General features: G+C 39.5%; 125 protein-coding genes and 1 tRNA gene (2 of these 126 cut by a window edge). 71 read left to right on the forward strand and 55 right to left on the reverse strand.

The window, feature by feature from the left end:
* From porM to WAO84_RS06915, 4 genes are all read left to right on the forward strand, one after another.
* A protein-coding gene (porM, locus tag WAO84_RS06900; RefSeq protein WP_340064681.1) for a type IX secretion system motor protein PorM/GldM crosses the window boundary here: on the forward strand, positions 1–530 show its 3' portion. Its footprint begins 1036 nt before the window's first position; only the last 530 of its 1566 coding nucleotides appear in the window; the start codon falls outside the window, past its left edge; its stop codon occupies positions 528–530.
* An 11-nt stretch (positions 531–541) separates the two neighbouring features.
* The gene (gene porN, locus WAO84_RS06905) at positions 542–1435 is read left to right on the forward strand and encodes a type IX secretion system ring subunit PorN/GldN (protein WP_340064683.1); all 894 of its coding nucleotides are present in this window, start codon (positions 542–544) and stop codon (positions 1433–1435) included.
* Between the two features lie 94 nt (positions 1436–1529).
* Positions 1530–2585: an NAD(P)/FAD-dependent oxidoreductase gene (locus tag WAO84_RS06910; protein ID WP_340064685.1), complete on the forward strand. Its 1056-nt coding sequence runs from the start codon at positions 1530–1532 to the stop codon at positions 2583–2585.
* Positions 2586–2654: 69 nt separating this feature from the next.
* Positions 2655–3215, forward strand: coding sequence for a pentapeptide repeat-containing protein (locus tag WAO84_RS06915; RefSeq protein ID WP_340064687.1), 561 nt, complete (start codon positions 2655–2657; stop codon positions 3213–3215).
* Positions 3216–3234: 19 nt separating this feature from the next.
* Here WAO84_RS06915 and WAO84_RS06920 read toward each other — a convergent pair whose 3' ends face one another.
* The gene (locus tag WAO84_RS06920) at positions 3235–3639 is read right to left on the reverse strand and encodes a DUF983 domain-containing protein (RefSeq protein WP_340064690.1); all 405 of its coding nucleotides are present in this window, start codon (positions 3637–3639) and stop codon (positions 3235–3237) included.
* Between the two features lie 67 nt (positions 3640–3706).
* On the opposite strand from WAO84_RS06920, the gene WAO84_RS06925 reads away from it, so the two are divergent.
* Complete coding sequence (locus tag WAO84_RS06925; protein ID WP_340064692.1) at positions 3707–5623, forward strand: ABC transporter ATP-binding protein; 1917 nt, start codon at positions 3707–3709, stop codon at positions 5621–5623.
* A gap of 69 nt (positions 5624–5692) precedes the next feature.
* On the opposite strand, the gene WAO84_RS06930 is transcribed toward WAO84_RS06925, so the two are convergent.
* Complete coding sequence (locus tag WAO84_RS06930) at positions 5693–5914, reverse strand: hypothetical protein (RefSeq protein WP_340064693.1); 222 nt, start codon at positions 5912–5914, stop codon at positions 5693–5695.
* 181 nt (positions 5915–6095) lie between these two features.
* On the opposite strand from WAO84_RS06930, the gene WAO84_RS06935 reads away from it, so the two are divergent.
* From WAO84_RS06935 to WAO84_RS06985, 11 genes are all read left to right on the forward strand, one after another.
* Positions 6096–6335 (forward strand): hypothetical protein, encoded by a 240-nt coding sequence (locus tag WAO84_RS06935; RefSeq protein ID WP_340064694.1) that lies wholly within the window; start codon positions 6096–6098, stop codon positions 6333–6335.
* 110 nt (positions 6336–6445) lie between these two features.
* Positions 6446–6661, forward strand: a complete 216-nt coding sequence (locus WAO84_RS06940) for a hypothetical protein (RefSeq protein WP_340064695.1) — start codon at positions 6446–6448, stop codon at positions 6659–6661.
* Between the two features lie 124 nt (positions 6662–6785).
* Entirely contained in the window at positions 6786–6971 is a 186-nt protein-coding gene (locus WAO84_RS06945; RefSeq protein ID WP_340064696.1) for a hypothetical protein, read from the forward strand.
* A gap of 58 nt (positions 6972–7029) precedes the next feature.
* Positions 7030–7185: a hypothetical protein gene (locus WAO84_RS06950; RefSeq protein ID WP_340064698.1), complete on the forward strand. Its 156-nt coding sequence runs from the start codon at positions 7030–7032 to the stop codon at positions 7183–7185.
* Positions 7186–7336: 151 nt separating this feature from the next.
* Positions 7337–7513, forward strand: coding sequence for a hypothetical protein (locus tag WAO84_RS06955; RefSeq protein WP_340064699.1), 177 nt, complete (start codon positions 7337–7339; stop codon positions 7511–7513).
* Between the two features lie 136 nt (positions 7514–7649).
* Entirely contained in the window at positions 7650–7844 is a 195-nt protein-coding gene (locus WAO84_RS06960) for a hypothetical protein (RefSeq protein WP_340064700.1), read from the forward strand.
* Positions 7845–7989: 145 nt separating this feature from the next.
* Entirely contained in the window at positions 7990–8208 is a 219-nt protein-coding gene (locus tag WAO84_RS06965) for a hypothetical protein (protein WP_340064701.1), read from the forward strand.
* Between the two features lie 167 nt (positions 8209–8375).
* Positions 8376–8576, forward strand: a complete 201-nt coding sequence (locus WAO84_RS06970; protein ID WP_340064702.1) for a hypothetical protein — start codon at positions 8376–8378, stop codon at positions 8574–8576.
* 149 nt (positions 8577–8725) lie between these two features.
* Entirely contained in the window at positions 8726–8920 is a 195-nt protein-coding gene (locus tag WAO84_RS06975) for a hypothetical protein (RefSeq protein WP_340064703.1), read from the forward strand.
* 174 nt (positions 8921–9094) lie between these two features.
* Positions 9095–9304, forward strand: a complete 210-nt coding sequence (locus WAO84_RS06980; RefSeq protein ID WP_340064704.1) for a hypothetical protein — start codon at positions 9095–9097, stop codon at positions 9302–9304.
* Between the two features lie 118 nt (positions 9305–9422).
* Positions 9423–9626, forward strand: coding sequence for a hypothetical protein (locus WAO84_RS06985; RefSeq protein WP_340064705.1), 204 nt, complete (start codon positions 9423–9425; stop codon positions 9624–9626).
* 210 nt (positions 9627–9836) lie between these two features.
* Here the strand turns inward: WAO84_RS06985 and WAO84_RS06990 are convergent, their stop codons facing one another.
* Positions 9837–10355 carry an RDD family protein gene (locus WAO84_RS06990; RefSeq protein ID WP_340064706.1) on the reverse strand — a complete coding sequence of 173 codons (519 nt, stop codon included), beginning with the start codon at positions 10353–10355 and terminating at the stop codon, positions 9837–9839.
* A gap of 24 nt (positions 10356–10379) precedes the next feature.
* Entirely contained in the window at positions 10380–10835 is a 456-nt protein-coding gene (locus tag WAO84_RS06995; protein WP_340064708.1) for a RidA family protein, read from the reverse strand.
* A 257-nt stretch (positions 10836–11092) separates the two neighbouring features.
* Between WAO84_RS06995 and WAO84_RS07000 the strand changes: the two genes are divergently transcribed.
* A complete protein-coding gene (locus WAO84_RS07000; protein ID WP_340064710.1) occupies positions 11093–11326 on the forward strand; it encodes a hypothetical protein in 234 nt (77 codons plus the stop codon).
* 7 nt (positions 11327–11333) lie between these two features.
* On the forward strand, positions 11334–12401 hold the full coding sequence (locus tag WAO84_RS07005; protein WP_340064711.1) for a SagB family peptide dehydrogenase: 1068 nt from the start codon (positions 11334–11336) through the stop codon (positions 12399–12401).
* Positions 12402–12492: 91 nt separating this feature from the next.
* On the opposite strand, the gene WAO84_RS07010 is transcribed toward WAO84_RS07005, so the two are convergent.
* The gene (locus WAO84_RS07010; RefSeq protein WP_340064712.1) at positions 12493–13926 is read right to left on the reverse strand and encodes a leucine-rich repeat domain-containing protein; all 1434 of its coding nucleotides are present in this window, start codon (positions 13924–13926) and stop codon (positions 12493–12495) included.
* A gap of 271 nt (positions 13927–14197) precedes the next feature.
* Between WAO84_RS07010 and WAO84_RS07015 the strand changes: the two genes are divergently transcribed.
* From WAO84_RS07015 to gwsS (WAO84_RS07050), 8 genes are all read left to right on the forward strand, one after another.
* Positions 14198–14671: a hypothetical protein gene (locus WAO84_RS07015; protein WP_340064714.1), complete on the forward strand. Its 474-nt coding sequence runs from the start codon at positions 14198–14200 to the stop codon at positions 14669–14671.
* A 31-nt stretch (positions 14672–14702) separates the two neighbouring features.
* On the forward strand, positions 14703–15764 hold the full coding sequence (rsgA, locus tag WAO84_RS07020) for a ribosome small subunit-dependent GTPase A (protein WP_340064715.1): 1062 nt from the start codon (positions 14703–14705) through the stop codon (positions 15762–15764).
* Positions 15765–15839: 75 nt separating this feature from the next.
* Positions 15840–16601, forward strand: coding sequence for a DUF6090 family protein (locus WAO84_RS07025; protein ID WP_340064716.1), 762 nt, complete (start codon positions 15840–15842; stop codon positions 16599–16601).
* A 650-nt stretch (positions 16602–17251) separates the two neighbouring features.
* A complete protein-coding gene (locus WAO84_RS07030) occupies positions 17252–18151 on the forward strand; it encodes a hypothetical protein (RefSeq protein ID WP_340064717.1) in 900 nt (299 codons plus the stop codon).
* A 31-nt stretch (positions 18152–18182) separates the two neighbouring features.
* On the forward strand, positions 18183–18392 hold the full coding sequence (locus WAO84_RS07035) for a hypothetical protein (RefSeq protein WP_340064718.1): 210 nt from the start codon (positions 18183–18185) through the stop codon (positions 18390–18392).
* Between the two features lie 6 nt (positions 18393–18398).
* Positions 18399–18605: a hypothetical protein gene (locus tag WAO84_RS07040; RefSeq protein WP_340064719.1), complete on the forward strand. Its 207-nt coding sequence runs from the start codon at positions 18399–18401 to the stop codon at positions 18603–18605.
* Positions 18606–18674: 69 nt separating this feature from the next.
* Complete coding sequence (gene gwsG / locus WAO84_RS07045) at positions 18675–19604, forward strand: grasp-with-spasm system ATP-grasp peptide maturase (protein WP_340064720.1); 930 nt, start codon at positions 18675–18677, stop codon at positions 19602–19604.
* Between the two features lie 190 nt (positions 19605–19794).
* The gene (gene gwsS, locus WAO84_RS07050) at positions 19795–20880 is read left to right on the forward strand and encodes a grasp-with-spasm system SPASM domain peptide maturase (RefSeq protein ID WP_340064721.1); all 1086 of its coding nucleotides are present in this window, start codon (positions 19795–19797) and stop codon (positions 20878–20880) included.
* Positions 20881–20973: 93 nt separating this feature from the next.
* Here gwsS (WAO84_RS07050) and WAO84_RS07055 read toward each other — a convergent pair whose 3' ends face one another.
* From WAO84_RS07055 to WAO84_RS07065, 3 genes are all read right to left on the reverse strand, one after another.
* Positions 20974–22044: an alkaline phosphatase family protein gene (locus WAO84_RS07055; RefSeq protein ID WP_340064722.1), complete on the reverse strand. Its 1071-nt coding sequence runs from the start codon at positions 22042–22044 to the stop codon at positions 20974–20976.
* 162 nt (positions 22045–22206) lie between these two features.
* Positions 22207–23643 carry a SusD/RagB family nutrient-binding outer membrane lipoprotein gene (locus tag WAO84_RS07060; protein WP_340064723.1) on the reverse strand — a complete coding sequence of 479 codons (1437 nt, stop codon included), beginning with the start codon at positions 23641–23643 and terminating at the stop codon, positions 22207–22209.
* 16 nt (positions 23644–23659) lie between these two features.
* The gene (locus WAO84_RS07065; RefSeq protein WP_340064725.1) at positions 23660–26848 is read right to left on the reverse strand and encodes a SusC/RagA family TonB-linked outer membrane protein; all 3189 of its coding nucleotides are present in this window, start codon (positions 26846–26848) and stop codon (positions 23660–23662) included.
* A 282-nt stretch (positions 26849–27130) separates the two neighbouring features.
* Here WAO84_RS07065 and WAO84_RS07070 point away from each other — a divergent pair, with 282 nt between their 5' ends.
* Positions 27131–27697 (forward strand): helix-turn-helix domain-containing protein, encoded by a 567-nt coding sequence (locus tag WAO84_RS07070; RefSeq protein ID WP_340064727.1) that lies wholly within the window; start codon positions 27131–27133, stop codon positions 27695–27697.
* Positions 27698–27707: 10 nt separating this feature from the next.
* On the opposite strand, the gene WAO84_RS07075 is transcribed toward WAO84_RS07070, so the two are convergent.
* From WAO84_RS07075 to WAO84_RS07085, 3 genes are read right to left on the reverse strand one after another with little or no spacing between them, the layout of a single operon-like run.
* Positions 27708–28388, reverse strand: coding sequence for a phosphonatase-like hydrolase (locus tag WAO84_RS07075; protein WP_340064728.1), 681 nt, complete (start codon positions 28386–28388; stop codon positions 27708–27710).
* A 6-nt stretch (positions 28389–28394) separates the two neighbouring features.
* Complete coding sequence (locus tag WAO84_RS07080; RefSeq protein WP_340064730.1) at positions 28395–29555, reverse strand: TIGR03364 family FAD-dependent oxidoreductase; 1161 nt, start codon at positions 29553–29555, stop codon at positions 28395–28397.
* Positions 29539–30831, reverse strand: a complete 1293-nt coding sequence (locus WAO84_RS07085; RefSeq protein ID WP_340064731.1) for a DUF5690 family protein — start codon at positions 30829–30831, stop codon at positions 29539–29541. Before WAO84_RS07085 ends, WAO84_RS07080 begins: the two co-directional genes overlap by 17 nt.
* 718 nt (positions 30832–31549) lie before the next feature.
* Here WAO84_RS07085 and WAO84_RS07090 point away from each other — a divergent pair.
* From WAO84_RS07090 to WAO84_RS07140, 11 genes are all read left to right on the forward strand, one after another.
* On the forward strand, positions 31550–31789 hold the full coding sequence (locus tag WAO84_RS07090; protein WP_340064732.1) for a hypothetical protein: 240 nt from the start codon (positions 31550–31552) through the stop codon (positions 31787–31789).
* A 122-nt stretch (positions 31790–31911) separates the two neighbouring features.
* Positions 31912–32145 (forward strand): hypothetical protein, encoded by a 234-nt coding sequence (locus WAO84_RS07095; protein WP_340064733.1) that lies wholly within the window; start codon positions 31912–31914, stop codon positions 32143–32145.
* A 203-nt stretch (positions 32146–32348) separates the two neighbouring features.
* Positions 32349–32564: a hypothetical protein gene (locus WAO84_RS07100; RefSeq protein ID WP_340064734.1), complete on the forward strand. Its 216-nt coding sequence runs from the start codon at positions 32349–32351 to the stop codon at positions 32562–32564.
* Positions 32565–32687: 123 nt separating this feature from the next.
* Positions 32688–32954, forward strand: coding sequence for a hypothetical protein (locus WAO84_RS07105; protein ID WP_340064736.1), 267 nt, complete (start codon positions 32688–32690; stop codon positions 32952–32954).
* A 104-nt stretch (positions 32955–33058) separates the two neighbouring features.
* The gene (locus WAO84_RS07110; protein WP_340064737.1) at positions 33059–33319 is read left to right on the forward strand and encodes a hypothetical protein; all 261 of its coding nucleotides are present in this window, start codon (positions 33059–33061) and stop codon (positions 33317–33319) included.
* Positions 33320–34236: 917 nt separating this feature from the next.
* On the forward strand, positions 34237–35409 hold the full coding sequence (locus tag WAO84_RS07115; RefSeq protein WP_340064739.1) for a tetratricopeptide repeat protein: 1173 nt from the start codon (positions 34237–34239) through the stop codon (positions 35407–35409).
* 162 nt (positions 35410–35571) lie between these two features.
* Positions 35572–36015 carry a MarR family winged helix-turn-helix transcriptional regulator gene (locus WAO84_RS07120; RefSeq protein WP_340064740.1) on the forward strand — a complete coding sequence of 148 codons (444 nt, stop codon included), beginning with the start codon at positions 35572–35574 and terminating at the stop codon, positions 36013–36015.
* An 11-nt stretch (positions 36016–36026) separates the two neighbouring features.
* Positions 36027–37154, forward strand: a complete 1128-nt coding sequence (locus WAO84_RS07125; protein WP_340064742.1) for an efflux RND transporter periplasmic adaptor subunit — start codon at positions 36027–36029, stop codon at positions 37152–37154.
* Between the two features lie 5 nt (positions 37155–37159).
* Positions 37160–40366, forward strand: a complete 3207-nt coding sequence (locus WAO84_RS07130) for an efflux RND transporter permease subunit (RefSeq protein WP_340064743.1) — start codon at positions 37160–37162, stop codon at positions 40364–40366.
* Positions 40350–41675, forward strand: a complete 1326-nt coding sequence (locus tag WAO84_RS07135; protein ID WP_340064745.1) for a TolC family protein — start codon at positions 40350–40352, stop codon at positions 41673–41675. Before WAO84_RS07130 ends, WAO84_RS07135 begins: the two co-directional genes overlap by 17 nt.
* Before the next feature lie 17 nt (positions 41676–41692).
* Positions 41693–41875: a CPXCG motif-containing cysteine-rich protein gene (locus tag WAO84_RS07140; RefSeq protein WP_340064746.1), complete on the forward strand. Its 183-nt coding sequence runs from the start codon at positions 41693–41695 to the stop codon at positions 41873–41875.
* 75 nt (positions 41876–41950) lie between these two features.
* Here WAO84_RS07140 and WAO84_RS07145 read toward each other — a convergent pair whose 3' ends face one another.
* Positions 41951–42076 carry a hypothetical protein gene (locus tag WAO84_RS07145; RefSeq protein WP_340064748.1) on the reverse strand — a complete coding sequence of 42 codons (126 nt, stop codon included), beginning with the start codon at positions 42074–42076 and terminating at the stop codon, positions 41951–41953.
* 99 nt (positions 42077–42175) lie between these two features.
* Between WAO84_RS07145 and WAO84_RS07150 the strand changes: the two genes are divergently transcribed.
* On the forward strand, positions 42176–42697 hold the full coding sequence (locus WAO84_RS07150; protein WP_340064750.1) for a hypothetical protein: 522 nt from the start codon (positions 42176–42178) through the stop codon (positions 42695–42697).
* 702 nt (positions 42698–43399) lie between these two features.
* Entirely contained in the window at positions 43400–44110 is a 711-nt protein-coding gene (locus WAO84_RS07155) for a hypothetical protein (protein ID WP_340064752.1), read from the forward strand.
* A gap of 597 nt (positions 44111–44707) precedes the next feature.
* Here WAO84_RS07155 and WAO84_RS07160 read toward each other — a convergent pair.
* Both WAO84_RS07160 and WAO84_RS07165 read right to left on the reverse strand, forming a co-directional pair.
* Positions 44708–44899: a hypothetical protein gene (locus tag WAO84_RS07160; RefSeq protein ID WP_340064753.1), complete on the reverse strand. Its 192-nt coding sequence runs from the start codon at positions 44897–44899 to the stop codon at positions 44708–44710.
* A 180-nt stretch (positions 44900–45079) separates the two neighbouring features.
* Positions 45080–45313, reverse strand: a complete 234-nt coding sequence (locus tag WAO84_RS07165; RefSeq protein ID WP_340064754.1) for a hypothetical protein — start codon at positions 45311–45313, stop codon at positions 45080–45082.
* A 153-nt stretch (positions 45314–45466) separates the two neighbouring features.
* On the opposite strand from WAO84_RS07165, the gene WAO84_RS07170 reads away from it, so the two are divergent.
* Both WAO84_RS07170 and WAO84_RS07175 read left to right on the forward strand, forming a co-directional pair.
* Entirely contained in the window at positions 45467–45799 is a 333-nt protein-coding gene (locus WAO84_RS07170; protein ID WP_340064755.1) for a helix-turn-helix transcriptional regulator, read from the forward strand.
* On the forward strand, positions 45793–47079 hold the full coding sequence (locus tag WAO84_RS07175) for a type II toxin-antitoxin system HipA family toxin (RefSeq protein WP_340064756.1): 1287 nt from the start codon (positions 45793–45795) through the stop codon (positions 47077–47079). Before WAO84_RS07170 ends, WAO84_RS07175 begins: the two co-directional genes overlap by 7 nt.
* A gap of 15 nt (positions 47080–47094) precedes the next feature.
* Here WAO84_RS07175 and WAO84_RS07180 read toward each other — a convergent pair whose 3' ends face one another.
* Together WAO84_RS07180 and WAO84_RS07185 are read right to left on the reverse strand one after the other, a co-directional pair.
* A complete protein-coding gene (locus tag WAO84_RS07180) occupies positions 47095–47646 on the reverse strand; it encodes an inorganic diphosphatase (protein WP_340064757.1) in 552 nt (183 codons plus the stop codon).
* 286 nt (positions 47647–47932) lie between these two features.
* The gene (locus WAO84_RS07185; RefSeq protein ID WP_340064758.1) at positions 47933–48406 is read right to left on the reverse strand and encodes an SgcJ/EcaC family oxidoreductase; all 474 of its coding nucleotides are present in this window, start codon (positions 48404–48406) and stop codon (positions 47933–47935) included.
* Between the two features lie 109 nt (positions 48407–48515).
* Here WAO84_RS07185 and WAO84_RS07190 point away from each other — a divergent pair, with 109 nt between their 5' ends.
* On the forward strand, positions 48516–49241 hold the full coding sequence (locus WAO84_RS07190) for a lysoplasmalogenase (RefSeq protein WP_340064759.1): 726 nt from the start codon (positions 48516–48518) through the stop codon (positions 49239–49241).
* On the opposite strand, the gene WAO84_RS07195 is transcribed toward WAO84_RS07190, so the two are convergent.
* Together WAO84_RS07195 and WAO84_RS07200 are read right to left on the reverse strand one after the other, a co-directional pair.
* A complete protein-coding gene (locus tag WAO84_RS07195) occupies positions 49238–51298 on the reverse strand; it encodes a penicillin acylase family protein (RefSeq protein ID WP_340064760.1) in 2061 nt (686 codons plus the stop codon). The genes WAO84_RS07190 and WAO84_RS07195 overlap by 4 nt on opposite strands.
* Positions 51299–51436: 138 nt before the next feature.
* Positions 51437–52594 carry an alpha/beta hydrolase-fold protein gene (locus tag WAO84_RS07200; protein WP_340064761.1) on the reverse strand — a complete coding sequence of 386 codons (1158 nt, stop codon included), beginning with the start codon at positions 52592–52594 and terminating at the stop codon, positions 51437–51439.
* A 194-nt stretch (positions 52595–52788) separates the two neighbouring features.
* Between WAO84_RS07200 and WAO84_RS07205 the strand changes: the two genes are divergently transcribed.
* Entirely contained in the window at positions 52789–53007 is a 219-nt protein-coding gene (locus tag WAO84_RS07205) for a hypothetical protein (protein WP_340064762.1), read from the forward strand.
* Between the two features lie 79 nt (positions 53008–53086).
* Here the strand turns inward: WAO84_RS07205 and WAO84_RS07210 are convergent, their stop codons facing one another.
* The gene (locus WAO84_RS07210) at positions 53087–53851 is read right to left on the reverse strand and encodes a hypothetical protein (RefSeq protein WP_340064763.1); all 765 of its coding nucleotides are present in this window, start codon (positions 53849–53851) and stop codon (positions 53087–53089) included.
* Positions 53852–54134: 283 nt separating this feature from the next.
* Complete coding sequence (locus WAO84_RS07215) at positions 54135–54920, reverse strand: CPBP family intramembrane glutamic endopeptidase (protein WP_340064764.1); 786 nt, start codon at positions 54918–54920, stop codon at positions 54135–54137.
* A 280-nt stretch (positions 54921–55200) separates the two neighbouring features.
* Here WAO84_RS07215 and WAO84_RS07220 point away from each other — a divergent pair, with 280 nt between their 5' ends.
* On the forward strand, positions 55201–55956 hold the full coding sequence (locus WAO84_RS07220) for an SDR family NAD(P)-dependent oxidoreductase (protein WP_340064765.1): 756 nt from the start codon (positions 55201–55203) through the stop codon (positions 55954–55956).
* Between the two features lie 80 nt (positions 55957–56036).
* Entirely contained in the window at positions 56037–56609 is a 573-nt protein-coding gene (locus WAO84_RS07225; RefSeq protein WP_340064766.1) for a TetR/AcrR family transcriptional regulator, read from the forward strand.
* Positions 56610–56720: 111 nt separating this feature from the next.
* Here WAO84_RS07225 and WAO84_RS07230 read toward each other — a convergent pair whose 3' ends face one another.
* From WAO84_RS07230 to WAO84_RS07305, 16 genes are all read right to left on the reverse strand, one after another.
* Positions 56721–57098: a VOC family protein gene (locus WAO84_RS07230; protein ID WP_340064768.1), complete on the reverse strand. Its 378-nt coding sequence runs from the start codon at positions 57096–57098 to the stop codon at positions 56721–56723.
* 28 nt (positions 57099–57126) lie between these two features.
* Positions 57127–57678 (reverse strand): GNAT family N-acetyltransferase, encoded by a 552-nt coding sequence (locus WAO84_RS07235; protein ID WP_340064770.1) that lies wholly within the window; start codon positions 57676–57678, stop codon positions 57127–57129.
* Between the two features lie 340 nt (positions 57679–58018).
* The gene (locus WAO84_RS07240; RefSeq protein WP_340064772.1) at positions 58019–58414 is read right to left on the reverse strand and encodes a VOC family protein; all 396 of its coding nucleotides are present in this window, start codon (positions 58412–58414) and stop codon (positions 58019–58021) included.
* Between the two features lie 30 nt (positions 58415–58444).
* Positions 58445–59218, reverse strand: coding sequence for an N-acetyltransferase (locus tag WAO84_RS07245; RefSeq protein WP_340064774.1), 774 nt, complete (start codon positions 59216–59218; stop codon positions 58445–58447).
* 340 nt (positions 59219–59558) lie between these two features.
* Positions 59559–61064, reverse strand: coding sequence for an aminotransferase class V-fold PLP-dependent enzyme (locus tag WAO84_RS07250; RefSeq protein ID WP_340064775.1), 1506 nt, complete (start codon positions 61062–61064; stop codon positions 59559–59561).
* A 255-nt stretch (positions 61065–61319) separates the two neighbouring features.
* Complete coding sequence (locus tag WAO84_RS07255; RefSeq protein WP_340064776.1) at positions 61320–62351, reverse strand: ATP-grasp domain-containing protein; 1032 nt, start codon at positions 62349–62351, stop codon at positions 61320–61322.
* A 12-nt stretch (positions 62352–62363) separates the two neighbouring features.
* Positions 62364–63479, reverse strand: coding sequence for a pyridoxal phosphate-dependent aminotransferase (locus tag WAO84_RS07260; RefSeq protein WP_340064778.1), 1116 nt, complete (start codon positions 63477–63479; stop codon positions 62364–62366).
* Entirely contained in the window at positions 63476–64591 is a 1116-nt protein-coding gene (locus WAO84_RS07265) for an iron-containing redox enzyme family protein (RefSeq protein ID WP_340064780.1), read from the reverse strand. Before WAO84_RS07265 ends, WAO84_RS07260 begins: the two co-directional genes overlap by 4 nt.
* 2 nt (positions 64592–64593) lie before the next feature.
* Positions 64594–65760: an alanine racemase gene (gene alr / locus WAO84_RS07270; protein ID WP_340064782.1), complete on the reverse strand. Its 1167-nt coding sequence runs from the start codon at positions 65758–65760 to the stop codon at positions 64594–64596.
* A 5-nt stretch (positions 65761–65765) separates the two neighbouring features.
* Positions 65766–66935, reverse strand: a complete 1170-nt coding sequence (locus WAO84_RS07275) for a KamA family radical SAM protein (protein ID WP_340064784.1) — start codon at positions 66933–66935, stop codon at positions 65766–65768.
* Between the two features lie 10 nt (positions 66936–66945).
* Positions 66946–67920 (reverse strand): C-terminal binding protein, encoded by a 975-nt coding sequence (locus WAO84_RS07280; RefSeq protein WP_340064786.1) that lies wholly within the window; start codon positions 67918–67920, stop codon positions 66946–66948.
* Positions 67917–69206: a methionine adenosyltransferase gene (metK, locus tag WAO84_RS07285; protein ID WP_340064787.1), complete on the reverse strand. Its 1290-nt coding sequence runs from the start codon at positions 69204–69206 to the stop codon at positions 67917–67919. The genes WAO84_RS07280 and metK overlap by 4 nt, the downstream gene beginning before the upstream one ends.
* 879 nt (positions 69207–70085) lie before the next feature.
* Positions 70086–70751, reverse strand: a complete 666-nt coding sequence (locus tag WAO84_RS07290) for a hypothetical protein (RefSeq protein WP_340064789.1) — start codon at positions 70749–70751, stop codon at positions 70086–70088.
* Positions 70752–70817: 66 nt separating this feature from the next.
* Positions 70818–72404, reverse strand: coding sequence for a hypothetical protein (locus tag WAO84_RS07295; RefSeq protein WP_340064790.1), 1587 nt, complete (start codon positions 72402–72404; stop codon positions 70818–70820).
* Positions 72405–72613: 209 nt separating this feature from the next.
* The gene (locus tag WAO84_RS07300) at positions 72614–73645 is read right to left on the reverse strand and encodes an alpha/beta hydrolase (protein WP_340064791.1); all 1032 of its coding nucleotides are present in this window, start codon (positions 73643–73645) and stop codon (positions 72614–72616) included.
* Positions 73646–73738: 93 nt separating this feature from the next.
* On the reverse strand, positions 73739–74545 hold the full coding sequence (locus WAO84_RS07305; protein ID WP_340064792.1) for a LytTR family transcriptional regulator DNA-binding domain-containing protein: 807 nt from the start codon (positions 74543–74545) through the stop codon (positions 73739–73741).
* 439 nt (positions 74546–74984) lie between these two features.
* Here WAO84_RS07305 and WAO84_RS07310 point away from each other — a divergent pair, with 439 nt between their 5' ends.
* The gene (locus tag WAO84_RS07310; RefSeq protein ID WP_340064793.1) at positions 74985–75218 is read left to right on the forward strand and encodes a hypothetical protein; all 234 of its coding nucleotides are present in this window, start codon (positions 74985–74987) and stop codon (positions 75216–75218) included.
* 175 nt (positions 75219–75393) lie between these two features.
* Here WAO84_RS07310 and WAO84_RS07315 read toward each other — a convergent pair whose 3' ends face one another.
* Positions 75394–75867 carry a DinB family protein gene (locus tag WAO84_RS07315; RefSeq protein WP_340064795.1) on the reverse strand — a complete coding sequence of 158 codons (474 nt, stop codon included), beginning with the start codon at positions 75865–75867 and terminating at the stop codon, positions 75394–75396.
* Between the two features lie 219 nt (positions 75868–76086).
* Between WAO84_RS07315 and WAO84_RS07320 the strand changes: the two genes are divergently transcribed.
* A complete protein-coding gene (locus WAO84_RS07320) occupies positions 76087–76692 on the forward strand; it encodes an MCP four helix bundle domain-containing protein (RefSeq protein WP_340064797.1) in 606 nt (201 codons plus the stop codon).
* 352 nt (positions 76693–77044) lie between these two features.
* A complete protein-coding gene (locus tag WAO84_RS07325) occupies positions 77045–77617 on the forward strand; it encodes a dihydrodipicolinate synthase family protein (RefSeq protein ID WP_340064798.1) in 573 nt (190 codons plus the stop codon).
* 158 nt (positions 77618–77775) lie between these two features.
* On the opposite strand, the gene thiD is transcribed toward WAO84_RS07325, so the two are convergent.
* The 4 genes from thiD to thiM are packed head-to-tail and all read right to left on the reverse strand — an operon-like array spanning position 77776 to position 80633.
* Positions 77776–78588 carry a bifunctional hydroxymethylpyrimidine kinase/phosphomethylpyrimidine kinase gene (gene thiD, locus WAO84_RS07330; RefSeq protein ID WP_340064800.1) on the reverse strand — a complete coding sequence of 271 codons (813 nt, stop codon included), beginning with the start codon at positions 78586–78588 and terminating at the stop codon, positions 77776–77778.
* A complete protein-coding gene (gene tenA, locus WAO84_RS07335; RefSeq protein WP_340064801.1) occupies positions 78576–79229 on the reverse strand; it encodes a thiaminase II in 654 nt (217 codons plus the stop codon). The genes thiD and tenA overlap by 13 nt, the downstream gene beginning before the upstream one ends.
* On the reverse strand, positions 79205–79849 hold the full coding sequence (gene thiE / locus WAO84_RS07340; RefSeq protein ID WP_340064802.1) for a thiamine phosphate synthase: 645 nt from the start codon (positions 79847–79849) through the stop codon (positions 79205–79207). Before thiE ends, tenA begins: the two co-directional genes overlap by 25 nt.
* Entirely contained in the window at positions 79842–80633 is a 792-nt protein-coding gene (thiM, locus tag WAO84_RS07345) for a hydroxyethylthiazole kinase (RefSeq protein ID WP_340064803.1), read from the reverse strand. Before thiM ends, thiE begins: the two co-directional genes overlap by 8 nt.
* A gap of 769 nt (positions 80634–81402) precedes the next feature.
* Here thiM and WAO84_RS07350 point away from each other — a divergent pair.
* Together WAO84_RS07350 and WAO84_RS07355 are read left to right on the forward strand one after the other, a co-directional pair.
* Positions 81403–81966: a hypothetical protein gene (locus tag WAO84_RS07350; protein WP_340064804.1), complete on the forward strand. Its 564-nt coding sequence runs from the start codon at positions 81403–81405 to the stop codon at positions 81964–81966.
* Positions 81967–81975: 9 nt separating this feature from the next.
* Positions 81976–82386, forward strand: coding sequence for a hypothetical protein (locus WAO84_RS07355; protein ID WP_340064805.1), 411 nt, complete (start codon positions 81976–81978; stop codon positions 82384–82386).
* Between the two features lie 260 nt (positions 82387–82646).
* Here the strand turns inward: WAO84_RS07355 and WAO84_RS07360 are convergent.
* Positions 82647–82719 (reverse strand) — tRNA-Met (locus tag WAO84_RS07360).
* Between the two features lie 176 nt (positions 82720–82895).
* Here WAO84_RS07360 and WAO84_RS07365 point away from each other — a divergent pair.
* Together WAO84_RS07365 and era are read left to right on the forward strand one after the other, a co-directional pair.
* Complete coding sequence (locus WAO84_RS07365) at positions 82896–84263, forward strand: alanine/glycine:cation symporter family protein (protein WP_340064807.1); 1368 nt, start codon at positions 82896–82898, stop codon at positions 84261–84263.
* Positions 84250–85134, forward strand: a complete 885-nt coding sequence (era, locus tag WAO84_RS07370; protein ID WP_340064808.1) for a GTPase Era — start codon at positions 84250–84252, stop codon at positions 85132–85134. The genes WAO84_RS07365 and era overlap by 14 nt, the downstream gene beginning before the upstream one ends.
* A gap of 4 nt (positions 85135–85138) precedes the next feature.
* Here the strand turns inward: era and WAO84_RS07375 are convergent, their stop codons facing one another.
* Positions 85139–85651 (reverse strand): GTP-binding protein, encoded by a 513-nt coding sequence (locus tag WAO84_RS07375; RefSeq protein ID WP_340064809.1) that lies wholly within the window; start codon positions 85649–85651, stop codon positions 85139–85141.
* 211 nt (positions 85652–85862) lie between these two features.
* Between WAO84_RS07375 and WAO84_RS07380 the strand changes: the two genes are divergently transcribed.
* The 10 genes from WAO84_RS07380 (at position 85863) to WAO84_RS07425 (ending at position 93354) form a co-directional block, all read left to right on the forward strand.
* The gene (locus WAO84_RS07380) at positions 85863–87395 is read left to right on the forward strand and encodes a choice-of-anchor I family protein (protein WP_340064811.1); all 1533 of its coding nucleotides are present in this window, start codon (positions 85863–85865) and stop codon (positions 87393–87395) included.
* Positions 87396–87547: 152 nt separating this feature from the next.
* Positions 87548–88852 carry a ribosome biogenesis GTPase Der gene (gene der / locus WAO84_RS07385; RefSeq protein ID WP_340064813.1) on the forward strand — a complete coding sequence of 435 codons (1305 nt, stop codon included), beginning with the start codon at positions 87548–87550 and terminating at the stop codon, positions 88850–88852.
* 398 nt (positions 88853–89250) lie between these two features.
* Complete coding sequence (locus tag WAO84_RS07390) at positions 89251–89445, forward strand: hypothetical protein (RefSeq protein WP_340064814.1); 195 nt, start codon at positions 89251–89253, stop codon at positions 89443–89445.
* A gap of 20 nt (positions 89446–89465) precedes the next feature.
* Positions 89466–89678, forward strand: a complete 213-nt coding sequence (locus tag WAO84_RS07395) for a hypothetical protein (RefSeq protein WP_340064815.1) — start codon at positions 89466–89468, stop codon at positions 89676–89678.
* 40 nt (positions 89679–89718) lie between these two features.
* Complete coding sequence (locus tag WAO84_RS07400; RefSeq protein ID WP_340064816.1) at positions 89719–90195, forward strand: hypothetical protein; 477 nt, start codon at positions 89719–89721, stop codon at positions 90193–90195.
* A complete protein-coding gene (locus tag WAO84_RS07405; protein ID WP_340064817.1) occupies positions 90192–91154 on the forward strand; it encodes an ATP-grasp domain-containing protein in 963 nt (320 codons plus the stop codon). The genes WAO84_RS07400 and WAO84_RS07405 overlap by 4 nt, the downstream gene beginning before the upstream one ends.
* Position 91155: 1 nt before the next feature.
* Positions 91156–91335: a hypothetical protein gene (locus WAO84_RS07410; RefSeq protein ID WP_340064818.1), complete on the forward strand. Its 180-nt coding sequence runs from the start codon at positions 91156–91158 to the stop codon at positions 91333–91335.
* A complete protein-coding gene (gene gwsS, locus WAO84_RS07415; protein ID WP_340064819.1) occupies positions 91322–92407 on the forward strand; it encodes a grasp-with-spasm system SPASM domain peptide maturase in 1086 nt (361 codons plus the stop codon). The genes WAO84_RS07410 and gwsS (WAO84_RS07415) overlap by 14 nt, the downstream gene beginning before the upstream one ends.
* Positions 92408–92460: 53 nt before the next feature.
* Positions 92461–92661, forward strand: coding sequence for a hypothetical protein (locus tag WAO84_RS07420; protein WP_340064820.1), 201 nt, complete (start codon positions 92461–92463; stop codon positions 92659–92661).
* Between the two features lie 69 nt (positions 92662–92730).
* On the forward strand, positions 92731–93354 hold the full coding sequence (locus tag WAO84_RS07425; RefSeq protein ID WP_340064821.1) for a hypothetical protein: 624 nt from the start codon (positions 92731–92733) through the stop codon (positions 93352–93354).
* A 17-nt stretch (positions 93355–93371) separates the two neighbouring features.
* Here WAO84_RS07425 and WAO84_RS07430 read toward each other — a convergent pair whose 3' ends face one another.
* From WAO84_RS07430 to WAO84_RS07460, 7 genes are all read right to left on the reverse strand, one after another.
* The gene (locus WAO84_RS07430) at positions 93372–94466 is read right to left on the reverse strand and encodes a 3-keto-alpha-glucoside-1,2-lyase-like domain-containing protein (RefSeq protein ID WP_340064822.1); all 1095 of its coding nucleotides are present in this window, start codon (positions 94464–94466) and stop codon (positions 93372–93374) included.
* A 56-nt stretch (positions 94467–94522) separates the two neighbouring features.
* A complete protein-coding gene (locus WAO84_RS07435; RefSeq protein WP_340064823.1) occupies positions 94523–95350 on the reverse strand; it encodes a helix-turn-helix domain-containing protein in 828 nt (275 codons plus the stop codon).
* A gap of 121 nt (positions 95351–95471) precedes the next feature.
* The gene (locus WAO84_RS07440) at positions 95472–96248 is read right to left on the reverse strand and encodes a TPM domain-containing protein (protein WP_340064825.1); all 777 of its coding nucleotides are present in this window, start codon (positions 96246–96248) and stop codon (positions 95472–95474) included.
* Complete coding sequence (locus WAO84_RS07445) at positions 96245–96688, reverse strand: TPM domain-containing protein (RefSeq protein WP_340064875.1); 444 nt, start codon at positions 96686–96688, stop codon at positions 96245–96247. Before WAO84_RS07445 ends, WAO84_RS07440 begins: the two co-directional genes overlap by 4 nt.
* 6 nt (positions 96689–96694) lie before the next feature.
* Positions 96695–97315: a LemA family protein gene (locus WAO84_RS07450; protein ID WP_340064826.1), complete on the reverse strand. Its 621-nt coding sequence runs from the start codon at positions 97313–97315 to the stop codon at positions 96695–96697.
* Between the two features lie 19 nt (positions 97316–97334).
* Complete coding sequence (locus tag WAO84_RS07455; protein WP_340064827.1) at positions 97335–97664, reverse strand: MerR family transcriptional regulator; 330 nt, start codon at positions 97662–97664, stop codon at positions 97335–97337.
* Entirely contained in the window at positions 97664–98641 is a 978-nt protein-coding gene (locus WAO84_RS07460) for a M23 family metallopeptidase (RefSeq protein WP_340064828.1), read from the reverse strand. The genes WAO84_RS07455 and WAO84_RS07460 overlap by 1 nt, the downstream gene beginning before the upstream one ends.
* A 213-nt stretch (positions 98642–98854) precedes the next feature.
* On the opposite strand from WAO84_RS07460, the gene alaS reads away from it, so the two are divergent.
* From alaS to WAO84_RS07475, 3 genes are all read left to right on the forward strand, one after another.
* Positions 98855–101470 carry an alanine--tRNA ligase gene (gene alaS, locus WAO84_RS07465; RefSeq protein ID WP_340064830.1) on the forward strand — a complete coding sequence of 872 codons (2616 nt, stop codon included), beginning with the start codon at positions 98855–98857 and terminating at the stop codon, positions 101468–101470.
* Between the two features lie 121 nt (positions 101471–101591).
* Positions 101592–102542: a GSCFA domain-containing protein gene (locus tag WAO84_RS07470; protein ID WP_340064832.1), complete on the forward strand. Its 951-nt coding sequence runs from the start codon at positions 101592–101594 to the stop codon at positions 102540–102542.
* Positions 102543–102651: 109 nt separating this feature from the next.
* Entirely contained in the window at positions 102652–103851 is a 1200-nt protein-coding gene (locus tag WAO84_RS07475; RefSeq protein ID WP_340064834.1) for a hypothetical protein, read from the forward strand.
* Between the two features lie 120 nt (positions 103852–103971).
* Here WAO84_RS07475 and WAO84_RS07480 read toward each other — a convergent pair whose 3' ends face one another.
* Complete coding sequence (locus WAO84_RS07480) at positions 103972–105732, reverse strand: aromatic amino acid hydroxylase (RefSeq protein ID WP_340064876.1); 1761 nt, start codon at positions 105730–105732, stop codon at positions 103972–103974.
* 188 nt (positions 105733–105920) lie between these two features.
* Between WAO84_RS07480 and WAO84_RS07485 the strand changes: the two genes are divergently transcribed.
* Positions 105921–106499, forward strand: coding sequence for a DUF1572 family protein (locus WAO84_RS07485; protein ID WP_340064836.1), 579 nt, complete (start codon positions 105921–105923; stop codon positions 106497–106499).
* A gap of 41 nt (positions 106500–106540) precedes the next feature.
* Here the strand turns inward: WAO84_RS07485 and WAO84_RS07490 are convergent, their stop codons facing one another.
* From WAO84_RS07490 to WAO84_RS07500, 3 genes are all read right to left on the reverse strand, one after another.
* Positions 106541–107101 carry a DUF4136 domain-containing protein gene (locus tag WAO84_RS07490; RefSeq protein WP_340064838.1) on the reverse strand — a complete coding sequence of 187 codons (561 nt, stop codon included), beginning with the start codon at positions 107099–107101 and terminating at the stop codon, positions 106541–106543.
* A 212-nt stretch (positions 107102–107313) separates the two neighbouring features.
* Positions 107314–109311: a urocanate hydratase gene (locus WAO84_RS07495; RefSeq protein ID WP_340064839.1), complete on the reverse strand. Its 1998-nt coding sequence runs from the start codon at positions 109309–109311 to the stop codon at positions 107314–107316.
* Between the two features lie 149 nt (positions 109312–109460).
* On the reverse strand, positions 109461–109622 hold the full coding sequence (locus tag WAO84_RS07500; protein WP_340064840.1) for a C1orf53 family protein: 162 nt from the start codon (positions 109620–109622) through the stop codon (positions 109461–109463).
* Positions 109623–109679: 57 nt separating this feature from the next.
* Here WAO84_RS07500 and WAO84_RS07505 point away from each other — a divergent pair, with 57 nt between their 5' ends.
* Genes WAO84_RS07505 through hemL form a run of 4 tightly spaced genes read left to right on the forward strand, consistent with a single transcriptional unit; the run spans position 109680 to position 113035 of the window.
* Positions 109680–110012, forward strand: coding sequence for a hypothetical protein (locus WAO84_RS07505; protein WP_340064841.1), 333 nt, complete (start codon positions 109680–109682; stop codon positions 110010–110012).
* Positions 110013–110014: 2 nt separating this feature from the next.
* Positions 110015–110929, forward strand: coding sequence for a 1-aminocyclopropane-1-carboxylate deaminase/D-cysteine desulfhydrase (locus WAO84_RS07510; protein WP_340064877.1), 915 nt, complete (start codon positions 110015–110017; stop codon positions 110927–110929).
* A complete protein-coding gene (locus tag WAO84_RS07515; protein ID WP_340064842.1) occupies positions 110926–111747 on the forward strand; it encodes a glucosaminidase domain-containing protein in 822 nt (273 codons plus the stop codon). Before WAO84_RS07510 ends, WAO84_RS07515 begins: the two co-directional genes overlap by 4 nt.
* A 1-nt stretch (position 111748) precedes the next feature.
* Entirely contained in the window at positions 111749–113035 is a 1287-nt protein-coding gene (hemL, locus tag WAO84_RS07520; protein ID WP_340064843.1) for a glutamate-1-semialdehyde 2,1-aminomutase, read from the forward strand.
* A 61-nt stretch (positions 113036–113096) separates the two neighbouring features.
* Here the strand turns inward: hemL and WAO84_RS07525 are convergent, their stop codons facing one another.
* Positions 113097–113547, reverse strand: the 3' portion of a protein-coding gene (locus WAO84_RS07525) for a hypothetical protein (RefSeq protein ID WP_340064844.1). The gene runs 5 nt beyond the window's last position; the window shows 451 of its 456 coding nt (coding positions 6–456); the start codon falls outside the window, past its right edge; the stop codon is at positions 113097–113099.

Consider the following 113547-nt stretch of genomic DNA (forward strand, 5'->3'; position numbering starts at 1 on the left):
GCGGAGTAGCAAACCCTATTACCATCTCAATTCCCGGAATACCCGACAACAAAGTGAGTGCCAATGCTCCAGGTCTTTCCAGAGTTTCCGGAAGCAAGTATATAATGAACCCTGGGAAAGGAAGAAGCGTAACCATTACCGCATCAGGGACTCTGCCGGACGGACAGAGTGTTAAAACACCGCAGGAATTTCGTATTAAAGATATTCCGCGTCCTTCAGGTACCGTTCGAGGTGAAGCGAACAGCGCTAAAATGACAAAGAATAACCTGGAGATCTCCACCATAGGTGCCATTCTGGAAGATTTTGACTTTGACCTGAACCTCGCCATTAGCGGTTTCAAGTTTAAAGTACCCGGCCAGCCTACCGTAGAAGTGCGGGGCAACAAAATGGACTCCCGTGCCAAAAGTGCTCTTAAAAGAGCCAAAAGAGGCGATGCCGTTCAAATTTTTGACATAGAAGCATATATTACCAACAACAGGACCTATAAACTGAAAAAAGTATCGCCTGTAGTAATTGAGCTTACCAACTAATACATAGAATCATGAATTGGAAGAATGTAGTATTAATAGCAACTGCCACCTTACTAACTTCTACCGGCGTGTATGCACAGGCCAACCTGTTAAATGCCAAAAAGCCGGAAGAAATAGGTGTACGTACCGAAGCGCAGAAAGAAGCAGATAACGATGCCCCCCTGCCTTACGGGTATGTAGATGACCGTGATATACTCTGGTCAAAAACCGTATGGGAAATTATTGATCTGGACGAAAGGATTAATTTTCCTTTCTATTACCCTATAGATACCGTAGATATAGGGCCTAACAGGAGGTCGCTTTACGATGTGCTTATGAAAAGTATTCGTAGCGGGGAGCTAGAAGATATTTACGTAGATTCGTATTTTACCGAAAAGCGTAAACTGGAAGATCTGGAAGCTACCCTCACCAAAATTGATACTACCGATCTGGGTTATGAGCAGTTTAATGCCGGAGAGCCCATTTCTCCCGAGTATATTAACCGAAGAGACCTTACTGCTGCCGATATCGAAGAGTGGCGCATAAAAGGGCTCTGGTACTTTGACAAGCGCCAGGGAGAGCTTAAATACAGGCTTCTTGGGATTGCTCCCGTAGCTCCCGATGTAAACTTTATAGATAGCGATCAACCAGATAAGGTAGAGCTGTTTTGGGTATGGTACCCCAGTGTACGACAGATTTTGCACCAGGCAAAAGTGTTTAACGGTCGTAACAGTGCCCGGCCCATTTCGTTTGACCACCTGCTGAACTCCAGACGCTTTAACGCCTCTATTTATAAAGAAGATAACGTTTACGGAGACCGTTCCATTGCAGATTATCTTAAAGAAAATGCGCTATTTCAACTGTTGGAATCGCAAAAGATCAAAGAACAGATTCGCGATTTCGAGCAGGATATGTGGAGCTACTAAGCAAAACACCCATTCCAATTCACCATATCAAAAGGCCGCCCACATCAGTGGGCGGCCTTTTATTTCTGATGTTTTTTTCTTGTAAATTTGCAGTATGACCGATTATATTGTAGTAGGCTCAGGACTGGCGGGGATTGCCTTTTGCGAGACCCTTCAGCAAGAAGGAAAATCCTTTATCGTTTATGAGGACAGTTCTCAACATTCCTCTACCGTAGCAGGAGGGCTGTACAATCCCATTATACTAAAACGTTTTACCAAAGTATGGAAAGCCAGAGAACAACTGGATGTGGCCCTTCCATTTTACAGGCAACTGGAAGAAAAGCTGGAAGCGTCTTTTGATTACAAAGTGCCTGTGCGAAGGCGCTTTGTTTCCGTACAAGAGCAGAATAAATGGTTTGAAGCGGCAGACAAACCCGGTCAGGGAGAGTTTATGTCGCTAACCGTAGTAAAGAACCAAAACCCTTGTATTGACGCTCCCTATGGCTTTGGAGAAGTATTGCAAACCGGAAGAGTAGCGTCAGGGAAATTACAGGCAGCCTATAGAGAGCATTTGCGTGAGCAGGGTCTTTTACGGGAAGAAACCTTTCAGATAGACCATATGGAAACCGGTGCAAATGAAATACAGTACAAAGATATTCGTGCCCGGTATATTGTTTTCGCAGACGGTTTTGGTATGACAAGCAATCCCTGGTTTCTGTATTTACCTTTAAACGGTACCAAGGGTCAATTACTTACTATTAAAGCACCTACCCTACAATTGGATTTTGTTCTTAAATCGGCTGTTTTTTTAATACCTCTTGGCCACGATTTCTATAAAGTAGGGGCTACTTATGAGTGGCACGATAAAACCAATACCATTACTTCACAGGCCCGTAATGAGTTATTGGCCAAAATGGAAACTTTTATTACCTGCCCCTATGAAGTAACTGCCCAGGAAGCCGGTATTCGCCCTACGGTGACCGACAGGCGGCCCCTGGTGGGGCGCCATCCGCAGCAAACCCGTATTCTTCTTCTAAACGGTATGGGGTCCCGCGGGGTCATGGTAGCTCCGTATATTGCCCGGCAACTATATGATTACATTGAAAAAGGAAAGGCACTCTGTACAGAGATCAATATAAAGCGGTTTGAAAAAAAACACTTTAAAGTTTGAGGTATAGGGCTTTAGATGTTTGCTAAAACATTTAAATTGTTAATTTTACCCTCAAACCAAAACAAACCAATGAGTGCAAACGTAATTTATGACAAAAAATTTACGTCAATACATCTGTTACCCAAGGGAGATTACGAGAACTGTTTATTTACACGGTGTAAAATGGGAGGTACCGATTTGTCTGGCATCAGTTTTACAGAGTGTACATTTGTGGAAACCGACCTGAGTGCCACCCGGCTTATGGGTACAGCGCTTCGTGGTGTACATTTTGAAGATTGTAAAATGATGGGGTTAAAGTTCAACCACTGCGATCCTTTTTTATTTTCAATAAAGTGTTCCCGTTGTACTCTTAATTTTGCTTCTTTCTTTCAGTGTGATCTTACCAGGAGCCATTTTAAAGGTTGCCGGCTCATTGATGTTGATTTTGCTGAGGCAAATCTGACCGAAGTATGCCTGGATCAATGTGATTTACAAGGCGCACAATTTGAGAACACCCTATTGAGGAAATGCGATTTCCGAACCGCATACAATGTATCCTTAAGTCTTGAGATGAACGATCTGAAAGGTGCCCGGTTTACACTGGAAGGGTTACCGGGATTACTGGCTCCTTATGGCATTGAAATAGAGTAATAAAACGTTTTCCAAAGGCTTATGCCTGGGTAGCCGGCTTTGGGTCTTTTACAGCCTGAGGATCGTATTTGATAAAAAAGTTGATCCATATATTTCGTGCCAGCCGCATAATTACCGGCATAAACACAATAAGGGTAGCTACAATGGCTGCAAAAGCTATTTTAAGGCCTGTACCTATAAAAAGATAAGTTATTACAAAAGCAGCTACGGCAAAAGCAACCCCTACGCCATAACTAACATACATGGCGCCGTAAAAGAATGAAGGCTCAATTTTATACCGCAGGCCACAGTGTGAGCACTGCTCATTCATTTTAAGAGTCCTGGCAGGATGGTAGGCATTTTTTGATACATACATGCTCTCCATATGGCATCGGGGGCAACTTCCTGTTAAAATGCTGTAGAGTTTCGTTCCTTTTTTTAACATTTGCAAAAGTTTTATACAAAAATAATCATTATCACAGGAATTTTGGGTAACAATAGTCACATATCGTATGCTTAGCATTCATAACATATCAGTATCATTTGGAGGAGAATTTCTTTTTGAAGAAGTAGCTTTTCGCTTAAATGCCGGAGATCGCATAGGATTAGTAGGGAAAAACGGTGCCGGTAAAAGTACCATGTTACGTTTGCTGTCGCGCGAAATGCAACCAGACTCGGGAACCATAGCTACCGATAAAGAAGTAAAGATCGGTTTCCTGAAACAGGATATCGATTTTGAAAAAGGGCGTACGGTTTTAGAAGAAGCCTATCAGGCCTTTTATGAGATCAAAACCCTGGAGGCCCGTCTGGAAGATATAAACAACGAACTGGCCACCCGAACCGATTATGAAAGTGAAGGGTATAATGAGCTTATGGTGGCACTGAGTGATATAACCCACAGGTACGAGATCGTAGGTGGCTACAACTACCAGGGCGATACCGAAAAAGTTTTAATGGGGCTGGGTTTTAAAAGAGACGATTTCCATAAACTTACCGATACGTTTTCCGGCGGATGGCGCATGCGTATAGAACTCGCCAAACTGTTGCTGCAGCAAAACGATGTGTTATTGCTGGATGAGCCCACCAACCACCTCGATATAGAAAGTATATTATGGCTCGAGCAGTTCCTCAGGAACTACAGCGGGGTAGTAGTGATCGTATCGCACGATAAAATGTTTCTTGACAACGTGACCAATCGCACCATTGAGATATCACTGGGGCGCATTTATGATTATAATAAGCCCTATTCACAATATCTGATATTGCGTGAAGAAATGCGTACGCAACAGTTAAGTGCCCAAAAAAACCAGGAAAAACAGATCCAGCAAACCGAAAGGCTCATTGAAAAATTCAGGGCCAAGGCTTCCAAAGCATCCATGGCACAGTCACTTATTAAAAAACTGGACCGTATAGATCGTATAGAAGTAGATGAAGATGACAACAGTGTAATGGCTATTCGCTTTCCGGTATCTGTCACTCCCGGGAAAGTAGTAGTAGAGGCAGAAGGGGTTTCCAAAAGTTACGGTGATAAAACCGTGTTGCACAAGGTAGATCTGCTCATTGAAAGAGGCAGTAAAACTGCTTTTGTAGGGCAGAACGGACAGGGGAAAACCACACTGACCAGGATCATTGTGGGAGAACTCGATCATAAAGGAGTGCTAAAACTGGGCCACAATGTGCAGTTGGGATATTTTGCCCAGAACCAGGCAGAATATTTGAATGGTGAAAAAACCGTTTTGCAGACTATGGAAGATGCAGCAAACGATACCAACCGTCCGCGGGTACGTGACATGCTTGGTGCATTCCTCTTTAGGGGCGATGAGGTTGAGAAAAAAGTAAAAGTCCTTTCCGGGGGTGAGCGTAACCGACTGGCCCTTTGTAAAATGTTGTTACAGCCTTTTAATGTACTGGTAATGGATGAGCCCACCAACCACCTGGATATAAAATCAAAAAACGTACTTAAAGAGGCCCTGCAACAGTTTGAAGGCACACTCATACTGGTATCGCATGATCGTGATTTTCTCCAGGGGCTTACCAATAAAGTATATGAGTTTAGAGATCATAAGATCAAAGAATATCTGGGTGATATTGATTTTTTCCTGGAGCAGCGGCAACTGGCTACGTTACGGGAGGCAGAACTAAAAGAGAAAGAGGCGGCTTCTGTAAAAGATAAAAGCAATGCGCTTAGCTATGAGGCCCAGAAAAAAGTAAAATCGCTTAAGAATAAGCTCAGTAAAGTAGAATCCCGTATTCGGCAACTTGAAAAGGAACTGGCGGCTATAGATGTAGAGATGGCCATTGACTACGACAAGGTTATTGCACAGAAGGGTTTTTTTGATGCCTATGAGACCAAAAAAGCAGAACTGGAAACTTTAATGACCCAATGGGAAACGGTTTCCGAGGAACTGGAAACACTGGAAACCCATTAGCCCGGGTTACACTTCTTCAGTAGTATTGTATCACCATATACATACGGCAGCCTCTTGGCAGACTGCCTATTATAATTGTTCACAAACAATGTAGGCCGAAGGTCCGCACGAATCCGGCTGGCAGGTATTACCAAAGTCAGTAGGGCAATCGCGTGTATCATTACAGAGTCCGTCGCACGACTGTAGCCACAAAGTATTGGTATAAGTATCACTTTGTCCGCCAGTGGCATAAAGCAATGTGGAGACTTTTACTTTTTGGAAGCTCAGGATTTTTAGCTGTTTTTTTCTCATTAGTTTATATAACGATTGGTGTGCTGATATCTTTTCAGAAGATTTTTTAGTATTATAAAAGTAAGAAAAAAGTGTTTTTTAAAAGTGTTAATTCTGTTAAATATTTATAAAAAAAATCTGTATTTCTTTTGATTTTTAATAAATTTAGCGTATTGCTATTGAAAACTTTAAATTATTGATTATGAAAAAGAAATCCTTACAACAACTGGCCCTTAAAAAGAGAACCATTTCAAGCTTTAGTAATTCGGTAAAAGGCGGAGAAGTGGCATCCAGTTATCCTACTACAAGGCCCACGCCTACGATAACGGAACCGCTACCTACGGTAACCAGACCTACAATAACCGTCTTACCTATAACAACAACTGTTACGTCACCTGTTACCATTCCCATAACAGTTACGCGGGAAGAACAGATGCGATAATTGAAAGTTGCCGAAAATCATATAAAAGAATACAGGCTACACTCCTGCGTAGTGTAGGGGTGTAGTAGGTATTCATTAGAAATTGGTGGGAAATCAAATAAAGCTTAAACATGAAAAAGAAATCTTTAGAACAACTCGCATTAAAAAAGAGAACGATCTCAAACTTTAGTGACTCCATACATGGGGGACAGACAGCATCCAGTTATCCTACCATTATACCTACATCCAGTTCCAGACCTATGGTAGCAAATACCGCACCTCTAATAACAGTTGCTTCACCTGTATTACCGGTTACCACGCCGGAATTTGAACAGAAAGTAAATTGATAGAGGTAATTACATACGGTTACCATATAAAATTAGTGTGAGCTACGTCCTGATCGCTATACAAGTATAATTTCATACTAACGTGATATACAATTAAATATAAATAAAAACAAAAACTAAAAACATGAAAAAGAAATCCTTACATCAACTGTCACTTAACAAAAAGAAGATCTCTAATCTGGATAGCCATTCCGTAAACGGAGGAATCATCTGGAAACTTACCTTTACCATAGTTACTCGAACCATTCCAGGTAATATTACCAATGAAACTACGTCTTCTTCTCCTTCCGAAGCGCAAAATCAAAATTAATGGGCATAGATGGTAAACATCGGTGCTTTGAAGTAAAAATAACTTTAAAAACAAAAACATGAAAAAGAAATCCTTACACCAACTGTCACTTAACAAAAAGAAAATCTCTAATCTGGATAGTCATTCCGTAAACGGGGGGATTACCTGGACCGTTACGATCAGAGTTTCTATCAGATTTTGTACTACAGTACTCCCGGAAAATGATCAACAATAAAGGCTACCATTTGTGGTCAGTAATTGTTATTACACGAGATACCGTGTAAGAAGCTATATACACTTTTCGGTATAGCGTAAAATCAAAATACAAGGGCACAGGTGGTAAACAACTGTGCCTTTATATTAAAAACAATTTTAAAAACAAAAACATGAAAAAGAAGTCCTTACACCAACTGTCACTTAACAAAAAGAAAATCTCTAATCTGGATAGTCATTCCGTAAACGGAGGGCTGGTAGCATCCAGTGGACCAACAATCACTGTTACAACCACTACGATTAGAGTTTCTATCAGAGTATGTACTACAATATTCCCGGAGCAACTATAGTGACGGCAATTGCTTCTATACGAGATACCTTTTAGAAGCATATGCTCTTTTGTATAATGTGTAAAATCAAAATAAATGGGTACGGTAAGTAAAACACCTGTGCCCTTATATTAAAATAACTTTAAAAACTAAAAAAATGAAAAAGAAATCCTTACAACAACTGGGACTTAAAAAAAGAACGATCTCAAATCTGGATAGTCATTCCGTAAACGGGGGCCAGCAGGCTTCCAGTGGAACTACTACAACATCGACCACCACGGTTACTATTTCTATTGTTGCATGCACTACTAATACCACTATTACACTCCCGGATGACCAACAACAAAGATAACGCTGCCGGAAATATCATAAAACAAGTAGTTATATCTCATGAATTATATTTTACTACAAAACCTTTAAAATTTAAGAGGTTTATACTTTTATAAAGTAATTTTATTCCTAAAAATTGTAAGAAAAATAATATAAAAAATTATATCATGAAAAAAAGCAATTTTTTAACCGGCAGTCTAAAACCTATTTCACGTAATGAGCTAAGAAAAATAGCGGGTGGCTCTGGTCCATGTACAAGTTGTTCTTTGGTGTTTACAGACCCGGGAACAGGATTTTGTAGTTTTATGGATCAGGGAGAACTCTGTCTGGGGCGTCTTTTATTTGTAGCTCCCGGCTCTAATGAAAAGATTTGTTGTCCGCTTTAAAACTAAAAAAATTACTGTGAGATAAGCTGTTTCTGTATGGAACAGCTTTTTTGTTGTGTTTGTTTTATATTTTACTACAAAACCTTTAAAACTTAACGGCTTTACACTTTTGTAAAGTAAGTTTATTTTTATAAATTGTAGGAAAAATAACATAAAAAATAAATATCATGAAAAAAAGCAATTTTTTAACCGGCAGTCTAAAACCTATTTCACGTAATGAGCTAAGAAAAATAGCTGGTGGTACCGGTAGAGGGTGCCCCCCGTGTGGTTCCCCGTTTCTAAGCAGTGGAACCGGCCGCTGCGCTTTTGTGGGGCCCAATGGGCAGATCTGTAGAGGTACTGTTATTCAGGGACAATGCTGTATATAAAACAATGTTAGAGAAACTACTGGTAAAAAAACACCCTATTTCCTGTAGCGCATTTGGAAACCCCAACAAAGACGAAGGATTTTGTACTACAGGCACTGGATTTATCTGTTATAAATAATACAAAGATTTTATAAATTAAATTTTTACCCATGAAAAAAAGAAATCTTTTATCAGGGAATGTAAAGCGCATTTCCCGCAGTGAATTACGAAAAATAGCCGGGGGTAACAGTGGCTGTTCTGGCTGTGGTTCTCCATTTCTGGATAGCGGAACCGGACAATGTGCCTTTAGATCCGGAGGACAGATCTGTTTCGGAACAGTACAGGGTAGCCGATGCTGTGTGTAACCCGGATGATTGCCATTTTATAACTCCAGGAAAGCTGTTTCCGCAGGAAGCAGCTTTTTTCTTTGACCGCATTTTCAGAGGTAACCAAAAAACCTTTAAAGATCAATGGTTTTACACTATCATAAACTCATCATATTTATATAATTCGTAAGAAAATAATTAAAAACATATATCATGAAAAAAAGCATTTTTTTATTAAACGATCTACTGCGCATATCGCGTGGTGAATTACGTAAAATAGCAGGCGGTAGTACCAGAGAGTGTTTTGGATGTGTTTCCGAATATCTAATAGGTGCTTTTGGACAGCGATGTGGTTTTCTAGCGCCTTCAGGAGAGATCTGCAGGGGCACTGTTCGCGATGGGCAGTGTTGTGTGTCCCACTAATATCTTGTTTTAAATTTTCTTATGCTATGACTGGAAACCGCAAAAAATAGGTGGTTTTCTATTACCGGGAATTACGTACAATTTCATAAATTGTAAGAAAATAATATAGCCTCAAATAATGAAAAAACTAAGAACCGATCTATTATACGGACTGTCTCGCAATTTTCTCAGGAGAATAGCGGGAGGTACTAAAGTAATCTGTATATCCGGATGTTATACGCCTTATCTTGGAGGCCGGGAAGAAGGAAGCCCCTGTGCATTTGCAGGTGCCTCGGGAGGCATTTGTTACGGTACAGTTACTAATGGTAAGTGCTGTACCTGAACAGGTTTTCCATATATCAACCGGTGGCTAAATACAGATATTTATCCGGAAGACCCTGTGAAATACGATATATTTAAACAGTTTTATACATATAAAACGTAAATAAAGAACCTCTTTAATTTTATTTGATTACTTATTTTCCATAAAAATCGCTTCTCATCGCCAGAGAAGCGATTTTTTTAAGTATCCCTATGTTGTAACAGAAGCCGTTCAGGACTCATTTACTTGTGTTTTTAGGAGCCGGTCGTATAATGATCTCCTTTTTGGATCTGCCAGAATACTTATCATATAACTTACAAAAAGTACCATACCGGCTAAGGTAAGTATGCGCAGACCGGGTTCATCTTCAAAATACAAAGGTGTTGGAAAAATAACCCCCAGGTGCGCTATTTCCCAGGGTAATAGTTTTAAAAAAGTTCTTAGAAAAGATTTTCCGGGTGATATTCTTTGGTTTTCCGGGTTTTGAACAGAGAGCCTAAAAAGCCGTTTACCAAGTGTGCCTTTAGCCCGGTTACTGTCAAAATAGGTAAAATAAAACCATACCGGAAGCGAAATAGTACTCAGTACATATAGTTCCATATTCAGGCTGTTCTCGAACCAGGTATCAGCAAGTCCCAGTCTGGTTCTAAGAGTGCCCAAAATGGCCCATTGCAGTACAAGTATTAGAATGGTATAACACAAAGTAACGTCAATGAAATAAGCCAGGGTTCTTTTTAAAAAATATCGCATAACCAAATTAGAATACACAGGCACTTACTCCTGCACTACCGCTACTGCTTCAATCTCAATTTTCCAGCTCTCTTTTCCCAGAGCCGCTACCCCTACCAGAGTACTGGCCGGCATATCTGTATCACCCAGTATTTCCTTTCGTACTTTGCGAAATGCGGGTAGTAACTCAGGAGAGTAGTCCACAATATAGGTATTCATTTTTACCACATCTTTAAAGGTGGCACCTGATGCCTGTAAGGTAGTTTTCATATTAGTAAGTACTTCCCGCATTTGTGCCTCAAAAGTATCGGCTTCGCTTATCTGTCCCGATACATAAATAGTTTTCAGGTTTCCGGTTTGTACCACCACCGCTTCAGAATACCCGTTATGGGTGTTTATAAAGGTTTTGGTAAGAGAAGGTATTTCAAAGTCAGGAGCAGCAGGAGGTTGTTGACAGGCTGTAATGGCAACTACCAGTAGTAATAAAATAGAAGTTTTCATTAAAATCTTTTGAAGGGAAAGATAAAAAATACAGATCATATAGCACATGCATTTTAGTTAAAAGGTATAAAGACATACTTGTGTTATAAGTATGTGAAAAATATGATAAGTAGGAAAATTATTTGTATATTAATAGTGATAATCTTAGTTATAAAAACCTGATAAACATAGTAAAAGGAAAAGCAAATAACTGTTTTGCAGTTATTAAAGGGAAGCCGAAAACTTTACAGAGTAGGCATATATTCAAAAAGATCAAAATGGAAGAAAGACAGCGATTAATTGACGAGTCGGCAAGAATGATCAAAGAACTGGCAGCAGACCAGAAAATTCAAATTCAGCTTACCCCGGAGCAGTATGCGGCCCTTGAGGAGGGCTGGAACGCATATGACCATTCACAACCTGCACAAATTACTTTTGTAGTTAACGGAAAAAATGAGGCAGAGCTTAAAGTAGCAGCCTATACGTATCGACGTACTACTTGTTGCGCATAAGTAAGTTATGTACAGTGTAAGCAAACATCTTTTGTTTTATTTTAAGAACGGTCAGTTTACCGGTGAGAACTATCTCACCGGTAAACTGACCGTGTTGAGTACAAATGTTTTGCAAATTGTAAGGTATGTGAGCGATGTTTACCGATCTATGGAGGAGATTAAGGAAAAATTCAAAGGGGTACCGGACATTGAAAAGCTAATAACCGATTTAACGGAAGCGGGAATACTGACTGAGAAAACTTCGGAAAGAGCGAAGCAGGAAAAAGTACTCGAAGAGTGGGAGTGGGATCTGCCTGCACGGTATTATCACGCCAGAACCCATTATGTAAACTTTGAGGCGAATAATGAAAAAGTATGGGCCGAGCTAGATCAAAAAGCGGGCAGTGAGCCTCCTCCCGAACCGTATATAACGTTGCCTGATGTAACATACCGGCCTTTGCCACCTCCATCTGGCAACCTCAATTACAATATATTCAGGAGTTTACTGGAAAGGCGCACCTGCCGTGCGTTTCTGGCAGTACCAATAACTGAGCAGGAGCTTTCAGACTGTATGTATTACAGCTTTGGAAAGACTGGAGAATACAAAGGCGGGAGTCTGGGCGATGTGATCTTTAAGACCTCTCCTTCCGGTGGTTCGCGTCACCATCCCGAAGTATATGCAGTAATTAACAGAGTGCAAAATTTGGAATCGGGTATTTATCATTATCACCTGCATACCCATAGTTTGGGCATGTTGCACAAAGGGGATTTTTCACAGTGGGCCACTCGTGCCTGTTCCGAACAGAAATGGGTTACCAACTGTTCGGCAGTTTTTATAATTACCTCATTACTTAAAAGGAATATGTGGAAGTATCGTCATGCCCATGCCTACAGAGTTATACAACTGGATATAGGGCACCTGGCACAAACCTTTAACTTAACCTGTACTGCTATGAGACTGGCTTCCTTTGGCACTGCTGCCCTAAACAATACTCTTATTGAAGAAAAACTCAAAATACATCCCTACCGGCAGCCGGCCATGTACGTCACGGCAGTCGGCCACCCCGATAAAAATGATCCCGCGTACGCAAGATAATATGGGGTCATACTACAGTTAACAAAGCGATTTGTTTTTGCAGTTTTCTTTGTTTCCGGGAAATGAATTCACTATAATCCTTAAAGGATCACTACTCACACACGGCGGTTTCGTCTTTCTGAAAAACATCAATATCCATATCACATATAGCCTGGGGGATGCTTGTTAACTGATTGTTGTCCTGTAACCACAACCGGAAAAGGGCAGTTAATTGTGCGATCTCTACGGGCACCGAAGTTAGGTTATTGCCATTAAGATGTAGTGTTGATAATAAAGAAAGGTTTCCTATTTCTACCGGTACATTGTTGATCTGATTATTGTCTAGCCTAAGTTGTCGGAGTTGTGTTAAATTTCTAATTCCCGCAGGAACTTCTGTAATTTGATTATTTGCCATAAACAGTTCTTCAAGATTGGTAAGCTCAAAGATCTCCTCAGGGATGGCAGATAAGTTATTGTTAGTCAAATAGAAGTTTTCAAGGTTGGTAAGGTTTTCTATTTCCTGAGGAAGTGCCTGTAGCCCATTTCTTTCTAAACTAAAATATTCAAGCTGGTTAAGTTGTCCTATAGTTGTGGGTATTTCAGAGATCTGATTATTACCCAAAACCAATCTTCTGAGATTAGTAAGGTTTCCTATTTCGTCAGGAACCTCGGTTATTAGATTAACAAAAAAATTAAGTTGGGTAAGGTCTGTAAGATATTTAATAGACTCAGGGATCACTACTATGTTTTTATTGTTTAATACCAGCTCTGTTACTTTACCGTCGATAACAGTTACTCCATCCCATTGAGATATGTCTTCTTCTGTAAGATCCCATCGTAGTAAACTGTTGGGATTGGCATTGTAAAGCGCGATAAGAACCTCACGTTCCGAAAGCTTTCGGGTAATGGTTACTACATACTCAGCGGTACTTTCATCTTCTGCTGTCACGGTATAGGTAACCGGGTTGGTAAAATCGGTTATGGCCGCCTCCGGGCTAATGGTGGCTCTTTCAGACACTTCAATAGCGGGCTGTAAAGCGGTAAGATCGGCCGTCATGGGAAGCTCTGCAGTTATGGTTCTGTTTTCTTCATCAATTACCGCAGTAAAATCTTCTGCAAGGCTATCATTATCAACATCCAGAAAGGCAAAAGAGCGTATTTGTTTTGTATCAAACTTTTGTATGGTTAGGGTTACGGTATATTTTTGGGTAGTCCCGTCTTCAGCTGTAACGGTATATTCTACCATATCGCTAAAGTCGGCTGCCGTTTTGCTTTCAGGATCAACAATAGCTTTTTCAGAGAGCGTAATTGAAGGGGTCAGCGCCGTAACATTGGTGCCAAAGGGAACCTGAGTGGTTATGGTGTTTTCCTCCTGGTCTATGGTAGCCGTTACATTTTCAGATAAGGCTTCATTGTCACCGGCCAAAAAAGTAAAGGCGGTGATTGCTTTTTCACTGCTTTTTATCACTTCATCATCGTCATTACTACAGGAAACGATGGTAAGAAATAAAAAAAATACTGCAGTAAGCAGGTTTGTTTTTTTCATGATCTATATTATTTCGTATTAAGGTTATTATAAAAATTGCAACAAAAGTAGTCTTCACTGCTTTCAGGTGCTTGTCAAAAAATCAAGATTTTGGTAGTGCCAACCGGGAGTTGTATACTTTTTTAAATGTATTTTATGACACGATTCCAGTTTAAAAACCCAATAATTCACAGGTATTTAGTAATTTCGACGGCCGGATCATTTCGCTCAAAACAGATATGACATGCGGTAACGATCCCTGTCTTTACTAAAAACAAACCACCATCTGCCAATGCATACACAAAAGAACATAGGGCGTTTTTGGCTATATGGCCTGTATATGGCAGTGGCCCTGATCATGCTGGTTGACTTTGTATTGCCGGGAAAAGTATATGTCAGTGAGGTGACCAATGTTACGAAAACGCGCCAGCAATATTATAATGCGGCGGGAAACTATCATTATTCGTACCGGGTGTTTACCAAAGCACATAGCTTTCCCGTATCAGCGGAATTCGCCGAAACCCTTAAAGAACCATCGCAAATAACCTATACCGTATCGATACTGTTTAAAGAAATAAACCGTTATGGTTCACCCGGTGTAAAGCCAGGGAACATGTATTCACTCAGATTGTTTTCCGGCATGGTGCTTCCCATAGTGGCGATAGCGGTAATGGGAATGGCCCGTACCCGAAGAAAAAGGATAGGTACCCTGATTTTTATTATTCAGGTGTTCCTTATTGCGAATACCATTTTCTTAGTATATTAAAAACAACCCTACAACCTAATAAATACACATCATGACCTTAAAAGATCTGGGATATACAGACGAACTGGAAAGCTACCGGAAGACAGAGGGCCTGGAGGGCCTGAGTGTAGGCAGAGTAGTTTTAGAGCACAAAGAGAGGTATGTGGTAAGAACCCACGAACACGAATACGATGCCGAGGTACTGGGCAATCTCAGGTTTTCGGCACAAAGCAGGGCCGATTTTCCTGCGGTGGGCGACTGGGTGGCCATTTCCGAATACGATGATAATAAGGCACTTATACATAAAGTTTTTCCCAGAAAAACCGTGATCGAAAGACAGGCTGTGGGGAAGCGTGGTGAAAAACAAGTTATTGCGGCTAATATAGATACTGCTTTTATTGTACAGGCGGTAGACCGGGATTTTGCCATTAACCGGATAGAGCGCTATATTACCATTTGTCATACTTCCGGCGTCGCTCCTGTAGTACTTGTTACAAAAACCGATCTGGTAACTCCTGCGGAAAAGCAGGAAATGATCAGCGCTATTACTGAACGGGTACAGGAAGTACCGGTACTGGCTATAAGCAATACGACCGGTGAGGGGCTCGAAGCACTTAGAAAGCAAATAGTACCCGGCCAAACCTATGGTTTACTGGGCTCATCGGGCGTAGGAAAATCAACTCTGGTCAACAGCCTGTCCGGCAGGGAAATGATGAAAACCCAAACCATTAGCCAGAGTACCGGCAGAGGCCGCCACAGTACTACTCACAGAGAACTACACGTTCTGGAAAACGGCGGGATCCTGATTGATAATCCCGGAATGCGCGAGGTTGGGATCACTGATTCGGCCGAAGGACTGGAAACTACCTTTAGTATTATTAGTGAATATGCTGTGTATTGTAAGTTTAAGGACTGTACCCATACCACCGAAACCGGGTGTGCTGTGTTGGCTGCGGTGGAGGAGGGAACGATTGACCGGGGTGCGTACGAGAACTATTTAAAAATGGAGCGGGAAAAAGCGTTTTTTGAATCTACCATTGCCGAAAGGCGTAAAAAGGATAAAGATTTTGGTAAAATGATCAAAGAGGTAAAGGCGAGAAAGCCTTATAAATAATTGGGCCCTGCCAGAGCTATAGCGGTGTTTTAGTGTTTTTATATTTTTTCCATACCTTGTTACAAAAGAAAACAGATGCTAAAGTTCTTTAAAGAGATCCGTCGAAAATTGCTTTTGGAAAAACGGTTCTCCAAATATCTGGTCTATGCCCTGGGTGAGATTACACTTGTAGTTATCGGGATCTTACTGGCCCTTCAATTTAATAACCTGAACGAACAAAGCAAAATTAATAAAGATCAAACAGGCTACCTGCGATTGCTGCGTCATGAAATGGCGAATAACCTTACAGCATTGCAAATAGAAAGGGAAGATCTGGGAACTGTAGTGCATAAGCTGCGAAGTTTTATAATGCTAATGGACCGTTCTAAGGAAGAAGTGAGTGAAAAGGAACTTGCAGTGGCGCTAAGCGATATTTTTAATAAAAACTTTCAGTTTAAATATGAAAATGGTGCTCTTACCGAACTTATTGCCACCGGAGGATTAAAGAATATTGCAAACGATCGTATTCGCAATTTACTGGCTTCCTGGGAAAGCAGGGTTCAGAAGGTTATTAATCAGGAACAGGTAGTAAATCGGTACATACAAAAAGGTAATGAGGTACTGGAAAAGAAGGGAAGCTTCCGGAGTATCATAGACCATACCAATGAAAATGAACAGTGGCAGATAGCTAAACTGCCGGAGCCCGTGAGTAATCTGTTTATTCTGGAATCTCAGGAGTTTGAAAATATCCTCATCATTGCAATAGGTACAGGGGAGCATCTGTATAAAACGGTATATCCCGGCCTGGAGAAGGACCTGGAACTGCTAATTGATTTGATAGATAACGAGTTACCGTAGTGGGTATAACCCCTATATAAAACCCCCGGGAGTTTTAAAACCTGGACAGCTTTCGGAATGTAGATACCCCAAAAAATGGAACTATATATAGTCAATGTTTTAAAAGACCGTACATTCTCAAAAATACGGACAGTAATCACTCTTTTCTAAAAACTCAAATAATTATATAATTTTTATAGAAGCTATTGAAATAGAAACCAATACACAGAAAAAGGAATTCGGGATCTGATATCTATCTGCTTTTGGAAAAAGCTGTTTATCTGGTAATAATCTAGTAAATTTTTGAATTTCAGATTTTTACTAGATAATGCAAAAGGAATATCAATACTTATACTACGGTAAAAAAACACTTTTCAATGTCTATTTTGGATATACGCCCTGGATTTTTTTAGTTAAGCAGAAATATTTTCAGGAAAGCGAGAAAAAAAATGTATCAAAATGGCATGCTAAACTGCTTGTTTTGTGTGAGTTCGAGTTATTTGCTCACTAATAATAGTAAGAAAATCTAACAATTTAGAACAGAAATTATTTTGGCGGTATCATTCTTATTTTTCAATTTTGGAAAGAAATAAAATTATAGAATTATCATTCATTTTAAAACATAAATGTGTGTTAATAGTTCAGTTGTCAGATACTTAATGGAAGTTGTCATGAAAAAATTATTTATAATGTTAAAATTTAATCTAATTATACTGTTTTTTACATTTCAGTTAAACGCACAAAAAACGGGATGTAATTATATAATAGATTATTATCCAATTGTTTATGAAGGGCAAATCGAGTATCTGAAAGGTGATTTTGACAAGGCATACGATTTTTTTGATAAAGCAAGGTATAAGTGTGAGTTATTGAACAATCAAGATATTTTAGAAAGTGTCATTTTTGCTGAACTTAGTGCGAAAAGAGGACTTTTTGAGCAGGCTTTTGACTACTTACGAAATGCCGTTAAAGATGGGTTTTATTTTGGGTATTTAGAAGGCAATGACAATCTAAACCTTCTTAAATCTCGTTTAGAATGGAATCTTTTAAAAAATGAAGCTGACTCTCTTGCAATTCTATTTAAGAAGACAGATAGAAATAATCTTAGAAGCGAAATTATTTCTATGATAAACGAAGATCAAAAAGTTAGAATAGATAAGGTGCCATCGGAGATGCAGAAAATCGATGGTAAACATGAAATGAGGATAAAGGAAATTTTCAATTCATATGGTTACCCTAATAGCAAGTTAATAGGCGGGTCAACCCCTTCGCAAAATGTAGATATATCTACAATGCTGATGCATTTTAGTGATGTTGAATATTTTGAACCAATATTATTAGAATTTATTAGAAATGGAGAATGTTCTCCTTCTGTGCTAGCCAATATGGTAGATAGTAACGATAGAAAAAGAAACCTATTTACTTATGGAATCTATGATAATTTAGATAGTACTTTAATTAAAGACTTTAAAAATTTGAATGCAAGACGTACTGCTATTGGTCTTAGAACCTTAGAGCAGCATAAAGAAACTAGGAACTTAATTATTCAGAAGTATAGATCAAAAAATTAGATTTATTATTAACTTTTTAAACATTTTCTATATGAAAAAATTAAAATCATTAACAGATTTTCAAAAGAAATCTACAAATCACTTACTTAAGAAATCTGAAACCAGATGTATTAAAGGAGGTAGTACTACTTCAACAATAGAATCAGTTTCCACAGATCAAGGAGCAGATAATGATACCGATTGCGGTGAAAGAGAGACGTTTGATAGCGGATTAGTAATTACTTGGATAGCAAAAAATTAAACCATTATGATATCAATAAAACAATTTAAAGAGATAAACGAAAAGAAAGTTTTAAAAAATGATTTTTTCAAGAGGATAGTTGGAAGTTCCACAGGAGAGACTGGCGTGACCATAACTGAATCTAGTACAGATTTAGGACCACATACAGATACAGATTGTAGATCAGACTGGGAATTTGACAGTGGAAATGTATGGTCTTTTATTAGTTATTAACGCTAGCACTTACCTAATTAATGAAAAAAGAGGAAAGGTTATATTCCTCTTTTTGATTTTTATTTTTTTATGATTTTAGTACTTTCGGAAAATAAGGACAAGTCAACTACTGTAGTATTAAGTTGGTTGAGGTATTTGAATAAACAATATATTAGAGTTAATAAAGAAGATATATTGAAAATTAAATGCTTTGCTGACGGTATATATATCAATCTTAATGAAGAAAAAGAAATCAATATTACTAAAATTACATCTTTTTGGTATAGGAGAGGATTTCTTAATTTAAAAAATGAACTAAAAAACGATTGGGTTTCTCTGAGTAATTTTTTGAATGAAGAATCATATCATCTAAAAAACTATATCCATTACCTGCTTAAAGAAAAGAATAGTCTAGGTTCTATAAGTTCTTCGATTGCAAATAAATTAATTGTTAACGAATTAGCGGTAAAATCTAATCTGAGAATCCCAAAATCTTATTTATTTACTGAGAAAAAAGAACTTCTTAAAGTATTCAAGAAAAACAAATTAATAACCAAAGTAATAGCAGGCAATGGATTTGTGAATTTAGACGATAATCAATATGGCGTATTTTACACTACTTTATTAGAAGATATAAATGATTTTCCAGAAAACTTCGCACCCTCTTATTTCCAGGAGTATATTAATAAGAGATATGAACTTAGGATTTTTTTCTTAAAAGGAAAGTTTTATTCGATGGCTATATTTTCTCAAAACGATGAGCAAACTAAAGTAGATTTCAGAAAATACAATTTTAAAAAGCCTAATAGAAATGTTGCATTTAAACTTCCTGTATCAATTGAAAAAAGGTTATTAAAACTAATGGATTTAATGAATCTTAAATGCGCATCAATTGATATGCTTGTTGATAATAATCTACAATATTATTTTCTAGAAGTAAATCCCATTGGACAATTCGGTATGGTTTCTTACCCATGTAACTATGGCATTGAAAAGTTGATTGCAAAAAACTTGTTATAAAAATGAAGAAAATGTTAGAGTTTATTAAGGATAATGAAAAATCATTACCTGCCATTTTTAATAGAATGGAAATTAAGGAAAACAAAAAAGTTAATAATAAAAAAAATATGGTTAAGACTGTTAAGAATAGTATATACAATACTAATCACTATCAAATTAAACCCTTTTTTAAGGATATCATACGTTATTTATGAATACGGATTTTATACTTTTTTCAAATTGCATTTTAGTAAAAGGAGCTAAACGTTCATTAATTTGTGATTTACAAAGAGAAGAAGCTGAGCTTATTCCAAACGATTTGGTAGATATAATTTCAGCACTAAAAACAAAGAGCATTAAGGAAGTAGTTAGTGAATTTGGAATAGAAAATAAGAATATTATTATTGAGTATCTCGATTACCTGGAAAGTAAGGAATATGGATTTTATTGCTATCATCAAGAAAAGGCACTCTTTCCAACAATGAATATAAAATTTGAAACTCCAAATGAGATTACAAATGCTATTATTGAAATTGATAAATTGAATTATAGTGTTATTGAATCTCTATTTAAGCAATTGGATGACTTGCTTTGTGATTCAATACACTTTTTTTTCTATAATAAAATATCTCTGGATGACTTATTATTTATTTCTAAGTTGAGTAGAGACAATTCATTAAGATCAATAGAGATTACTACTCCTTTCAACAATGATAATTTGAATCAAAAAAAATTATCGGAATTAGATAAAAAACCCAACAAAATTGTTCAAATAGTCTTCTATTCTTCACCCAAAGAAGAAGTATTAACCTACGGAGAACCATTTCTATTTAAAGTAATATACACAAAAAAGGTAAACTTGTCAAGCAAATCTTGTGGAGTAGTGTCATCTGATTATTTTTATGTTAATCAAAAGAAAGTGCTAGAATCACTTAATTGTAATTCTTGCCTACATAAAAAAGTTGCAGTAGATGTGAAGGGTGCGATCAAAAATTGTCCTTCGATGTCAAAAAGCTTTGGAAACATTAAAAATACATCACTACAAAAAGCAATCAAAAAAAAAGATTTTAAAAAATATTGGAATATCAACAAAGATCAAATCCATGTCTGCAAAGATTGCGAATTCAGGCATATATGTACCGATTGCAGAGCCTATCTGGAAGACCCTGTTGATATGTATTCAAAACCCTTAAAATGCGGGTACAACCCTTATACTACGAAATGGGAAGAATGGAGTACCCACCCTCTAAAGCAGAAGGGCATAAAGTATTATAAATTTAGCTGGGTGCCCGGGTAGTAGCGTATAAAACCCCCGGGAGTTTTAAAAACCTAAAAGGCAACTCCCGGGGTGACAAACCCCTTGTATGGCTTATGATAGAAGGATAGTATATTAATCCAGTTGTATCGGGGTTCCGGGCCACTCCAGTTGCAACAGTTTTGCCACCGTTGGGGCGATCTGGCTGGTATATAGTTGTTTTTTAGCAGTTACCTCGCCCCGTGCCTTTACGTTTTTACCAAAAGCAATGAGCCATACCTGGCCGGCTCCTTTTATGCTGGCCCCATGGCTTTTCCAGGTTTCCAGAGGTTGGGTACCCCGGCCGTGATCTGTCGTTATCAAAAACACCGTTTGATCTTTGTAAAAAGCATCCTGCTGGGTAAAGTTCCACAGTTGTTTGATAAAGGCATCTGTGTTGCGGGCCGATCTTAAATAGGCCTGATAGTCGCCGTCATGCGCAAAATCATCGGTTTCACCATAGGCAATGTAGAGAAATCGGGGGTGTTTTTTTTTCAGATGCTCTAAGGCATAATGATGAGTAAATGCATCGAGTCGCACACTGCCCCACGGACTGGGTATTTGCTCCTGTAATTCATTTAAAAAGATCTCTTTTTTACTCAGGTCTTTGGTAGCGGCTTCAAAACCGGCATTTACCGGTATCCCGGATCGTTCTTCATTTATTATAAAGGGAAAAACATCCCAACTACCAAAAGCGGCCACCTTTCCGTTACCTTCCCGGGTTTGATGGTACTTTTCCAGCAGGGTTATGTTAGGGTTCGGGATCTTGTTGTTACTGTTAATACGTGTGTCATCCGCTTTCCCGGTTAAAATTTCATTATAGCCCGGATACGAGAACCACATGGTATTGGTAAGGTCCATTTGGTTACCCAGTTCACGATTACCATGTATTTGCCCCATTTGGGCCACCTGTCCCCAAATAAAAGGAAGCAGGGCTTTTCTTCTTTCCTCCGGGGTGTCTCGCCAAAAAGCCTCTGTAAGCCAAGCGGGGTTATGAACGTAGTCTTTATTATTTATTAAAAGTGTATCGGCACCGGTAAAAAGCTCCTGCCAGCGCAGGCCGTCCAGTGTGATAAGAACTACTTTTGGAGGCTCATCGGTCTGTGACCATGAGCTGTTTAGGGTCCCTAAGACCAATAATACTATACATGATATGGATATTTTCATTGTAAAATACGTTTTTTATGAATGTTGTTTTTTTATAGTTTTTAGAAAACAGATGAGGAGCTACAAGGGAATAACGGAGCCAAAATAAAAATTCTTTTGACCCCGCTATAAAACAATAATTACTAATCCTGAACAATCCTTTTCTTTTGTGTCTTTTATATTTTATTGCTCCCACCAACCTTTGGTGTTAAGATCATCTGGGCCAAAACGTGCTACAGCGGCAGCATAGTTATCGGCATTTAGGGTCTGTTCAGATTCGGGATAGAAAAACCGTACAGGCACCTGGTTACTGTTGGTATTGTTAGGGCCGGGTACGATCACAGAAGGAAAACCGGTTCTTCTGAAGTCGTACCATGCCTCCAGGCCTACCAGAAAAGAGGCCAGCCACTTTTGGGTGAGTATGGTTTCCAGTTCTCCGTCATACGCTACTCCGGTTTGGGTGAGATAGGCAGGTATGTCCTGATTTACGTTCCAGTATTCAAATGAAAGGCGTATGCCTTCGTTGTAAAGGGTTTCAGCATCAGCAGAGATAAGACCTCTTTGAGCGGCTTCTGCCAGAATAAAATGCACTTCTGCAGTTTGCATAATGGCGGCTTTTACCGAGTTGGTAGAATCGAAGAAGAAAGCCTGATTTAAACGGGATACATTACTGGCTCCGCCGTTAAAGTTAGAGGCATTGTCTTCACTGAGCCCGTTGGGCAGCCCTACAAACAGACCGGGATCATCTTCGGGATTATCGGTAGGCTGATACCAGGCCTGCAGGCGGCCGTCATTAAATTGTTTTAGTATTGATTCGCTGGTTTGACTCATTCGGTGCTCGTCAAAACTACCAATACGCCCCACGCTTAGATGCCAGGAATCGATACGGGTGGTTCCGGGATATGCCATGGCGGCATTGTCGGCATTGGTAGCTATAAATACACCAGAATTTACGATATCCTGCATTTCGCCGGAAACGTCGGTTTTACCGGAAATGCGAAGCAGATAGCGCAGCCGTAAAGAGTTGGCTAGTTTTCTCCATTTTTCCAGATCGCCTTCAAAAAGAATGTCCCCGCCTAAAATGGGTTGCCCGAGTGCCAGTTGTTCTTCAGCGGTTCGCAGATCGGCCAGAATACCATTATAAATACTTTCCTGAGTATCGTAGGCAGGTGTAAAAATACCTTCGGTACCGGCAATGGCTTCTGAAAATGGGACATCGCCCCAGTTGTCTGTTAAATTGGCAAATACATAGGCTCTCATGATTAAAGCAATCCCTTCGTAACTGGTGTTCCTGCTATCTTCTGCAAGGGCATTTTCCAGTATAATGTCAATTTCGGGAAGAATGCCGTAATAGGTGTTCCAGATACTGCTTTCTGACCCCCAGCTATAACGATCAAATTCGGTAAAGTTGATCTTGGCGGTTAATTGTGCCACGAGGTTGCCGTTTGACCATCCTGTTCGGGCAGTTCTGTCTGCTATGGTTGATATCACGGTAGATAGCAAGAGGTCTGAAGTAACCTCTTCAGGTTCGTTAGGGTTGGTATTGATCTCTTCAAAGTTTTCGGTACAACTTAGTGTACTCAGAAAAACAAGAAGGGATACGATTATACTTTTTTTCATCTTAGTGTACATTAGTTTAAAAGGTTATGTTTATATTAAGTCCCATGCTTCTGGTGCTGGGAAGGGCCATGTCTTCTACACCGGGTACGAGGGTACCTCCGTTAAATGAAATGGTTTCGGGATCAAAATGGGGATTCTCCGTCCAAAGAGCCAGATTCCTGCCTACTATGGATATGCTCATGGTGTTTATAAAGGTGTTTTTTAGCACATTTGAAGGGAGGTTATAACCAAACCGGACCTCCCGGAGCTTAAGGAAAGAGGCATCAAACATCCCGATCTCTTCATTGCCGCGATTATAGCGCCACCAGTAATAATCTCTTCCACTCAATCGCACATCGTTGGGGCGGTAGCTGCCATCTGCATTTTGAATAACGCCTTCGGAGATGATACCGGTTTCACGACCCACGGCGGTAAAGTCCATAAGGCCGGAAGTACCTCCTATAAGTACGGTTCTTGACATGATCTCTCCACCGTGTCTCCAGTCAAATAGGAACCCGAGATTAAAATTTTTATAGGTAAAGGTATTTTGCCAGCCCAGAGTAAAATCAGGATTGTAGTTCCCCAGCTTTTTTAGATTGGGATCCCGAATGGAAAACCCTTCTTCGTTATGCACTACCTGACCAAAAAACGGGCTACCGGGATCATTTACGGTTACAAAACCGGTACCATATACATCTCCCATTCTGCCGCCTACACGTGCCTGTACACTGAGGTAATTGTTCGCAATTTCATAGGTGTTGAGGTCGTCTATCAACTCTTTAACTTCTCCCCGGGCACTCGTAAAGTTAAAGGTGCTTTCCCATTTAAAATTATCGGTTTGTAGCGGGGTTGTGTTTAACACAATTTCCACTCCACGGTTTTGGATCTCTCCGGCATTGATAATACGGGAGCTAAATCCGGAAGTATTGGCTACGGGTAGAGTTAATATCTGGTTTCTGGTGATAGAGTTGTAATAGGTAACGTCTATACCAAGACGGTTATTAAAAAAGCGAATGTCGGCTCCTATTTCATAGGAGTCGGCCTCTTCGGGTTTTAGGTTTTCATTTCTTAAAATATTGGAGGCGCTTACTCTTTGAAAACTCCCGAAAGGCTCATTAAATTCGAATGTATTTCTCAGGGCATAGGGGTCGGTATCGTTACCCACACGTGCCCAACCGGCTCTTAACTTGGCGAAAGTAAAGGCTTCGGGTAATTTAAACATATCGGAAACGATCATACTCAGCCCGACAGACGGGTAGAAAAAGGAATTGTTGTTGGCCGGTAGGGTACTGGACCAGTCATTTCTACCGGTAACGTCTAAGAATATCATGTTTTTATAGGAGAGATTGGCAAACATATACAGGGAGTTTACCTGCCTTTCATCAATAAACTGGGTTTTTGCCAGTGGTTCTGCGGCATTTTGAAAATTATAGATACCGGGTACAGATAGTGAATTGGCGCTTATACGCTTGTATCGGTTTTCTTCTTCTCTTATGTTTCCTCCAAAAGAGGCCCCTATGGTAAAATCTTCGTCAATATTTTTGTTATAGGTTAGGAGAAAGTCGGTATTTTGTTCTCTAAAAAAGATATCATCTTCCCGGTACTGCCCCTGGGCGAACCGCTGCGAACTAAAGGCGCGTTGTCCCGTTCGGAGTTCACTAAAATAGTCGATCCCGGTTCTTACCATTAAGTTAAGATCTTCAGTGATCCTGATATCTGCCCGGGCACTACCAAAGATCCGGTTTTTATTAAACCCGTTGGTGTTCTCATACATTGTAAAGAAGGGGTTATCATGCCAGTTATAGTTATAGTTAAACTGTTGCCTTTCTTCCAGGCCGGGCTGCCAGTAATCCCGAAGAGAGTTCATGTCGATCTGCCTCCCAAACCATACCCAGAGATACATTATGTTTTCAGTGCCATAGGAGTTATTGGGGCGGTTGTTACTGCTACTGTTCACATAGTTAACAGATGAGCTTACCTTTAACCAGTCTGCGAGGTTGTATGACCCGCTAAGGGCATAGGTTTCTCTGTTAAAATCGGTATTTGGAAGGATCCCTTCGTTATCAAGATTGGTAAGCGATACGCGGAAGTTCCCTTTTTCATTACCTCCGGTTACAGATAGGTTGGTAGTAATGGTCCTGCCGGTCCTGAAAAAGTCGTCTTCTATATTACCGGGGCTGGCTGTCCAGGGGGTGGCAATGATCTCATCGGCAAAGGTACCATCGGGATTGCGGGGTCGCACGGCAAAGTCTCCTGCACGTAACCCGCTGGTGGTAGGGCTGTCGTGTTGGGGTATGAGTTGCCCGTTAAAGCGGGGCCCCCAGCTCTCGTCAATATTGTCATTAAGACCTCCCCCAAATCCGTCACCAAATGCAAATTCACCACCGGCTCCCTGGCCATACTGGTTTTGGTATTGGGGTATTCTAAGGGCACTTTCAAAGGTTACGTTTTGAGTAAAACTCACCCCGAGCCCTCGGGTGGCTTTACCTGATTTGGTAGTTACAAGTACTACTCCGTTTAATCCTCTTGAACCGTAAAGTGCAGTCGCATTGGGGCCTTTAAGTATGGAAATGGTCTCAATATCATCGGGATTGAGGTCCTGTGCACCGTTACCAAAGTCGGTTTCCAGATTGCCCTCGGCACGGTTGCTTATTGTTCGGTTAGAGATTGGGATACCATCTACTACAAACAATGGCGAGTTATTACCGGGAATTAAGGAACCTTCACCCCTTATTACGATTCGTGAAGTGGATCCTACTCCTGAACTTCCCTGAGTAATCTGAACACCGGCTACCCGTCCTGCCAGAGAGTTGGTAACATTGGTTTCTCTTGCGGTTACGAGGTTCTCGTTCTGTACTTCCTGAACGGAATATCCCAATCGCTTTTTCTCTCTTTTAATACCGAGGGCGGTGACTACTACTTCATCCAGTTGCTGCGAGTCAGGCAGTAACTGAATGGTAATGCTCGATTTTCCGCTAACATCTATCTCCTGACTTATGTATCCTAAATAGGAAAATAACAGAATTTCTGATCCTTCGGAGAGCCTGATCTCGAAATTACCGTCAAAATCAGTCGCTGTGCCTGTTGCACTGCCCTTTACAAGTACCGATGCTCCGGCTAGAGGTATGTTGTTCTCATCTACAACGGTTCCTGTAAATGTTTTTTGCGATACCCCGACAAAACTAACCATACAGGCAAGAAATGTGAGTAGTAAAGATTTTTTCATTTTTGAGTATTTGTAAAATTGATTTAATTATTTATCAACAAATATCATCTATGAAATTGAAAACCTGCTTAGTTAGAGATTAAGAAAAAGATAGTTTAAGGTTAAACAGATATTCCTAAAGTTATGTTAATATTATTTACAAATATTCACATTTTAAAGTATTTTGGCAGTTGTAGGATAAATAATTAATATATTGCTTGTCAGGGTATTAATGTATTTCATCTTCTTTATTAGGATTTTTCTCAGTATTATAAATATTATAAATTTAAGAACGCAGTTATAATGGAAGATTATCTCGTAGGAATAGGTAAAAGGATCAAGGAATTACGAAAAAACAAACAAAAAACAATAAGTGATATAGCATTAAGGGCAGGTGTTACGGCAGGGTTAATTTCTAAGATCGAAAATGGGAGAACGATTCCCTCGCTTCCGGTGTTTTTAAAAATAGTGGATGCTCTGGGGGTGGAGTTAAGAGATTTTTTTGACGGGATACTGAAAGGGAACAAGGCTAATTTTCTGGTGATGAGAAAAGATGAAAGTCAGATTATTGAGAAGGAAGATGAGGCGGTAGGCTTCACCTACAATTATCTTTTTAGTAAATCGTTAAACTCTATTGGTTTTCAAAGTGTTTTGCTGGAGGTAGAGCCTAATTCAAAACGCGGGAAGGTTACTACCGATGCTTTTGAATTCAAATACGTACTGAAGGGCGAATGCCATTATATAATTGGAGACCATGAGGTACTACTTCATGAAGGGGATTCTATTTTTTTTGACGGCCGCATCCCTCATGTTCCGGTGAACAGAGGGGATAATACTTCAAAAATGCTTGTGATCTATTTTTTTCTTTAGGGAGTTACTACTATAAGATATTTTTAAGTTCTGCAAGGTTTTCAAGGATAAGTGTGGGTTGGGCGGTTTGCAGTTGTTTTCGGGTTTGTGCCCCGGTAAGTACGCCTATGGTGATACCGCAGCAGGCATTTTTTCCTTCTTCAATATCAACTATAGAGTCTCCTGCTTTCAGTACTTTTGATGGATCGTCTATGGAAAATCTTTTCATGGCCAGGTGTATCATTTCTGCAGAAGGTCTTCCAGTAGCTACATCATCTGCTGTAATAAGATCATCTATGTTTTTTCCTATTTCCCATCCTAATTTTTTAATAAGTTTCCGGGCTGTACTTTCATCATATCCCGTATTTAAAACTACTTTAATACCTCTGGATCGTAAATATTCAAAAAGATCTTCAACCCCATTATAACTGGTTATCTCAAGCGCATTGTAAGCCTGTTTTAGCTCTTTTTTAAAGGTGTTAAACAGATAATCTATTTCCAGGGAGCTGGTTGTTTTATCATGAATTATCTGTAAAATATCGTGTATAGCGTTTCGCTTCTCTTTACCGGCACCCAGTTCCAGGACAATTTCAAGAGGTACATGGTATCCTGCCTCTGTTAATACTTTTTGAACGGTTTTGTAAACTACGTTATTTTCATTTACGGTGGTTCCGGCCATATCAAAAATGGCCAGTTCAATACTATTTTTCATGTACTTCTAGTTCAGGTTTAATAAGTTCCCGATATGGTGCCTGGCAAACCCTGCGCTACCGGTCATGCCTTTGCCCCCTATACCTGTTACAATATGTATATGGTTGTCAATGGTTTTTTGGAATATATCATGATTTTTACACTGAGCGTATGTGCCGTACCATTTTCTCTGGATGTCAAATGTAGGGAACTCAAATATTTTCTTGGTTTCTTTCATAATAAAACGATCAATATCTAGATTGAGATCATACCCCAGTTCATCTGCTTTGGCAGCATTGGCATATTGGTGTGAATCACCTATAATGATGGATCCGTCTGCAGCCTGTTTGAAGAGAATATGTACTCCCCATTTTTTTTGTAATGAATCATTACTTTCGTTAGCTTTTATACCTGGGTATGAAGGGCACTCACTAAACGACTCATATCTTCGGATGCTCCAACCGGTTAAAACAGAACCTTTTAATTCATAGTTTTTCTGAGGTACTGTTTGCATCATTTGGAGTTTTGATACCTGTAGGTCACTTTCCCAGAAGAGGTTGGGATACAAATATTTAAAGTCGGCTCCGCTGCAAATAATTACTTTTTCGGCAATGATATTTTCGTTGTGGGCTCCGGTAACTTCAACTCCGTTATTGGTTTTTTCACAGCGAACCGCCAGAAAATTGGTTTTCATAACCAGTTGCAGTGTTTCCTGCATGTATTTTTGTAATCGGTGTATCATCGTACGGGGTTCTACGGTAACCTCCTGGGGGTACAACAGTCCGGCAACTACATAGTTTTTAGACAAACCGGGATACCTGTCCAGACATTCTTTTTTGGTAAGCATTACAGAATGATAATCATTTGTTTTGTTTATATTTTTTAACTCCCTAAGCAATTGTTCTTCTTCTTGGTCGGAGGCTAGGTAAACGGTTCCGTTCTGGCGTACCGAAATATCAAACGAAGACTGTATGTCTTTATAGATATCGAGGCTCTCTCTTCCCCATTTTTGCCATTTTGTGTTCATGCCAGAGGGAACTACCTGCCCAAAATTTTGTGTAGTGGCTCCACGGGGGCTGTTGTCTTTTTCAACCAGGCAAACCCGTAACCCATTTTTAAGAGCATGCCATGCATGGAACGTACCCAAAATACCTCCGCCTATTATTATTATATCAAACTTTTGTGCCATAGTGTAAGTTTTTACTAAACGTAGTTTTTATATATTTTTTTCTTAGGTGCAACATAGAAATCAGAGAGATAAGTATCCCTACAATTGCCATAACATAGGATCCGTATATAAAAAAATTAAGCCACGACAGAGCGGGTTGGGCAAAATTTTTATAAAGTAAAACAAGAATACTGCCCAGATATCCGAAAGAATCAGCTATGTAAATCAAAAAACCGGAGTTTCCTTTTATTCTAAAAGCTGCAATAAACCTGTCAAAAAAAAGACAGTTAAAAGGTACGTAACAAATATACAGGCCAAAGCCGGTGCATACCATCCAGAGAAAAGGATTTAGCACCTGTATCTGAAAGAGAAAAGTAGATACACCGGTTAAAAATGTTCCTATAATAAGAAGTATGTGATATGTGAACAGGGCTTTAAGGTTATTTTTTATATAGAATAAAGACCCTAAAATAAAGAGTACCACAATGGCTACCATAATCTCTGAAAAAGAAAATACGGAAATATCGCCTTTATACCCGATACTGTCCCAGAGCTCGCGTGCAAAATTGTCGCGAAAATCTCTAAAAGCTGTAAGCAGGGTATAGAAAAAAACGAGTATAATAAGAGCAAATAAATAGTTCCTGACAAGAGTTTTTCTATCGTTTCGGGTCATGGGTACTCTTTCTACACGCAGTTTTTTATCTTCAGCAGTAGGTGGAGGAATCTTTCCAAGGAACCATGCAAAAACAAAAAAAGGTACTAAAAAAAGCGCCCCGGTAACAGCCGGCATTAAAAACTCATTAACACCCCAGTTGTTCATGACAAACAAACCTGCAGATTTAACGACACCGCTTGAAACGATAAAGCTGGAAGAAAGTACTACCCCAAGAATATCTGTAACTTTCCTTCCCTCTAAAAAGGAAAATACGATACCCCATATCATACCCAGAGGTAAGCCATTCAGGAATAGAAAAATAATATTGTAAGGCTGTGGTACATAAGCAAACAGAAGTAGCGCCACTTCTGCGATCAAAATAAAAACAAAAAGATAAGGCAACCGTTCTGCAGACTTTAACTCTGAAATAAACCGAATACCCAGTATTTTGGAAAGTGCATACCCTAATACCTGAGAAATGATGAGTAAAATTTTATAATCAATGCCTAAAAATGAAAAGGATTCAAAAGTACCTGCCGTAAAGGGCTTTCTAAATGCATACATGCAAAAATACGTGCCAAATGCCGCTAAAGAAGCATGAATGGTAAAGCGTATTTCTTTACGTATTTTACAGGTAGTCATGCATTGAAAATGTTACTAATATTAAATTTTAGGCTAAAATATTTAATTTTTTTGAATATAAATAAACTTTTAAGCTTAAATCATTGTTAGGAAATGATTGATTAATTTAAAACATATAGTTTAGCGGTCACTACTAAAATCTCGAGGTACGAATACAAAACACAAAACTCCCGAGGCTTTCTTACCTACTTATAAACCTTAAACTTGTGTTAGAAAAAGCTTTTGGTAAAAAGCATACTCGATGTTTTTTATAGATGGAATTTGCGGAGGCATATTATAAAAAGCATATAGAGTTTATTTTTTTGGTTTGCAAATTTTGTATAGGCCTCGTGTAAAGATTTTAACTGCTAATATGTTAAATATTTTCTTACTTAAAATATTATTTATAAATTTAAGAAAAGGATTACAATTAAATTAACAGCCAAATACTTTGGGTTGTTTCTGTTTTTTACTAACATTTAAAATCATATCATGAAAAAAAAGAAGTTAAAGCATTTACAGTTTAAAAAAATGACCATTTCCCATGCCGGCGGGAAACTTATCGGAGGAGAGGGAGTTCCCACTGCACTGAATGCCCAAAACCGTCCAAGCGCATTACAGTGTACGATATTGTGTGATACCCGAGACCTGGTGTGTCAAACACTGATTTGTGACACGAGAAACGGTTGTGTGCCTTTTACAAGAGCTTGTTAAGAAATTTGATTTTAAAACCAGTTTTATGAAAAAAAAGAAACTACATTCCCTTCATTTTAAAAAAGTAACTATTTCTCATGCAAAAGGACATCTCCTGGGAGGCGGATTTAATATAACCGAAGGGTGTTATCCTCCCAATACATTCTATTGTGAAAGTATTTTGATATGCCCACATACAAATTTATGTCCCAATACGGATACGTGTGTCAGTTTTTTTGAGGTATGCGATACCAATGTGCCAAATGAATGTTTTATAATAGAATAGTTTTTACCAATTTAATGGGAGATGGCGCTTGACAAAAAAGCACTTTTTGTTTTGGCTATGTTGGTATAGTGCCTGTGTTTTACGAAAAAATTGAATGAGTCTTACTCTAACCTGTGATATTTATGAAAAAGAAGAGTTTAAACCGGTTGCATTTTAAAAAAACGATCATTTCTCATGCTACCGGAAGGTTTACAGGGGGGCTTGAGGTGGGGCCTTCAGGCCCTACGGTACTTGCTACGGCCAATTGCCCCAGCAGGCTTGGATGTACTTTTACCTGTAGCGTTCAGGTTGCATGTCCTTCACTGGCCTGTGACCAGACATTGCAGGGGTGTGCCCCTCTCAGTAATATATGCTAACTAACCAGCATAGAGCAAACCAAATAATGGTGCATGGTGCCTTTGAACAGGTGTCTGGTACGCTTTTAAAGGATAATTATAAACGTTTTATTTTCTTACTAAAAAATATTTAATTATCTTTATATCATAAAGATATATTCTTAATAACGCTTGCCTTTGGTTTCCCCGACCGCTTCTTTTAGAAACTACAAAAACTACATATTATGAAAAAAAAGAAGCTGAATCAGTTACACCTGAAAAAAACAATTATCTCCCGTTTTACAGAGGGGGTTAAAGGAGGGCAGCCATTGGGCGATCAACAACTCATAGTCACGCTGCAGTGTACTATTTACTGCTCTATAAACTGCCCTACGCTGTTTAATTGTCCAACACTTGATCGTATTAACTGCCCCGATTCCATACGGATCTGTGTGGCGTAAAACACCCATTGGAAAGTTGTGTTTTTAACAAATTTCCAAACAGCTTTTTTTGAAGGAAAAAGCCATTTTTAATACTTAATTAAACAATACTATACTATCAGTAAACCAGTAAAACTAAATATCATGAAAAAAAAGAAGTTAAACCAATTGCAACTTAAAAAGACAACGATCTCTAAGTTTTCTAAGCATCCCGTGGGAGGGCAACTCATTGGAGACAATGACATTATAGTCCCTATTACCTTTAACAATTGTACGTTAAACTGTCCAAGCCTTATTAATTGTCCTACTCTGTTTAATTGTCCTACTCTGGATATTCGTTGTGATACCCTGCGATGTCCTACATTTGATCCCGTTGGCTGCGGCCCGACTAATACATGGGTGTGTCCGTAAGCACTAAATGATCTTAGAAACCTCAAAACCACATCCATTCGATGTGGTTTTGTCTGCTCTACTCAACATAGAAAGAAGATACTTATTTATTAAAATAAAACGTCATGAAAAAAAAGAAGCTAAATCAGTTACATCTTAAGAAAAGAACTATTTCAAATTTTTCCAGGTATCTTACGGGAGGACAACTTTTGGATAATGATGATAATACCACCCATACTTCTATTGTTTGTACATGGGACTGTCCAAGCCAGGTACAATGTCCTACTCTGTACAATTGCCCTACCGTTGGTGTTGGATGCGAAACAGTACAATGCCCTACCAGGGCTCTTGATGAGTGCTATTCTACTTTTGCATGGATCTGTTAGTGATGAAGTAACTATATATACATACAAACTCTAAATTAATTGACGGGGAGTTTTTGATATACATACTAAAAGTAATCATTATATTACTGTTAAATAATATTTTATTCACATTAAAAAAGCAGTTTTTTACTATATAAAAAATGTAAAAAAATTTATTAATTAATTAGAAATGTCATAAAAAAAAGAAGTTAAACCAATTACAGCTTAAGAAGTCGACAATTTCTCATTTGTCAAAAGATGCGGTTGGAGGGCAGATCCCAACACAAAATCAGGAGTTTTTTCCTACAGTGGTTATTCAATGTTCATTTGAATGCCATACTCAGTTACAATGCCCTTCTGTTTTTATTTGCCCTCCTACAGAAGGTTGTCCGTTCCCCACAGATGCTTGTAGCCTGGGGTGTCCTCCCCCTACGACTTTACCTTTCTAAGGCTCAAACTTCCAAACGCTATTCTTTAGTGAAATAGTATCCTTTTTTACTAATCTCGGCAAGGCTGGCCTTGCTGAGATTTTCTTATATTTTTTGTGCAAAAAAGATAGTTTTATAAGAATTTTCAAATATTTAGTATCATAGAAGTATAATCTAAATATTTGAAACCTTATGAAAAAGAAGAGCTTACAAAACTTATCTTTAAAAAAAAGAGACTATTGCCAATATCTAATTTCTTAAGGGGGGTTGGACCATGATATCACTATAGGAGGTTTTACCTGCGGAACCATTTGTGATACCACGAATTGGTTTAACTGCAGAACGGATAATTGTAACTAAGTATGGATATATACCCCCTATTTTTTTAATCCAGATAACAAAACTGCCTGTTTAGGGGGCAGTTTTTGTTTGAGAATTTACAGACAATTATGGTTCAAAAACACAGGGTTTAACATTCTCTTACATTTCTGTGCGCTATCTTCGTAGAAAATGAAAAAGATGGTTATGCTGCTGGCAAGATATGCTTTGGTTTTATTTTTTGGAATATGTACCGTGTTTTCGCTATATGCACAGACCCCTCATGAAGCGCAAATACAGGCAGATAGTTTATTAAGGGCCGGAAACTATTCTCAGGCTATTACCTATTACAAAAAAGCACCGGTTACCGCGAAAACAGTCGTATCGCTGGCCAGAGCCTTACAAGTGAATGGTAATGTAAAAGCGGCTGTTAAGGCCTACGAAAAAGCGCTGGCAATGGACAGTTTGCCGATACCCTCCCGTCATGAACTCGCTAAATTATATACCCAAACCTTTCAAATAGAAAAAGCCCGGGAGCATTTAAAAGAGCTTACACAATTGGACCCTCTTAATCCGGTATATACCTATCGACTGGGCCTGCTCGCACAAAAACAAAAAGACAGTAGGTATCCTGATTATTTTAAAAAAGCATTTGCTATAGACCCAGCACACGTACCCTCTATTAAACAACTGGCAAAATACTATTTACTCAATAAACCCAGAGACTCTGCCCGGTATTTCATCAATCTGGGACTCACTTTTAATGAAGCCGATATGCTACTGCTCAATCTGAAGGCTCAATATTATTATTATGAAGAAAACTATGAGATGGCAGTGAAAGCGTTCTCAAAACTTCGGGATTACGGTGAAGATGAGGCCTATGTGTATGAAAAACTGGCGTATTCGTATTGGAACATGAACAAACCGGAGAAGGCCCTGGAGAATTTCAGGGTACTGATAGCACGAAATAATAAACCTGCGTGGCACTATGAAATGGCAGAGATATTTGAGGAACTTGAGCAGAGAGACAGTGCTATTGCCCGGGCAAAAACGGCGCTAAAGCTTAAAAAAGTATCTAATATTAATGAATACCTCTTACTGGCAAGGCTGTATCAGTATAAAAGGGATTATAAGAATGCTATAAAATATTACCAGTATGCAGTGACCGAAAATCCGGAGTATTATTTTGGATACTATCAAATCGCATTTCTCGCAGATCAGTATTATGCCGATGCCACTTCCAAACTATACCACTACCAGAATTTTCAAAAAAAAGTGCCGGCAGATATGGGGATGTACTCTGAGTTTGTTGAGAAAAGAATAAGTGAACTTAAGGCAGAGATCCATATGCAGGTAGAAGAATAAAGCTGTTTTCCCCTTATTTTTTGCTCTAAAAAAGCTGCGGTAAACCATGATAAGCATTTTATAAACAGTTTCTTAAAATTTTAGCAAATCTTTAACCCTGGTTGCAGCTACAACTACTTTCAGTATTTCTAATTTTACAGGCTTAAAAGAAACAAGGGCCTAATGCAATTTAATTTTGATGTCACCCTGTTACCCTGGATTGGTAAGATTAATAAAGATTTTACCTTTTTAGTAACACAGCGGCTTGAACAAAAAAAACTGGACCTTACGGCTCACCAGTGGTTACTTCTTAAAAAACTGAATGACCTTGATGGCCAGCCTCAATACAATCTGGCCTTTATTACGCATCGTGACAAAACCTCACTTACCAGGCTGGTGCATATTGTAGAGAGAAAAGGCTACGTACGAAGAGTACCCTGTACTCACGATAGAAGGGTGAATAAAGTATATCTTACGGCTTTGGGACGTGATATATTGCAAAAAGCGCTTCCTGTCATAACAACACTGGTTACTCAAATGGAAAACGGTGTAAGTAAAGAGGAGATCTTTACGGCCATAGAAATACTTAAAAAAGTAAGATGTAATCTGGAAAAAATAGCTAACTAAACCACCAACACATGCGAAAGATCATTTTATCCGTTTTAGGGATATTACTTATAGTAGGGGCCTATTTTGCCGCAAATGCCCTTATTGAAAACAAGAAAAAACCCCGCTCCCGTATTAACAGAATAACCAAAACCGTTTTTGTGGATACTGTGGTCAACGGGAGAATACCCATTATCGTAAAAGCCAATGGAAATCTTACCGCTCGAAACCGTATAGAACTGTTCTCCGAGGTACAGGGTATTTTTGAAGGGGGAGCCAAACCTTTTCTCCAGGCGCAGCGCTACCGAAGAGGGGAAACATTGATACGAATAGATGCTGCTGAGTTTTATGCCGGGGTACAATCGCAAAAAAGTAATTTGTATAACCTCATAGCAGCCGCTATGCCTGATATACGTCTGGATTATCCCGAAGTTTTTGAGAAATGGCAAGCTTACCTGGACCGTTTTGATATGAAGAAAAGTACTCCCGTACTTCCAGAGATCGTTTCAGACCGGGAGCGGTATTTCATTAATGGCCGCGGTATTGTACAGGCGTATTATGATGTAAAGAATTCAGAACAACGCCTGGTGAAGTATGTAATTACGGCTCCGTTTGATGGAGTGCTTGTTGAAGCTCTCGTAAACGAGGGGACACTGGTGCGAAATGGGCAGAAGCTCGGAGAATTCATAGACCCATCTGTTTATGAAATGCCAGTTTCAGTAAATCGTTCGTTTGCCCATTTGCTTAAAACAGGTAAAGAAGTACTGCTTACTGACCTTGAAGGCGCTGCTCAATGGAAAGGGAAAGTGGTACGTGTAAATCAAAGTGTTGATCAACAAACTCAAACCGTTACTGCTTTTGTAGAGGTGAGAGGAGAGAATTTGCGCGAGGGGATGTATCTGGAAGCGGCCCTGCAGGCAAGGGAGGAAGAAAAGGCTATAGAAATTGACCGTAACCTGCTTACTGAAGCCAAACAGGTGTTTATTGTAAAAGACAGTATCCTTGATGTAATAGATGTAAACCCTGTGTTTTTTTCAGACAGAACAGTAGTTATTACCAATGCACCTGATGGGACCGTATTACTGGCCAGGCCGGTACCGGGTGCTTATCCCGGAATGCTGGTAAAAGTTTACAGGGAAGAAGAAACCGTTAAACCCTAGCTGCCATGAGAAAAATACTCAGTTACTTTATCAAGTATCACGTAGCCGTTAATGTCGTTATACTCGCTTTTGCTATTTTCGGTGTCGTAGGAATGCTGTCCCTTAAGTCGTCCTTCTTTCCACTTGTAGAGTCGCGTATCATCAATATTAATATTACCTACCCCGGAGCTTCTCCTATGGAAATTGAAGAGGGGGTGGTGCTAAAGATAGAAGAAAACCTTAAAGGACTGGAGGGCATTGAACGGGTAACTTCCACTGCTTCCGAAAACAGTGGTATTGTTACTGTGGAAATAGAAAAAGGCCGTAACATTGATCTTATGCTACTGGAAGTAAAAAATGCAGTAGATCGTGTACCTTCTTTTCCGGTAGATATGGAACCGCTTATTGTTGCCAAACGTGAAGAAGTACGTCCTACTATTTCTTTTGCAGTAAGTGGTAAAGATATTCCTTTATCTACCCTTAAACAAATAGGGCAGCAAATAGAAAATGATCTTCGCGCCATGGATGGGGTCTCCCAGATAGAAGTATCAGGATATCCCGATGAAGAGATAGAGATCGCCGTAAACGAAAACCAGTTACTCGCCTATCAGCTTACCTTTAGTGATGTAGCGACCGCAGTGGGTAATGCCAATATACTGGTTACGGGAGGCAATATTAAAACGACTGATGAGGAATACCTTATTCGCGCCAATGCCCGGAACTATTATGCCAATGAGCTTGCTAATCTTATTATTAAGGCAGATCCTTCCGGGGCTTCCGTACGCCTTAAAGATGTGGCCATATTACGTGATCGGTTTTCAGAAACCCCAAATGCAACCTATTTTAACGGAGAGCTTTCTGTAAATGTGACCGTAGTAAGTACCAATACAGAAGACCTGATCTCTTCGGCAGATAAAGTAAAACTCTATATAGAAGAATTTAATAAAAAATATAATAATGTGCGTCTGGATGTGGTAAGCGACCGTTCTATTACGCTTAACCAGCGTACCGCTCTGCTAACAGAAAATGCTGTTATTGGTATATTACTGGTGCTTTCATTCCTTTCTATTTTTCTCAATACCCGTCTTGCGTTCTGGGTGGCTTTTGGGCTGCCTATTTCCTTTTTGGGGATGTTTGTGTTTGCAGGCCAGTTTGATGTAACTATTAATGTACTATCGCTTTTCGGGATGATCATTGTGATCGGGATACTGGTAGATGATGGTATTGTAATCGCTGAAAACATATATCAGCATTATGAACAGGGTAAAAATCCCGTTCAGGCAGCTATAGATGGTACTATGGAAGTAATCCCTCCCGTAGTTTCCGCCATTATAACCACCTTGCTGGCGTTTTCTACCTTTTTGTTTCTGGACAGCCGTATAGGTGAATTTTTCAGTGAAGTATCCGTAATAGTGATTCTTACCCTTACAGTCTCATTGGTAGAGGCTCTTATCATATTGCCGGCACACCTTGCACATTCCAAAGCTTTACGACCCAAGAACAATGAACCTAAAAAAGGACTGGCCCGGTTTTTTGCAGGGATGCGTTATATTAACATTTATGGCGATCGTATCATGAGCTGGATGCGTGAGCGTTTGTATGGCCCGGTATTGAAGTTCAGCCTGCAGAATAAATTACTGGTATTTGGCATTTTTACAGCCGCTTTTATTCTCACAATTGGCTCTATAGGAGGCGGGATCATAGGAGTTACACTTTTCCCCAGAATTGCCAGTGATCAGGTAAACATAGAACTGGCCATGCCACGGGGTACCAATGAACGTATTACCGATTCTATTATTACTGTTATTGAAGAAAATGCATGGGAGCTTAATAAGGAAATGTCTCAGGAATTTATGCCGGGATCAGATAAACTGCTTTTTCGCAATACTATACGTACCATAAGCAGTTCTTCAACGGCCACGCTTAGTATTAATCTGTTGCCCGGAGAAGAACGGCCCGATGCTGTGAGTTCAGGTTTGGTAGCCAACCGCCTCAGTGATAAAGTGGGGCCTGTATTTGGTACCGAAAAACTGGTATTTGGTTCAGGAGGTAACTTTGGCGGAAGTCCGGTATCAGTTTCCTTATTGGGGAACAATATTGCTGAACTTAAAGCTGCCAAACAGGAACTTAAAGACATACTTAATTCCAATCCCGTATTGCGGGATGTTACAGATAATGATCCTGCGGGGATCAAAGAAATACGGCTTACCTTAAAAGAGAGTGCCTACCTTCTGGGGCTCAATACGCGTTTGGTAATGGATCAGGTACGTGCCGGTTTCTTTGGGGTGCAGGCACAGCGTTTTCAACGCGGGCAGGATGAAATACGCGTATGGGTACGTTATGACCGTCAAAACCGTGCCTCAATCAACGATCTGGATGGTATGCGCATTGTTACCCCTTCCGGAGACCGCATACCACTAAGGGAAATTGCCACATACACTATAGAACGGGGCGATGTGTCTATTAACCGACTGGATGGTAAACGCGAAATACAGGTATCGGCAGACCTTAAGGACCCCAGTGCGAGTGCTACAGACATTCTGGATAATATACAGGCTGAGGTAATGCCCGGTATTCAATCGCGATACCCTACCGTAAGTGCTTCTTACGAAGGACAAAACCGGGAAGCGGGTAAACTAAACCGCTCATTAAAAAGTGCAGGAAGTGTGATACTGATACTTATTTATTTTACTATTGCTTTTACCTTTAGAAGTATGAGTCAGCCTATACTCTTGCTGTTACTTATTCCGTTTAGTTTAACTGCTGTAGGTTGGGGGCACTGGATACATAATTTTCCGCTTAATGCCCTTTCCCTTTTAGGGATCATAGCCCTTATTGGGATCATGGTAAATGACGGTTTGGTGCTTATAGGGAAGTTTAACAGCCTGCTGCGAAAAGGACTCACATTTGATGAAGCACTATATGAGGCCGGGAAATCACGTTTTCGGGCTATTTTCCTTACCTCACTTACGACCATAGCCGGTCTGGCCCCTTTAATTTTTGAAAAAAGTCGCCAGGCTCAATTTTTAAAACCTATGGCGATCTCCATAGCGTATGGAATTGGTTTTGCCACATTCCTTACCCTTATCATGCTGCCGTTGTTCCTGTCCTTTAGTAATAAGATCAAGGTAAAATCGAAGTGGCTGGCCACTGGAAAAAATATATCAAAAGAAGAGGTAGAACGTGCCATTAAAGAACAAAAAGAAGAAGAAGCGCATGCAGAGACGTATTAGAGCCTGTATTTTTGGGATGGTTTGTCTGTTACCGGCATTTCTGACGGCTCAGGAAATGTTAACCCGTCAAACCGCTATTAATGAAGTGCTTGAGAGTAATCTTGGGATCAAAATAGCCAGGAACAATGTCGCTATTGCCGAAAATAATGCAGGCATTCTCAATTCTGGATATCTGCCTTCCGTTTCAGGAAATGCAGGAGGTAGTATAGACCGGCAGAATACTGAAGGGGTACTGGCCAACGGAGATTCACGGGCAGCAGAAGGTGTGGAAACCCGCCGTTACAATGCTTCGGTAGATGTGCAATACACGCTTTTTGACGGTTTAGGACGTTTGTATGACTATCGTGCTCTGAAAGAGCAGGAAGACCTTTCGGAACTGGAAGCCCGGGAAACCATAGAAACAACCGTTTTACAATTATTTACTGTGTATTATGAGGTCGCGAGGCTGGAAGAGAACGCAACCAATCTCAAACAAACACTGGCAATCTCTAAAGACCGCTATCTGAGGGCCCAATACCAGGCAGAATACGGCCAAAATACAGGTCTTGATCTGCTAAACGCACAGGTAGATGTAAATACAGATAGTATTAACCTGCTTAATACTACCCAACAACTCAACAATACCAAGCGGGACCTTAACCTGATACTCAACAAGAACCTCGATCGTAGTTTTGTGGTAGATACTACAGTGCAGTTTGTTCCCAATCTTCTAATGGAAGACCTGTATGCTACGGCTAAAGAAAACAATGTAAACATGCAGCAACTGGAGAAAAATCTGGAGATCAATATGCTGGCGGTACGATCGGGTTACAGTAATTTTCTGCCTACCGTAGGTCTTACCGGTTCGTATGGATGGAATGAGGTTAATAACAACAACCCCCTTGCCTTTGTTATTCAGAATACTGTGAGTGGCCTTTCGGGTGGGATCAATCTTACCTGGAACCTTTTTGACGGGGGAAGCTCGATAACCAATGTAAAAAATGCGCGTATTGCTTATGAGAACATGGAACTGCAAAAAAAGCAAACGGAAATGGAAGTGGAGCGCGACATTAAGAATGCCTGGGAAACCTACAGAAATGCTCTTTTTGTGTACAGGGCCCAAAGAGAAAACGTAGCCGTGAATCGCGATAATTTTAATCGTACCGAAGAGCGCTATAAAATTGGACAGGCCAATTCTCTGGAGTTCCGTCAGGCACAGCTAAACCTCCTTAATGCCATTATTGCCAAGAATCAGGCAAAATATACAGCGAAAGTGGCAGAGTTACAGATGCTGCAGGTGAGCGGACAATTGTTAAATGTAGATTTTTAAAATTGGTTGCAGGGCGTATGGAAGAACATTTTTTTCAGTGTCCGTATTGTTGGGAAGAGATATCCGTTTTACTGGACAGTTCAGTAACTACACAGATATATGTAGAAGACTGTGAGGTATGCTGCAACCCTATGGAAATAAGTATATCTTATAAAAACCGGGAGCTTACGGCATTTACCGCAATACCCCTGGGGCAGTAACCTACACCCCTAATGATGGCCGTTAACATAAAAAGCCACAGGATGACATATCCTGTGGCAGTGTCATGAATTTTTTTACGAACTAATATACTGAGTTATAGCATTCATAGCTTTATCAGCCATTTTGGCTTTTCCACCACACACCTTTTTAACAGTTTCTTTTGGGATGGCTCTTTTCGTAAATTTTTTGATAGTTTTCATAAGGCATACCTGTTTTTAGCAATTACTTCTTAAATTTAACCATAAATACTTTTGTAGCCAAAATAACACGAAAACACCAATATTATAGTATTGCTTATTATGAAAACTATATCACATTTCTTTTTGTTACTTATTTTTTTGGGAACGTTCCTTTCCGTTCGCGGTCAGGAAGACAAAACTCCTGCTTTTACAGAGATTGACGAAGTGATCACTACTTTATACAACGTAATATCCGGACCTCCGGGAGAACGTGACTGGGCGCTTTTTCGTTCGCTGTTTCATGAGCACGGGACCATGGGAGCCGTACATGTTTCCAAAGAAGGTGAAAGAGACTTCAGGTACTTTACCACACAAACGTATATTGACCGTAATGGCCCTTTTTTTACCAAGAACGGTTTCTTTGAAGAAGAATTGGGGCGTGAAATAAGGCATTATGGCGGTGTGGCACAGGTGTTTACGGCATATCAGTTCCGGCTTCGGGAAGACGGTGAAGTGGCGCAAAAGGGTATTAACTGTATTCAACTGGTTTATGATGCCAACCGGTGGTTTATTACCAACATAGTATGGGAAGCCGAAAGTCCTGAAAATCCGATCCCTGCCAGAATGCTCAGTAAAAATTAGTATATGGTCAAAAGAGATGTCCACCGTTTACTAAAAGGGTAACTCCATTACCGGCAAAAATATAAACACCAGTAGGTAAAACAAAAAGAAGGTAGTAAGTTCCCACAGGCTTAGAGATTGCCTCAACCCAAGTGTGATAAGAATTACCGTAAACCCATAAAGTGACTTCCTATCGAAGAATTTGGCCTAGACTTGATGGGACTACGATATTGTAAACGTTGTTCAAAAATTAGACATAAGCGCATCGGGTAATAATCTGTCAATTTCAGCAAGTATCAACGTTTTTCCCTTCTGCCTCTCTTTGTTAATGGAAATCAGCTTTTCAGGTATGATCACCATCTTTTAAAGCAACTCACGGTAGGAATACGAGTTTTGGTGGTGACAATGGAAGTAGCGGTGTCGATGTAATAACCACACCAAGAAGACCAAAACCATCATTCCATTTAAGATATAAAAATTAATTATGTTGAAAATATCTGTACTAAATATGATTTTGTTTTGGTTTGTAAAGTATATTATATTCTACTTACTACAAATGTTTAAAAGTGGTAACTACGCTTTAATAGAATTTGGTAAACTAAAGACAAATGAGGATTGGTTTTACTATCTATGGATATTTTTTTTATGCCTATAATATGCATATTTATCTTTACAGCACCAATGTTCTTTTCATTTAGAATGAAAAACTCGCTTTACTTTTACTTGACAATATTAGCTATTGTTTTGGCAGAATATGCACTTTATACTTGGTTAGCTTCTCAAGCTGACTTTACCAATGGTATGTATAATGGGGCTTTGACCATATTACTTTTCATGTTATTCTTTTTTAAGCGTGTCAAAGCAATTATTAATAAGTATGAAAACAACATTTTGATTGCTTTGTTTGTAATCGCTTTTACATCGTGTAAATCACAGCAACATGAATATTTACAAAGATTGAACAATTGTATTCACAAGGAAGTAAATCTTAAAATAAAAAAGCTGTACGGAATAGATTCTTTTGAGTATTATAAATTAATGGAGAAAGTAGAAAATGAAATTTTTAAAAAACCAAACAAGAGAAACTATCTAAAACTTATTCAGGAGATTCAATCTGGGAATTTTACAAAAAACTTGCTAGTAGAAAGGGGTTTAGATCAAATGGATAAAGAAGGCTTTTTTGTAAGCAGTCATATTGTCGATATATTAAATAATTGCCCATATAAAGCATTTGATAGAGATAGGTTTAGAGGTGTAGCTTTACAAAAAAGACAAAGAATGATGGAGCAATACTATGCAAATCCAAATGAGGAAAATAATATTTTGTTGAATTATTTTGATTTAACCTCTACTGAAGAATTTAAAGAAATAGAATTTCGATCTCCTATATTAATAATGATATTAGCCAATTATCTGGAAGAATATCCACGTTAGGAAGTGTTTCAATTAAGTCATGGAAAAATATAGCTACAGAAATGTATTATTGTTGTAGGGTTGTGTCTCAAACGGGTGCTTTAAAGAAAAGTCTGAGTTTTTAATTTGATTATCAGGCATTTATGTTTACGATAGGCTCTCCAATGAGGCTTATGATGTTTTTGAAATAGTGAAAGTTTGTTAGAGCGCATAAAACAGAGGTTTCAGTTTGCTTTGTGGGTTAAATGGGTACTTGTTATACATAGTGCAGTAAAAAAAGACCATAGAGCAAAATATGATTTTAAATATCTGAAAACCAATAGTTAGTATATCAATTAGTTATTGGTTTTTATTTACCTGAAATTTCAAATACACCCCTGCCCGGGCATTAGATCACATTCTACCCATATACCATTTTCACATTTATAAGGAACCAGGAAAAAGCAGCCTGCGTTCTGGCTACAGGATGACCCAATAAAGTTTGGCGGACATAAAGCTGAGCCTGCAAGAATGCTTCGCAACTGCTGTCTGCCAAGTCTTTTTGTATTTAGTGTTTTTATAGTTTTTGTTTTATATAAGCGCATTATTAAATGGTTGTGTTAATTAGCATAACTACTATCAAAAACACTCATCGTTTCCATAACTGCATTGTGTCCAGACACCGTTAATACAAAAGAAAGCTTCTGCAGGAATACAATTAAAAGGTTCGCCCGGTGTACAGGCTTGCCCCTCGTAAGGGCATACGCCTAACCCCGCCATAATACTTCGTAATTGTTGTCGATTTAGTTTTTTTGTATGTAAGCTTTTCATGATAATATTATTTTCTTTCTTTAAAAGTAAGAAAATAATAATGATTCATTGATTTTTTTAACTTTATTTTGTAGAGGTTTAACAGTGGTAGCAACTAAAAAAGCCCCCGTAAGGGGGGCAAAAGCGTCTGTTAGACAAGGATGAAAAAGTGGTTTTGAGAAAGTAATACTGTGTGGTAAATTAACCCAGTTCCCAGGGATAGAACCAACCGCCTCCGCTTCCGGGAGTGGTGCCTTGAGGTGCCTGCCATTGCCCGTCAATACATTCTAAGGGAACGGAAAGGATACAGGAAACCGGTTCTGAAGAGTTACAGGAGTCGCCTTCCTGCGGGCAAACACCGCTTCCTCCTGCCACAATACTTTTTAAATGTGCTCTGTCCAGTTTTTTAAAAGCTGATAATGTTTGTAGTTTCATAAGAAAATATTTTAAGTTTCTTTACAAACCTAACCGGAATACTTACATTTTTGTTGTAACATATTGCTATATTAAAATTTTATATAAAATATACTTTTTTATACTTTATTATGTATATTTGAATATAAAGTATATTTTTTAATACCTTGTTGTATGACTTCTTTTAGTAAATTAACCGATCAACACATTTTAGAAGAGCTTTCCCGAAGGGTACGGCAACGCAGGCTCAATTTGAATATTACCCAGAAACAACTGGCAAAATCAGCAGGGGTGCATTTACAAACTATTAAAAAGTTTGAAGCAGGAAATAATATTCAATTGTTAACTCTCATACAGGTACTCCGGGTATTAGGTGATCTGGATACTTTAAACCTGTTTTTGCCCGATCCGGGTATTAGTCCCGTGCAACTGGTAAAATTAAAAGGAAAGTCACGAGAACGTGCCTCCGGTGAAAGTAGTATAGATAAACCCAATTCATCATGGTAAGTCCGGTAAGTATTACTTTGTGGGGCACAGAACTGGGCGCATTAAGTTGGGATGAAGAGCGCCATTTTGCCTCTTTTGAATTTTTTACTGATTTTTTGAAAACACCCTGGGATGTATCGCCTATACATATGCCGCTAGCCAGGTCCCGGGGAAGGATCTATAGCTTTCCTTTGTTAAATGAAGAAACCTACAGAGGTCTTCCCGGAATGTTGTCTGATGTGTTGCCCGATGATTTTGGGAATCGCCTTATCGATCAATGGTTATATCTCAATAATATTGACAAAGCCAATTTTTCACCTTTAGACAGGCTTTGCTATATAGGGAAAAGAGGTATGGGAGCCCTGGAATTTAAACCTTCCAAAGGGCCGGTTACCGATACAATGACCCCTCTGGAAATTGATAAACTGGTGACGTTGTCCCAAAAAATACTTTCAGAGAGGGAAAATCTGCGGCTCAACATGAAAGAAGCTGAGCAGCTTAATGAGTTAATAAAAGTAGGTACCTCTGCGGGTGGGCAGAGAGCCAAAGCTATTATTGCCTTTCACCCGGAAACCGGAGAAGTACGTTCAGGGCAGGCAGAAGTACCTGAGGGCTTTGAGCATTACCTCTTTAAGTTTGACAGTGTTACGAACAATGAACTGGGAGATCCGGCAGGTTACGGGCGTATTGAGTACGCATATTACTTAATGGCACTGGATTGTGGTATCGAGATGATGCCTTCCCGTCTTTTTGAAGAAAATGACCGGGCCCATTTTATGACCAAACGCTTTGACCGGATAGGAAGCAATGAAAAATTGCATATGCAAACTCTTTGCTCTCTGGCACATTTTGATTACAAACGCCCCGGGGCTTATGGGTATGAAGATGCATTTTCGGTTATGCGGCAATTGTTATTGCCCCATGATCAGGCAGTTGAACTCTTCAGACGTATGGTTTTTAATGTGATCGCCCGCAATCAGGATGACCATACCAAGAATATTTCTTTTTTAATGGGAAAAGACGGCCGTTGGCGCCTGTCGCCGGCATATGATATGACCTATGCCTACAATCCGCAGGGTATTTGGACCAGTCAGCATCAAATGTTAATTAACGGAAAAAGAAGCAGGATCACTATGGCAGACCTGACGGCGGTTGCTGAAAAAATAAGTTACAAAAAAGGCAAAGAACTTATTGCCCATGTGAAAGAAGTGATCTCACAATGGGAAGGGTATGCAGATAAAGCAGGTATTCCTAAAAAGCAGGCCAGTCGGCTTAAAGCAGCTTTTCGGTTACAGTTATAACAGCGGTTTTTACGATCAGTGTGTCTTAGCTTTCTGCGGGAAGGTGGCCTTGTAATCACGTATGCTTTGCAACACTACTTCCCGGGCAATATCTTTCCCCTGAAAATCTTCTACAATTACAGCCTTGTTTTCCAGTTTTTTGTAGTCTTCAAAAAAGCTTCTGAGTTCTAATATAGAATGTGGCGGTAGTTCTGAAATATCATTTATATGGTTTACACTCATATCGTTGGCTGCGACTGCAATGATCTTATCGTCCATTTCGCCTCCATCCAGCATGCGCATGACACCAATCACTTTTGAAGTGACCAGGCACATAGGAACGATCTCTATTTGTGAAAGCACCAGAATATCCAACGGATCACCATCATCACAATACGTTTGTGGAATAAACCCGTAATTTGCAGGATAATTAATAGATGAATACAACACTCTGTCCAGAATTAGCATTCCGGACTCTTTGTCCATTTCGTATTTTGCCCTACAGTTTTTAGGGATCTCAATAATACCGGTTACCAGCCCGGGAGCCTGTGTGCCTATGCTTACATCGTGCCAGGGATGTATTTTCATACGTCTTATGCTTTACAAGGTTAATGAGGTGTTTTCTCTTTGCTTTTTTCTCTAAGAAAAGCAATTTTCAAAGGTACTACAACTTTTATTAGGGTACTCAAATTTTTAAAACTTCTAATAAAAGTTTATCACATACATACCGGTAAGGTATTTGATAAAAATGTGCTGCGGAAGAGAACAGTTTACTATTTTAGGTATATTTAATTATACATAAAATAAATAAATAAGTATTAAAGTATATTTTAATATATTTTGTGAAATATCTTGAAAATTGTGATATTGCTTTTTACTGCCTGTAATCTGCCGGTTGTATTCCGTTTTCAGGATCAATGAGATTGGTTTCTTTACCGGGTACAACATCGGTATTATGGGCGGCTGCACACAACCAGGCATTTCCTGTACGGCAAATAACGAATGTAAAAATAGTAAAACGGGGTGCACCCTGAGCAACGATTCCCAGTCCGGTTTGCCCGGAGAGTTTCATACGGGCGTGAATCAAAACAACATCTTCAGTGAGATGGCGAACCTTTTTTTGGCGCAGTTCGAGATGTGAACGGTTAAAGATCACCCGTAAACCGTATTCATGTGCTTTATAAATAGCTTGCCGGTTATGCCACCACAAGCCTACTACATTTACAAACCCGGCATCTTTGGCAAACAGGCTGGCAATACCCCTGGCATCTCTTTTGTTCCAGTAATCGATAAAAAGATCCGGTAGGTTTTCCGGAGCGTTAACTTCAGGATACACAGGGTTATTCATTTTTTTGATTTTTGAGATCAGGTTTGACAATTTAACCAACCTTTTCGTGTCAATTTACGAAACTATGTTACAGGCCTACATTTTTTTTACTTATATAAAATGTAGTATATTGAAAAATGAACTTATGTTACAAAACATGCCACAACGAAGTAATACCGGCGGGACTAATATACTTGCTATTCTTATAGGTATAAGTGCCGGTCTTGCCATCTGGTTTGACTGGACCGGTCAATGGGCTCTTTACTGCCTTTTTAAACCGTTAACTACCTGTTTGGTCATAACGGTACCTCTGGTATATGGGAAAAAAAGCATACCTCGTTATCGCAACCTGATCACGCTGGCATTAATATTTTGTCTGGCTGGCGACATATTCTTGTTGTTTGACACCTATTTTGTCGCCGGGCTCGTGGCATTTTTGCTTGCGCATATTCTTTTTACGGTAGCGTTTATCTCCTTTCAGGGCATGCACTTTTTTTACAAACCTCTGGCAGGGCTGCTCGTTTTTGGTATTTCGTTTTATGCCTTTTTATGGCCGCATTTGGGAGATCTTTTACTACCGGTGGCGGTTTATGTAGGAGTACTTCTTTTTATGTGCTGGCAGGGTATAGGCTGGTACCTGGCCCAAAGAAGCCGGGCGTCGGTATATGTGGCAACTGCGGTGGTGCTTTTCGTGCTGTCTGACGCCCTGTTGGCAGTAAACAAATTTGTGTACGCCTTTAAAGCTTCCGGGATCTTTGTATTAACCACGTATTGGGTTTCAGTTGCTTTGATAGCTTACTCTGTTGTTTTAATTCGCAATGCGGGTGATAAAACGTTCAATACATACCAAAGTTAATTTGCCGGGATTATTTTTTCCGCTCTTTCCAGGTTTTCTTCATGTTCTGCTCGGGTTAACCACACTTGTCTGAGTTTTTTTTCGGAATACAGCTTAAGCTGGTCCCCTACGTGTGGGTTCCCGGGTTGTGTAGCATTGCCATAAGCCAGAAGGGCTCTGGCAGTTATGTTTTCACCAAATTCGGTAGCACAGACATATCCGTCGCCGTGATAGGTGTAAAATTTACCATCATCTGCACGAGTATAGTTCATGGTCCTGAAAATACCGAGATGTCCGAAACCACCGTTACCAGGATATTCTTTTTCTCCTATTTTGGCACGAAACAGGTTTCCATAAGGCACTTCAAGGCTCCCTATGGAAGCTAGTTGTGCTTCTGCTGCTTTTTTTACGGCACTCAGTACTTTTTCCGGATCCTGAAAACCATCCGGGGTACTTAAGGGCTTTTCAAATGACCATTTTTGGGCGTATAATTCTTGTGTATTTAAATACGACTGAAGGTTTACAAACAACACTGCTCCTGTACTTTCGTTATCGAAGGAACCGTCCCATTCTGAAAGGACTTTTAAGGCTTTTCGGGTAGTACTGTCTTCTGCAATGTTTAAAAGAGCCAGGAAATCATCCTGAAGTCTCAGGGCCATTTGAGAGCGGGTATCGTGTTTTAGAGAAATAAATGCCTCCAGGGTTAGATCTTTGGCATCTTTTATAAGGGTAGCCGAACGTTGCGGGCGAAATCCCATGCTGTTGGGAGCTATATGAGACGGGAATTTTTCAGGATCAAGTACGGGTGGGATAGTACTGGTAAACGGAGGGTCATTGGCATTTTGTATCCACCCGTTCTCCGGATTGGTATAGGAAGGGAGCTCTGCACTGCTATAGTAGCCTTTCCATATATCGCTCCTGGAACTGGTAGCTACAATGCCCTGCCATTTGCTCCAGTCCCCTTCTTTTTTAGGGACCTTTCCGCTAAAATGGTATAAAATATTACCTTCTTTATCTGCATATACTACATTGAAGAGTGGAAGCGCATTTTGGTTAAGTGCTTCCTGGAACTCACTTAAAGAGCGGGCTTTCCCCATGGCTTTCCATTGCGTAAGAAAATCGGCATTTTCTGTTTCATAGGGCCATTTTACTGATAAAGCTTTGTTTTCGTTCTCCTTAATCACAAAACCAAAAGGAGAGCGTTTTTGCACTACATTTACAGGCATGAGAGAGTCTCCCGTTCTTTTAAAGAGCTGAATGGTGTCAACTTCAAACCTTTTTTGTTCGCCGTCCAGTGCATAGTGATCGTTTTCGGTTTGCAACTCGTACAGATCTACATTATCCAGTGTATTTACCGTATGTGTCCACCCCAAAAATTCATTAAAGCCAATACCAATGGTGGGGAACCCTACGAGGGTAGTGCCGTAGAGGTTGTTGGTATCGGTTATTAGTTGTGCCTCAAAAAACAGCCAGAAATCACCCCAGGGAAGATGCGGGTTGGCCAGGAGCATACTACTATTGTTAGCCGTTCTGGAAGGCGCTACGGCCCAGGCGTTTGAACCTGGCGACCAGTGTTGTCCCGCTCTGAGGTTCCTGTTAATAAGAAATTCGAAATAGCAAACTCTATAGGCATGTTTCATAACGTCTTCCGGTTGTAAAGGCAGCACGGGTTTAAACTTTGAGTTTAATTTTTCAGGATGCTGAGATGCGTAGGCATTGAGCCCCTTCACAAAAGCGTTTATAACCTCTTTGCTTTCTGCAGATAGGTTGGTATATGCTTTGACACCTGTTTCGGGAACTCCAATTTGATGTAAGAGGTAATCTTTTTCAAAATTACCTTCCCAGTATTCACTTGCTTTTCCACGAGATTCACCATAGAGCCTTAAAATAAGGTCGCCGTGATTCTGCATTTGCACCCATCCCATCATTTCATAGAGTGCCGCATCATTGGTTGCATAGATGTGAGGTACTCCCCAGGTGTCCCAAAGGATCTCATTTTCGGTAATACCTTCTTCGGGCTTTTGGGTACAGGAAGTTACAAGTACAAACAGTAACAGCAGATACGATACGATTTTCATTTTTTGAATAGTTTGGTGGTGTATACTTTTATTTTTTTATGAGACTTCATAAAGTATGAAAAATACATAATTGCTATGGAATTTCCCAATATGAAGGTGTTTGAATACATGTATTTTTTATCGGGACAACCCAATGGCTCATCTTTTTTCTATTATCTTTTGGGGATGTGGGTACTCCGGGTTTAGTTTTGCTATTTTCTCATAACAGCGTTGTGCTTCGGGCAGGTTCCCTTTCAAAGTATAGGCTTCGGCAAGACTGTCCCAGGCATTTGGTGACATGGGATAGTTTTTAACGTTTATTTCAAAAATAGTGATAGCCGCTTCTGTTAATTTGTGATCGTAGAGAGCCAGATACCCCAAAGCATTTACATAGAGTTCTGCAGGAACAAATTTTGTACCCAGGTGTTCGGAGGCTTTTTTATAATGGGAGGTAAGCATAGAAGGTTCTTTCAAAATATTGCGAAAGTCACCAATATCATATCCGTCAAATAAAAAGCGAAGCCCGTAATACAATGCTGGAATGGGTAGGGTAAGGTGCTTTTCTTCTTCAAAATACCGGGTCTTAACGGTAACCGCGTCAGCGGTGTATTGTTGTATAAGGTTAGAAAACTGTTCTGCTGCTTGTTGGTTAAACCGGTTTTCTTCCAATGTATTTGCCAGTGCAATATACATACGGCTTTGTGGGTATCGGTTTTTAGGAAGTACTGTAACGGCTCTTTCCAGGATGTATGAATGGCCCCATGACCAGGAGGGGTCTATAACTATATATTGCGCAAATAATGAGGGGCGATCCAAAAAGCAATGCAGGGCAAACAATCCTCCTAACGAATGTCCTACCAGTATATTTTCGCCGGTGGTTCTAAAGCTGTGATCTATTTGAGAAATGAGTTCTTCTTCCAGAAATGCCACAAAACGATTGGCTCCTCCACTGGAACTAAAGGCTCTTTGGTTTTCATGTCCTTTATAGGAAATGGAATGTGTGGGGGTAAAGTCCTTTATACGATCTATGTTTTCAATGGCTACAATAATAAGTTCCGGGATCTGCATTTTAAGGTTGGCAACCGAATTCATTGACTGTATAATGCCTGTGGATTCATGAAATTTACTTTGGTCACCATCTAAAAGATAGAGAACCCGGTACTGCATATTCTTTGAAAGTTCATAAGAAGGAGGGGTGTAGATGCGATATGTCCTGGATTCATTTAGATGTTCGGAAACGATAGTATGCTTTTCTCCTATAATTACCGGAGTATGGTAAGAGCGTTGCGGAGCTGTTATGGAAACAAGGGCTGCCATAGATGCGTAAGTTCAGTTTTTAAAAGAAGTTGTTTTTTTATTGATAGGTGCTTGGCGTGCGTAAACTACAATTAGTTGTAGCAGTAAAATAAAGAAAAAAGCTTCATAAAAAAGGCTATATTTTAAAAAATAAGTAGCTTTATTCTTTAATAAAATGTTAATTTTAGTATTATTAACCGTTTAAATCAAATAGTATGTTAAAAAAACTAAGAAATCTCAACGGAGTAAGAGAATTATCAAAAGCAGAGCAAAAGAACATACGCGGAGGTACATGTGATACGGTGCGTGATTTTGAGATTGCTTTTGACGGCTGTTATCATGACCTGGGTATAAAAGATGATGACGCCGCCTTAACTAACTGTATTAATTTTGCCTGTGATATTCTCAGTGAGGACGACATACGGCCAAGATAGGAAAAGTTAAAGGCAGCGTTACATATATCCGCTGCCTTTTTTAAAGTCCTGATTTTTGAGGTATGCTCCTTTTTTGTAATTACTCATACACTACATAGTTTACTTTATCCACGCCTGTATTCCCTGTTCGCAGATCATACGCATATACCATAACTTCATACCTTCCCTGTTCTGTAATGATAAGCTCACCCTTAAACAAATTGGTATCGGCAAATTTCATGGTAACTTCTTTATAAGGGGTCTCATTTCTTTTGATCAATGCTTTTACTTCTATTTTTTGGGCATCCCAAATGCCACCCTCGCTTATAGTACATCCGCACATCATCACTATATTGGCGGCAATCTCAAAAGGAGTATTCATAACAGATTTCAGTGCTATGTATTGATGCGTACGTGGTTTCAAAACATCGATAACAAAGCCGGGTACTTCAAGTATAATACCGTCTCCCAGCAGGTGTTTACCGGGAATGAGCCAGAGCGAAGTACTCACTTTTGCCTGTGCCTGTTTATTATTTGCAGGAGCCAGTACTTCGATATTTACATAAACAGGCTCGTCAATATCAAGAACTGCCAGAAATTTGGCGGTCTGCTCGTCTGTAACCGACTGATAGCGCTCTTTGGCAGTTTTCATAATAAGATCGGTATTACCGGTGCTTCCGGATGTCTTTCCTTCTGCCAAGAGTTGCCCGTTTAAAACATTCCTTATCAGTACATGGGCACCACCTATAGAGCTGCCTATAAATTTAGCGTCTTTGGCTTTAGCACGTACGATTATACGGGTCTCTACGGCAAACAGTTGTATATGGATAAAGAGTGCCAATAAGCCTATGATTGTTTTTTTCATGGTAATTTTTTTAGTTTTTAAAAATACATATTTCCCAAATAGCTTTTACCGTATTTATAAAATCAGTTACTATCTTCACAAGGCGAACGTTCCCGGGTTTTGAGCTTTGCAGTTCTGTACAGCCTCCCGGGAGCTAAACCAAGCTTCCGGTTGCAGTAAGGCTCTATAAAACAAAGTATCCCGAACAAAAACTACTGAAACTACACCAATAAGGAGATGTGGCATTATATAATTGGGGTCTGTACTTGTATATTGTCTATTGTATATGACAGGATCTTGATTTTTATTCTTTTCGCATCCATAGAGTTTTGCGGGTTACTTCCGGCTTTATTTTTTTTCTCTTTTTATACATAATGGTAAGTATAATGATCAAAGCAATAGTGAGTACCCGGAATATATTGGCATAGGTACCTCCAAAGGCATTATCTCCCGCAGAGAACAGCATCCAGAACAAATTCATGAATAAGTGCAGAAATACAGGAACCCATAGGTTGTACTGCCACTCTACATATACCCAGGCAAATAGAATGGCCCCGAGAAAGGTGGTAAGGAAAATACCAATGAGCGTTTGGGGGTCCTGACTCTGATAAAGGTGTCCGAAGGCAAACAAAAGGGCCCCAAAAATAATAGAAGGAATAAAGCCTATTTTAGTAAAGCGATAGATCTGCCCGAAAAGGATACCCCTAAAATAAAGCTCTTCAAAGAAGGCCGCCGCCACTGCGCCGGTAATTATCTTATTTAGAGTGACCTGATCATTAAATGTAAATACGGTTGCATACCCAATGAGCATGGGAGCTGTACATAACAGCGAAAACAACAGGGCCCTAATAAAAGGGCCGTCCAGGCCCATTGGGACCATAAACTGCCTGAAGTTGTGTATCCATGCTACACCAAAAAATAGAGGCAGCCCTACCAGTATATAGGTAATACAATAACTAATACCTTTTTGATTAATAACTCCGTCAAGACTGTTCAATATCTCAACAAAATAGAGTTCCTGAAGAGCATAGTAAACACCAAAACAGAGAATGATAATGAGAATAATTTGAAGAGTTCTGTTAGTTTTCATGATCAAAAAATAGTAAGACAGCAGTAAGAAATACTCTTTTTTAAATGATTTTATGGTTAAATATAAGGCTAAATCTTTTGCAACCACAGCCTTGTACGTATAAAAAGCTTTGTAAAGAACAGGTGTGTATAAAGGCTTCTTGCTTGAGGGGGCAGCATATTGCTTCGAATAGATAAAGTTGATGTATATATCAGTTGATTTTATTTGGAATGAACGTTCTTTTATTTGTATATTTGTTTCAGAACAAACGTTCCAAATAAAATTATTTAATCACGATACAATGAAAAACTTAAACGAAAAAGTTGCCGTAGTCACCGGAGGCAACAGTGGTATAGGGTATGCCACAGCAGAAAAGCTTAAAGCAGAAGGTGCCAACGTAATTATTACAGGAAGATCTCCGGAACGGGTACAGAAAGCCGCTAGCGAGCTTGGAGTTACAGGTATAGTGGCTGATGTGAGTTCACTTTCGGCTCTTGACGATCTGGTGGCACAGGTAAAAGATACCTTTAGCGGGGTAGATATTCTTTTCGTAAATGCAGGGATCTTTGAACCGGCTCCCGTTGGAGGTATTACAGAAGATCTGTTTGATCGTATTATGGACATCAATTTTAAAGGTGCTGTTTTTACTACACAGAAGTTCTTACCTATTCTTAATGCTGGTGCATCTGTTATTAATTTATCATCAGTAAACGCATATACAGGCATGCCAAATACCGCAATATACGGAGCCTCTAAGGCGGCTTTGAATTCTTTCACCCGAACGGCTGCCACTGAACTAGCCCCGAGAAAGATCAGGATCAACTCTGTTAATCCCGGCCCGGTACAAACTCCTATTTTTGGTAAGACCGGTATGGAAGAAGAACAACTTAACGGATTTGCCGAAGCTATGAAAAAGCGCATACCCCTTAAAAGGTTTGGAAAACCTCAGGAAATTGCCAGTTTGGTTGCTTTTCTGGCTTCGGATGATGCATCCTTTATTACAGGCAGTGAATACAATGTGGACGGGGGTGTAAATGTAAACCCGCTTTTGGTTTAAAATTTAGGAGGGAGCTCCCATTAGTAACTTCAATTCTTGTAATTTTGTGGGGATAGACCAGTTTTATCCCCACTTTTATTATGCCCAGAGTAAAACTTTTTAATGAAGAAACAGTACTGGTAAAGGCAATGGAACTTTTCTGGAAGAAAGGGTACCACGCTACCTCCATACAGGACCTGGTAGATCATTTGCAGATAAACCGGGCAAGCCTGTACGATACGTATGGGGGGAAAAAAGAACTTTTTGATAAAGCTTTCGCTCACTACCGTACTACTAATTCGGAATATCTCAAGACTTTTCTGGACACCCAGCCAAATGTAAAACAAGGGCTTTTAGCACTGTTTGAAACGGCTATTGAAGCATCGGTTAGCGACGTAGAATGTAAGGGCTGTTTTGTTATTAATACAGCTATGGAAATGATACCCGAAGATGCTTTATTACACCAGGCTGTCAAAGATAACCAGGCAGCATTTAAGGATTTATGGTACAATTTTTTGAAACAGCGAAACTACTCTAAAACTGATAAAGAATTAAAAACAATGGCCGGACTTATTTTTACTTTTTACAATGGTATTAAAGTAGTTGCCAAAATGCATGCTGATAAGGAGAGCCTTATGGCTTCTGTCCAAAAATTTCTAACGTTGTTTGACTAGTTCTTTATTCCTGCTGATCCCCCCTGGATCTATTGTCCTTGTATTTTCAAAGACTGGAGCACCCTGTCCTTTGAATAAAAATCGGGATACGTACCTTTTTCAGTTAACTCCTTATTCTGTTTTCATGAATAGGCCTATTCTATTTCCTTCGGTATCTTCAAACTCGGCGACATAGCCGTATTCATTAGCTGTTTTGGGGTACAATACGGCCCCTCCGTTTTGTTGTGCCTTCACGAGTACATCATCTATTTGGTCTGTACCAAAATAGACAAGTGTTCCCTCCCTGCCAGGCCGGTAGCTGTCTCCTTTGGCTAAAGCCCCGGTAATTCCGGTTTGGTTTTCTGAAAAGGGGAAGAGAGCCATATCATTTCCGTCAATGACCTCTTTTTCAAAAGCTACATCGAAAACGGTCTCGTAAAAACGTTGTGCTCGTTCCATATTGGTTACAGGTATTTCAAAATATACGACCGGGTTGGGTGAAATATTCATACTGGCTGGTTCTTAAAGTGTGTAAGGGTTATTTTTTCTGTTCATATTCATTTTTTGTAAGGCCATATACCAATAAGGTGTGATATACCTCTTTTTTACAAACGTGTTCTTTTAAAGTGCCTTCGTATGTAAGTCCCCCATTTTGCATTACTCTGCCCGAAGCGGGGTTTGTACTTAAATGAGAAGAAGTAATTTTATTAACATCCATTTCTTCAAAACCAAATCTTACCACAGCTTTGGCAGCTTCGCTCATATAGCCTTTATTCCAATTAGGTTCAGACATCCAGTATCCCATTTCGGCACGATTAAATGCCCTCGTGAGGGTAAGACCTATACCACCTATGAAACGACTGGTTTTTTTAAGCCTTATTGCAAAAATCATCTGTGTTTTATTACGAAAACCCTGGTAGGCCATATTTAACCAGAATACAGCATCTTTCTCTTCATAAGGATGCGGAATATTAAGGGTGAAATCTGCAATTTTTTTGTTGGATGCATAAGTTACAATATCAGGTATGTCTGTAAATTGCAACTCATTTAAAAGAAGCCTTTGTGTCTCTATTTCAGGGAATTTTTCCATAATTCCGAAAGCTTTTTAGTATTTGGAAATCACTGATTAAATATACAGACTAAAATAAGAAAGGCAAAGGTTTTTAACTATGGAAAACCGGTTTATTTAAAAGATATACATACGGTTTTTATAACACGTAATTGTATATTCCCTAAATGATTCTTATATGTTTCGGTTATTTACTAATCTCTTTCATTTATTTAACTATCAGGTACGCCATGTATCTGGTCTAAAATTATGGTTTTTGGGTCTGGTTTCTGCTCTTTACTGGGAATACGGATTTTAAAAAAGTATGCTAACAGTTGCTGCAAACGGTACTTTCGTTTTTTTACGGGTAATGATTATGCATCTATCCTATCTGAATATACCCTTTCGGCTCAAAAGCAGGATTGTAAATGAGTCCTATGTAATTTCCCCAGGGGTCTTTTACCGTGGCGACCATGAGTTCTCCGCCTACATTAAAAGGCTTTTCATTTGCAGTAGCACCAAGAGAAATAAGCGTATTAAATACCTGTTCTATGTTCTCAACACCCCAATAGGAAACTACACTATCTGTTTTGTGTTCAGGGGCATTTTCTTCGGGCTGGAGCCCCAACTCATAACCGCCTATATTAAATCCTACATAAAAGGGTTCGTCAAAATAGGGAGCGGTACCAAAAGCTTCCGTGTACCATTTTTTGGCTTCTTCGAGATCGGCTACTTTGTAGATAGTGGTTCGTAAACCTAGCATGACATTTTTATTCATAATTAAGGGTTGTATTAGTTATACGCATTTCTATTTAAGTGCTTTTTCTACTACTTTATCAAAACGGCTGTCCATACAAACACTCAGGTCGGTAGTGATAAATTTACCATCCAGGAAAAGGCTGAATATGGTGGCAGGGCTGGGAGCATTCTGTGCCTGTGCCATTGTTTCAAGTTTAATGATCTTTAAAGGGAGCTTTCTTTTTTCTGCGGCTTCTGTAAGTGAGTTCTTTGCATGAAATTCTGCAAAGGGACAGCGATTGGAATAATACACCACAATGCCTTCACTATCGGGGAGTGTTCCATTTAAAACGGAGGAATTAAATACCGGATCTTCTGCCTGAGTATCTAACTTTTTTACCAGGAGGCTAAAACCTGAGTGAATGCGCTGGCATTCTTCAAATCCCTGTTTTAACAACCATTTGGTATCACTCATGAAGTGAAACTTTTTTGTACCCACTACGGTTACAAGCCCGCTTTTGTTTTGCGATTTTGCGTCATCCCATGCAAATTGTAACAGTTTTTTTCCATGTCCCTGTTTTTTATATTTCCCGGATACCCAGAAACAATTTATATTTAAATAATTGGGAGCGGTTATGGGTACCCAGGCATTTTCTGCAGGCCCGTATTCTATAAATACTTTGGCACGCGCATCAAGCCGCCTGAAAACATAACCATTACTAAACTCTCTGGTGAGCCAGTCTTTTTTTGCCTGATAACTGTCTGCACATTTTTTATCTGAAATGGCACAGCAAATATGTTCATTGGCAATATTCTCTGCATTTAGATCAATATAGACTTCCATGTCTTTTTTCTTTATTTTGTGCGCTCTTTCTATAGCAATATACTGAAATTGACTTACAGGAAAAAAACGAAAAAAAGATTTAACAATAGTGGTTCTCTATAACTAAAACAGATATAAAGTGATAGCCAGCTTGTTACCAGATATGCGTATTCATGGGTTGTTATTGTATCTCTCTGTACTTAGGTGCTGGTAGATACGTGTGCAAAACCAACAACGTTTGAGGGTTTAGGAAAATAACTTTGTTTTAAGGCATAGACCTCTTAACTTTAGGTTTGTTCTGAACCTCTATGAACAGTCATAATTTACAAATTAAACATGAGGTATTACCAAACATGAGAAGTTAAATCATAAACCAGCGTTCTACCTGTTCCAGAATACTCTCATCACTGCCATTAACCGGGTCAAACTCATTACTTTTACTATTGTAGCGGTAATCGTTACGCCACTCTTCTATATTTTGAACAATGGTCTTTACGGCATCGCATATAAAATGCACTTCTTTGTTTGTAGTAACCGGATGAAGTGACAGGCGTACCCATCCCGGTTTGTTGGTGAGGTTCCCTTCGGTAATTCCCTGAATAACATGAGAAGAGGTGCCTTTTTCTATACCAAATAAATAGTGGCTATAGGTGCTGGCACACGACCAGCCCCCTCGTACCTGTATCCCAAAACGATCGTTAAGCAGCCGTACCAGCAAATTATAATGTATATCCTGAATACCAAAAGAAATACATCCAATACGTTTTTCATGATTGTGCCCCAGTACATACAATCCGGGAATTTCACGAAAACGCTCCATACAAAGCTTCATGAGCTCTTCTTCTCTTTGTGCTATTTTAGCCGTGTTCATCTTTTCTTTAAGACGAATAGCCAGTGCCGTACGCATTACCTGTAGAAAACCGGGAGTGCCGCCGTCTTCTTTTACTTCTATATCATCATGATAACCATAATTTCCCCAGGGATCGGTCCACTTCACATTACCACCTCCGGGTACATCGGGGCAATCTGTTTTATAAAGTTTTTTATTAAATACAAGGACTCCGCAGGTACCGGGGCCTCCTAAAAATTTATGGGGAGAAAAGAAAATGGCATCCAGGCGCTCTTCGGGATCTGCAGGATGCATATTGATATCTACGTAAGGAGCAGATGCTGCAAAATCTACAAAACAGACACCATTATACCTATGCATTACTTTAGCGAGTTCGTGGTAAGGAGTGATAATACCCGTAACGTTTGAGCAGGCAGTAAAGGCTCCTATTTTGAGGGGGCGATCTTCGTATTTTTTGATCTCGTTTTCCAGGTTTTCCGGGCTTACCAGATGGTCACGGTCGCAGGGTACGATCACTACATCGGCAATAGTTTCCATCCAGGGAACGTGATTGGAATGGTGTTCCATGTGAGTGATAAACACTACAGGCCTTTCTTTTTCAGGCAGGGATATTTTGTCTTTAATGGCCGATGGCCATCGAAGCCCCATGATACGATGTAAACGAGATAAAACGCCGGTCATACCGCTCCCCGAGGTTACCAGCACATCATCATCACCGGCATTTACATGTTTCTTAATGATGTGGCGTGCATGGTGATAGGCGTAGGTAGAAGCCTTTCCCGATTCGCTGGAAAATGAATGCGTATTGGCAATCATAGGGCCAATAGTATTACGCATAGTGTCTTCTATAGGGCCGTAAAGCCGGCCGCTGGCAATCCAGTCTGCATAAAGTAATGTTTGTTTTCCGTATAGGGATTGAAAGGTGTACCCGTTGCCAATAATATGCTTTGCAAATTCCTGAAAATGCATTTCAAGGTCCGAAACCGCATGTTCTTTCTTGGGGATCGTAGTTTTCATAAAACTAGTATCTGTTTTTTTGAAGAATTTTTCTGAATAGTCAAAAATAGGGGCATTATTTTAAAATTACGTTATGCAGGTAAGTGATTATGGATAAATTCACAAAAATTAAGATTTGTGAAGGTAAGTACTTATAGCCTGTAGAAGAGAGTTTTAGGAATTGGTAAAAAAGTGCAATACTATTGAAACCAGCAGGTAACCGTTCCTTTTTTTAATATGGTAAAATAGCATTGGTTTAACACAAAGCGGGTATATTTAAGATTGATATTTGTTTATATGCTGTATGATATCTTTTAGCAGGGTTAACGAACTGGGTTTAAGGTGGTACTTTTCAATGTTGGCTGTACTAATATTATAAATAATGTCCCAGTGTTTTTTCATTTCTTTTATGAACTGGGCTTTGCTGAATTCAGGATCATAACAGTGAATGGGCTGGCCGTTTACCCCGTTTAATTCCAGTATTTTAATGTTTTCTCCACGCTGTAGCTCTTCAAAAGAATTTACTTTAATATCGTAGCGTCCATAGTAAAAACCATTCACGGGTTTGCTAATACGGTCAAAAACAGAAACCAGCTTTTCAGAATATAGATGGTTATAGTTTTTAAACAAGACCCCGGTTCCTCTTGAGGCTACATCGGTAATACGCACTTCATGTCCCGCTTCAGGCACCTCATGAAGTCTTGATGCGTGTTTTTTCAGGTACTGCTTCAGGTTAATGTTTTGTTTAATATATGTATTGTTTACGATTAACTCATACAGGGTGTTTTTCCCATTACCGGTTACTTTTAAAAACTCTTTAAAACCTATTGAAGATATGTTGCCCCTGGAAGCCCCGGGCATACGGTAATACAGAATACATACCTCCAGTGGCATATCTACGAATTCCTGCAATAAATAAAAAGATTTGGCATGCTTTCGGTATTGTATAAGTTCACTTACATTATTTATTTTACAAACACCATAACCCCGTTCGCCCACATCGGGTTTTGCAATTAGGGGGTATTTATACCATCCGTTGGTTTCTAAAGCAGTTATTATTTCCTCTTTTTGCCGCGAGGGGTCTATATACAGGGTTTTAGGTAAAAACTTATCAGGTATTTGTTTTAAAACTTCATATTTTGAGGCATTGACGAAACCTCCGTTTTTTAACCCCGGATTAACTGCTGTGAAAAAAGACAGGTTACGTGCGTTATACCCCAGTTTTACAATATGTGGAATGATAGGAAGGTACAAACGCTGTTTGTAAAAGAACCAGTTAAATCTTTCCTGCCATTCATTTATAGTCATAGTCTATGTTTTTTACATTAAATCATTATGCTCAATTACTTCACTAAGACTTTCTAAAAGATACTGCATTTCAGGGGGTTTTCCAACTGAAAAGCGAATAAGGGAAGCCAACGGTGCTGCTTCGGGTTTCCGGGTAAAGATGCCGTATTTTTCCAGCAATAGGTGCTGTATCTTTTTTGCCTGTACTTCCGTGCCAAAATGCAAACATAAAAAGTTGGTAAAAGAAGGAAGTGCAGTAATGTTAAGACTGCGGGCTTTTTTTTGAAGTTGTGTGAGTTGTGCCGTTGTCTTATCACAACATGCTTTATGCCAATCAGAGCGTTTTAATAATTGCAGGGCCATCCATTGTGCGAGATGGTTCACTTCAAACTGAATACGCACTTTATTCATTTCTTTAAGTAGTTTTGGAGATCCAAGACAATAGCCAATTCGCAGACCTGCAAGGCCGTATCCTTTGGAAAAGGTTCGCAGCCGCAGTACATTCTCTGGTGTGTAAAGGGCCTGTAACCGTTGTGAAGGTTCAAGGAAATCAAAATAGGCCTCGTCAATAATAACAATGGTATGACGGGGCAAAGCTTCAAGAAAGGATTGTAACTGTGCCGGAGATATGGTCATACCTGTGGGATTATCGGGATTGACAAGGTATAGAAGAGAAGGTTGGTGTAATTGGGTCAGTTTGTGTAACTGATCAAGATCAAGATGAAAATCCTGCCGGTATGCAGCATAACATAATTCGCCACCCTGGCTTTTCACAAAGTAGGCAAAAGTAGGATAGGTACCGTACGTAGTAACTGCTTTGGCCCCGGGCTCTGTAAAGGTACGGGCAATAAGGCATAAAAGACTGTCTATACCTGCACTTACCAGGATTTCTTCGGGACGGTAAGAAAGCTGTTTGCTCAGTTCATCTCGTAATTCAGAATTGGTTGGATCTCCGTAGTTTCGGGTTAGCTCTCCCAGGTTTTGAGTTAGTTTCAACACTAAATCCTGTGGCAGATCAAACGGAGATATATTGTTCCCCAGGTTAATTAGCTTGCGGTTTAAACGGGCCTCCATTTCATTAAATGAAACAAACGGAACGGAGGCCTTTAGTTTTTGAACTACAGTATTTCCGGCATTTATTTTGGTCATGAGCTTAAAGAGCTAACAGAAATATCAAAGGTTTTACAGAGGTATTGGTTAAACAGTCTCATATACTTCATTCGAATAAGGGCACCTATTGCTATTTCTTCTGCAGAATCGGGCTCCTGTTCAACCATTTTTTTTACGATAAGGTCCAGCCATTCATTTCCGTGCTCAGCATCCATCTCTACATGAGCTATATAATAGAAGTAGTGTTTTTCAACATCTTCTCCAAGTCGGTCAAGTCCTGCTACCAGTTCACTATCACGATTTACGTCAAAAAGTTCTGGCATTCCCAAACTGCCAATAGCTTTAAAATAATGTTCACGATTAAAGGCAAACAAAAAATAAATATTAAAGCCGGCAAAAGCACGCCAATCATTCCATGGAGGGGTATTATTTATTTCTATACCCAGATGGTCAAGAATTTTTGTGAATTGGTAGGTATGTGCTTTTGTATGGTTGCCTTCCCCGGCTTCTTCCCAGTAATGATGACTTAACTGTGCCTTTATACTTTCTGAGAAATGCGGAAGAGTTAATGCAATGGCATCATAAAACCTATGGTTTAAATGTTGATCAATATGAATAAAGCGTTTAAAGTCTTCTAGAGTAGCGTCATTTTTAAAATAGTCTGTTACTATCTTGTTAACGGGGTCCTTATCTTCACTAATGTTTACAAGCCATGATCGAAACCTATCGAAATTAGTGAGTTCGCTGGCTTTTGGCAGCAGGTGTTTAATACTGTCTCTTTCTTTTTCTATCCAGGGTGTTTCGATCTGGTTTTTAATGGAAATCAGCCAGTTTTGGTTAAGATGTTTAACAGCGGGAGCCATAGGGTTCATTAAATATATTTCGTAAATGGTATAAAGTATAAGATGAATTTCAAGAAGTGCAGTGTCATCTTCTTCTTTAAAAGCCTTTACAATACGTTTGTTGAGCAGGTGTATAAAGTTCTTAAAATCGGATTTATGGAACCCGGGATCATTGGGCACTAATTGCAGGTATTGTAAAAACAAGGCCAATACTCTATGCTCACTTTCATAATAAGTACCCAGAAAAGGTAGTTTTTTCTCAGCCACTCTCTCGAAATATTCGTTTTTAGTATAATCTTGTACTTGCATAATTATTTTGTTTTTGTAATGACTCTTAAGCCGGTTAGAAATTGATATGGTGAAACATTTGCTTTGTTCAGAAATGTGGATAGAGGGAGAAAGTGCTTTCCGCTTTTTCCAAAAAAAGTAACCCAATCCAGGGGTTTTGCATCTAAAATGCGGGTAACATCTATTTGCGAGATATCCATACCTGCCGCCCCCCAGGTATGCGTAATAGTATCCCGAAGTAATACGGGAATATGTAGGTTTCCGGAAGGAAACCCTTTCCCAAATCCAATACCTATGTTGGCGAGCCGCGTTCCTTTTTTTACGTGCACTGTTTGATTGTACCCAAGATATTGATCTGAAGGAATGGAAACAAGGCTCATAATACGTGCCTGTAGGCTCAAAGCCGGTTTCAAAACCGAAATATATTGTTTTTCTTCCTCACTTAATTTGGAAAGATCATAGATATGCTCTCCGTACATAATAAGTCCCGGACGCACCCAGGTAGTAGGGTATTTTTCTGCCCAACGCAATATCGCATGGCTGGCAAACAGGCTGGTAGCCACTTTACGCTGTAATATTTTATTGGCCATTTTTATACGTGAAAAAAAGATATCTATCTGCCTTCGGGAGATATCAGTATCAGCATGTGCATTGGTCATATGTGCATATACTGCTTCTACTGATAAATTTTTACAGGAAGCTGCTTTTTTTACAAAAGCTTCAAACATTTTATCTTCTCTGTAACCGGAACGGTTAAACCCTATATTGGTCAAAAGCCAGACAGGTATGGGGCCTTCTGTTTTAGCCATTTGATCGTATGCAAGTAATTGTTCTGTGTCACAAATACCCGGTGTAAGATGGTATTGCAGGCTCAAATCCAGACAGTCTCTGATACCGCCTTCAAAAACGAGTATTTTTTTCTGCACTCCCAATTTGCGTAATTCAATAGCTTCGGCCAGATTATCTACGGCATAGGCCCTCGCATATGGGGCTACCAGGGGGAGTATGTTCTTGATACCAATACCATAAGCATTGCCCTTTAGTACGGCCATAATATGGGCTGGTTTGCTGTTGTTCTTTATCTGTTCCAGATTATGTATAACGGCGTTCCGATCAAGTAATAACCGGGCTTTGCTATGGTTTACCCTGTCAATATCTTTTTGGAAATGATTTATGGTGCTGGAAATCATTTTATTTATATTGGGTAGGTGACTTTCTGATTTTGCCAGTTAACAAACTGAACTGTTTGCAATGGTTCTTCCAAAGTTTCAAAAAGAGCGGAGTAGCCTTCTTTTTCGTAAATAATGGGTACTGTGTATTTTCCGCTATGATGTGGTAATACAAATTCAGGTACCGCCAGATTGGAAATATGCCTTTTCATTTGTTTTATCAAATTAATACCCGTGCTTATAGGTGTTTGAAATTGGGATGAACCGGGGGAGAAAGGCATGAAATGGTACAAATAGTGTGGTAGTATGCCGTTTTCATACAATTGCATACAAAAACGTTTGAACAGGGTAATATCATCATTAATTCCTTTTAACAATGGGATGTTGGCAAATAAAATGGCAGCTTCCTGAAGTAGGGCAGCTTTTTCAAAAAAAACAGGGCTTAATTCATTTGGGTGGGTTATATGAATACCAATATATTTTATCTGGTGTTTTTTTAATAAATTAATAAGTTCTTCATCAATGCGGTAAGGGTTGAATGTGAGGGAACGTGTATGTATTCGTATAACAATGTCACTGCGAACGCTGCGAATATCAGTAAATACTTTCTCCAGCATTTTATTGGAAAGCATTAAAGGTTCACCACCGCTAAGAATGATCTCCTGTATTTCTTTGTCCCGGTCAATAAAGTGTAATGTATCTTCCCAATGACGTGAACTGAATTGTTCTTTGTCTGATTTTTTTTCAAGGGTTCGCAGTGCTTCATAGCAAAACTGACAATAGCTATGACATACATTAGACAGGCGAATAATTACCCGGTTATCATATTTACGTTGTGCAATTGGGTTTACCATGTCGTTCTCCACTTCCCAGTTTTCTGTGGTACTGTTATAAGCAAACTCCTGTTCTTCGTGTACCCTGGGAATAACCTGTTGCCATAAAGGGTCTTGTTCAAAATCTTCACCAACCTGAAAAAGAGATGCGTAATAGGGGGTTATGCCTAATTTAAGGGTACGGTTAGCTTTGGTAATGGTATTAATCGTAGCTTCTGAAAGAAACGGGAAAGCATTTAACAGTTTTTGAACGTTGTTAATACTGTTGCGTTGTTGCCATTTCCAGTCGGTAAAGTTTGGAGAATCCAGCAGTTCCCGGAAGTCTTTTGAGCATTGTGGTTTTTGATAGGTTTCATTTTCCATGGTAGTGTGTTTAGTTGACAATGTTTTTTATTTTCTTTTGGTGAAGGACTTGCAGGGCTGTAAGTATGGCTCTGGATTTTAATTCATGTAGTGATGCAGCCGAGTAAAAGGCACTGTGTCCGGTAAGCAATACCCTATGATTATTTTGTAGAGATATAGGTATATGTGGCTCCTTTTCCAGTACATCAAGCCCTAAATGAATAAGGGGATGTTGTAATAATTTGGTTAAAGCAGCTTCTTCTATTACCTCTCCCCGGCAGGTATTTATTATTAAGGCATCTTCTTTGATGAGATGGCAGTTAGTGCTGTTTAACAAATATTTGGTTTCGCTGTTCAGGGGTACGTGAAAAGTGAGTATATCTGATTGTTTGAGAAGAGTTTCCAGATCAGGACTTTCCTGGATTCCCAATGATTTATGGAGCCCGCTTTTTTCATAAGGGTCATAAAACCAAACACAAATACCGAATGCCTTAAGGCGCAGGGCGACTGCTTTTCCTATACGTCCGAGCCCTATAATACCTGCTTTTAAACCCCTTAAACGCCTGGTATCCATGCCAATGGTTTTCCAGTTCCATATACCATCACCGGCTGCCCGGTTGGTATTGAAAAGTCTGCGGTTATTAGCAAGAATGAGTGCCAGTGTATGGTCTGCAACTTCTTCGGTACCGTAATCGGGAATAGTAATAACCGGGATATTTTTCTTTCGAGCTGCTTCTATATCAATGTTATCAAACCCTACTGCGGGACGTATGATAGCACGGCAATTTTTTAAACGCTCTATCATACTTGTGGGCAAGGGCACAGAATACCACCAGATAAGAATATCTGCTTTGGTTACCTTTTTGTCATCCAGTAAAGGTTCAAAACCGGAAGTTTGTATTAAAGAAAGTGTGGCCTCATCCTGAAGAATGGATCTTTCCAAACTCAGTTTTTGATCTACATAACGATTGTTATGCCCATCTACAATAACGATATTCGGTTTCATAGATGGTTTTTAAATAGTTTTTTAAGGGTTTCTGTCATATCAAGCGCTTCCCATGAAAAGAAATGGATATCCCGGAGATCTTTCTCAGGATGTTCTCCGTTCCACTGATGCTGAGAACCGGTAAAAGCATTGCGACCCATATGACCGTAAGAAGCGGTAGCAAAGTACTTGGGCTCCTGAAGCTGTAATTTTTGTTCCATACCGGCCGGAGAAAAATCGAGTTCCTGTAAAAGAAGTTGGGCAATTTCCCCATCAGTTAGTTTTACATGTGATGTGCCGAAGGTGTGAACGTTAAGAGCTACCGGATTGCTTATGCCAATAGCGTAAGCAAGCTGCAGCAATACTTTGTCGGCAATACCTGCAGCAACCATATTTTTTGCTATATAGCGAGCCATATATGCCGCACTTCGATCTACTTTAGATGCGTCTTTACCAGACATTCCGCCACCACCGTGTGAACAGGCACCCCCATAGGTATCTACTATGATTTTTCGGTTCGTCAGTCCGGCATCACCATGAGGACCGCCAATAATAAACTTTCCGGTGGGGTTTACCAGGATACGGGTATTTTTATGCAACCATTTTTTAGGAATAACATACGGTAGAATATGTTTGCAAATATCCTGATAAATTGTTCTGACCATGGCCTGCTCACGTTCGGTTTCACTGAGCAGGGGAGTAGTATGCTCGTTAATAAAATGAGTGTGTTGAGTGGAAACGATAATGGTATCAACATATAAAGGATTATTTTGAGCATCGTACCGCAGGGTGACCTGACTCTTGGCATCAGGCCGCAGATAAGGCATTTTTTCAGGATGTTTCCGCCGTATTTCTTTTAATTTTAGAAGTATATCATTTGCCAGAACGTATGCCTGAGGCAGATATTGGGGTGTTTCACGTGTTGCAAAACCAAAAATAATGCCTTGATCACCAGCGCCTTGATCCACAGTCTTTTCCCGATCTACTCCGCGAACAATATCTTCAGACTGTGTATGCAAACGTATCTGCACCTCGCAATCTTGTGCAGAGAACAGGATGTCTGGATCGTTATAGCCTATATGGTGAAGCACGTTACGCACGATCTTTTCAATATTTACTACGGCTTTACTTCTGTATTCGCCTCCTACCAGAACAAAGTTGGTAGTGACAAAAACTTCACAGCAGATCCTGGTTTTTGGATCTTGCGCTAACATGCTGTCGAGAATCGCATCTGCAATCTGATCGGCTACTTTATCAGGATGTCCTTCGGAAACAGATTCCGAAGTAATAAGATAGGTGTTGTTCATTTTTTAGTTTTTCATATAAAGCTTATACTACTTTAGCAGGAATATACTCTTACTTAGGTTGTTACAAAAAAGGTTTTAGTTTGCAAAGAGGCATTATCCCCTTTGGGAGAGAGAAGGATATGCTCCTTTTTTATCACAAAAATATCTTACGGTGGTATGGCATACGAGAACCTTGTAACTCCTTCTGGGGAGAAAGTACTCTAGCCGCGAAACCATTATTTTGATATTGTATAAAATTTTAATGTAGTTTATTGTGCTGTATGTCAATGCTTTTTTGATGCACGTACAGAACCTTCAACTAACGGGAGCTTTTTGTTAAATTATATTAAATGTAAGAATATTCTTTTTAATTGAGAAATAAAAGAGTGTTTTTACCTGTTTTAAGAAATGGTTTCTAAAAGCACAGATTACCTTTTTTAAAAGGGTTGCCGTTTTAAAACAGATATGTTGGAAGAAAATAAAGTATATCTAAACTGAGTTGAGGTGTTTAAAAGCTGGTTTACTGTGATGCAGTGACGTGTATTCACTTAGCTTTTTAATTTACCAGATTTGTTTTTCCCGGTGAAGTACGCGATGGAAATAAAAATAAGAAGTAAAATGCTATTTTTTTCATAGAAAAGAAATAATGAATAGCAGGCAGGATGTTTTTATATACCCTGCCTGTTTTTTGTGAAAGGCTGTATTATTATGGCGGGAGAGATCATGCTCCCTCCCAAAGCAGTCAATACAATAATAATTGTGCTTATACCCCGTAACTGCTAACGTGTTTTTTGCTGTGGAGGCCTTCTGGTTTAAGTGTATTTACAGATGTTACAAGAATAATTCTTAAGTTATACTCCAGAATCTTAATATTTATAAAAAGGTATCAGTTTTGCTCTTTTATGTATTGGCTTTAGTAGCTTTTTTACCAGTTAACATATATGTCCCGATCCATAAAAACCAAATAATCTGTGTTAACCCAAACAGGGCACCGAGTTCCTGCAAACCGGGAACAAGTGTTAACATTCCGGTACCACCTACCAGAACTCCTAAATAATTTAGCGTTTTTGGAAAAACTTTTTCTTTCAGTCCGTAAACACTGATGAGAAATACCCAGAGTCCTCCCACTACTTCCACACCACCCCCCAGTCCGTTTTGGATAGTACTGAGTATTTTCCAGGATACTACCGCAGTAGCAGGGTTTTCTGCGTACAGGTCATTAAGGGTCTCTAGACCGATGTTGGCAATCATACCACTTGAGATTACTAATCCGGACCAGATAAACCCCAGAACAGGAATGGTTTTAAGCCCTATGGCTTTTTTATTTTGAAAGTTTTCCTGAAGTGCAATGGTTAAAAGAATTAATACTAATCCGAATAGTACATAGATCAGGATATTCCATATTTGAAACATACTTTTCTTTTCAAGAACAAATCTGAGTTTTTCTGTATCTGAAAGCAGTGTATCTGCTGAAGGTGCCAGGAACAGGAAGAGGAAAATAAAACCAATCAGGTAAATGATGGCTTCTGTAATTGCAGCAATTCCTCCGATTTTCTGATAGTTCATGTGGTGCAGTTTGTCGTTTTTGTAAAGACGATTGTAACGAGAGTTTGTTACGTAATCAGGGTTGCTTTATTGGTTTTGAACATCACATCCGGAGACGGACTCAAGTATGTTCTCCCATCTTTTTTGATTTTGAAATTGACGTATATGCTCAATAACGGCTTCTTTAGTGCCATCTTCAATTCCCCACCAGTCTTTTATATCTGAATCATGAAGGGCATACCTCCGGTTTAATTCTGTAATAAAAGTATCGGTATACATTTCTATAAGAATATCGCCTTCGGGTTCTTCATCCAGAGGCCCGAAGAAAATGTAACCGTCATAATTATCCTCATAATTTCCCGATCCGTTGTCGTATAATGCATCGAAGGGTTCTTTACCAAAAGGGCTGTTTTTAAGTTCAAAAGCCAACGGGACATTACCTGCCCGGCAAAAAGCATAATCAAAGACACCGTGTCGAACTCTTTCGGGAATGTCTATGCGATTGTGCATTTGCGGGCTATGAGTGAAAATAAAATACAGATCACGTTGCGGAAATTTTTGTGTAAGAATTGCCCCGGCGGTTCCCTGCAATTTGGCAATATGCTGTGTGCCTACGGTAAAAAAAGAGTTTCTTGTATCCTGATGCTCTTTCAGGTGCTTTTCAATAACTGCGGCCATATGCTTATCCCTGTCTAATGTATGACTCGCTTCCACCGCTTCTAAGGTTTGATAAGCACTAGGGGTACGAGGGGTATCTACCAGTATAATTTTTACTTTTTCTTTTACGGGAAGGACTTTATTTACCTTCCAAAGGTCTACTATAAAATCAAACACTCCTTTTTCATCCCAGCCATCAAATTTATACTCACGAAATACATTCAGCAATAATTCTTTATCGAGAGTATCTTTTTCCATAAAGCGATCCAGATTTTCCTGCATATTGGCCCCTAATTCTATAAAAACCTTACCTGTAGTTTGGGCAAATCTTTTATCCTTTATTACCTCGCGGCATATATTCCAGGACCATTTTCTAAAGTGAATGTCTCCGTACAGTACCAGTTTATGTGTTTCGAGCTTTTTGAGGATGAAATCTTTGGGAGGTACTGCATTCTTTTGCAGATAAGTAACCAGAGAAAGAGTGTCCTGCGGAACCTTTTTTATTCGGTTTAGATGCCGTAGCTGCTTTAACCTGAGAGGCGCATTGTTTTTAAAATATTTCCGGGCCTGAGGTAAGGTGTTAAAAAGTTCCTGTTTTTTACTGTAATTAACCCAGTGATGATTTTCTCTTGCCAGCCAGCGTCCCATAATACCGGATGCCTCAGTTTTTGTTATCATCAGTGAGACAGAATCTTTATATACCATCACTTCTTCAATGATAGTATGCAAAAGAGCATTTTTATCTATTTGTGCCACAGGGCTATCAGGTGCGGTAACCGGCGGAAAATGATTTTTTAATCCCGAAAAACTGTTAGGACGCAGCATAGCTGTTTTTCCATTTATGAGGAGGTATGCATAGGAAATACCTGCTTTTAGCGGTGTTTGCAAATTGAGGGTGTCTGGAAAATCTTTTATTTTCCGGGCAACCGTATTAGTGGTAAAGTCTTCCGGAGGGGCAGAAGTGAGACACGAAACTAATGAACCAAAACAGAGAAGAATAAGGAATTGTTTTTTCATTTTGAATAGTATGCACCATTTAAAACAGCAAAGCAGACGTATGGTATACCTTCCTTTTTTTAAACTTTTTAGTGCCCGTTTTCGTTAAATATAAGGAATATTTTATAGCATAAAGGATACTTTAAATTCACTTATAAATAAGAGCGTGCCTTCTGCTTTAAACCAAATATGTTATTTGCCTGATCATACCCCTGTAGCAAACACTGTCTTCAATGTGCTGCTAAAAACGTTAGTATTGCCTGGTTACACGCTTCAGGCTGGTCCAAAAATGATTCGTGTCCGCAATTGGGTAAAACTGTTAAGGTTGCCTTAGGAATAAGGTGTTGGGCCTCTTCCAGTTCTTCGGGTACGGCAATATCATCAAACCTTCCTGTTAGTAACAGTACAGGATGTTGTATATGAGCAATATTTTTAAAGCGGTCCAGGTTTCGATCGGCCTCCCAAAGTTTATCGGCTACCCGTTGGTTGTCTTTGTTATTAAAATATGAAACAGGGTTGTAGGGACGGGAGAACAGCACCTTAACTACCATACCTATAGAGATCTTTCTTTTAGTTGGGGTATAGGCGCGATCTACATAGGCGTTCCATTGTCGGGAAGTTTCTGCATTGTGAATAGAGTCGGTTTGCGTAATCCAGTCCCATGCCTGTTGCCAATAGGCCGTATCTTTTTCTTTGACAATAAACTCTTTTGCCAGATTTTTGAGGTACAGAGGGCGGTAGTAGGTATAGCGCATCCGGGAAAAGTCGGTAGTAACAGGTGCGTTTAAAACCATTCCCGCTTTGATAAACCGGGTTTTTTCAGGAAAGGCAGCCAGACAATCGAGTACTTCCTGCCCTCCGGCACTATGGCCCAGCAAATAAATATCCGCCTTATATTTTTCTTTAAGTGCTCTGGCTATGGAAATAATGTCTATGCTTACCTGTGTTGGATTAACAGATGTTGTATCTATTTTTTTAACAGATCGGTTAAGGCCGCGCTGATCAAAATAGGCTATGGCTACTTCGGTTTCAAGGGTGTTTTTCCATTTGGGATAATCTGACCGGCCAAAATCGATACCGTTATGGGCAGGTCCTCCCTGTACGAATAGTATAATTTTATGAGTGCTGAGGTTTCCCCGAATAAAGACCGGTAAATTTTTGGTTTCCGGTTCTACATAAAAAAAATCTTTTACTGTTTGTGCCTTTACGCTTATAAAGGCGAACACCATACTTAGGCAAACTAATTGTTTTGAATACTTCATTTTTTAAGGTTTTGACATGAAAGTGCAAAACAATACATACGAAAGATCAAAGCGAAGGTTTCTGTTAAGTAAAAAGGTGAATGGGCTTTAATATCACAGTGACTGGGTTATCCATTTTTTAAATACGGGGGCATTATATTTAGATACTATAAGGTTTTTGTGAAAGTTCATGCCGTATTGTAATTGTATCTCCAGTTTTTGATAATCTAATTTTTTAAACGCTGCAATTGCTTTTCGGGCCACAATTACCTGCCTGTTCAACCTAAAGAACTGGTGTGGGTTCAACGTATCTGTTAAGGCGGCCAGAGTATAACTGGTATGAAAACTTTCTCCGTTGTGTAACCGCGCCCATACCAGTCCCTGATCTGTATAAAAAAGAGCTACTTCAATAATACTAACCAGCCGGGTTTCATTGCCAGTTTGTAAACGTATTTCTTTGAGATATTTACTAACGGTTTCAGGCTCTGCAATATCTTGAGCAACGGGTTTGTAGAAATACTTTTGGTAGAAATACGTGCTGCCAATAATGAGCATGGCCCCGATAATTGGGAGGTCGTAATCGTATAATGTGGTTTCTTCACGTAATGAAGAAACGTTATAATACAATTTGTAAAACAGAATATCGGTAACCAGCACATACCCAAAAACAACAGCAGAAACAATGAGCAAAAGAATAAGCCATTGAAAATACTTTTTTAGGGTGTACCTTCGGAATGCTTTTAATAACAGATAATTGAATAAAAGGTAGCCGGTAATCAGAGTAAACCAGAGGTGCAGGAAGTTAACCACTTTATCGGTATTCCATTCTGAAAAATAGAAGAAATAAGGATCAATAAGCCCATAAAGAAATACGGAGATCAACAGGGTTACCAAAAGTACAGATAACACTTTTTTGCTCATGAAAACTGAAATTGTATATTAATAGTGGGAACTGTTTGATACCCATTGGCCGACTAATTTACTAAATAAACACGATCAGTTAGCAGAAGGTTTATGTTTGGCCATTTGAAATAAGGTTTTATTCCGTACAACTTTTTACACCCTGACTCTTATTTTAAAAACTTTGGATAAATTGAACACAAATATCAAATAATCAGGTTTTTTTGTATTTCTTCACGTGATTTTTACGGGTATTATGTGATTTACTTGTAAGTAAAATTACCTATTTAAAAAATAAGTATTTTCTCTCTTTTTATTGTTGTGATGATATAGGAGATTTGTAAAGTGAACTAACTAAGAATATTCGATTGAGTAGCTGCTATCATTTTTTGTTCACAAAGGTGGAATCTGAAAAGCCTCAATAAGAAATAGAGTAAGAACAATTAAAAAACAATTAACTATGAGTTCAGTAAGTGAAGATATCCAACAAATGCAGGCACAAATTGAAAAATATGGTTCTGTAACCCAATTTGGTGTAAGAGTGCAGGTAATTGAAGGTCCTGGCGCGCAGGAAGGCAATACCGGTTCTATAACCGTTGCTTCCGGAGGTAGAGTCGAAGGTAATGGAATTACATACAATGCAGGATGGGAAATTGGTAATTGGGGAGACACTATGACTTTTACCAAAAGATAAGGGATCCTCATTTTTAATAATGCGTAATCGATATACGTTAATGTATTACGGTTTTGCAAAAATAATGTGATCGTTTTTTGACGATCACATTATTTGTTTTGAAGGGAATCTATTTCTGTCTAGATATTGAGTATTCTTACTAAATTATGACTAAAAAGCGATAAAAGAATAGTCGCTATTTGTTTTCAATTACCAGTTTTTTGATGAGAGATATCTGCCCGAGGTGGTAGTAGCTATGTTCAATTACGCCTTCAATATTACGCAGGTAGGTACCGTATTTCTTACCTGTAAACATTTCGTCCAACATGTGATCTGGCATGTTTTTGGTATGATGTACAAACTCTTTTGCATTGGTGACAAACTCATTTGTCAGGCGTTCCCAGTCTGCTTCCGATTGAATAGGAGGTAGGTTAAAACTATATTGATCCCTGATCTTCAATTCTCCTCCGTTAAACACAGTCAGAATACCTGCTAAGTAGTAATTAAGGTGATATATGAGAGCCGCGATCGAGTTTAGATCTTCTGGTTTTTGTGTGGCCTGCTGCCACGTTACACCTTCTATTTGCTGTCTGCAATTAGTGTTTGCGATCCAATAGCCATCCAGTAAAACCTCCTGTAATCTGTTGGCGAGTAATACACTTCTTGTCATGTAATTTAGGTTTACTAATTCGTAAGAGCTCTGGTAAAACTTATATAAATCCCAATAAATCTTGATTTTAAGTCTCTTTTAGTCAAAAATATTATTTCTTATAATCAATCGGGGCCATTTTATCTGTTAAAAATTGTATTTTAAGAATTTTAGCTCATAGTTACGGTATCCCTTTTTGTATTTTTGTAAGCATTTATTCAGATCGATTAATAAAAGATTATGGAGTTCTACAAAAAAATAAAGTGGATTTTAGGTATTTTAATGGTTTTTGTTTTGATCGTTACTACCAATTTGATAGACCGTAACAATTTTGTAAGAGTCAGAGATTCGGTAGTTACCATTTATGAAGACAGGCTGGTAGCGAAAGATCTGATTTTTGACATAGCAAAATCGGTTCATAAAAAGGAAAAAGCAGCTATTAAGTCAGACTCTCTTTTCTTTTTAAAAGAGAATGTTTTGATTAACGAAGACTTACAGGAGTTTCTATCTCGTTATCAACAAACCAGGCTTACCGATGAAGAAGGCAAGATCTTTGATGATCTGAAAGGCAACCTGGCACTGTTAGAAAAAGCCGAAATCGCTTTTGTTCGATCTGAATTTGTTCAAAAAAAGCCTTTGATGGATCAAATTTTCCATGTGCAAAACAACCTTGACGATCTGTCTGAAATTCAACTGGATGAAGGCAAAAAGCAAATGTCAATTAGTAAAAGAGCGATTGATACGGTTGAATTATTCACACAAATTGAAATATATTTATTAATCTTCCTTGCTATTGTTATCCAGATCATAGTAATGTATTCGCCCAAAGAAAAAAAGGAAAACTAAACGGGAGTAAGGTTCTGTTAACAAGGTTGTTGGGTGATAGAGCCCGACTAAATTTTTTGTCGGCTATTTTTAACTCCTGAAAGATAAGAGTAATGATTCTGTACACTTTTTCATTATATAACTACTTTTCCAAAGACGGTGGTTGATACTAAAAAGACAAACTCAATTAAGATAAAACCATACAATATATCATTCGTGCATTCACAAAAAATGAATTGCACAGGCATACATCTTAAAGGTATTGTGATCTTAATTCTTTAAAGGCAGTAAAACAAAGCAAAAGTATTGCATTTCCGTACAATATTACAAATTTGTCGTGCACCTGTTATTTAATTTTGATAAAAAATGTATCATGAGAAAAGTAACATGGAAAGGGGTATATCCTGCTGTCACTACAAAATTCACAGCTAATGGAGATCTGAATATAGAAATGTTTTTAAAAAACATAGAACAGCAGGTAGCTGCGGGTATTGATGGTGTGGTTATAGGCGGGTCTTTGGGCGAAAGCAGTACCCTTACCCAAGAAGAACGACTTGAACTGGCCGAAGCCGCTTTAGACAGAGTAGGAGACAAAGTAGATATTATTCTCAACATAGCAGAAGGCGCTACCCGTACAGCTATAGAATTAGTAGCGAAGGCCGAGGCTATAGGAGTACACGGGTTTATGGTATTGCCCCCTATGATGTATAAACCCACTGACGGGGAAGTGGCTGATTATTTTAAAGATATAGCTACCAGTACAAAATTGCCAATTATGCTTTACAACAACCCTATAGACTATCAAATTGAAATAACCCTTGAGATCTTTGATGGGTTAGCAGAGCTTGAAAACCTTCAGGCAGTGAAGGAGAGCACCTGTGATGTTTCAAATGTTACCCGCATAAAACGCCTTCACCTCTTTCTATTGCGACTCATTGAACCTTAGGCCTACGGTTCATTATGGGTTCAATGCCATTTTTTGTGTAGCCTGAATCTATACCATAGTATTAGGGTATATTTATAGGGTATGTCCTACGGAAACTTTGAAAACCTCAGGTGTTTTACCTACTTCCCAAAAGTAAAGTAATGAGGTGCCTGTGCAAATTAAAGTCCGAAGTGATTTATAGGGCCGTTCCCTTTGCCTAAAACCTTGTTCTTTCCCAGCTTTATGGCACGATTTACATATTCACAGGCATTTTTTACTGCGGTTTCCAGATCATACCCTAAACTCAGGAAAGCAGCAATGCCCGATGATAGACTGCAACCGGTTCCATGTGTATTCTTAGTATCAATCCACGGGTTTGTATAGGGAATAGCTTTATCCTTTTCATAAAGGTACAGCATATCGGTCTTAACATTTGCCGCATCGTTAAGGTGTCCTCCTTTTAACAAAACAGAAGTGCGGTACATTTTCCCGATAGTACTGGCTGCATTTTCCAGATCTCCTGAGGCAATACTATAACCCAACATAAGGCTGGCTTCGGGAATGTTAGGGGTTATTAAGGTGGCTTGAGGGAGAAAGCTGTTTAAACAACTTATGGCATCATCTGTAATAAGAGTATCGCCCGATGTAGCCACCATAACCGGATCTATGACAATATTTTTGGAGTTAAACAAACCCAGCTTTTTACGAACGCTTTCAATAACCTCGCAGGAGTGTAGCATTCCTATTTTAATGGCACCAAAATCAATATCACTTAAAACGGCATCCAGTTGTTTTTCAATATGGGCCACAGGTATGGGGTGAATATCAAACACTCCCAGGGTGTTTTGAGCAGTAGTGGCAGTAATTACAGAAGCGGCATAGGCACCACAGGCGCTAATACTTTTAATATCTGCCTGAATACCTGCACAGCCACCGGAATCGCTTCCGGCAATAGTAAGTACACTTTTGTAGGGCGTTTTTATACTCTCCATGGTTCCTGTTTATAGGCGCTGTCCCAAAACATCCATTCCAATTTTGACGCTTTTTCAAATGCTAATTCCATTTTTTGCAATTGTATAGGCGAGGCGTTTTGTGCATGTTTGTTAGTAATCTCAATGGCATTTTTCACAGAAGCAGCAAAGGCTTCACCTCCATAGGTGTGTATCCACTCCTGATAGGGGTTATCTTTTTTGCCGGTTTGGTTGGCCAGAATATAGTTCCCTACTTCATGATATATGGTAAAGCATGGCAATACGGCAGCTAATCCCTCCTCCAAAGAATGGTTGTGTACAATGCGTGTTAAATAACTGGTGTATAATTCGCAGGTAGGAGAAGGTTCATTAGTGAACGGCACGCCCTTTAGGAACAACTGATGCAATGCACTTTCTACTGCGATGATTCCGGTTGCAGAATCAAGGAAAAATTGTGCATCTTCACTATTTGTACATTTCGTACCGGTGAGGGCCAGGATTTTTTTATACTCAGCGAGGTACAAAGCATCCTGATTAATGTAAAACTCAAATACATCTTTTGAAAGAGACCCATTCATTAGCTCAATAATAAACGGGTGCTTTTTGATGGCTTCAATTATAAAATCGGTTTTTGCCCTTACTTCTTCAAACCAGTTTGACATACCATTTCTTTTAGTTGTTTTGTTTCTTTTTCCGGATTTTCAGCCCTGGAGATGGCTGATACTACTGCGATGCCATCAGCCCCGTTACCGGTGAGGAGCATCACATTGTTTTTATGGATACCACCAATACAAACAACAGGTCCTGAAAACAGGGGCCTGATTGCTTTAAGACCTTCTACACCCAAAGGCGGGTCCAGGCCGGATATTTTGGTAAATGTGCTGAAAACAGGAGAAACCCCAATATAGTCTGATCCCAGAGTGTGGGCTTCAACGGCTTGTTGCGTATTACTTACAGACAGCCCGATAATTTTATCAGGGCCCAATAATTTCCGGGCTACGGTATAAGGAATATCTTTTTGGCCAATATGTACCCCATCTGCATTTATTGATAATGCAATATCTATTCGGTCATTGATAAGTAATGGAACATTGTATGCCCTGCAAAGCATTTTGGTTTTTAGGGCACGCTGGTAAAAGAAAAGGGTACTACTTCGTTTTTCTCTTAATTGAATAACAGTAGCTCCGCCTTTAAGAGAAGCTTCTAAAACTTTGAAAAATGTTTTATGATCTCTTATGCGGTCATCTGTCACGAACATTAAAGAGTAGTCAATTTTACTCATTTATCCTGGCTTTCTCCATAATAATTTTCTCTGATAACTGATACAAACTATCTAAAAAGTGCATTTGGAAACTCCCGGGCCCCTGAGATAGATCTTCTGTCATATCGCCGGCTACTCCCATGATGGTCATTGCCGCTGTGGCTGCTCTATGCATGTTAGTCTCAACGGCAATACAGGCACCTACCATAGCTGTGGCAGTACAACCCATTCCGGTAACTTTAGCCATTAGAGGACTTCCGTTGGAAACCACGTTACAGTCGTCGCCGGTAATAATATAGTCAGTTGCACCGCTAATTATGATCGTATTGTTTAACATTTTTGATAATCTTATGGCTTCTTCAACAGCATCTTCTGTATGTATAGTGCTGTCAACGCCTTTGGTATCATTGGTCAATCTGGCCAGTGCCACAATTTCGGAAGCGTTGCCTCGAATTACATCAGGTATGGCTGTTTTAATGATTTTTTGTGCGGTTTCGGTTCGATACTTCGAGGCGCCCACACCTACGGGATCAAATACGAAGGGGGTATTGGTAGCTTTGGCAGTTTTAGCAGCCAGTTGCATACTGTTAACCCAGGGGGCACTTAAAGTTCCCATATTGATCACCAGAGAAGATGAGATGGAAACAATATCCTCAACTTCTTCTACAGCATGTGCCATTACCGGAGAAGCACCCACTGCCAATAAAGCGTTAGCAGTATTGTTCATTACCACATAATTAGTGATATTATGGACTAATGGATTTCTACTTCTGATTTGATTTACTATTTGTTCTATGTTTTTCATTTTTCATAACGTATTACTACTATTTGCCAAATGTACTCCGGCAATTTTTAGGGAAATATAATAAAATGCAGGTAACTATAATGCAGGATTTAATGTTTATGTTTTTTGTACCCTTAAATGCCGCAATTTTGGGTAATAGCAAAAGAAAAAGGTATTTGCTTGAGGGTGATGTGTTTAAGGTTTTTGTTGTCTGGGTTGATTTACCTGATACACATTTTTTACACTTTATACAGAGGTTTCTTTCTTCAGTTTTACTTCAGGTAGTTTACCAGGCGTTCTATAGTTGTATTTGTGTGTTAGTAGAGTACCTTTAAATAGATACAGTTGGTTGTACAACAACTCAAAATATACCTTGTACAAGTTCTAAAACCAGATTAAAAAAAGCCAAACACTTTTGTGTTTGGCCTGTTGTAGCGGGAACTGGACTCGAACCAGTGACCTTCGGGTTATGAGTTGTATTATGCTTTTGATGAAATATTTAAAGTATGGATTATCATTACTTTGAAGCTCTAAAATAATCGGGTTAACAATGAATTTAGATACTTTTTAGGACTCCCTATTATTTCCAAAATGTAAGGGCGTAAGTAGAAAAATACATATAAACTCAATTTTTGCACCTTAAAACCACCTATTAGTTTTGCCTCTTCTCTTAAGTAGATTTAGTAAAATATTATCAATGTTGTTGTCTTATATAAAATGTTATGCAAAAATTAAATCTTATTTTTGCATAACATTTTTGTTATGTTTAATTTTGAGAAAGTGCTATTACGTGAGATTACATATTAATGAAATAAGTACTATTGTGGAATCATTGGAAAAAACTAATACAATTAACCATAATTCAGATAATTTTAATAGGTATTTAGACTCTTATAAAGGTGAGGTACAAAATAAAAGATCTGAAGGTTATTATCATGTAGATGTTGTTGCGGAGGCTTATAAACAGGGGTTTTCTGACGGCAAATTGTCAGGAAAGAAAGATTTTCTAGATGACATCATTTCTGATGAAATTGAATTGTTTACTCAAAAAGCAAATCAAATTTATATTTTATCAAAAAATATAGTTTCGATATTACAGAAAAATAATTTCAATGCAAACAGCTTGCATATAAATTTATCATTTAATAGACCCAGGGTTATAATATCTCTTCCCAATAAGTTTTTGAATGATGATAATTGTGTTGATTTAGCATATCTACAAATTAATGAAAATCGTAAAATTTTCTACAAACTTTTTAAAGAGAATTTGGATATTGGTCTTGTCGCAAGCGATCATTTAGATGAAAATATCTTGCAAGAGGACGGGTTTGGATATCAGGAGAATTATACTTAAAAATTATATTTGAGAAAGAAAGAACACGCCTTACGAAATCAAAAGCTTTCTGGTGAATTATATACTACCCAGATTTATTTTGATTGGGTAATTACTACAGCATTTTATGCAGCAATACATTTTGTAGAGCATAAATTACTTCCTTGTGAAATAAACTCTATCCAATGTAAAAACATTAATGAGGTAAAGTCAGCTTATGGAATTCCTGGGAGGCATTCTTCAAGAGAACGACTAGTTTTTGATAAACTACCTTTAGATGTGGCCGTTAAATATAAGTGGTTGGACGACAAATCTCGATATTCCAGATATGTAACCTACAAAGTAACCAAAACAGAGGCGGATAAGGCACTTTCTTATTTGCAATATATTCAAAATTCATGTTGCCCTAAAACAGAAAAGAAAACAAAGGCAAAAAAGTAATGCAATACTTCAATTAGGAATTGATCATGTTTAGGAACACCTTTTTTATTTTTTAAAGACTCATCTCTATTCTTTTTCAGATAGCTAATAAGATTTTGGTTTAAAGCATTGCTATTTGAGCTGACAACTCCATAATAATAACGACATTATTTTTGGGTACGAATCCGGGTACGTTTTTAGTGTTTATTTCGATTTTAATCCCCATAGACAGCCGTGTTAAAACCGAAAAACCCCTGTAAGTACAGAGGTTTTGCCTTTTGTAGCGGGAACTGGACTCGAACCAGTGACCTTCGGGTTATGAGCCCGACGAGCTACCTGCTGCTCTATCCCGCGATGTGGACTGCAAATATACAACGATTTTTAAATTTGCCAAGCCTTTTTTATGATAAATACGGCAATTGCTCCGGTAACAACGTAATTAATTGTAATACAATAACTTATTAAAATTGTTTTGCAAAAAAACCTCCAAACCTCGCAAAATCATTACATTTAAAACCAAATACACAATTTTGAATAGTATCAACCAACTTTTATCAGAACTTATTCCGTATGCAGAATGGCTCATGCTTATTTTTGTAATTGGTGGCGGATTATGGCTGGTCCTATACTCAAAAGGCTTGCCGTACCGGTATTTTGTACATGCCATAAAAGTAGTATCCGGTAAATATAGCAAAGGAGATGCTCCGGGTGAGATCAGTCATTTACAGGCCTTGTCTTCTGCAGTAGCAGCCACCGTAGGGCTCGGGAACATTTCAGGCGTTGCCATTGCCATTTATCACGGCGGGCCCGGTGTAGTATTCTGGATGTGGCTCACCGCGATCATAGGGATGTGTATTAAGTTCTATTCCTGTAGTCTGGCCGTTATGTTTCGTAAAAAATTACCGGACGGGCAGGTGTTGGGAGGCCCTATGTATTATATAACGCTGGGGCTGGGCCCTAAATTTAAACCCATGGCCGTTTTTTTCTGCCTTGCCGGACTTTTTGGGGTTTTACCGGTATTTACGGTAAATCAGTTTACGCAAACTTTGATCAGGGTAGTAAACCCTGCGGAAACGATCCTGCCTTTAAGCGATTTTAACTGGAAATTCATTATTGGTATCACATTGGTGATCCTTACGTCTCTTGTGATTTTTGGCGGACTTAAGAAAATAGCGAAAGTAGCGACATCTATAGTTCCGTTCATGGTTTTGTTATACTTTATAAGTGTGCTTATTATGATGAGCCTTAACAGCAGTAGTATTCTCCCTTCTTTACAATTGATCCTGAATGAGGCTTTTAATTTTAATACCGCCGTACAGGGTGGTTTCTGGGGATTGGTCATTCTCGGAGTTCGCCGGGCCGTTTTCTCTAATGAGTCTGGAGTGGGAACTGCTCCCATGTTTCACGGGCAGTCCCGAACCCATGAACCCGTACGAGAAGGCCTCGTGGCAATGTTGGGCCCTTTTATTGATACCATTGTGGTATGTACCCTTACCGCACTCGTTATTATCATTAGCGGCGTATATACTAATGCTGACAATAACGGTATCCTGATGACACTGGCAGCCTTTGAAAAATTACTTTTTGGTTATGGAGCCGAAATATTAATGATACTGGTTTCTGCTTTTGCATTAAGCACCCTTTTTACGTATTCCTATTACGGGGTAAAATGCCTTACCTTTATTACCAATGCCCGTGTAGGGAAGTGGTATAATGCTGTTTATATTCTTAGTATTACCTTTGCAGCCGTGGCTACGGTAGATATGGTAACCAATCTCATCGATCTGTCATTCGCTTTTATGTGTCTGCCCAATATGATAGCAGTGATCTGGCTGGCACCTCATATTAATCGTGCAGCGACCACATATTTTAAAAAAATGAAACATGAAAAAGCATAAAGCTGGGTTTGTCAACATTATTGGGAATCCCAATGTAGGGAAATCGACCCTAATGAATGCAATGATGGGAGAAAAGCTCTCTATTATCACCTCCAAGGCGCAGACTACACGACACCGCATTCTGGGAATTCTTAACGGAGAAGATTTTCAGATCATCTTATCAGATACACCGGGTATTATCAAGCCCGCTTACCAGCTACAAGAAGCTATGATGGATTTTGTAAAATCTGCTCTTGAAGATGCAGATGTACTCCTGTACATGATAGAAATCGGAGAAAAGGAATTAAAAGATGAAACATTCTTTCAAAAGATCACGGCAACAGAAATTCCTGTACTCCTACTCATTAATAAAATAGATATTTCTTCTCAGGAAGAACTGGAATCACAGGTAGCCTGGTGGCAACAGAAAGTTCCCAATGCAGAGATCTGGCCGGTTTCGGCAATTACGGGTTTTAATGTGGTAGAAGTGTGCCAACGAATCGTAGAGCTTTTACCGGAAGCCCCGCCTTTTTATCCGAAGGATCAGCTTACGGATAAACCGGAGCGCTTTTTTGTAAACGAGGCCATACGGGAAAAAATACTTCTCAACTATAAAAAAGAGATCCCGTATTCGGTAGAAGTGATTACTGAAGAATTTAATGAAGACGAGACTATAATCCGTATTCGCTCTGTAATTATGACCGAGCGGGAAACCCAAAAAGGTATTATTATCGGACACAAAGGCGGCCCTTTAAAAAGAGTAGGAACACAGGCCCGAAAAGACCTGGAAGCCTTTTTTGGCAAGAAGGTTCACCTGGAACTGTATGTAAAAGTCAATAAAGACTGGCGTAGCAATTCACGACAGCTAAAACGTTTCGGGTATAACCAATAATAAATCAAAGAGTAGCCAGTGTAGCTTCCATAAACTGATGGAGGGCCCGCATCTGGTCTTTTCCCTGAGTCTTTCCAAAACGACCAAAAGCATACAGGGCAAACCACATGACCACCATACAGATCATAATGGCCATTTGCAGACCAAATGGCTCCCCGATAGACCAGTTGGAATACGCCCAGATACCAAAAATCACAAAAATCGTAGCTACCCCAAAATGGAGGAACATAAAAAATGTCCACAAAGTAGGGTTAGGGCCGAAAAGGCCATAGAGCCGGGAATGGTTTTCAGTGGTCTCATTGATCTCCAAATGAAGCTGAGGCGACCAGAAATTAATTTGTTCCTTATTGAATTTAATAAAAACATGATCATCTATCCTTTTTACAATAAAAGGGGAGGCAATAGCTGTTTGAAAAGCATGAAGGGCCTTCTCTTTAGGATAGTTCAATTCTCTTTGAAAACGGGGCCGTAAAACAATCTCGTTGGGAAGTGAGCTCATAAGTTTGACAAAATTCATAAAAAGATACATTTTTTTGATGAAAATGTAAATAATTACCGCTTTGTTTTTTTAGATAGTCTTATTTGAAGTGCTATGTTTTTTCTGCAATATTCTTTCACTGTTTCCTTTTTCATAACATTAGAGAGCTATTCCTAAAGGTATGTTTTGAATTCGTTAACCTTTTAATCACAATGTTCATTCATCTTTACACGATCAAAACAAAACTCTTATGAAAAAAACAGGTTTATTGTACAGTCTCTGTTTCTCTGCCATCTTTTTCTCCTGTTCAAATGATGATGATAACGGTGGGAAGAGTGACCCGAACCCGGATAATAGCGTAAACTTTCAATACCTTACTACCATTGAGGTAGGGGGCGAAGCTTCTGCCGAGATCGTAGCTTTCGATCCGCAAACCAATAAACTTTTCATTGTAAATAATGAAGACAATACTAACACAAAAGAGGTAACGGTATATAACATTAGCAATCTTTCATCTCCGGTAAAAGGAACATCTATAGATGTAAGTGGTGAAGGTGCGGCTAACAGTGTAGCGGTCTATAACGGACTCCTGGCTATTGCGGTAGAGGCAGACCCCAAGCAGGATCCCGGTAAAGTACTGGTGTACAATACAGATACCCAGACACTGGTAAATTCATACACCGTAGGTGCCCTGCCAGATATGGTTACTTTCACTCCCGATGGTACCCGGTTGCTTACCGCCAATGAAGGAGAGCCTAATGATGATTACAGCGTTGACCCCGAAGGCTCTGTTAGCGTTATAGAATTAGCTTCCGGTAACGTAACCACTTTGAGCTTTTCCTCTTTTAATGCTTCCGAAGCTGCACTGGAAGCCAATGGATTCCGGGTATTTGGCCCGGGTGCTACCCTCGCGCAGGATGTAGAGCCTGAATTTATTGCCGTTTCAGACGATTCCCGTTTTGCCTATGTGACCCTTCAGGAAAATAATGGAGTAGCCATTGTAGATCTTACCACCAATCAGATCAGCTCTATTTCACCTCTTGGGTTTAAAGAGTATTCTCAGGCAGGCAATGAAATAGATCCCAGTGATGAAGATGGTGAGAAACGATTACGGGCCGTACCCGTATTTGGGATGTATCAGCCCGATGCTATAACGTATGTAAATATAAACGGTACCGGTTATTTAATAACTGCCAATGAAGGCGATGCCCGTGATTACGATACCTTCTCTGAAGAAGAGCGTATCAAAGACCTGAGTCTGGATGCTACCGCTTTTCCAAATGCTGCTACCTTACAACTGGAAGAAAACCTGGGTCGTCTTCAAGTAACCAATGCACTGGGCGATACAGATAATGATAACTTTTTTGAAGAACTGTATTCTTATGGTGCGCGTTCTTTTAGTGTATGGAGCACAACAGGATCGCTTATTTATGACAGTGGTAGTGAGATCGCTACACGTACCTTATCCTTAACTCCGGACAGGTTTAATGATGATGACGGTCGTAGTGATGCCAAAGGGGCAGAACCCGAAGCAGTAACAGTGCTTAACCTTAAAGACGAACGGTATATACTCTTTGTGGGACTTGAGCGAAACGATCAGATACTGGTGTATGACATTACCAATCCTGTAGCACCTCAGTTTTTACAAATACTTTCCCGCAGTGAAGACGAAGCCCCCGAAGGTATCTTAGTAATACCGGCTGCCAATAGTCCGACGGGTAAAGATCTGCTGGTAGTTGCCAATGAAGATAGCGGTACAGTGTCTTTTTATGAAAATGAATAGTTAGTTCTATTTTATCCATATATCATCTTAATTAGAAAGGCGTGGTTTTTTACCACGTCTTTTTTATTTTGTAAATGTATTCTAAGAGAAATCAGAGTTTATTTTTTCCTAATAAACTAGAATAGTACCTTTGCGGCACTAAAAAATTCTGTATGAGTGCCATAGTAGCTATAGTGGGAAGGCCTAATGTTGGAAAGTCTACCTTGTTTAACCGTTTGATAAAACGCAGGGAGGCCATAGTAGATGCCGTAAGTGGGGTTACACGTGACCGGCACTATGGTAAAAGTGACTGGAACGGAAAAGAGTTTTCACTAATCGATACCGGCGGGTATGTAAAAGGGAGTGATGATATTTTTGAACAGGAGATCGATAAGCAGGTAGAACTCGCTATTGAAGAGGCAGATGTAATTATTTTTGTGGTAGATGTTGAGACCGGCCTAACCGGGATGGATGAAGATGTGGCGAGATTACTACGCCAATCAAATAAGCCGGTGTTCCTGGCCGTAAACAAAGTAGATGATGCTACAAGAAATGCTGATGCCGTAGAATTTTATGCTTTGGGGCTGGGTGAGTTTTTTACTATAAGTAGTAGTAACGGGAGTGGTACCGGTGAGTTGTTAGATGCTGTTGTCGAAAAATTACCTGAAACTCCCGAGGATGAGGACGATGAATTACCACGTTTTGCTGTAGTGGGAAGGCCCAATGCCGGGAAATCATCACTTATCAATGCCTTAATAGGTGAGGAGCGTTATATTGTTACCGATATTGCAGGTACGACCCGCGACAGCAATGATACCAGGTACAATCGTTTTGGTTTTGAGTTTAACCTGGTAGATACTGCCGGGATACGCAGGAAATCTAAAGTAAAAGAAGATCTGGAGTTTTACTCGGTAATGCGTTCGGTACGTGCTATTGAGCACAGTGACGTGTGCCTTCTGGTAGTAGATGCTACCCGGGGGTTTGAAGGGCAGGACCTCAATATTTTCTGGCTGGCAGAGCGAAACAAAAAAGGTATTGTGATCCTGGTAAACAAATGGGACCTGGTTGAAAAAGAAACCGGAACTCCCCGGGAATTTGAAAAACGAATACGAAAAGCTATAGAACCATTTACTGATGTACCTATTGTTTTTATCTCTGTTCTGACCAAACAACGTATTTTTAAGGCTATCGAAACTGCGGTTACCGTTTATAAAAACCGTAGCAAACGTATCACTACCCACAAGCTTAATGAAGTGATGCTCCCTATCGTTCAAAACCAGCCACCTCCGGCAAGTAAGGGGAAGTATATTAAGATCAAATTCTGCACGCAGTTGCCTACACCCACCCCGCAGTTTGCTTTTTTTGCCAACCTCCCTCAGTATATCAAAGACCCGTATAGGCGTTTTGTAGAAAATAAACTCAGGGAAAACTTTGACTTTCACGGAGTACCGGTTCAGGTGTTTTTTAGAAAGAAATAAGTTTTCTGTCCAAAAACACAAAAGTTTATTTTCTTAAGGCTTGACAAAGCCATTTTTAGGTTTTAAAGAATATCAAGTAATGTAAACCCATCACTTAGATAAGGCAAAAGCGTAATTTTTAGTAGATTTCGGCACGTTTTCTCTTATATTAAAATAGAGGTTGCATAGATATTTATTGTCCTACAAATTCTCTTATAACTATATTTTTAATTTAATCACTTGAAAAACAGTGTTTTAAAATGTATTTTTTTATCTTATTTACGATTTTCTAATTTTTAGAATATTCAAGGATTACTTCTTTTGTAAGAATAAATTTCATAATATTGAATAGTGATAGTAATAGCGAAATATGCTAAAGTGTTTTTATATTCTTAAAATAACTTATAAAAAGAAAGAATATGGAAAAAATACTGTTAAAAAAGTTTTCAGATCGCGGCATTAATGATTTTGGTGCATTAATGGCAAAAGGAAGTTTTGGTGATATTCCTACCACGATGGGCCCACCGGATAATCCTACGTATAGAGACGTACATCACGATCGTGATAATGATGGGCAATGGAGTCCCGGAGACTCTTTTACCGTATTTATCTGATAGAATTTTAATCATCGGTTATGAAGCGTATAGAAACTTTTAAAAAAGTGCAGATCACTACAGGAGCCTATCATACTAAAAAAGGTGGCTGGGACGGTATATATCCTACGGGTCCGGGAACTTTTGATCTGGGGAACTATACAAGTGATATTTACGCAGATAATGATGGTGATGGGAAAGTAAGTCCCGGAGATACCATTACTTATATTTTGGCAGCCCCCGACAGAGGTTAATAGTACCGTGTGTAGTAACCTCCCGCTAAAATTGGCAATAATGAATACCTATTTACTGTATGTAGCTTTTATTACCGGTATATGGATGTCTCATGCACAAGTCAATCCCCCCGGAAAAGTATCATCAAATATTTTATACAGCCAGGTCAAAAAAATTTTTGAAAGAGATCAGTCTGTCCGATCGTATATTCTTCACAACGAAAACGATCTGGATACATGTCTTAAAGACAGTTTATGGCTTTATCAAAACAAACTGGACTTCATCAATTCCAGAGAATTATTGAGTTTTATAGAAAAATACGGGTATCCAAATAGTGATATTATAGGGAAGCCCTTGTTAATATTCATAGTTTTAATGCACACCCCCCAACCTTTAAAGCAGCCCATGCTTGCACTGATCAGGAATGAGTACCAAAAAGGAAATATTCCTTTTGAAGAATTTCGCCAGATACAATGGCATCTGGAAGGGAGGGAGGGATTACCCTTTACATTCCGGTATGACAGTCCGGAACAATGATCGTTATCATTAGTTCTCAATATGACATAACTACCCAGATAGTTATTGACTGGTTATATTCTCTTGATACTGCATTTCAATTGATCTATTCAGAAGATGTTAGTAATCTTGAAACCCTGGGGTTTTCATCAGATAGCTACCTTACTATTAACGGTATTCCTTTTACGAAAAATACCATAGTATGGCACAGAAGAGGAAGAGTACGGCTTTTGAGTTATGACCACATGAAAAAAGAAACCACTTACAGATATCTAAAAAAAGAAGAAAATGCACTTGTGAAAGCGCTGGAGCTCGTATTGTCTAAAAATGTAAAAAAATACATAGGTTCATTCCTGGCAGAAGATGAAAACTATAAGTTATACCACTTAATGATTGCCAAACAAGTAGGCCTGCATATTCCTGAAACCGAAATAACAACCAGCAAAGCCAATCTGGTGGCCTTTAAAAGGAAATATGGTAAGATCATTTCCAAAGACCTCAGATACCCTGTATTTATAAAATTAGAGAACACTTCCTGTTTAAACTCTGCAGGGACTATTGAGGTACTCGACGAAGATATAGAGCAACTGGCTGATTTTTTTGAACCTGTTTACCTTCAGCAATTACTGCCTAAAGCTTTTGAAGTACGTGTTTTTTGTATAGAAGAACAGGTGTATGCAATGGCTATATTCTCGCAGAATAATGAAAAAACACAACTGGATTACAGGAATTACGATCCCGGGTTACCTAATAGGTGCGTTCCTTTCAAATTACCTTCTGTTATAGAGAAAAAATTAAAAACATTTATGAATAAAGCAGGCCTTTCTACAGGCTCTGCAGATTTTATAGTCACAAAAGATAATACCTATTACTTTTTAGAAATAAACCCTATGGGGCAACTGGACTGGGTCTCTAAAAACTGTAATTACCATATAGAAAAAAATATTGCCCACATGTTATATCAAAATACCATCTCATAATATGGAAAGAATATCAAGAGACCTGCCCTTAACTATAAAAAAGGCAAAACGAAATGACCCGGGCACCGAAAAGGAGCAGGAGAAGAGTATATACGTTGGGAAATACAATTCATCAAAGGTATTGCCTTATGGGCTTTACAGGCCGGCTTCTAAAATGAAATGGACAGATGGAACAGGTTAATAAACCTTTTAAAATATTCTCAAATTGTATTCCGGTAAAGGGACATACCCGGAGTACCATATGTGATTTACAACGAAAACAAGTAAAACTCATACCTAACGACCTATATACTATTCTTACCAAATATAACGGGCATACAGTAGAAGAGGTAAAAGCAATCTATAAAAATGAGTTTGATGAAATTATTGATGAGTACTTTGATTTTTTAACAGAACATGAGTTGATCTTTTTTACCGATTTTCCCGAACAGTTTCCCGAAATGCCCATTGCCTGGTATGACCCTTTTGAGATTACGCATGCCATTCTCGATTTCTCAGAGACGGTTGCCTATTCTCCTCAAAAAGCAATTGCGCAACTTCATGATTTACACTGCCGCCATTTGGAAATACGACTTTTTGGTGATTTTTCATGGGCTTTTCTCAAAGAGATTATTCAAAGTATCAATAAAAAATATACCCGTATCATCACGGTAGATTTTCTTATGAAATATCAACCTCATATATCTCATGATATGGCAGAGGCATTTTTACAACAAAACCCAAGAGTACATTCGCTGTGTTTTTACAGCGCACCCTCTGGGGCAAATATAAATACTACCCGAGAAAATACGGAACGTGTGTTTTACAATAAGGCAGACTTAAAAGGAGCAGGACATTGTGGTGAAATAGCACCCGGGTATTTTTCAATAAACATTAAAGCTTTTACAGAGAGCCTGCATTTTAACAGTTGCCTTAACGGTAAGATATCTGTTGATTGTTATGGAGCGATCAAGAACTGTCCTGCTATGGAGCGATCGTATGGTAATATTAACACCACTTCCCTGAAAGATGCTTTGGGAAACCGACATTTTAAAGATAGCTGGCACATCAAGAAAGAGCAGATCTCTATTTGTAGCGATTGTGAGTTCAGGCACATTTGCTCTGATTGCCGGGCGTTTTTAAAAGACCCTCACAATACATATTCCAAACCTTTGAAGTGTGGTTATGACCCCTATACCGGAGAGTGGAACGATTGGGAAAAAGATAAGACTAACGCATATTCAATAGAATATTATCATTTGAAATCATTATAAGGTGGTTGCCGAAAAACCTTAAAAGAGTAGGTACAATTAAAATTAACCAGCATATGGAAAAACTAGCAGCATCCAAATTCAAAACATTAGAAGTATCCCGGGCAATACACATAAAGGCAGGAGAGCCTTGTGGCACCAGTTATACCAGTTCTGCCGGTTCCGGAAGAGACTATTACCATGATAATAATGAGAACGGGACCCTTGATCGTGGCGATACCGTAATGTTAGACGATGGAAGACAGTTGGAATACTAGTTCAGGGGCTATCTTTTAGTGATAGCCTTTTGAACTTTAAATACAGAAAAATTAAAGAATAATCAGATTATGAAGTATTTTTTACAACTCAAATGGTTTTCCTTTATAGGGTTATTATTGTTTTTCAGCTTTGCTTTCAAACCATATCAAAAAGAACCTCCATTGTGCCGGCTTCTTGCAGAAATGCATGAGAAAGACCAACGGTACCGTAATGCACCCGAGATGCATGATCCTTTTTTTACCGTACTTGATTCTATTAAAGCCGCTGAAGGGTTAACCACCGGCATGTACAGCAAATTATCTGAAGAGGTACAACTAACTTATGGAAGGAGAGCCCGAATACTTGCCGATAAAAAAGGAACATTTACTCAAAAGTATCAGGATTCGCTCATGCAAATGCAGAAGCAACTTGATATTGAAAATACCAGGGAACTTTTAAGGATAGTAAAAGAGCACGGTTTCCCAAATATTGAAAAACTGGGATGCAAGAGTTATGCGGTCCCTTTTTTGATCTTTGGCCATGCGCCAGAAGCTTTTTGGAAGGAAATAGGAGAGGTCATTGAGGTTGAAAAGAAAAAAAACAGGATATCCGAAGGAGATTATAACTACATACGGTGGCACATAGGCTCCCGAAAAGGGAATCCCATTAAAACAAGATCGGGGGATGTTATTACCATAAAAGCGGATTTTTAGTCAATTTAACATCAGGTTTACAGAGGTTTTTGGATCTGGATACCTTCCATATCTTCAAACTTTCCCATAAGCCCCCACCCGTTTGCCTTTTCAAAAACAATACATTGGAGCACGTTGATGCCTTTTTGCAGTGATAGGGTCACCGTGTTTGCATGCATGGCCACATGCCCGGCGTATTGCAGGCCTTTAGCTCTAAAAGCATTAGTGCCCTGAAACAGTTCTTTGCCATTAAGATATAGAATGATACGGTCGCTGTAATCAAATGAAAATCTTTTGGAACTGGTTGTTTCGGCATCAATAGTTATAGTCGCAATTACAAAATCTTCAGGATTATTTTCAAAAGCTCCCTTGGCATTTTTTTCTACGTATTTGGAGATGGGTAATAAGCCGGAAGTCTCTGTTTGTGCAGGAGTTTGGGCGGTAGTTCTTTGTAAAATGCTGTCGTTAAAATCACTGGCCGGAAATGCTTTTGAGAGCCACCATGTGCCCACAACCCCCGGAGTTATTTTAACAGGGGTTTTAGTTTGAATCACGGGTTTTTTGGGTGTTATTTTAAAATCTGCAAACCGGTTATTAAAAAGTGACCACAGGCCAACAGAGCCATTTGTCATTTCACTTTTTAGTTCTTCTATTTTCAATACTTCTTTTTCGTTAACAAATACAATAGCGGCAGAACCCTGTATTTCTATTTTGAGAAGGTTCCAGCCTTTTTCGGGAAAGATAATCCGGGCCTGATGCTCTCTGTATAACTGCCAGTTACTCTCTCCTCCGAAGATAGGTGTGTATTGAATGGCATCCACCTGTTTGGATTTATGCATTCTCAGGTACACCTTATCCATAGTGGCCTGTTGTTTTCTGAAAAAAATACCTGCAAAAGCCCTTTCCGTATGTGCATATACCGAAACTTCGATGGTCCCGTCTGTAAAATCAAAGTCGGGTACCTCGGCATATCCATTTAGGGACAAAGTAGGTTTACCGTCAAATGGTTCAAAGGAAAATGCACTTTCCGGAGTAAGGCTCCAGAATTGCGGAGTCATAGGAACATTGGTAGTTTGCTGGCTAAAGGTAAAAGAACCCATCCCCAGAGCGATAAAAAAGGAAATGTATTTCATGAGGTCTTTTATTTGCAAATATCTGCCACGTATTTTATGCAGCCCCTATCACTTTTTTAAAGATCCCTATCAATTTGCACTAAACTTCGAAACTGAGTAGGTGATATGCCTTCTTTATGCATAAAAAAGCGGGAAAGGTTATTGGGTTCTGTAAAGTTAAGGTAAAAGGCAATTTCGGAAATAGTTTTCGTTGTATAGCGCAACTGATCTTTAATTTCCTGTAGAAGCCGTTTGTGTATGAGTTCCTGTGCGGTTAGCCCCAGACTTTGTCTGGTAATGCGATTTAATTCGTTTCGGTTTACTTTTAAAAGGTTCGCGTACTCGGCGACTTTATGCAACTGGCAGATGTGTGTTTCCAGGGCCTGTTTAAACCGATACATTTCCTCATGCAGACGGGTCTCAAACGACAAATTGTAAAAGGTAGCGTACGAGCGGTTTAGCTTGGTGAGTACAAAATACAGCAGGGCACGAATAATATGGGGGCTGTCTGATCTGAAATGCTTTATTTCTTCTATGATCTCACTCAGGCATTTGTTAATAAGAGTGTATTCATGTGGAGGGATGGTATAAAACGACGGGGTTTTAATACTGTAAAAGTATTGCATTCGAAACACAAAAAGCTTATCGGCAAAAAAGGTGTCCAGAAAATCTTTTTTAAATACCAGATGGTAACCGCGTACGGAACTCTCGGGAATAGCATTTCGTTTTTTTTGTCCGGGAGCAGCGAATAAAACTGTGAAAGGTGTAACGGGTGTAAGAATACCGTTCATATCTGCCGTACCCGTACCTTTTTCAAATATCATGATCTCAAAGAAGTCTATCGTATGTAGTTCGGGCTCAAGATCCAGATATGGGTTGTCTTCAAATCGATGAAGGTCCATCATCAATTCAAAACCGTATTTTTTATGGTCAAAAGTAAATACCCGCACTTTTTATGATTGGTGTCTATACGTACAAAAAGGATATGGTAGGATACCTGGTGTGCAGGCTTGAAAAATATTGTGATTACCAGCCTCCACTGGCGCCCCCACCACCAAAGCCACCGCCTCCAAAGCCGCCACTAAAACCCCCGCCGCTTCCGAAACCGCCACTGCTACCCCAGCTTCCGCGTCCCATGTTGCTAAGGATAATGATGTCTGTTAGGCTTCCGCCATGCCTGCTCCTGCCGTGGCCGCCTCCCTTACCGCCTTTTATGCGGGAAAGTATAATAATAATGATCACAAACAGGAAAACAACCATAAAAACAAAGTTTCCCGGAGCCCCTTTTTTTTGTTGGCCCTGTGCCTTAAATTCTCCTGTGAGTACTTTAAAAACAGCATCTGTACCGCTGTCGAGCCCCTGGTAGTAATTACCGTTTTTAAATTGAGGAATAATGACATTGGTAATGATACGTTTGCTCAGAGCATCGGTAAGTGTAGCTTCAGTGCCGTAACCGGTAGAAATGGCTATTTTTCTATCGTTTTTTGCCAGCAGGATAAGAACGCCATTGTCTTTTTTGTTTTGGCCAATACCCCATTTTTGGCCCCATTGTGCTCCCAGATAATTTATGTTTTCTCCCTCGGTCGATGCTATTATGGCAATCACTATTTGCGTAGAGGTAGAGTCTGAGTAGTGAATGAGTTTACTCTCCAGGTTCTTTTTTTGAGCTGGGTTGAGTAAGTTTATATAATCATAAACACTGGTTTGCAGTGTAGGCTTTTCAGGTATGGTGAACTGGGCGCTTACTCCTGCGCTGTAAAACAGGACAGCTACTAAAAAAAGAGCTTTATATAAAATTTTCATGAGGTGCTTTTGGAGATTTGATCTGAGAGTTCATTAGGGTTTCCGTGGTGCCAGGGAAAATGTTTTTCCAATTGTTCTCCAGCCCGCAGAATACCTTCTACCAGCCCTTGTTTAAAATGTCCTTTTTTAAAGTGGGAGGCAATGATATCGCGGGTACAATCCCAAAAATCAGAAGCTACTACTGCATTGATGCCTTTATCTCCATAAATTACAAACGAGCGGTCTTCAACGGCAATGTATATTAATACGCCATTCTCTTCCCGTGTATTATCCATTTTGAGCCAGTGAAATATTTCTAACGCATGTTCCAAAGGGTCCATATCGGTATGCCTTTCAATATGCACACGAATCTCTCCTGAAGTATTGCTTTCTGCTTTACGAATGGCAGCAATTACTTCCTGTTCCTCCTCGGCGGTTAAAAAATCTTCTATTTTTGACATCATTTTTTAAAAGTCAAAATTTACATCAGGGGCTTTTTCCGCACCTTCGTCTGCTTGGAATCGTGTCATTTGCTCAAACCCTAAAAATCCGGCAAATAAGGTATTGGGAAATCTTCTGATGTGTTTATTGTAAACACTCACAGATTCATTGTAGCGATCCCTGGCTACATTAATACGATTTTCGGTGCCCTCCAGTTGCGATTGTAATTCAATAAAATTTTGATTGGCTTTCAGGTCGGGATATCTTTCAACGGTAACCAGCAATCGTGACAGCGCAGAAGAAAGCCCGGTTTGCGCTTCCTGAAACTGTGCCAGTTGCTCCTGGGTTATATTGGCAGGGTCTATCGTAGTTGATGTTGCCTTGGCACGGGCCTCAATAACTTCTCTTAGGGTATTTCGTTCAAAATCGGCAGCGCCCTGTACTGTTTTTACCAAATTACCTATCAGGTCATTTCGTCTTTGATAGGAGCTCTCTACATTAGACCAGGAAGTTTTAGCATCCTCTTCTTTATCTACTGCGGTATTATTAAAGTTATAAACCAGTAGGAACGTGATACCTATAAATACTACTAAAGCTATGGCAAATATTCCAAGGCACCCTATGCCTGCTATTGATCTTTTTTTCATGATTGATTTTCCCGTTTGATTATAATTGTTCTTTGATCTTAATGAGTGTTGATTTAATGAATTCTAATTTACGAATAATCTCAAAATTAGTTAATGTCTTTTGCTTTTCTTCTTTAAGATGTATTTTGGCACCTTCCAGTGTAAAGCCGCGTTCTTTTACCAGATAATAAATTAACTGGAGGTTTTTGATGTCTTCAGGAGTAAACCGTCGGTTACCCTTAGCATTCTTAACAGGTTTTAAAACATCAAATTCTTTTTCCCAAAAGCGTATGAGTGAAGTATTTACTTTAAAGGCTTTTGCTACTTCACCAATATTGTAATAGCGCTTTTCGGGGAGGTCAATATGCATTAATCAAGCGATTGATTTTCCTGAGTGGCAATTTTTAACATAGACTGGAATTCTTTTGCTGTAAGGCTTCCGTAATAAAAGTTAATCGGGTTAATACGCTTACCGTCTTTAAAGATCTCATAGTGAAGATGGGGTGCTTCAGACCGGCCGGTACTGCCTACAAAACCTATAAGATCTCCTCGTTTTACTTTTTGCCCTCTTTTTACGTTGTATTTGCTTAGGTGTGCATACAGGCTTACGTACCCATACCCGTGATCAATACGAATATGTTTTCCATAACCGGCAGAGCGATTATCTGCTCTTGTGACCTCACCATCACCACTGGCGAATATGGGGGTTCCTCTGGGAGCGGTAAAATCCATACCATAATGGAACTTTCGAGCTTTGGTAAAAGGGTCTGAGCGCCATCCGTATCCCGATGCCATTCGGGTGAGGTCTTCATTATTTAGTGGCTGAATAGCCGGTATAGAAGCCAGTAATTTTTCTTTTTTGGCCCCTAGAATTGCAATCTCGTCTAACGAGCGTGATTGTACAACCAGACGTTTTTGTAGTATTTCAAGACGTCTGGTGGTATTGATAATAAGATCTGAGTTGTTATATCCTTCCAGGGTTTTGTAGCGATTAACACCTCCAAAACCGGCTTTACGTTGCTCTTCGGGAATAGGGTTTGCTTCAAAATACAAACGGTACAGATTATTGTCGCGATCTTCAAGATTTGCCAGAACCGCTTCCATTTGTGCCATTTTCCTATTCAACAGGTCAAACCGGAATTCATAATTTTTAAGCTCACGCTCCTGAGAAAGCTCTTTAGGCGTATTTACAAAATTTGTATTCAATAAAATAACTAACATGACTACCGCAAAGAGAAAAGAGCCCGTAAAAAACAGTATTAAATTACGAATTCTACGCCCTTTTTTGGGTTCAATTTTACGATAAGAAAGCGTATCCGGATCGTAATAATATTTTACTTTCGACATATACTCAAAAAGTTCTATTTTTGCATTCCTGATGCAGGTTGAAGCCTGGTGCAGGCCAGGCTAACAAGCAAATATAAAAATTGTTTTTCGAGTGACCATATTTTAAGAAAAGGTTAAGTGTTAATTATACGGTAAAACATGTTTTTGTGGGTCTTTTTACCATGCAAATGCACTAAAACCACTGTACAGTGTAGATAATTTTAATTAAAAAGGATGAAATCCAAAGAAGTACGTGCCCGGTTTTTAGATTTTTTTGAAAGTAAAAATCATAAAATAGTGCCTTCGGCACCTATGGTCATAAAAGATGACCCCACTCTTATGTTTACCAATGCCGGGATGAACCAGTTTAAAGAGTATTTTTTGAATCATGCCACGCCTCAGTTTAACCGTGTGGCAGATACTCAGAAATGCTTACGGGTAAGCGGGAAACACAATGATCTGGAAGATGTGGGAATAGATACGTATCACCATACCATGTTTGAAATGCTGGGGAACTGGAGCTTTGGAGATTATTTTAAAAAAGAAGCCATTAGCTGGGCATGGGAACTGCTTACCGAGGTTTACGCAATAGCCAAAGACCGTTTGTATGTCACCTACTTTGAAGGAGCGAAAGATGAAGGGCTGGAAATGGATGAGGAAGCCTTCGCTCTTTGGAAAGCGATCATTCCTGAAAACCGAATTATTCCGGGGAACAAGAAAGATAACTTTTGGGAGATGGGAGAGCAGGGACCCTGCGGGCCTTCTTCTGAAATACATGTAGATATACGAACTGAAGCCGAACGCGCTGAACAATCCGGAAGAGAACTGGTGAACCAGGACCACCCGCAGGTGGTGGAAGTCTGGAACCTCGTGTTTATGCAGTATAATAGAAAAGCAGACGGCAGTCTTGAAAAATTACCCGCGCATCATGTAGATACCGGAATGGGGTTTGAGAGACTTTGCATGGTGTTACAGGGAGTAACCAGTAATTATGACACAGATATTTTTGTTCCGCTTATTCGCGAGATAGAGACCATTACCGGCCGTTCATATCACAGCGAGGCCAAAACAGATATTGCCATAAGGGTAATTGCAGATCATGTAAGAGCCGTTGCTTTTGCAGTGGCAGACGGGCAACTACCCGGAAATAGCGGTGCGGGTTATGTAATAAGGCGTATTCTCAGGAGAGCGGTACGTTACGGATTCACCTTTTTGGACACCAAAGAGCCTTTTATCTTTAAATTAGTAGATACCCTCTCTAACCTTATGGGAGAAGCATTTCCAGAACTAAGGAAACAAAAAAACCTTATTGTAAATGTTATTCGCGAAGAAGAGTTCTCATTTCTTAAAACCCTGGAACAGGGGCTTGTATTATTAGAGGGTATAGTGGCAGAGACCAAAGGAAAACAGGTAAACGGGGCTAAAGCCTTTGAATTGTATGATACTTTTGGGTTTCCCAAAGACCTTACTGCACTTATTCTACGGGAAAAAGGTTTAACGATTGATGAAAAAGGCTTTGAAGCAGAAATGCAAAAACAGAAAGACCGTTCACGAGCAGCTACTGCCTTAGTGACCGATGACTGGCAAGAGTTGCATGCCGGCAATGAAAGCCGATTTACAGGATATGATACACTGGAAGAAAAAGTAGTGATTACCAAATATCGGAAAGTTACTTCTAAAAAAGAAGGGGAAATGTATCAGTTGGTATTTGACAAAACCCCTTTTTACCCCGAAGGAGGAGGGCAGGTAGGAGATAAAGGATATCTTGAAGCAGCCAATGGCGATGTGGTGTATATTGTAGATACCAGGAAAGAAAATAATTTAATCGTGCATTATGCCAAAAACCTGCCCAGACATAAAGAAGATACCTTTAAAGCTGTGGTAGATAAGAAACAGCGAAGCAGAACGGCAGCCAACCACAGTGCTACCCACCTGTTGCATCAGGCACTGCGAAGCGTTTTGGGAAACCATGTAGAGCAGAAAGGTTCTATGGTACACAGCAGATATCTGCGATTTGATTTCTCACATTTTACGAAAGTAAGTGATGATGAGCTCTCGCAGATCGAAGATTTTGTAAATGCACGAATTCGGGAAGGTTTACAGCGAATGGAACAAAGAGATACTCCATATGCAGAAGCCATAGAAAAAGGTGCGATAGCACTTTTCGGCGAGAAATACGGAGATACGGTACGAACGATTACTTTTGGTAACTCTACCGAGCTTTGCGGGGGTACCCATGTGTCTAATTCTCGCGATATATGGCATTTTATAATTACTTCTGAAACTGCGGTAGCAGCAGGTATTAGAAGAATAGAAGCAATAACCGGTGATGCCGCTATTACCTACTTTGATGAACAAACAAACAGTTTTAAAGCAGTAAAGACAGCGCTTAAAAACCCTAAAGACCCTGTAAACGCTATTATACAATTACAGGAAGAAAATGAATCGCTTCGTAAACAATTGGAGGCGGTGGTTAAAGAAAAAGCAAAAAACTTTAAAGCAACACTCAAGGAAGAACTAAAAGAAGTTGACGGGGTATCGTTTTTGGCAAAAGAAACCGATCTCGATGCGGCTAGTATGAAAGATCTTGTGTTTACACTTGCCAATGAAGTGCCTAACCTGTTTATTGTACTTGCGTCGAAAAACAATGGAAAAGCGATGCTTACCTGTTATATTTCAAAAGATCTTGTAGCTTCCAAAGGGTACGATGCCGGGCAGGTAGTGCGAGAGTTAGGTAAGCTCATTCAGGGCGGCGGCGGCGGACAGCCCTTTTTCGCCACGGCAGGAGGAAAAAACCCTGACGGCATACCACAGGTAATACAGCAGGCAGAACAGTTTCTTAAATCGTAAAGTATATAAAATAAGCTTTCTGCCCTGGAGGATGTAATCAATGGTCTTTTAACGAAAAGCAGTTATTGTCTGATAACTCTTGTTACAAAGTAAGACATACTGGTTTTAAAAAAAACAGGATATGAAATTACTAACCGAATGGCCCTTACAACCTCAAAGTCCGGGGATTGATTATACGAGCAGCCTTTTTTTAATGGGGTCCTGCTTTACTGAAAATATAGGCGACAAGCTTTCTTATTATCAATTTCCTGTTATTCAGAACCCTTTTGGTATTGTTTTTCAGCCCGAAGCTATTGAAAAACTGATAAATAGAATCGTGCACCGCATCTATTTTACCAGCGAAGATATTTTTTTTCACAATGAAAGATGGCAGTCTTTTGAGGTGCATTCAAAACTCAACGCAACCAGTAGTGAGATACTTCTGGAGAATCTCAATACCCGCATAGAAGCCTCACATAAAAACCTCCGTCACGCCACACATGTAATTCTCACAATGGGCACCTCATGGGTGTATGAACATAAAGAAACCGGAAAAAGAGTGGCTAATTGTCATAAAGTACCTCAAAACCAATTCACAAAAGAACTTATGCCGGTAGCAGATATTACGAGAAGCCTGTATGAGATAGAGAACACTCTTCGCGAAATTGCTCCGAAATCAACCCTTTTATTAACAGTTTCTCCCGTCAGGCACTTAAAAGACGGTTTTACGGAGAATCAGTTGAGCAAAGCACACCTTATTACAGCCTTACATTCTTTTCTTGCCAAACATACGAATGCATACTATTTCCCGGCGTATGAGCTCATGATAGACTCATTGCGTGACTACCGTTTTTATGAGGAAGATATGGTTCACCCCAATGCAATGGCCATAACCTATATCTGGGAAAAGTTTTGTGGCCAATGGGTTAAAAAAGAGTGTGAAGGTACTATGCGTGAAGTAGCTGCGATCCGAAAAGGGCAGGCACATACCTTTTTTAATCCTAACAGCCAACAGGCAAAAAGCTTTGAAGAAAAACTACAGAAAAAAAAGGATATGCTGCTAAAAAAATATCCTTTTATGACTTTTTTATAATGTAATTTACTGATTCATAATAGGTTTTATTTTGCGAAAAAAAAGTGGTTTTTACCACCTTTATTTTTACGTATTTTTAGCGATGATTAAATCTAAATTATTCTAAAAAATGTGTAAAAAATTACTTCTATTATTTTTATTTCTAATAGGCTTGCAGGTACAAGCCCAAATAAATTTTGAGAAAGGCTATTTCATAGATAACCTGGGTAAGAGAACAGATTGTTTGATACGTAACAGTGGCTGGAAAGAGAATCCCGACAGTTTTGAATACAGATTAACAAGAGATGCCAGTACCCAAACAGGTAGTCTTGCAATGGTAAAAGAATTTGGTATTGAAGGCGAAGCAAAATATGAGAGGCATACGATACTGGTAGATAAATCCAGTAACGATGTAAGGTATTTAAGTCGTGAAGAAGCACCTAGCTTTGTCGAAGAACGGGTATTTCTCGAGGTTAGGGTTCAGGGAAAAGTAAACCTTTACAGATATCAAAATAAACGTATTACCCGCTTTTTCTACAGTAAGGCAGGAGATGAAAGTGCGCCTACCCAATTAGTATATAAAAAGTACAAGACGGCAGATAATATGATTGCCGAGAACAATGATTTCAGACGCCAGTTATGGACGGTACTTGCATGCGATAAAATGGAACTTGAAAAAATACGAAAAACAGATTATAGAAAGCGGGAGTTGGAGTCTCTGGTGGTAGCCTATAATGAATGTATGAATACCGAATCTGTGGTATATAACAAAAAAACACCTTCAGGAGAATGGTTCAATTTGACATTAAAATCAGGTGTGCGCTTTGCTTCTCTGACAGCCGATTTTATTGACGGGACTATGAGAGATGTTGATTTTGGTGATAAAACGGCCTTGCAATTTGGGCTGGAAGCAGAGTTTATACTTCCTTTTGGGCGTAATAAATGGGGCTTATTTACCGAGTTTGCATATCAATCCTTTCCAGATACAGAGTTACAAACAGAACGACAAAGAATAGTGGCAGACTATCAGTCCGTTGAGCTTTATTTAGGTATAAGACATTATATGTTTTTGAGTGATAAAGTGAAATTGTTTATCAATGGGGGTATGTTAGCAGATTATCCCATTAGTTCATCTTTAGATTATGAAGAAAGTGATGATTTTAAAATGTCTTCTACCGTATCTACATTTGTTGGGTTGGGTGTTAATGTGCTAGGTAAGGTAAACCTGGAGTTGAGATATATGTCAGACCGGGACATAAACAAAAACCTGGTAGCTATAGGTAACGATTATAAAGCGTATGCCATAGTGCTGGGATATACTATTTTGTAACGATCATAAAAAATAATCAGGAGATCTTTTAAACACTAATTTAGGGTCTCCTGAACTGAATTAAGTAAATACACTGGCTTGATGACGGTGTATTTACATTTTTCAATTTTAAAAGTTATCTTATTTGACGACCATACTTTCGTTTACCAGGGAAACACCCCCGTCAATAAGGTGACCCACTTCAGGGCGCTCTTGTTTCACACTTTCCAGGTGCTGTAAAATTTCCGAGGCAAAATCTTCTTCATGCGACTTTTTGGCCAGCTCATAGATTTCTACCGGAAGTAACCAGTCCGTAGGGTGGTTTTGTTGTAACTGCTCAAATATTTTATGCCGTGATATCGTTTTGTTATCTCCGTTTCTGTAATCACGTATTTGTTGGTACAATGTTTCCAGTTCTATACGTTCAGGTGATTTTTTAACTTTAATGGTCTTTTCACCGGGAAGGTGGGTAATCAGGTCAAAGCTATGTACATCTGCGGGCCCGCTGTAAGCAGAAACTACGTTTTTACCAACCGCCATATCGTAGGTGCCCCATTCAGGTTTAAATAACTCTTTACCGTGGTGCGTAACGGTGCAATTGTTAAAGCTAATAAGTATGATTTTCCCCTGTAAGTTACGGGTGCCGGTAATAATAGTTCCGCTTACCACAATATTACCTTCAAATTCAAGGGTAACCTCTTCACCTTCATAAATGTTATAGGCTTTAAGGTCACGCGGACTCATATCTTCAATGGCAAGGTTTATACCTTTAAGCCTGCCAATAGGACTGCCATAACCATGCCTGTGGTTTGCGGTACCATGCCCTACCAGTTCTTTTTCCCGGTATGACAAAGCAGTTTTTCCATTAGTTTGTATATATACGGGTTGGTTATTTTCAGCAACTACCTCTGTAAATGTACCCGATATCTGCAAGCCGGTACTTAGTTCTATAGTACCCAGGGCTTTGGAGTCTATAAGTTTTTGAATACCTTCCAGGCCGCCACGGCGTAGGGCCATAGTGTTGGCAAATTCTTCCAGTACTTCATTAAGGAATGCAAAATTGGGTGTTACATAGAGCTGTGGTTGGGGTTTGGTAATGTCAAATGACTGGTATGCTGCGGTAATATCATAAGGTATTTTTTTTACCTTATCTGTCATGCACCAGGTACTCTCACCAATAGAAGATAGTAATCCTGCTCCGTAAATTTTCGGGTTTTTGACCGTACCAATAAGCCCGTATTCTACAGTCCACCAGTGCAGGTTGCGAATAAGCGCCATTTCACTGGGAGCTCCCTGCCGGTTTTGTAATTCTTCAACATGTTTTTCGGCCTCATCAATTTGGGCTTGAGGTGTACCCGGTGCTTCTTTGATGATACTAAGGTGTCTGATGGCCTCATACATTTCATAATCGCTTGCACTGGAAATAGCTTTACAGCCAATTTCTCCAAACCTCCTGAGGTATTCTGCATATTCAGGATTTGCGATGATTGGTGCGTGTCCTGCACCTTCATGAATGATATCCGGAGCCGGGGTGTACTCAATATGTTCCAGTTGTCTTATATCTGAAGCAATAACCAGTACGTTGTATGCCTGAAATTCCATGAAAGCAGAAGGAGGAATAAAACCATCTACAGCCACTGCAGCCCATCCTATTTCTTTTAAGATACGGTTCATGCCGTACATATTGGGAATATGATCTATAGAAATACCCGTTTGTCGCAAACCCTTCATATACGATTCATGTGCTACCTTACTGAGATAATCTACATTTTTGAGCATTACGTAACGCCAGACAGCCTGATCGATCGCCGAATAATCATCGTAATCCTGTGGCTTTATGAATTGTTTTAAGTGCTCAGGCAGTTTATCGAGTATTGGGTTGCTTTTGTATCCTTTATCCATCATTTTACATATTTTACAAGCTTTGTAAAGGTACAAAAAGATGAGAATAGAGATTTCACAAAAAGACTTAAAATAGAAAGGCTGCTAACAAATACCTTGCAAAAGTACTTATATGAAATTTTATTATTTGCCTGAAAATCGTAACTTGAAAAAACCAGAAGAAGAGAATTCGTTAAAATTACGGTTTTATGGTAATTACATATTTAGAAAGTGTACATAAACAATTTCAATATTATAAGTTGTTAGGTGATAAGGTTTTGGAACGGCTTACTGTTGAGGAAATGCATTGGCAATACCATGAAGGAAGTAATAGTATAGCTACCATAGTAAAGCACCTGCACGGCAATATGCTTTCGCGTTGGACGGATTTCCTGACTACTGACGGTGAAAAAGAATGGCGTGATAGGGACGGGGAGTTTAAAACCGATAAAGCAGAAAAGGAAAAGGTTATTGATTTATGGGAAGAAGGTTGGGCCTGCTTGTTTGCTGCATTGCCTGGTATAAATAGCAATAACTTTGCTCAAACAGTCTATATTCGGAATATGGGGCACACGGTGGTAGCTGCCGTAAACCGGCAATTAGCACATTACGCATACCATGTAGGACAGTTGGTGTATCTTGCAAAGATGATAAAAGGGGAGAATTGGGAAAGTTTATCAATTCCAAAAAACCAATCAGAAGTTTACAATCAGGATAAATTCAGTAAACCCAGGCGGGAAGCTCATTTTACAGACGATCTTCTTAAAAAGAATACTCCTGAGAAATAAAAAGCGAAAACAACGGTTAAACCCGTTGTTTTCGATAACTTTTAGCGTTGTGCCAGGCTTTGGGGAGGGTATTGTAAAAGAATTTCGCGTACAAATTCACGAATTCGGGCTTCTTTTTTCTCCATATTATCTGTTAAATATCCGGTGCCTTTACCCTGCCATACCAGCTCTTTGTTTTCAGCATTTATAATGTCAATATAGAGTACTCCTTCTGTACGGGTAGTTACTGTGCTGAAGTTGCCTCCCCAGCCCCAACCGGGACCCCAGCCCCAGCCCCAGCCCCAACCAGGACCCCAGCCCCAACCCCAGTTGTTCCAGACATCGACTCTTTCTTTTTCATTAGTGAAAATACTAACCAACAGATCGGGCTCTTCAGATTTCACAAAGCCCTTTGAGGTTAATTCTGCTTCTATGGCCCGAAGTATCCTTTTCTTATCAAGATCAGAGATCTCGGCTTTATCAATACCGGGTTTGAAGAAGGCAAATGACTTGAACTCTGTAAAATTCACCTGACGGTCAAAATCAGTTGCCACCCGTACCGAGGCACAAGATGTCAGAACCATTGCCGCCACCAATGGTAAAATAAATCTCATTGCTTTCATATAAGTATATATTTAATCAATTTAATGTATCATTTAGTTATCAAGAATCGTGCTAATCTCTTTAAACAACCCAAAAAAATATTGTTTTGATCTTTTGGTCTCTGCAAAGCGTTTATTGAGCATACTCTTAAAGATACGGAAAATACGAATGAAAAAAAAGTTTTAACAAAGCCTTAGCAAGCTGTTTAATGCTTTAAATCAATAGTTTGCTGTTACAGTTTTAAGATATCATCCTTTACTGTGTTAGGGATAGTTACCTGCAACAAGGGTTCTTCTTTCATGGCTCTTTCAATGGCAAAATTGGCTTCTTTATTGCGGGCCCAGCTCCTTCTGGCGAGACCGTTGGTCACATCCCAGAAAAGCATGGACCTAAGATTTTTTGAGGCGGCTTCACTACCATCCAGCAGCATACCGAAACCTCCGTTAATGACCTCTCCCCAACCTACACCGCCACCGTTGTGAAGGCTTACCCAGGTGGCGCCCCGAAAACTGTCGCCAATAACATTTTGTACGGCCATATCTGCCGTAAAACGCGAACCATCATAAATATTGGAGGTTTCACGATAGGGGGAATCGGTACCACTAACATCATGATGATCTCTCCCCAATACAACGGGGCCTATTTCGCCTTTGGCTATGGCCTTGTTAAATGCTTCTGCAATTTTAATCCGCCCTTGTGTATCAGCATAAAGAATACGAGCCTGTGAACCTACTACAAGTTTGTTTTGCCTGGCACCCTGAATCCACTGTATATTGTCTTTCATTTGCTGACTGATTTCTTCGGGAGCTTCTTCAATGAGTTCTTTGAGTACTTCTATTGCCAGTGTGTCTGTCCTGTTCAGGTCTTCCTGCTTTCCGGAACAACATACCCATCTGAAAGGGCCGAACCCATAGTCAAAACACATAGGCCCCATGATATCCTGTACGTAACTGGGATATTTGAAACTTTTTTTGTCTTTGCTCATGATATCGGCACCGGCTCTGGAGGCTTCCAGTAAAAAAGCATTTCCGTAATCAAAAAAGTATGTCCCTCTGCCTGCGTGTTTATTTATAGCAGTAACCTGTCTTCTTAAAGAGGCCTGTACTTTTTCTTTAAAAAGCTGCGGATCATTTGCCATTAATGTGTTGGCCTCATCAAAAGTTACATCTACAGGGTAATAGCCGCCCGCCCATGGGTTGTGAAGTGAAGTCTGGTCTGATCCAAAGTCTATATAGATATCTTTTTCATAAAATGCTTCCCAAACATCTACCACATTACCGGCGTAGGCTATAGAAACTACTTCTTCATTTTTCCTGGCTTTTTTTACCCGTTCGGCCAATTCATCAACCGATTTGATAACTTCATCTACCCAGCCTTGTGAAAACCTTGTTTCTGTAGCCTTGGGATTTATTTCTGCACACACCGTGATGCATCCGGCAATATTTCCAGCTTTGGGTTGCGCGCCGCTCATACCCCCTAATCCTGAAGTAACAAAGAGTTTTCCTCTCAGATTTTTTTCATCTTGGGTATTTCCCAGTTTTCTGCCTGCGTTCAGCACTGTAATGGTAGTGCCATGCACGATTCCCTGAGGGCCAATATACATATAGCTTCCGGCGGTCATTTGCCCGTATTGGGTTACTCCCAATGCATTAAAGCGTTCCAGGTCGTCTGGTTGGGAATAATTGGGTATCATCATGCCATTGGTAACTACTACTCTGGGTGCATTTTTATGAGAAGGGAAAAGCCCCATAGGGTGGCCACTATACATTGCCAGCGTTTGCTCATCTGTCATTCGGGCAAGATATTGCATAGTGAGCAGGTATTGGGCCCAGTTTTGAAATACAGCCCCGTTCCCGCCATAAGTAATAAGTTCGTGGGGGTGTTGCGCCACTGAAGGGTCCAGATTATTCTGGATCATTAACATAATGGCCGCCGCCTGTAGGGACCGGGCCGGATAGTCTTTTATATCACGTGCATACATTTTGTAATCAGGACGAAAACGGTACATATATATGCGCCCGTATTCCCGAAGTTCTTCGGCAAATTCTTCGGCAAGTATTTTGTGATGTTCCGGTTTGAAGTATCTGAGTGCATTTCGCAGCGCTAGTTTTTTTTCTTCCGGAGAGAGAATATCTTTTCTTTTCGGGGCATGGTTTATTTTAGGGTCATAAACTTTTGCCGGGGGAAGTACATTGGGAATGCCCTGAAGTATATATTCTTTGAATGTCATAAGGATAAAAAAATGAAGTTAATGTGCAATTAAGATACGAAACTTAAAAAAAGCCTTTTGAAAAGAGACATCTAGGGGTATCGTATATCTGCCCTGTGACAGGTAAGGGCCGTGGTCATTTTATAAGTCATTTCGCAATTGTCCAAAAGCTAACGTGAATTTGTTTTTTTATTATAACCGTAGGGGCAATGCCTGCAACCGCTTTCACAGCAATATCCTCTCTTTAAATGAAATTGCTCAGTAAATACTTTGTACCCTTCGGCACTCAGATAGAAATCTCCTTCTTCTATCGGTATTATTTTACGCTTCATTAAATCCTGTAAAATTGTATTTTTACAAAGGTAAATGAAAAAACGGATCTATCCTTTATGATTCTCGTTATTGGTTTCTTAGTTCCCAGGTCATATTTGGGTATCACTATCTGGCCCTTTATTATAATAAGGAACAGGTATCTTAAAAATGATCAAACACTTATCAGGCATGAACGCATACACCTTAAGCAACAGTTGGAACTGCTGGTAGTGTTTTTTTACCTGTGGTACGGTTTGGAATACTTCTTTAAAAGGATACGCTATAAAAACCATAAAAACGCCTATATGAATATTTGTTTTGAGCGTGAAGCCTATGCACATGAAAGTGATACCGTCTATCTTAAGAACAGATTGCCGTGGCAGTTTATTAAATATGTTACGGCACCGTGAAAATTAAACTCCCAATTATAAAAAATGAAGAGGTATGCCTGCCATTGTTACAGGATAAAGGTGTTAGCTTGTTTGTAAAGCGGGAAGACACGATACATACTTACATTTCGGGTAATAAGTACCGTAAACTCAAATACAATGTTTTGGAAGCTTTCCGCTTAAAAAAATGCTGCCTACTTACTTTTGGCGGGGCCTATTCCAACCATATTGCAGCGGTAGCTGCTGCAGGAAAGATATACGGGTTTTCTACCGTTGGGGTAATACGAGGCCAGGAGCTGGGAGATAAAACAGATAATAACCCTACCTTGCGGTATGCCCGGGATTGCGGCATGCATCTGGAATTTGTGAGTCGTGAAGCATACCGGCGCAAAAACGATCCTGATTTTCAGAAAGAACTGCTTACCCGGTTTGATAATTGTTATCTCATTCCTGAAGGAGGAACCAATTCTCTGGCAGTCAAAGGTTGTGAAGAAATAGTAACCGGTAAGGATGCAGAATTTGATTATATTACTGCCTGTGTAGGTACCGGAGGTACGTTGGCAGGACTGATTAACAGTTCAAAAGAGAACCAAAAAGTTTTGGGATTTCCCGCCTTAAAAGGCGATTTTTTGAAAGAGGATATTCGTAAATTTGCCAGTAAAGAGAACTGGCAGCTTATAAAAGGATATGAATATGGAGGGTATGCCAGAGTTACCCGCGAGTTAATATCCGGAATGAATGCGTTTTACGCAGAAACAGGAATTTTAACAGACCCGGTATATACCGGTAAAATGATAATGGGTGTACTAGATCTTTTGAAAAAAGGTTATTTTAAAAAAGGTTCGCGCATCCTGGCTATACATACAGGAGGTTTACAGGGAATAGCGGGAATGAATGTAAAATTGGAACAAAGTAATATGCCATTGATTAACATATGATCAGGAATATCTGTATTTTATTAGGTGCGGTTTTCATACTATCTTCCTGTGGCTCCAAAAAGAAGGTGGTCCAGAAAAAACAGGAAAAGAACAGAAAAGAAACGCAAAAACCCGCCACACCCAGAGAATGGGAACCGAATGTGATCGCTGAAGAATTCGTTTTTTTTGATATCTCATCTACTGAAGAATACATAGAGGTATTTAAGGAGATCGCAAAGCAGAATATGCGGGATTACGGTATTCCGGCTAGTATTACCCTGGCACAAGGAATTTTAGAAAGCGGCTCGGGAAAAGGAGATCTCACGCGTCGTACCAATAACCATTTTGGTATAAAATGCCATAAAGGCTGGCAGGGTGACAGGGCTTATCATGACGATGATGAGATAGGAGAATGTTTTCGTAAATACAATCACCCCATGTATTCTTTTAGTGACCATTCACAGTTTTTAACCTCACGTTCCCGATATGCTTCTTTATTTAAGTTGGGAAAGGATGATTACAAAGGATGGGCCCGCGGATTGCGAAAAGCAGGGTATGCAACAGATGTTCGCTATCCGCAAAAGTTAATATCCCTTATAGAAAGATACAGCCTTTATCAATATGATAAAGAAGTTTTAAAAAACAAAAATCGAGAGGCAATAGCATCTCATAAAAGGTCACACTCAGATGAGATAATACACACGGTTAAGAAAGGCGATACCCTGTACTCCATCTCGCGAAGATACGGGTTGAGCGTGAAGGAGCTCATGGCTTCAAACCGTCTTAGTTCTACTAATATTTCAATAGGTCAGGAATTGATCATAAAATCTTCAAAATAAAATGATATATAAAAGAAGTAGTGCTTTGTTTACTGCCGCTTCAGAAGTTATCCCCGGCGGGGTAAATTCTCCGGTACGTGCTTTTAAGGCAGTAGGCGGCACCCCTGTTTTTGTAAAAAAAGCAAAAGGTGCATACCTGTATGATGAGGACGGTAATACACTAATTGACTACATAGCCTCTTGGGGGCCAATGATCCTCGGGCATGCATATGAACCGGTCATTAGTGCCATCAAGGAAAAAGCAGAAAAAGGAACCTCTTTTGGGATGCCAACTGAAATAGAGACCCAAATTGCAAGTCTGGTGGTATCTATGGTACCCTATATTGATAAAGTACGATTTGTAAATAGCGGTACAGAGGCTTGTATGAGTGCCGTAAGGCTTGCAAGAGGGTACACGGGCCGGGAAAAGATTATCAAATTTGCGGGTTGTTATCATGGTCATTCAGATGCATTTCTTATTCAGGCGGGCAGCGGAGCCGTTACTTTCGGAACACCCAACAGTCCGGGAGTAACCAAAGGTACTGCAAAAGATACTCTGTTGGCCGATTACAATAATTATGAACAGGTAGAACAACTGGTAGATGCCAATAAGGGTGAGGTTGCGGCTATTATTATAGAACCTGTTGCCGGAAACATGGGATGTATAATACCAGACAAAGGTTTTTTAGAGGCGCTTAGAAAGCTTTGTGATGCCGAAGGGATACTGCTTATTTTTGATGAGGTAATGACTGGTTTTCGCCTGGCAAAGGGAGGCGCCCAGGAACGTTTACAGGTACGGGCCGACATAGTAACTTTTGGAAAAGTTATTGGAGGTGGGTTACCGGTAGGAGCCTTTGCCGCCAGAAATGAGATTATGGAATATCTGGCACCCGAAGGGCCCGTTTATCAGGCGGGTACCTTAAGTGGAAATCCGCTGGCTATGGCTGCGGGTCTGGCCATGTTAACTGAACTTAACGAACAACCTGAAATTTTTAAGAGCCTGGAAGAAAAGACTATGTATCTGCGCAACGGACTTCATGAAGCATTGAGTGCCGGAAAACTGAGCTATCAGATCAATCAACTGGGCTCAATGATCTCGGTACATTTTACGGATGTTCCGGTAGTTGATTTTGGCAGTGCAGCAACCGGTAATAACGCGTATTTCAGAAAGTTTTTCCACGGCATGTTGAAAGAAGGCGTGTATTTACCTCCCAGTGCTTTTGAGAGCTGGTTCTTAAATGATGCGTTGAGTTATGAAGATCTTGACAAAACTATAGAGGCAGCTTCCATAACCCTGGCTGGCATGTAAAAAAATCCCTGAAAGGTTCAAGTAAAAAAGAACTGTTTCAGGGATATGGAAATCATAAGAATTAACGTTTGCTTCTCCTTTTTGATGTAAAGTGCTTATGTCTCCCGGATTTTGCTTTTTCCTGCGATTTCCATAGAGCGTATTGCTCTTCATTAAGAATTTTTTTCATTTTTTGTTGTAGAGCGATCTCCATATCAAGTTTTCGGTTCATTCGCTCAAAATAGTCATCTGCAGAAGCCGGGTTTCCTTCACCGGCTTTTCGGGAAGCTTTGTACTTTTCTCTCTCTTCTGCCTGTTGTGTAGTGAAGAGGAGTAATTGTGATTGTTGATTTTCATTCAGGTCTAGTGCAAGCGTGAGTCTTTTGGTCTGTAAGATGGCTTTTTGTTCCGGTGTCATTTCCGTTAGTACGGCCCTGCGCTCTTTCTCCTTAGTCCTGTCCTTTCTTTCTGGTCTTTCCTGTGCCATGCCCTGCAAAGCAAAGAGAGCTATGGCCATAATGAATACAAATTTT

Source organism: Ascidiimonas aurantiaca, from assembly GCF_037646345.1.
GTDB classification, from domain to species: Bacteria; Bacteroidota; Bacteroidia; order Flavobacteriales; family Flavobacteriaceae; genus Ascidiimonas; species Ascidiimonas aurantiaca.

Excerpts from the sequence above, each read along its gene's own strand:
- porN (WP_340064683.1), top strand. The coding sequence starts at position 542 with ATGAATTGGAAGAATGTAGTATTAATAGCAACTGCCACCTTACTAACT.
- WAO84_RS06910 (WP_340064685.1), top strand. The coding sequence starts at position 1,530 with ATGACCGATTATATTGTAGTAGGCTCAGGACTGGCGGGGATTGCCTTT.
- WAO84_RS06915 (WP_340064687.1), top strand. The coding sequence starts at position 2,655 with ATGAGTGCAAACGTAATTTATGACAAAAAATTTACGTCAATACATCTG.
- WAO84_RS06920 (WP_340064690.1), bottom strand. The coding sequence starts at position 3,639 with ATGTTAAAAAAAGGAACGAAACTCTACAGCATTTTAACAGGAAGTTGC.
- WAO84_RS06925 (WP_340064692.1), top strand. The coding sequence starts at position 3,707 with ATGCTTAGCATTCATAACATATCAGTATCATTTGGAGGAGAATTTCTT.
- WAO84_RS06930 (WP_340064693.1), bottom strand. The coding sequence starts at position 5,914 with ATGAGAAAAAAACAGCTAAAAATCCTGAGCTTCCAAAAAGTAAAAGTC.
- WAO84_RS06935 (WP_340064694.1), top strand. The coding sequence starts at position 6,096 with ATGAAAAAGAAATCCTTACAACAACTGGCCCTTAAAAAGAGAACCATT.
- WAO84_RS06940 (WP_340064695.1), top strand. The coding sequence starts at position 6,446 with ATGAAAAAGAAATCTTTAGAACAACTCGCATTAAAAAAGAGAACGATC.
- WAO84_RS06945 (WP_340064696.1), top strand. The coding sequence starts at position 6,786 with ATGAAAAAGAAATCCTTACATCAACTGTCACTTAACAAAAAGAAGATC.
- WAO84_RS06950 (WP_340064698.1), top strand. The coding sequence starts at position 7,030 with ATGAAAAAGAAATCCTTACACCAACTGTCACTTAACAAAAAGAAAATC.
- WAO84_RS06955 (WP_340064699.1), top strand. The coding sequence starts at position 7,337 with ATGAAAAAGAAGTCCTTACACCAACTGTCACTTAACAAAAAGAAAATC.
- WAO84_RS06960 (WP_340064700.1), top strand. The coding sequence starts at position 7,650 with ATGAAAAAGAAATCCTTACAACAACTGGGACTTAAAAAAAGAACGATC.
- WAO84_RS06965 (WP_340064701.1), top strand. The coding sequence starts at position 7,990 with ATGAAAAAAAGCAATTTTTTAACCGGCAGTCTAAAACCTATTTCACGT.
- WAO84_RS06970 (WP_340064702.1), top strand. The coding sequence starts at position 8,376 with ATGAAAAAAAGCAATTTTTTAACCGGCAGTCTAAAACCTATTTCACGT.
- WAO84_RS06975 (WP_340064703.1), top strand. The coding sequence starts at position 8,726 with ATGAAAAAAAGAAATCTTTTATCAGGGAATGTAAAGCGCATTTCCCGC.
- WAO84_RS06980 (WP_340064704.1), top strand. The coding sequence starts at position 9,095 with ATGAAAAAAAGCATTTTTTTATTAAACGATCTACTGCGCATATCGCGT.
- WAO84_RS06985 (WP_340064705.1), top strand. The coding sequence starts at position 9,423 with ATGAAAAAACTAAGAACCGATCTATTATACGGACTGTCTCGCAATTTT.
- WAO84_RS06990 (WP_340064706.1), bottom strand. The coding sequence starts at position 10,355 with ATGCGATATTTTTTAAAAAGAACCCTGGCTTATTTCATTGACGTTACT.
- WAO84_RS06995 (WP_340064708.1), bottom strand. The coding sequence starts at position 10,835 with ATGAAAACTTCTATTTTATTACTACTGGTAGTTGCCATTACAGCCTGT.
- WAO84_RS07000 (WP_340064710.1), top strand. The coding sequence starts at position 11,093 with ATGGAAGAAAGACAGCGATTAATTGACGAGTCGGCAAGAATGATCAAA.
- WAO84_RS07005 (WP_340064711.1), top strand. The coding sequence starts at position 11,334 with ATGTACAGTGTAAGCAAACATCTTTTGTTTTATTTTAAGAACGGTCAG.
- WAO84_RS07010 (WP_340064712.1), bottom strand. The coding sequence starts at position 13,926 with ATGAAAAAAACAAACCTGCTTACTGCAGTATTTTTTTTATTTCTTACC.
- WAO84_RS07015 (WP_340064714.1), top strand. The coding sequence starts at position 14,198 with ATGCATACACAAAAGAACATAGGGCGTTTTTGGCTATATGGCCTGTAT.
- rsgA (WP_340064715.1), top strand. The coding sequence starts at position 14,703 with ATGACCTTAAAAGATCTGGGATATACAGACGAACTGGAAAGCTACCGG.
- WAO84_RS07025 (WP_340064716.1), top strand. The coding sequence starts at position 15,840 with ATGCTAAAGTTCTTTAAAGAGATCCGTCGAAAATTGCTTTTGGAAAAA.
- WAO84_RS07030 (WP_340064717.1), top strand. The coding sequence starts at position 17,252 with ATGAAAAAATTATTTATAATGTTAAAATTTAATCTAATTATACTGTTT.
- WAO84_RS07035 (WP_340064718.1), top strand. The coding sequence starts at position 18,183 with ATGAAAAAATTAAAATCATTAACAGATTTTCAAAAGAAATCTACAAAT.
- WAO84_RS07040 (WP_340064719.1), top strand. The coding sequence starts at position 18,399 with ATGATATCAATAAAACAATTTAAAGAGATAAACGAAAAGAAAGTTTTA.
- gwsG (WP_340064720.1), top strand. The coding sequence starts at position 18,675 with ATGATTTTAGTACTTTCGGAAAATAAGGACAAGTCAACTACTGTAGTA.
- gwsS (WP_340064721.1), top strand. The coding sequence starts at position 19,795 with ATGAATACGGATTTTATACTTTTTTCAAATTGCATTTTAGTAAAAGGA.
- WAO84_RS07055 (WP_340064722.1), bottom strand. The coding sequence starts at position 22,044 with ATGAAAATATCCATATCATGTATAGTATTATTGGTCTTAGGGACCCTA.
- WAO84_RS07060 (WP_340064723.1), bottom strand. The coding sequence starts at position 23,643 with ATGAAAAAAAGTATAATCGTATCCCTTCTTGTTTTTCTGAGTACACTA.
- WAO84_RS07065 (WP_340064725.1), bottom strand. The coding sequence starts at position 26,848 with ATGAAAAAATCTTTACTACTCACATTTCTTGCCTGTATGGTTAGTTTT.
- WAO84_RS07070 (WP_340064727.1), top strand. The coding sequence starts at position 27,131 with ATGGAAGATTATCTCGTAGGAATAGGTAAAAGGATCAAGGAATTACGA.
- WAO84_RS07075 (WP_340064728.1), bottom strand. The coding sequence starts at position 28,388 with ATGAAAAATAGTATTGAACTGGCCATTTTTGATATGGCCGGAACCACC.
- WAO84_RS07080 (WP_340064730.1), bottom strand. The coding sequence starts at position 29,555 with ATGGCACAAAAGTTTGATATAATAATAATAGGCGGAGGTATTTTGGGT.
- WAO84_RS07085 (WP_340064731.1), bottom strand. The coding sequence starts at position 30,831 with ATGACTACCTGTAAAATACGTAAAGAAATACGCTTTACCATTCATGCT.
- WAO84_RS07090 (WP_340064732.1), top strand. The coding sequence starts at position 31,550 with ATGAAAAAAAAGAAACTACATTCCCTTCATTTTAAAAAAGTAACTATT.
- WAO84_RS07095 (WP_340064733.1), top strand. The coding sequence starts at position 31,912 with ATGAAAAAGAAGAGTTTAAACCGGTTGCATTTTAAAAAAACGATCATT.
- WAO84_RS07100 (WP_340064734.1), top strand. The coding sequence starts at position 32,349 with ATGAAAAAAAAGAAGCTGAATCAGTTACACCTGAAAAAAACAATTATC.
- WAO84_RS07105 (WP_340064736.1), top strand. The coding sequence starts at position 32,688 with ATGAAAAAAAAGAAGTTAAACCAATTGCAACTTAAAAAGACAACGATC.
- WAO84_RS07110 (WP_340064737.1), top strand. The coding sequence starts at position 33,059 with ATGAAAAAAAAGAAGCTAAATCAGTTACATCTTAAGAAAAGAACTATT.
- WAO84_RS07115 (WP_340064739.1), top strand. The coding sequence starts at position 34,237 with ATGAAAAAGATGGTTATGCTGCTGGCAAGATATGCTTTGGTTTTATTT.
- WAO84_RS07120 (WP_340064740.1), top strand. The coding sequence starts at position 35,572 with ATGCAATTTAATTTTGATGTCACCCTGTTACCCTGGATTGGTAAGATT.
- WAO84_RS07125 (WP_340064742.1), top strand. The coding sequence starts at position 36,027 with ATGCGAAAGATCATTTTATCCGTTTTAGGGATATTACTTATAGTAGGG.
- WAO84_RS07130 (WP_340064743.1), top strand. The coding sequence starts at position 37,160 with ATGAGAAAAATACTCAGTTACTTTATCAAGTATCACGTAGCCGTTAAT.
- WAO84_RS07135 (WP_340064745.1), top strand. The coding sequence starts at position 40,350 with ATGCAGAGACGTATTAGAGCCTGTATTTTTGGGATGGTTTGTCTGTTA.
- WAO84_RS07140 (WP_340064746.1), top strand. The coding sequence starts at position 41,693 with ATGGAAGAACATTTTTTTCAGTGTCCGTATTGTTGGGAAGAGATATCC.
- WAO84_RS07145 (WP_340064748.1), bottom strand. The coding sequence starts at position 42,076 with ATGAAAACTATCAAAAAATTTACGAAAAGAGCCATCCCAAAAGAAACT.
- WAO84_RS07150 (WP_340064750.1), top strand. The coding sequence starts at position 42,176 with ATGAAAACTATATCACATTTCTTTTTGTTACTTATTTTTTTGGGAACG.
- WAO84_RS07160 (WP_340064753.1), bottom strand. The coding sequence starts at position 44,899 with ATGAAAAGCTTACATACAAAAAAACTAAATCGACAACAATTACGAAGT.
- WAO84_RS07165 (WP_340064754.1), bottom strand. The coding sequence starts at position 45,313 with ATGAAACTACAAACATTATCAGCTTTTAAAAAACTGGACAGAGCACAT.
- WAO84_RS07170 (WP_340064755.1), top strand. The coding sequence starts at position 45,467 with ATGACTTCTTTTAGTAAATTAACCGATCAACACATTTTAGAAGAGCTT.
- WAO84_RS07175 (WP_340064756.1), top strand. The coding sequence starts at position 45,793 with ATGGTAAGTCCGGTAAGTATTACTTTGTGGGGCACAGAACTGGGCGCA.
- WAO84_RS07180 (WP_340064757.1), bottom strand. The coding sequence starts at position 47,646 with ATGAAAATACATCCCTGGCACGATGTAAGCATAGGCACACAGGCTCCC.
- WAO84_RS07185 (WP_340064758.1), bottom strand. The coding sequence starts at position 48,406 with ATGAATAACCCTGTGTATCCTGAAGTTAACGCTCCGGAAAACCTACCG.
- WAO84_RS07195 (WP_340064760.1), bottom strand. The coding sequence starts at position 51,298 with ATGAAAATCGTATCGTATCTGCTGTTACTGTTTGTACTTGTAACTTCC.
- WAO84_RS07200 (WP_340064761.1), bottom strand. The coding sequence starts at position 52,594 with ATGGCAGCCCTTGTTTCCATAACAGCTCCGCAACGCTCTTACCATACT.
- WAO84_RS07205 (WP_340064762.1), top strand. The coding sequence starts at position 52,789 with ATGTTAAAAAAACTAAGAAATCTCAACGGAGTAAGAGAATTATCAAAA.
- WAO84_RS07210 (WP_340064763.1), bottom strand. The coding sequence starts at position 53,851 with ATGAAAAAAACAATCATAGGCTTATTGGCACTCTTTATCCATATACAA.
- WAO84_RS07215 (WP_340064764.1), bottom strand. The coding sequence starts at position 54,920 with ATGAAAACTAACAGAACTCTTCAAATTATTCTCATTATCATTCTCTGT.
- WAO84_RS07220 (WP_340064765.1), top strand. The coding sequence starts at position 55,201 with ATGAAAAACTTAAACGAAAAAGTTGCCGTAGTCACCGGAGGCAACAGT.
- WAO84_RS07225 (WP_340064766.1), top strand. The coding sequence starts at position 56,037 with ATGCCCAGAGTAAAACTTTTTAATGAAGAAACAGTACTGGTAAAGGCA.
- WAO84_RS07230 (WP_340064768.1), bottom strand. The coding sequence starts at position 57,098 with ATGAATATTTCACCCAACCCGGTCGTATATTTTGAAATACCTGTAACC.
- WAO84_RS07235 (WP_340064770.1), bottom strand. The coding sequence starts at position 57,678 with ATGGAAAAATTCCCTGAAATAGAGACACAAAGGCTTCTTTTAAATGAG.
- WAO84_RS07240 (WP_340064772.1), bottom strand. The coding sequence starts at position 58,414 with ATGAATAAAAATGTCATGCTAGGTTTACGAACCACTATCTACAAAGTA.
- WAO84_RS07245 (WP_340064774.1), bottom strand. The coding sequence starts at position 59,218 with ATGGAAGTCTATATTGATCTAAATGCAGAGAATATTGCCAATGAACAT.
- WAO84_RS07250 (WP_340064775.1), bottom strand. The coding sequence starts at position 61,064 with ATGAAAACTACGATCCCCAAGAAAGAACATGCGGTTTCGGACCTTGAA.
- WAO84_RS07255 (WP_340064776.1), bottom strand. The coding sequence starts at position 62,351 with ATGACTATAAATGAATGGCAGGAAAGATTTAACTGGTTCTTTTACAAA.
- WAO84_RS07260 (WP_340064778.1), bottom strand. The coding sequence starts at position 63,479 with ATGACCAAAATAAATGCCGGAAATACTGTAGTTCAAAAACTAAAGGCC.
- WAO84_RS07265 (WP_340064780.1), bottom strand. The coding sequence starts at position 64,591 with ATGCAAGTACAAGATTATACTAAAAACGAATATTTCGAGAGAGTGGCT.
- alr (WP_340064782.1), bottom strand. The coding sequence starts at position 65,760 with ATGATTTCCAGCACCATAAATCATTTCCAAAAAGATATTGACAGGGTA.
- WAO84_RS07275 (WP_340064784.1), bottom strand. The coding sequence starts at position 66,935 with ATGGAAAATGAAACCTATCAAAAACCACAATGCTCAAAAGACTTCCGG.
- WAO84_RS07280 (WP_340064786.1), bottom strand. The coding sequence starts at position 67,920 with ATGAAACCGAATATCGTTATTGTAGATGGGCATAACAATCGTTATGTA.
- metK (WP_340064787.1), bottom strand. The coding sequence starts at position 69,206 with ATGAACAACACCTATCTTATTACTTCGGAATCTGTTTCCGAAGGACAT.
- WAO84_RS07290 (WP_340064789.1), bottom strand. The coding sequence starts at position 70,751 with ATGAACTATCAGAAAATCGGAGGAATTGCTGCAATTACAGAAGCCATC.
- WAO84_RS07295 (WP_340064790.1), bottom strand. The coding sequence starts at position 72,404 with ATGAAAAAACAATTCCTTATTCTTCTCTGTTTTGGTTCATTAGTTTCG.
- WAO84_RS07300 (WP_340064791.1), bottom strand. The coding sequence starts at position 73,645 with ATGAAGTATTCAAAACAATTAGTTTGCCTAAGTATGGTGTTCGCCTTT.
- WAO84_RS07305 (WP_340064792.1), bottom strand. The coding sequence starts at position 74,545 with ATGAGCAAAAAAGTGTTATCTGTACTTTTGGTAACCCTGTTGATCTCC.
- WAO84_RS07310 (WP_340064793.1), top strand. The coding sequence starts at position 74,985 with ATGAGTTCAGTAAGTGAAGATATCCAACAAATGCAGGCACAAATTGAA.
- WAO84_RS07315 (WP_340064795.1), bottom strand. The coding sequence starts at position 75,867 with ATGACAAGAAGTGTATTACTCGCCAACAGATTACAGGAGGTTTTACTG.
- WAO84_RS07320 (WP_340064797.1), top strand. The coding sequence starts at position 76,087 with ATGGAGTTCTACAAAAAAATAAAGTGGATTTTAGGTATTTTAATGGTT.
- WAO84_RS07325 (WP_340064798.1), top strand. The coding sequence starts at position 77,045 with ATGAGAAAAGTAACATGGAAAGGGGTATATCCTGCTGTCACTACAAAA.
- thiD (WP_340064800.1), bottom strand. The coding sequence starts at position 78,588 with ATGGAGAGTATAAAAACGCCCTACAAAAGTGTACTTACTATTGCCGGA.
- tenA (WP_340064801.1), bottom strand. The coding sequence starts at position 79,229 with ATGTCAAACTGGTTTGAAGAAGTAAGGGCAAAAACCGATTTTATAATT.
- thiE (WP_340064802.1), bottom strand. The coding sequence starts at position 79,849 with ATGAGTAAAATTGACTACTCTTTAATGTTCGTGACAGATGACCGCATA.
- thiM (WP_340064803.1), bottom strand. The coding sequence starts at position 80,633 with ATGAAAAACATAGAACAAATAGTAAATCAAATCAGAAGTAGAAATCCA.
- era (WP_340064808.1), top strand. The coding sequence starts at position 84,250 with ATGAAAAAGCATAAAGCTGGGTTTGTCAACATTATTGGGAATCCCAAT.
- WAO84_RS07375 (WP_340064809.1), bottom strand. The coding sequence starts at position 85,651 with ATGAATTTTGTCAAACTTATGAGCTCACTTCCCAACGAGATTGTTTTA.
- WAO84_RS07380 (WP_340064811.1), top strand. The coding sequence starts at position 85,863 with ATGAAAAAAACAGGTTTATTGTACAGTCTCTGTTTCTCTGCCATCTTT.
- der (WP_340064813.1), top strand. The coding sequence starts at position 87,548 with ATGAGTGCCATAGTAGCTATAGTGGGAAGGCCTAATGTTGGAAAGTCT.
- WAO84_RS07390 (WP_340064814.1), top strand. The coding sequence starts at position 89,251 with ATGGAAAAAATACTGTTAAAAAAGTTTTCAGATCGCGGCATTAATGAT.
- WAO84_RS07395 (WP_340064815.1), top strand. The coding sequence starts at position 89,466 with ATGAAGCGTATAGAAACTTTTAAAAAAGTGCAGATCACTACAGGAGCC.
- WAO84_RS07400 (WP_340064816.1), top strand. The coding sequence starts at position 89,719 with ATGAATACCTATTTACTGTATGTAGCTTTTATTACCGGTATATGGATG.
- WAO84_RS07405 (WP_340064817.1), top strand. The coding sequence starts at position 90,192 with ATGATCGTTATCATTAGTTCTCAATATGACATAACTACCCAGATAGTT.
- WAO84_RS07410 (WP_340064818.1), top strand. The coding sequence starts at position 91,156 with ATGGAAAGAATATCAAGAGACCTGCCCTTAACTATAAAAAAGGCAAAA.
- gwsS (WP_340064819.1), top strand. The coding sequence starts at position 91,322 with ATGGAACAGGTTAATAAACCTTTTAAAATATTCTCAAATTGTATTCCG.
- WAO84_RS07420 (WP_340064820.1), top strand. The coding sequence starts at position 92,461 with ATGGAAAAACTAGCAGCATCCAAATTCAAAACATTAGAAGTATCCCGG.
- WAO84_RS07425 (WP_340064821.1), top strand. The coding sequence starts at position 92,731 with ATGAAGTATTTTTTACAACTCAAATGGTTTTCCTTTATAGGGTTATTA.
- WAO84_RS07430 (WP_340064822.1), bottom strand. The coding sequence starts at position 94,466 with ATGAAATACATTTCCTTTTTTATCGCTCTGGGGATGGGTTCTTTTACC.
- WAO84_RS07435 (WP_340064823.1), bottom strand. The coding sequence starts at position 95,350 with ATGATGGACCTTCATCGATTTGAAGACAACCCATATCTGGATCTTGAG.
- WAO84_RS07440 (WP_340064825.1), bottom strand. The coding sequence starts at position 96,248 with ATGAAAATTTTATATAAAGCTCTTTTTTTAGTAGCTGTCCTGTTTTAC.
- WAO84_RS07445 (WP_340064875.1), bottom strand. The coding sequence starts at position 96,688 with ATGTCAAAAATAGAAGATTTTTTAACCGCCGAGGAGGAACAGGAAGTA.
- WAO84_RS07450 (WP_340064826.1), bottom strand. The coding sequence starts at position 97,315 with ATGAAAAAAAGATCAATAGCAGGCATAGGGTGCCTTGGAATATTTGCC.
- WAO84_RS07455 (WP_340064827.1), bottom strand. The coding sequence starts at position 97,664 with ATGCATATTGACCTCCCCGAAAAGCGCTATTACAATATTGGTGAAGTA.
- WAO84_RS07460 (WP_340064828.1), bottom strand. The coding sequence starts at position 98,641 with ATGTCGAAAGTAAAATATTATTACGATCCGGATACGCTTTCTTATCGT.
- alaS (WP_340064830.1), top strand. The coding sequence starts at position 98,855 with ATGAAATCCAAAGAAGTACGTGCCCGGTTTTTAGATTTTTTTGAAAGT.
- WAO84_RS07470 (WP_340064832.1), top strand. The coding sequence starts at position 101,592 with ATGAAATTACTAACCGAATGGCCCTTACAACCTCAAAGTCCGGGGATT.
- WAO84_RS07475 (WP_340064834.1), top strand. The coding sequence starts at position 102,652 with ATGTGTAAAAAATTACTTCTATTATTTTTATTTCTAATAGGCTTGCAG.
- WAO84_RS07480 (WP_340064876.1), bottom strand. The coding sequence starts at position 105,732 with ATGGATAAAGGATACAAAAGCAACCCAATACTCGATAAACTGCCTGAG.
- WAO84_RS07485 (WP_340064836.1), top strand. The coding sequence starts at position 105,921 with ATGGTAATTACATATTTAGAAAGTGTACATAAACAATTTCAATATTAT.
- WAO84_RS07490 (WP_340064838.1), bottom strand. The coding sequence starts at position 107,101 with ATGAAAGCAATGAGATTTATTTTACCATTGGTGGCGGCAATGGTTCTG.
- WAO84_RS07495 (WP_340064839.1), bottom strand. The coding sequence starts at position 109,311 with ATGACATTCAAAGAATATATACTTCAGGGCATTCCCAATGTACTTCCC.
- WAO84_RS07500 (WP_340064840.1), bottom strand. The coding sequence starts at position 109,622 with ATGAAGCGTAAAATAATACCGATAGAAGAAGGAGATTTCTATCTGAGT.
- WAO84_RS07505 (WP_340064841.1), top strand. The coding sequence starts at position 109,680 with ATGATTCTCGTTATTGGTTTCTTAGTTCCCAGGTCATATTTGGGTATC.
- WAO84_RS07515 (WP_340064842.1), top strand. The coding sequence starts at position 110,926 with ATGATCAGGAATATCTGTATTTTATTAGGTGCGGTTTTCATACTATCT.
- hemL (WP_340064843.1), top strand. The coding sequence starts at position 111,749 with ATGATATATAAAAGAAGTAGTGCTTTGTTTACTGCCGCTTCAGAAGTT.